The organism is Kitasatospora dryopteridis, from assembly GCF_050749075.1.
Lineage (GTDB): Bacteria > Actinomycetota > Actinomycetes > Streptomycetales > Streptomycetaceae > Kitasatospora.
In genome coordinates this window covers 5,191,413-5,306,755 of record NZ_CP192749.1, presented here as the reverse complement: position 1 = coordinate 5,306,755, position 115,343 = coordinate 5,191,413, and the positions used below count along the sequence as shown (strand labels likewise).

The 115,343-nt window shown below is 72.9% G+C and carries 96 protein-coding genes, 5 tRNA genes and 2 pseudogenes (2 of these 103 cut by a window edge); 23 read left to right on the top strand and 80 right to left on the bottom strand.

Annotated features, from left to right (window positions below):
- The 6 genes from rlmN to rpsB all read right to left on the bottom strand — a co-directional run.
- Positions 1–454, bottom strand: partial view of a 23S rRNA (adenine(2503)-C(2))-methyltransferase RlmN gene (rlmN, locus tag ACQ614_RS24090; RefSeq protein WP_363498252.1) — the start only. It extends 647 nt beyond the left edge of the window; only the first 454 of its 1,101 coding nucleotides appear in the window; its start codon is at positions 452–454; its stop codon lies off the left edge, out of view.
- A gap of 133 nt (positions 455–587) precedes the next feature.
- Positions 588–1,622 (bottom strand): phosphatidate cytidylyltransferase, encoded by a 1,035-nt coding sequence (locus tag ACQ614_RS24085; protein ID WP_431680722.1) that lies wholly within the window; start codon positions 1,620–1,622, stop codon positions 588–590.
- Complete coding sequence (gene frr / locus ACQ614_RS24080; protein WP_363498247.1) at positions 1,622–2,179, bottom strand: ribosome recycling factor; 558 nt, start codon at positions 2,177–2,179, stop codon at positions 1,622–1,624. The genes ACQ614_RS24085 and frr overlap by 1 nt, the downstream gene beginning before the upstream one ends.
- 66 nt (positions 2,180–2,245) lie before the next feature.
- Positions 2,246–3,010 (bottom strand): UMP kinase, encoded by a 765-nt coding sequence (gene pyrH / locus ACQ614_RS24075; RefSeq protein WP_431680720.1) that lies wholly within the window; start codon positions 3,008–3,010, stop codon positions 2,246–2,248.
- 281 nt (positions 3,011–3,291) lie between these two features.
- Positions 3,292–4,131, bottom strand: coding sequence for a translation elongation factor Ts (gene tsf, locus ACQ614_RS24070; RefSeq protein ID WP_263103491.1), 840 nt, complete (start codon positions 4,129–4,131; stop codon positions 3,292–3,294).
- Between the two features lie 129 nt (positions 4,132–4,260).
- Positions 4,261–5,151: a 30S ribosomal protein S2 gene (rpsB, locus tag ACQ614_RS24065; RefSeq protein ID WP_431680719.1), complete on the bottom strand. Its 891-nt coding sequence runs from the start codon at positions 5,149–5,151 to the stop codon at positions 4,261–4,263.
- Between the two features lie 663 nt (positions 5,152–5,814).
- On the opposite strand from rpsB, the pseudogene ACQ614_RS24060 reads away from it, so the two are divergent.
- Positions 5,815–6,510 (top strand): annotated as a pseudogene (locus ACQ614_RS24060) (M23 family metallopeptidase); the annotation flags it as partial.
- Between the two features lie 137 nt (positions 6,511–6,647).
- Here the strand turns inward: ACQ614_RS24060 and ACQ614_RS24055 are convergent.
- The 18 genes and pseudogenes from ACQ614_RS24055 to proS all read right to left on the bottom strand — a co-directional run bounded on the left by ACQ614_RS24055 (position 6,648) and on the right by proS (position 24,477).
- Positions 6,648–7,211 (bottom strand): TetR/AcrR family transcriptional regulator, encoded by a 564-nt coding sequence (locus ACQ614_RS24055; RefSeq protein ID WP_431684008.1) that lies wholly within the window; start codon positions 7,209–7,211, stop codon positions 6,648–6,650.
- 120 nt (positions 7,212–7,331) lie between these two features.
- The gene (gene whiG, locus ACQ614_RS24050; protein ID WP_431680718.1) at positions 7,332–8,141 is read right to left on the bottom strand and encodes an RNA polymerase sigma factor WhiG; all 810 of its coding nucleotides are present in this window, start codon (positions 8,139–8,141) and stop codon (positions 7,332–7,334) included.
- Between the two features lie 1,402 nt (positions 8,142–9,543).
- Positions 9,544–10,818, bottom strand: a complete 1,275-nt coding sequence (dprA, locus tag ACQ614_RS24045) for a DNA-processing protein DprA (protein WP_431680716.1) — start codon at positions 10,816–10,818, stop codon at positions 9,544–9,546.
- 120 nt (positions 10,819–10,938) lie between these two features.
- On the bottom strand, positions 10,939–12,615 hold the full coding sequence (locus ACQ614_RS24040; protein WP_431680715.1) for a YifB family Mg chelatase-like AAA ATPase: 1,677 nt from the start codon (positions 12,613–12,615) through the stop codon (positions 10,939–10,941).
- Between the two features lie 394 nt (positions 12,616–13,009).
- Positions 13,010–13,273: pseudogene (locus ACQ614_RS24035) on the bottom strand (YraN family protein); the annotation flags it as partial.
- 262 nt (positions 13,274–13,535) lie between these two features.
- Entirely contained in the window at positions 13,536–13,862 is a 327-nt protein-coding gene (locus tag ACQ614_RS24030) for a DUF2469 domain-containing protein (RefSeq protein WP_030275680.1), read from the bottom strand.
- 55 nt (positions 13,863–13,917) lie between these two features.
- Positions 13,918–14,400 carry an NUDIX domain-containing protein gene (locus ACQ614_RS24025; protein WP_431680714.1) on the bottom strand — a complete coding sequence of 161 codons (483 nt, stop codon included), beginning with the start codon at positions 14,398–14,400 and terminating at the stop codon, positions 13,918–13,920.
- A 58-nt stretch (positions 14,401–14,458) separates the two neighbouring features.
- Positions 14,459–15,211: a signal peptidase I gene (lepB, locus tag ACQ614_RS24020; protein WP_431680713.1), complete on the bottom strand. Its 753-nt coding sequence runs from the start codon at positions 15,209–15,211 to the stop codon at positions 14,459–14,461.
- A 195-nt stretch (positions 15,212–15,406) separates the two neighbouring features.
- The gene (gene lepB / locus ACQ614_RS24015) at positions 15,407–16,399 is read right to left on the bottom strand and encodes a signal peptidase I (protein ID WP_431680712.1); all 993 of its coding nucleotides are present in this window, start codon (positions 16,397–16,399) and stop codon (positions 15,407–15,409) included.
- A 237-nt stretch (positions 16,400–16,636) separates the two neighbouring features.
- Positions 16,637–17,593 carry a signal peptidase I gene (lepB, locus tag ACQ614_RS24010; RefSeq protein WP_431680711.1) on the bottom strand — a complete coding sequence of 319 codons (957 nt, stop codon included), beginning with the start codon at positions 17,591–17,593 and terminating at the stop codon, positions 16,637–16,639.
- Entirely contained in the window at positions 17,577–18,470 is an 894-nt protein-coding gene (gene lepB, locus ACQ614_RS24005) for a signal peptidase I (protein ID WP_431680709.1), read from the bottom strand. Before lepB (ACQ614_RS24005) ends, lepB (ACQ614_RS24010) begins: the two co-directional genes overlap by 17 nt.
- 100 nt (positions 18,471–18,570) lie before the next feature.
- A complete protein-coding gene (gene rplS, locus ACQ614_RS24000; protein WP_431680708.1) occupies positions 18,571–18,921 on the bottom strand; it encodes a 50S ribosomal protein L19 in 351 nt (116 codons plus the stop codon).
- A 155-nt stretch (positions 18,922–19,076) separates the two neighbouring features.
- The gene (trmD, locus tag ACQ614_RS23995; protein WP_431684007.1) at positions 19,077–19,895 is read right to left on the bottom strand and encodes a tRNA (guanosine(37)-N1)-methyltransferase TrmD; all 819 of its coding nucleotides are present in this window, start codon (positions 19,893–19,895) and stop codon (positions 19,077–19,079) included.
- A 5-nt stretch (positions 19,896–19,900) separates the two neighbouring features.
- On the bottom strand, positions 19,901–20,515 hold the full coding sequence (rimM, locus tag ACQ614_RS23990; protein ID WP_431680707.1) for a ribosome maturation factor RimM: 615 nt from the start codon (positions 20,513–20,515) through the stop codon (positions 19,901–19,903).
- A 320-nt stretch (positions 20,516–20,835) separates the two neighbouring features.
- Complete coding sequence (locus ACQ614_RS23985; RefSeq protein ID WP_030275689.1) at positions 20,836–21,075, bottom strand: RNA-binding protein; 240 nt, start codon at positions 21,073–21,075, stop codon at positions 20,836–20,838.
- Positions 21,076–21,077: 2 nt separating this feature from the next.
- Positions 21,078–21,509, bottom strand: coding sequence for a 30S ribosomal protein S16 (rpsP, locus tag ACQ614_RS23980; protein WP_363501521.1), 432 nt, complete (start codon positions 21,507–21,509; stop codon positions 21,078–21,080).
- 543 nt (positions 21,510–22,052) lie between these two features.
- Positions 22,053–22,631, bottom strand: a complete 579-nt coding sequence (locus ACQ614_RS23975) for a hypothetical protein (protein ID WP_363501518.1) — start codon at positions 22,629–22,631, stop codon at positions 22,053–22,055.
- A 433-nt stretch (positions 22,632–23,064) separates the two neighbouring features.
- A complete protein-coding gene (gene proS, locus ACQ614_RS23970) occupies positions 23,065–24,477 on the bottom strand; it encodes a proline--tRNA ligase (RefSeq protein WP_431680706.1) in 1,413 nt (470 codons plus the stop codon).
- 199 nt (positions 24,478–24,676) lie between these two features.
- Here proS and ACQ614_RS23965 point away from each other — a divergent pair, with 199 nt between their 5' ends.
- Entirely contained in the window at positions 24,677–25,495 is an 819-nt protein-coding gene (locus ACQ614_RS23965; RefSeq protein ID WP_431680705.1) for a class I SAM-dependent methyltransferase, read from the top strand.
- 140 nt (positions 25,496–25,635) lie between these two features.
- On the opposite strand, the gene ACQ614_RS23960 is transcribed toward ACQ614_RS23965, so the two are convergent.
- The 6 genes from ACQ614_RS23960 to nsdA all read right to left on the bottom strand — a co-directional run bounded on the left by ACQ614_RS23960 (position 25,636) and on the right by nsdA (position 34,062).
- Positions 25,636–26,178 carry a GNAT family N-acetyltransferase gene (locus ACQ614_RS23960; RefSeq protein WP_431680704.1) on the bottom strand — a complete coding sequence of 181 codons (543 nt, stop codon included), beginning with the start codon at positions 26,176–26,178 and terminating at the stop codon, positions 25,636–25,638.
- Positions 26,179–26,294: 116 nt separating this feature from the next.
- Positions 26,295–27,869, bottom strand: coding sequence for a signal recognition particle protein (gene ffh / locus ACQ614_RS23955; protein WP_431680702.1), 1,575 nt, complete (start codon positions 27,867–27,869; stop codon positions 26,295–26,297).
- A gap of 191 nt (positions 27,870–28,060) precedes the next feature.
- The gene (locus tag ACQ614_RS23950) at positions 28,061–30,511 is read right to left on the bottom strand and encodes a [protein-PII] uridylyltransferase (RefSeq protein WP_431684006.1); all 2,451 of its coding nucleotides are present in this window, start codon (positions 30,509–30,511) and stop codon (positions 28,061–28,063) included.
- Positions 30,512–30,593: 82 nt separating this feature from the next.
- Positions 30,594–30,932, bottom strand: coding sequence for a P-II family nitrogen regulator (locus ACQ614_RS23945; protein WP_030275697.1), 339 nt, complete (start codon positions 30,930–30,932; stop codon positions 30,594–30,596).
- Entirely contained in the window at positions 30,932–32,254 is a 1,323-nt protein-coding gene (locus ACQ614_RS23940; protein WP_431680701.1) for an ammonium transporter, read from the bottom strand. Before ACQ614_RS23940 ends, ACQ614_RS23945 begins: the two co-directional genes overlap by 1 nt.
- A 353-nt stretch (positions 32,255–32,607) precedes the next feature.
- Positions 32,608–34,062, bottom strand: a complete 1,455-nt coding sequence (gene nsdA / locus ACQ614_RS23935; protein ID WP_431680700.1) for a transcriptional repressor NsdA — start codon at positions 34,060–34,062, stop codon at positions 32,608–32,610.
- 550 nt (positions 34,063–34,612) lie between these two features.
- Here nsdA and ACQ614_RS23930 point away from each other — a divergent pair.
- A complete protein-coding gene (locus tag ACQ614_RS23930; protein ID WP_431680699.1) occupies positions 34,613–35,314 on the top strand; it encodes a bifunctional DNA primase/polymerase in 702 nt (233 codons plus the stop codon).
- A gap of 103 nt (positions 35,315–35,417) precedes the next feature.
- Here ACQ614_RS23930 and ftsY read toward each other — a convergent pair whose 3' ends face one another.
- The 5 genes from ftsY to ACQ614_RS23905 all read right to left on the bottom strand — a co-directional run bounded on the left by ftsY (position 35,418) and on the right by ACQ614_RS23905 (position 42,140).
- Positions 35,418–36,605 carry a signal recognition particle-docking protein FtsY gene (gene ftsY, locus ACQ614_RS23925; RefSeq protein ID WP_431680698.1) on the bottom strand — a complete coding sequence of 396 codons (1,188 nt, stop codon included), beginning with the start codon at positions 36,603–36,605 and terminating at the stop codon, positions 35,418–35,420.
- 94 nt (positions 36,606–36,699) lie between these two features.
- Positions 36,700–40,314: a chromosome segregation protein SMC gene (gene smc / locus ACQ614_RS23920; protein WP_431680697.1), complete on the bottom strand. Its 3,615-nt coding sequence runs from the start codon at positions 40,312–40,314 to the stop codon at positions 36,700–36,702.
- Positions 40,315–40,543: 229 nt separating this feature from the next.
- Positions 40,544–40,747 carry a hypothetical protein gene (locus tag ACQ614_RS23915; protein ID WP_095873024.1) on the bottom strand — a complete coding sequence of 68 codons (204 nt, stop codon included), beginning with the start codon at positions 40,745–40,747 and terminating at the stop codon, positions 40,544–40,546.
- 398 nt (positions 40,748–41,145) lie between these two features.
- Positions 41,146–41,469: an acylphosphatase gene (locus tag ACQ614_RS23910; protein WP_431680696.1), complete on the bottom strand. Its 324-nt coding sequence runs from the start codon at positions 41,467–41,469 to the stop codon at positions 41,146–41,148.
- Positions 41,470–41,645: 176 nt separating this feature from the next.
- Positions 41,646–42,140, bottom strand: coding sequence for a winged helix-turn-helix transcriptional regulator (locus ACQ614_RS23905; protein WP_431680695.1), 495 nt, complete (start codon positions 42,138–42,140; stop codon positions 41,646–41,648).
- A gap of 60 nt (positions 42,141–42,200) precedes the next feature.
- Between ACQ614_RS23905 and ACQ614_RS23900 the strand changes: the two genes are divergently transcribed.
- Entirely contained in the window at positions 42,201–43,577 is a 1,377-nt protein-coding gene (locus ACQ614_RS23900) for an MFS transporter (protein WP_431680694.1), read from the top strand.
- 125 nt (positions 43,578–43,702) lie between these two features.
- Here ACQ614_RS23900 and ACQ614_RS23895 read toward each other — a convergent pair whose 3' ends face one another.
- Positions 43,703–45,025: a TPM domain-containing protein gene (locus tag ACQ614_RS23895; RefSeq protein WP_431680692.1), complete on the bottom strand. Its 1,323-nt coding sequence runs from the start codon at positions 45,023–45,025 to the stop codon at positions 43,703–43,705.
- A gap of 185 nt (positions 45,026–45,210) precedes the next feature.
- On the opposite strand from ACQ614_RS23895, the gene ACQ614_RS23890 reads away from it, so the two are divergent.
- Positions 45,211–46,131 (top strand): hypothetical protein, encoded by a 921-nt coding sequence (locus tag ACQ614_RS23890; RefSeq protein WP_431684005.1) that lies wholly within the window; start codon positions 45,211–45,213, stop codon positions 46,129–46,131.
- 32 nt (positions 46,132–46,163) lie between these two features.
- Here the strand turns inward: ACQ614_RS23890 and mutM are convergent, their stop codons facing one another.
- The 10 genes from mutM to ACQ614_RS23840 all read right to left on the bottom strand — a co-directional run bounded on the left by mutM (position 46,164) and on the right by ACQ614_RS23840 (position 56,000).
- A complete protein-coding gene (gene mutM / locus ACQ614_RS23885; RefSeq protein WP_431680690.1) occupies positions 46,164–47,027 on the bottom strand; it encodes a bifunctional DNA-formamidopyrimidine glycosylase/DNA-(apurinic or apyrimidinic site) lyase in 864 nt (287 codons plus the stop codon).
- Positions 47,028–47,037: 10 nt separating this feature from the next.
- Positions 47,038–47,814, bottom strand: coding sequence for a ribonuclease III (gene rnc / locus ACQ614_RS23880; RefSeq protein WP_431680688.1), 777 nt, complete (start codon positions 47,812–47,814; stop codon positions 47,038–47,040).
- A 20-nt stretch (positions 47,815–47,834) separates the two neighbouring features.
- Positions 47,835–48,008, bottom strand: coding sequence for a 50S ribosomal protein L32 (gene rpmF, locus ACQ614_RS23875; protein ID WP_035866499.1), 174 nt, complete (start codon positions 48,006–48,008; stop codon positions 47,835–47,837).
- 2 nt (positions 48,009–48,010) lie between these two features.
- Positions 48,011–48,655 carry a YceD family protein gene (locus ACQ614_RS23870; RefSeq protein WP_431680687.1) on the bottom strand — a complete coding sequence of 215 codons (645 nt, stop codon included), beginning with the start codon at positions 48,653–48,655 and terminating at the stop codon, positions 48,011–48,013.
- A 169-nt stretch (positions 48,656–48,824) separates the two neighbouring features.
- Entirely contained in the window at positions 48,825–49,958 is a 1,134-nt protein-coding gene (locus ACQ614_RS23865; RefSeq protein ID WP_431680686.1) for an ATP synthase F0 subunit B, read from the bottom strand.
- A 182-nt stretch (positions 49,959–50,140) separates the two neighbouring features.
- Positions 50,141–50,626, bottom strand: a complete 486-nt coding sequence (coaD, locus tag ACQ614_RS23860; RefSeq protein WP_431680685.1) for a pantetheine-phosphate adenylyltransferase — start codon at positions 50,624–50,626, stop codon at positions 50,141–50,143.
- A gap of 29 nt (positions 50,627–50,655) precedes the next feature.
- Positions 50,656–51,240, bottom strand: a complete 585-nt coding sequence (gene rsmD / locus ACQ614_RS23855; protein WP_363491550.1) for a 16S rRNA (guanine(966)-N(2))-methyltransferase RsmD — start codon at positions 51,238–51,240, stop codon at positions 50,656–50,658.
- A 112-nt stretch (positions 51,241–51,352) separates the two neighbouring features.
- Entirely contained in the window at positions 51,353–51,865 is a 513-nt protein-coding gene (locus ACQ614_RS23850; protein ID WP_363491551.1) for a hypothetical protein, read from the bottom strand.
- Positions 51,866–51,976: 111 nt separating this feature from the next.
- Positions 51,977–54,178: an ATP-dependent DNA helicase RecG gene (gene recG, locus ACQ614_RS23845; RefSeq protein WP_431680684.1), complete on the bottom strand. Its 2,202-nt coding sequence runs from the start codon at positions 54,176–54,178 to the stop codon at positions 51,977–51,979.
- A 154-nt stretch (positions 54,179–54,332) separates the two neighbouring features.
- Entirely contained in the window at positions 54,333–56,000 is a 1,668-nt protein-coding gene (locus ACQ614_RS23840; RefSeq protein ID WP_431680683.1) for a DAK2 domain-containing protein, read from the bottom strand.
- Between the two features lie 325 nt (positions 56,001–56,325).
- Here ACQ614_RS23840 and rpmB point away from each other — a divergent pair, with 325 nt between their 5' ends.
- The gene (rpmB, locus tag ACQ614_RS23835; RefSeq protein WP_014138233.1) at positions 56,326–56,511 is read left to right on the top strand and encodes a 50S ribosomal protein L28; all 186 of its coding nucleotides are present in this window, start codon (positions 56,326–56,328) and stop codon (positions 56,509–56,511) included.
- Positions 56,512–56,652: 141 nt separating this feature from the next.
- On the opposite strand, the gene thiD is transcribed toward rpmB, so the two are convergent.
- The 3 genes from thiD to ACQ614_RS23820 all read right to left on the bottom strand — a co-directional run bounded on the left by thiD (position 56,653) and on the right by ACQ614_RS23820 (position 59,677).
- The gene (gene thiD / locus ACQ614_RS23830; protein WP_431680682.1) at positions 56,653–57,486 is read right to left on the bottom strand and encodes a bifunctional hydroxymethylpyrimidine kinase/phosphomethylpyrimidine kinase; all 834 of its coding nucleotides are present in this window, start codon (positions 57,484–57,486) and stop codon (positions 56,653–56,655) included.
- A 24-nt stretch (positions 57,487–57,510) separates the two neighbouring features.
- On the bottom strand, positions 57,511–58,536 hold the full coding sequence (locus ACQ614_RS23825) for an ATP-dependent 6-phosphofructokinase (RefSeq protein ID WP_431680680.1): 1,026 nt from the start codon (positions 58,534–58,536) through the stop codon (positions 57,511–57,513).
- 172 nt (positions 58,537–58,708) lie between these two features.
- Positions 58,709–59,677, bottom strand: a complete 969-nt coding sequence (locus ACQ614_RS23820) for a thiamine-phosphate kinase (RefSeq protein WP_431680679.1) — start codon at positions 59,675–59,677, stop codon at positions 58,709–58,711.
- 158 nt (positions 59,678–59,835) lie between these two features.
- On the opposite strand from ACQ614_RS23820, the gene ACQ614_RS23815 reads away from it, so the two are divergent.
- Together ACQ614_RS23815 and ACQ614_RS23810 are read left to right on the top strand one after the other, a co-directional pair.
- Positions 59,836–60,069, top strand: a complete 234-nt coding sequence (locus tag ACQ614_RS23815) for an Lrp/AsnC family transcriptional regulator (RefSeq protein ID WP_363491557.1) — start codon at positions 59,836–59,838, stop codon at positions 60,067–60,069.
- A gap of 19 nt (positions 60,070–60,088) precedes the next feature.
- Positions 60,089–60,592, top strand: coding sequence for a DUF3515 domain-containing protein (locus tag ACQ614_RS23810; protein ID WP_431680677.1), 504 nt, complete (start codon positions 60,089–60,091; stop codon positions 60,590–60,592).
- 59 nt (positions 60,593–60,651) lie between these two features.
- On the opposite strand, the gene ACQ614_RS23805 is transcribed toward ACQ614_RS23810, so the two are convergent.
- Genes ACQ614_RS23805 through ACQ614_RS23795 form a run of 3 tightly spaced genes read right to left on the bottom strand, consistent with a single transcriptional unit; the run spans position 60,652 to position 63,665 of the window.
- A complete protein-coding gene (locus tag ACQ614_RS23805) occupies positions 60,652–61,797 on the bottom strand; it encodes a D-alanine--D-alanine ligase family protein (RefSeq protein WP_431680675.1) in 1,146 nt (381 codons plus the stop codon).
- Between the two features lie 39 nt (positions 61,798–61,836).
- Positions 61,837–62,838, bottom strand: coding sequence for an NAD(P)H-dependent glycerol-3-phosphate dehydrogenase (locus tag ACQ614_RS23800; RefSeq protein ID WP_431680674.1), 1,002 nt, complete (start codon positions 62,836–62,838; stop codon positions 61,837–61,839).
- Positions 62,835–63,665 (bottom strand): lysophospholipid acyltransferase family protein, encoded by an 831-nt coding sequence (locus ACQ614_RS23795; RefSeq protein WP_431680672.1) that lies wholly within the window; start codon positions 63,663–63,665, stop codon positions 62,835–62,837. Before ACQ614_RS23795 ends, ACQ614_RS23800 begins: the two co-directional genes overlap by 4 nt.
- 285 nt (positions 63,666–63,950) lie before the next feature.
- Here ACQ614_RS23795 and cofC point away from each other — a divergent pair, with 285 nt between their 5' ends.
- Together cofC and ACQ614_RS23785 are read left to right on the top strand one after the other, a co-directional pair.
- On the top strand, positions 63,951–64,628 hold the full coding sequence (gene cofC / locus ACQ614_RS23790) for a 2-phospho-L-lactate guanylyltransferase (protein ID WP_431680671.1): 678 nt from the start codon (positions 63,951–63,953) through the stop codon (positions 64,626–64,628).
- Between the two features lie 21 nt (positions 64,629–64,649).
- On the top strand, positions 64,650–64,874 hold the full coding sequence (locus ACQ614_RS23785; protein WP_363491563.1) for a hypothetical protein: 225 nt from the start codon (positions 64,650–64,652) through the stop codon (positions 64,872–64,874).
- Between the two features lie 157 nt (positions 64,875–65,031).
- Here the strand turns inward: ACQ614_RS23785 and ACQ614_RS23780 are convergent, their stop codons facing one another.
- The 4 genes from ACQ614_RS23780 to leuC form a co-directional block, all read right to left on the bottom strand.
- Entirely contained in the window at positions 65,032–65,727 is a 696-nt protein-coding gene (locus tag ACQ614_RS23780) for an HU family DNA-binding protein (protein WP_431680670.1), read from the bottom strand.
- 132 nt (positions 65,728–65,859) lie between these two features.
- A complete protein-coding gene (locus tag ACQ614_RS23775) occupies positions 65,860–66,048 on the bottom strand; it encodes a hypothetical protein (protein ID WP_078661527.1) in 189 nt (62 codons plus the stop codon).
- Between the two features lie 372 nt (positions 66,049–66,420).
- Entirely contained in the window at positions 66,421–67,017 is a 597-nt protein-coding gene (leuD, locus tag ACQ614_RS23770) for a 3-isopropylmalate dehydratase small subunit (RefSeq protein WP_363491565.1), read from the bottom strand.
- A 5-nt stretch (positions 67,018–67,022) separates the two neighbouring features.
- Entirely contained in the window at positions 67,023–68,444 is a 1,422-nt protein-coding gene (gene leuC / locus ACQ614_RS23765) for a 3-isopropylmalate dehydratase large subunit (protein ID WP_431680668.1), read from the bottom strand.
- A 236-nt stretch (positions 68,445–68,680) separates the two neighbouring features.
- Here leuC and ndgR point away from each other — a divergent pair, with 236 nt between their 5' ends.
- On the top strand, positions 68,681–69,394 hold the full coding sequence (gene ndgR / locus ACQ614_RS23760) for an IclR family transcriptional regulator NdgR (protein WP_030275730.1): 714 nt from the start codon (positions 68,681–68,683) through the stop codon (positions 69,392–69,394).
- Between the two features lie 142 nt (positions 69,395–69,536).
- On the opposite strand, the gene ACQ614_RS23755 is transcribed toward ndgR, so the two are convergent.
- From ACQ614_RS23755 to ACQ614_RS23715, 9 genes are all read right to left on the bottom strand, one after another.
- Positions 69,537–69,611, bottom strand: a tRNA-Gln gene (locus tag ACQ614_RS23755).
- Positions 69,612–69,615: 4 nt separating this feature from the next.
- Positions 69,616–69,688, bottom strand: a tRNA-Glu gene (locus ACQ614_RS23750).
- A 24-nt stretch (positions 69,689–69,712) separates the two neighbouring features.
- Positions 69,713–69,785, bottom strand: a tRNA-Glu gene (locus ACQ614_RS23745).
- A 37-nt stretch (positions 69,786–69,822) separates the two neighbouring features.
- Positions 69,823–69,895, bottom strand: a tRNA-Glu gene (locus tag ACQ614_RS23740).
- A 22-nt stretch (positions 69,896–69,917) separates the two neighbouring features.
- Positions 69,918–69,989, bottom strand: a tRNA-Gln gene (locus ACQ614_RS23735).
- Positions 69,990–70,164: 175 nt separating this feature from the next.
- The gene (gene gltX, locus ACQ614_RS23730; RefSeq protein ID WP_431680667.1) at positions 70,165–71,670 is read right to left on the bottom strand and encodes a glutamate--tRNA ligase; all 1,506 of its coding nucleotides are present in this window, start codon (positions 71,668–71,670) and stop codon (positions 70,165–70,167) included.
- Positions 71,663–72,463 carry a fumarylacetoacetate hydrolase family protein gene (locus ACQ614_RS23725; RefSeq protein WP_431680666.1) on the bottom strand — a complete coding sequence of 267 codons (801 nt, stop codon included), beginning with the start codon at positions 72,461–72,463 and terminating at the stop codon, positions 71,663–71,665. Before ACQ614_RS23725 ends, gltX begins: the two co-directional genes overlap by 8 nt.
- Before the next feature lie 190 nt (positions 72,464–72,653).
- Entirely contained in the window at positions 72,654–72,809 is a 156-nt protein-coding gene (locus tag ACQ614_RS23720; protein WP_431680665.1) for a hypothetical protein, read from the bottom strand.
- A gap of 28 nt (positions 72,810–72,837) precedes the next feature.
- Positions 72,838–73,959 (bottom strand): ISAs1 family transposase, encoded by a 1,122-nt coding sequence (locus ACQ614_RS23715; protein WP_431676013.1) that lies wholly within the window; start codon positions 73,957–73,959, stop codon positions 72,838–72,840.
- A 593-nt stretch (positions 73,960–74,552) separates the two neighbouring features.
- Between ACQ614_RS23715 and ACQ614_RS23710 the strand changes: the two genes are divergently transcribed.
- From ACQ614_RS23710 to ACQ614_RS23675, 8 genes are all read left to right on the top strand, one after another.
- The gene (locus ACQ614_RS23710; RefSeq protein ID WP_431680664.1) at positions 74,553–78,014 is read left to right on the top strand and encodes a sensor histidine kinase; all 3,462 of its coding nucleotides are present in this window, start codon (positions 74,553–74,555) and stop codon (positions 78,012–78,014) included.
- A gap of 10 nt (positions 78,015–78,024) precedes the next feature.
- Positions 78,025–78,438 carry a roadblock/LC7 domain-containing protein gene (locus ACQ614_RS23705; RefSeq protein WP_035873530.1) on the top strand — a complete coding sequence of 138 codons (414 nt, stop codon included), beginning with the start codon at positions 78,025–78,027 and terminating at the stop codon, positions 78,436–78,438.
- Positions 78,439–78,575: 137 nt separating this feature from the next.
- Entirely contained in the window at positions 78,576–79,028 is a 453-nt protein-coding gene (locus tag ACQ614_RS23700) for a DUF742 domain-containing protein (RefSeq protein ID WP_030277985.1), read from the top strand.
- Positions 79,009–79,593, top strand: coding sequence for a GTP-binding protein (locus ACQ614_RS23695; protein ID WP_363491571.1), 585 nt, complete (start codon positions 79,009–79,011; stop codon positions 79,591–79,593). The genes ACQ614_RS23700 and ACQ614_RS23695 overlap by 20 nt, the downstream gene beginning before the upstream one ends.
- A gap of 370 nt (positions 79,594–79,963) precedes the next feature.
- The gene (locus ACQ614_RS23690; protein ID WP_431680662.1) at positions 79,964–83,320 is read left to right on the top strand and encodes a sensor histidine kinase; all 3,357 of its coding nucleotides are present in this window, start codon (positions 79,964–79,966) and stop codon (positions 83,318–83,320) included.
- Positions 83,321–83,330: 10 nt separating this feature from the next.
- Positions 83,331–83,744, top strand: coding sequence for a roadblock/LC7 domain-containing protein (locus ACQ614_RS23685; protein WP_035873530.1), 414 nt, complete (start codon positions 83,331–83,333; stop codon positions 83,742–83,744).
- A gap of 173 nt (positions 83,745–83,917) precedes the next feature.
- Complete coding sequence (locus tag ACQ614_RS23680; protein WP_431680660.1) at positions 83,918–84,559, top strand: DUF742 domain-containing protein; 642 nt, start codon at positions 83,918–83,920, stop codon at positions 84,557–84,559.
- Complete coding sequence (locus ACQ614_RS23675; protein ID WP_363491571.1) at positions 84,540–85,124, top strand: GTP-binding protein; 585 nt, start codon at positions 84,540–84,542, stop codon at positions 85,122–85,124. The genes ACQ614_RS23680 and ACQ614_RS23675 overlap by 20 nt, the downstream gene beginning before the upstream one ends.
- 75 nt (positions 85,125–85,199) lie before the next feature.
- On the opposite strand, the gene cimA is transcribed toward ACQ614_RS23675, so the two are convergent.
- The 3 genes from cimA to ACQ614_RS23660 all read right to left on the bottom strand — a co-directional run bounded on the left by cimA (position 85,200) and on the right by ACQ614_RS23660 (position 89,539).
- Positions 85,200–86,813, bottom strand: coding sequence for a citramalate synthase (cimA, locus tag ACQ614_RS23670; RefSeq protein ID WP_431680658.1), 1,614 nt, complete (start codon positions 86,811–86,813; stop codon positions 85,200–85,202).
- 399 nt (positions 86,814–87,212) lie between these two features.
- Positions 87,213–88,325: a branched-chain amino acid aminotransferase gene (locus tag ACQ614_RS23665; protein ID WP_431680657.1), complete on the bottom strand. Its 1,113-nt coding sequence runs from the start codon at positions 88,323–88,325 to the stop codon at positions 87,213–87,215.
- A 176-nt stretch (positions 88,326–88,501) separates the two neighbouring features.
- A complete protein-coding gene (locus ACQ614_RS23660; protein ID WP_363491574.1) occupies positions 88,502–89,539 on the bottom strand; it encodes a 3-isopropylmalate dehydrogenase in 1,038 nt (345 codons plus the stop codon).
- Between the two features lie 157 nt (positions 89,540–89,696).
- Here ACQ614_RS23660 and ACQ614_RS23655 point away from each other — a divergent pair, with 157 nt between their 5' ends.
- The 4 genes from ACQ614_RS23655 (at position 89,697) to ACQ614_RS23640 (ending at position 96,034) form a co-directional block, all read left to right on the top strand.
- Positions 89,697–91,763 carry a PIG-L family deacetylase gene (locus ACQ614_RS23655; RefSeq protein WP_431680656.1) on the top strand — a complete coding sequence of 689 codons (2,067 nt, stop codon included), beginning with the start codon at positions 89,697–89,699 and terminating at the stop codon, positions 91,761–91,763.
- Positions 91,764–91,973: 210 nt separating this feature from the next.
- Entirely contained in the window at positions 91,974–94,550 is a 2,577-nt protein-coding gene (locus tag ACQ614_RS23650; protein WP_431680654.1) for a YfhO family protein, read from the top strand.
- 69 nt (positions 94,551–94,619) lie between these two features.
- Complete coding sequence (locus ACQ614_RS23645; RefSeq protein ID WP_431680653.1) at positions 94,620–95,588, top strand: glycosyltransferase family 2 protein; 969 nt, start codon at positions 94,620–94,622, stop codon at positions 95,586–95,588.
- Positions 95,585–96,034, top strand: a complete 450-nt coding sequence (locus tag ACQ614_RS23640; RefSeq protein ID WP_431680652.1) for a GtrA family protein — start codon at positions 95,585–95,587, stop codon at positions 96,032–96,034. The genes ACQ614_RS23645 and ACQ614_RS23640 overlap by 4 nt, the downstream gene beginning before the upstream one ends.
- Here the strand turns inward: ACQ614_RS23640 and ACQ614_RS23635 are convergent.
- The 12 genes from ACQ614_RS23635 to gatA form a co-directional block, all read right to left on the bottom strand.
- Entirely contained in the window at positions 95,975–99,241 is a 3,267-nt protein-coding gene (locus tag ACQ614_RS23635; RefSeq protein WP_431680650.1) for a S8 family serine peptidase, read from the bottom strand. The two genes, ACQ614_RS23640 and ACQ614_RS23635, sit on opposite strands and share 60 nt — an antisense overlap.
- A gap of 187 nt (positions 99,242–99,428) precedes the next feature.
- Positions 99,429–99,587, bottom strand: coding sequence for a hypothetical protein (locus tag ACQ614_RS23630; RefSeq protein ID WP_431680648.1), 159 nt, complete (start codon positions 99,585–99,587; stop codon positions 99,429–99,431).
- Positions 99,588–99,896: 309 nt separating this feature from the next.
- A complete protein-coding gene (gene serA / locus ACQ614_RS23625; RefSeq protein WP_431680647.1) occupies positions 99,897–101,477 on the bottom strand; it encodes a phosphoglycerate dehydrogenase in 1,581 nt (526 codons plus the stop codon).
- A gap of 216 nt (positions 101,478–101,693) precedes the next feature.
- Positions 101,694–102,692 carry a ketol-acid reductoisomerase gene (ilvC, locus tag ACQ614_RS23620; RefSeq protein ID WP_030272412.1) on the bottom strand — a complete coding sequence of 333 codons (999 nt, stop codon included), beginning with the start codon at positions 102,690–102,692 and terminating at the stop codon, positions 101,694–101,696.
- A 107-nt stretch (positions 102,693–102,799) separates the two neighbouring features.
- Positions 102,800–103,324, bottom strand: coding sequence for an acetolactate synthase small subunit (ilvN, locus tag ACQ614_RS23615; RefSeq protein WP_263107951.1), 525 nt, complete (start codon positions 103,322–103,324; stop codon positions 102,800–102,802).
- A 36-nt stretch (positions 103,325–103,360) separates the two neighbouring features.
- On the bottom strand, positions 103,361–105,214 hold the full coding sequence (locus ACQ614_RS23610; RefSeq protein WP_431680646.1) for an acetolactate synthase large subunit: 1,854 nt from the start codon (positions 105,212–105,214) through the stop codon (positions 103,361–103,363).
- 294 nt (positions 105,215–105,508) lie between these two features.
- On the bottom strand, positions 105,509–108,529 hold the full coding sequence (locus tag ACQ614_RS23605; protein ID WP_431680645.1) for a putative bifunctional diguanylate cyclase/phosphodiesterase: 3,021 nt from the start codon (positions 108,527–108,529) through the stop codon (positions 105,509–105,511).
- 315 nt (positions 108,530–108,844) lie between these two features.
- Complete coding sequence (locus ACQ614_RS23600) at positions 108,845–111,871, bottom strand: helix-turn-helix transcriptional regulator (RefSeq protein ID WP_431680643.1); 3,027 nt, start codon at positions 111,869–111,871, stop codon at positions 108,845–108,847.
- Positions 111,872–111,990: 119 nt separating this feature from the next.
- Positions 111,991–112,179 (bottom strand): hypothetical protein, encoded by a 189-nt coding sequence (locus ACQ614_RS23595; protein ID WP_431680642.1) that lies wholly within the window; start codon positions 112,177–112,179, stop codon positions 111,991–111,993.
- Positions 112,180–112,404: 225 nt separating this feature from the next.
- Positions 112,405–113,907 carry an Asp-tRNA(Asn)/Glu-tRNA(Gln) amidotransferase subunit GatB gene (gene gatB, locus ACQ614_RS23590; RefSeq protein WP_431680641.1) on the bottom strand — a complete coding sequence of 501 codons (1,503 nt, stop codon included), beginning with the start codon at positions 113,905–113,907 and terminating at the stop codon, positions 112,405–112,407.
- 31 nt (positions 113,908–113,938) lie between these two features.
- Positions 113,939–114,178 carry a hypothetical protein gene (locus tag ACQ614_RS23585; RefSeq protein WP_363491587.1) on the bottom strand — a complete coding sequence of 80 codons (240 nt, stop codon included), beginning with the start codon at positions 114,176–114,178 and terminating at the stop codon, positions 113,939–113,941.
- A protein-coding gene (gatA, locus tag ACQ614_RS23580; protein ID WP_431680640.1) for an Asp-tRNA(Asn)/Glu-tRNA(Gln) amidotransferase subunit GatA crosses the window boundary here: on the bottom strand, positions 114,175–115,343 show its 3' portion. The gene runs 325 nt beyond the window's last position; the window shows 1,169 of its 1,494 coding nt (coding positions 326–1,494); its start codon lies off the right edge, out of view; it ends in the stop codon at positions 114,175–114,177. Before gatA ends, ACQ614_RS23585 begins: the two co-directional genes overlap by 4 nt.

Here is a 115,343-nt window from a genome sequence, read left to right as displayed (position 1 = left end):
CGATCTCCGCCGTCGACAGGTTGCGGGTCAGACCGGCCTGGCCGGTCGCGCAGAACGGGCAGTTCATGCCGCAGCCGGCCTGCGAGCTGATGCACATGGTCACCCGGTCCGGGTAGCGCATCAGCACCGACTCGACCAGGGTGCCGTCGAAGAGCTTCCACAGCGTCTTGCGGGTCGCGTCGTCGTCGCAGGAGACGTGCCGGACCACCGACATCAGCTCGGGCAGCAGGCTCTCGGTGAGCTTCCCGCGGCTGGCCGCCGGAATGTCCGTCCAGGTCGCCGGGTCGTCCGACAGCCGGCCGAAGTAGTGGTTGGACAACTGCTTGGCGCGGAACGGCTGCTCGCCCAGCTCGGCGACGGCCTCCTTGCGCTCGGCGGGGCTGAGGTCGGCAAGGTGTCGCGGGGGCTTGGCGCCGCGCGGCGCGACGAAGGTGAGTTCTCCGGGCTTAGGCATGGTGCATCCAGTGTCGCAGATGCGGAATCGTCCTCGGCCCGGCGCCGTGGGCACCCGGCTGCGGAGGCACGGGACGCCGCGAGCCCCGGGCGTCGGGGCCCGGGGCTCGCAGGGGTGGAGCAGGTGGTGCGGCTCAGCCGCCGACGAACGCGGCCAGCAGCAGCCAGGCCACGGGAGCGGTCGGGAGCAGGGAGTCGAGCCGGTCCATGATGCCGCCGTGGCCCGGCAGCAGGGTGCCCATGTCCTTGATGCCCATGTCGCGCTTGATCATGGACTCGGCCAGGTCGCCCAGGGTGGCGGTGACCGCCGCGCAGCCGCCCAGGATCAGGCCCTGCCACCAGGCGCCGTCGTCGATCACGTACTCCATCAGCAGCGCGCCCGCGATCATCGACAGGCCGATGCCGCCGGCCAGGCCCTCGCGGGTCTTGCCGGGGCTGATCGTCGGCGCGAGCTTGTTCCGGCCGAACTTGTAGCCCACCGCGTACGCGCCGGTGTCGCTGCAGATGGTGACCACGAGGAAGATCAGGATGCGCCAGGCCCCGTCGTCGGCGGCCAGCATCAGCGCCACGAAGGTCGCCAGGAACGGGACGTAGAAGGCGGTGAAGACACCTGCCGTTATGTCCCGCAGGTAGTTCTCCGGGGGCTTGCTCATGCGCCAGACCAGCACCGCCAGACCGGTGAGCGCCAGGACGGCGGACGCCCACTGCCCGCCCGCCGTGTAGCCGACGAGCGGCATCGCCACCGCGCCGGCGATCAGCGGGACCATCGGCACGTGCACGCCCTTGGTCTCCGCGAGGCGGGAGTTCAGCTCCCAGACGCCGACCGCGACGGCCGCGATCACGACCACCAGGAACAGCGCCTTGACGAAGAACAGCGAGGCGACGATCACCGCGCCGAGGCCGACCCCCACGCCTATCGCGGCCGGCAGATTGCGGCCGCCGCGCTGCTTGCGGGGCTGCTGGTCGGTTGGGGCCACGGGTGTCTCCTGCGCGGGGGGCATGGTCCGATTCTGTGCCGCAGTGCCCCTTCGGTACACCACAGGCTGCTGCGAGTGACCCGTTCGGGGCCGACGCGGACCGCCGGCCCGGGGGCCACTCGCAGCAGAGAACTCGGTGGCGAGCATTTCGGTTCCGCCCCGGCGGCCGTGGGGGTCGGGGGCGTCGTTCATCAGACTTCGAGAAGCTCGGCTTCCTTGTGCTTCAGCAGCTCGTCGATCTGGGCCACGTAGCGGGCCGTGGTGTCGTCGAGCTCCTTCTCGCCGCGGCGGCCCTCGTCCTCGCCGACCTCGCCGTCCTTGACGAGCTTGTCGATGGCGTCCTTGGCCTTGCGGCGGATGGAGCGGATCGAGACCTTGGCGTCCTCGCCCTTGCCGCGGGCGACCTTGATGTACTCCTTGCGGCGCTCCTCGGTCAGCTGCGGGAACACCACGCGGATGATGGAGCCGTCGTTGGACGGGTTGACGCCGAGGTCCGAGTCGCGGATCGCGGTCTCGATGTTGCGCAGCGCGCTCTTGTCGAACGGCGTGATGACCGCCATCCGCGGCTCCGGCACGGAGAACGAGGCGAGCTGGTTGATCGGCGTCAGGGCGCCGTAGTAGTCCGCGACGATCTTGTTGAACATCGCCGGGTGGGCACGGCCGGTGCGGATGGCGGCGAAGTCGTCCTTGGCGACGGCGACGGCCTTCTCCATCTTCTCCTCGGCCTCGAGGAGGGTCTCTTCGATCACTGTCTGCTCCCTGTCCGGTTCATCTGCTGTAGTCCCGTACCGGTGCCCCGGACGGCTGATTGCTGCTCAGGGCCGGGCGGAGTCCTGGCTGATGAGTGTGCCGATCTTCTCACCCTTCACCGCCCGGGCGATATTGCCCTCGGCCAGCAGCTCGAAGACCAGGATCGGCAGGTCGTTGTCCTTGCACAGGGTGATGGCCGTCAGGTCCGCCACCTTCAGGTCGCGGGCGATCACCTCGGTGTAGTCCAGCGAGTCGAACCGGACCGCCGCAGCGTTGGTCCGCGGGTCGGAGTCGTAGACCCCGTCGACGCCGTTCTTGCCCATCAGCAGCACCTCGGCGTGGATCTCCAGCGCACGCTGCACCGCCGTCGTGTCGGTGGAGAAGTACGGCATGCCCATACCGGCGCCGAAGATCACCACACGGCCCTTCTCCAGGTGCCGCACCGCGCGCAGCGGCAGGTACGGCTCGGCGACCTGGCCCATCGTGATGGCGGTCTGGACGCGGGTCTCGATGCCTTCCTTGATCAGGAAGTCCTGCAGCGCCAGGCAGTTCATCACGGTGCCGAGCATGCCCATGTAGTCCGAGCGGGCCCGGTCCATGCCGCGGACCTGCAGCTCGGCGCCGCGGAAGAAGTTGCCGCCGCCGATCACCACGGCCACCTCGGTGCCGGCGCGGACGACGGTCGCGATCTCGCGGGCGATCGCGTGCACCACGTCCGGGTCCACGCCCAGGCCGCCACCGCCGGCGAAGGCCTCACCCGACAGCTTGAGCAGCACCCGGCGGCGCGAACCGTCCTGCGTGTCCCGGCCGGTCTCCAGCGTCTCCTGCATGGACTTCTCCTTCTCCACCTGCGGGCTCGCAGGGCTGCATGTGCTGCTCACAACGCCGGGAGTGAGGTGCCCGGCTCTGTGCGTACACGCTGGGCGCGTACACGCGAGGAGGCCACTGCCGCGGGAACCGGTACGGTGTCCTGCACGGCAATGGCCTCCTCGTCGTTCATGGTGCCGACGCGCCCCCCGAGGGGTGCTGGAGAGCCGATCGGCGCGTTCCCGGCCGCGACTGCGGCCCGGGGCGCTTCCTACCTTAGGCCGGAAGCGCCGCGGAACGGATTTCAGGCGCCGACGCGGAAGCGGACGAAGCGCTTGAGGGCGACGCCGTTCTCCTCGAGAACCTTGGCGACGGTCTTCTTGTTGTCCTTGGCGAACGCCTGCTCCAGAACGGAGTTCTCCTTGACGAAGCCGGTCACGCGGCCCTCGACGATCTTCGGCAGGGCAGCCTCGGGCTTGCCCTCCTCGCGAGCGGTGGCCTCGGCGACGCGGCGCTCGTTCTCGAGGTCCTCGGCCGGGATGTCCTCGCGGGAGAGGTACTTCGGCGCGAAGGCGGCGATGTGCTGCGCGACGTCCTTGGCGACCTCGGCGTTCTCCTTGTCGAGCTCGACGAGGACGCCGATGGTCGGCGGGAGGTCCGGGTCGGACTTGTGCATGTAGACGCCGACGTAGCCGTCGCCGTCGAACTGCGCGAAGCGACGGAAGACGATCTTCTCGCCCAGGGTGGCGTTGGCCTCGTCCACGAACTGCTGGACGGTCTGGCCGGCGGCGATCTCGGAGGCCAGGGCGGCCTCGAGGTCGGCCGGGGAGGTGGCGGCGACGTGCGCGGCGATCGCGTTGGCGACCTCGACGAACTTGCCACCCTTGGCGACGAAGTCGGTCTCGCAGTTCAGCTCGACCAGGACGCCGGCCTTGTTGCCCTCGGCGATCAGCGAGGCGACGGCGCCGTTGGAGGCGTCACGGCCCTCGCGCTTGGCCACGCCCTTCTGGCCCTTGATGCGAAGGAGCTCGACGGCCTTCTGGACGTCACCCTCGGCCTCGTCCAGGGCCTTCTTGCAGTCCATCATGCCGGCGCCGGTGAGCTCACGGAGCTTCTTGACGTCCGCGGCGGTGAAGTTCGCCATGGTGTGATCTCTTCTCACGTCTCGCGTGTCTGCGTGGGGTGGTGCGAGGGCCGGTGGTTCGGCCCCGGCACGGGAGAGAGGGGCACCTACCGGTGTCGTACCCGGCGGGTGCCCCTCACCCTTGGTACGTCAGGCCTGCTCGGCCTCGGCGGCCGGAGCCTCGGCGGCGGGGGCCTCAGTGGCCGGAGCCTCGGCGGCGGGAGCCTCAGCGGCGGGGGCCTCAGCGGCCGGAGCCTCGGCGGCCTTCTGGCCCTCGAGGATGTCCTTCTCCCAGTCGGCCAGCGGCTGGTCGGCGCCCGGCTCGGCCTTCGCGTCGCCCTTGGCGACACCGGCACGGGCCTTCAGGCCCTCGGCGACGGCGTCGGCGATCACACGGGTCAGCAGGGTGACGGAGCGGATCGCGTCGTCGTTGCCCGGGATCTTGTAGTCGACCTCGTCGGGGTCGCAGTTGGTGTCGAGGATGGCGACGACCGGGATGTTGAGCTTCCGGGCCTCGCCGACCGCGATGTGCTCCTTCTTGGTGTCCACGATCCACACGGCGCTCGGAACGCGCTGCATGTCGCGGATACCACCGAGGGTCTTCTCCAGCTTGTCGTACTCACGCTGGAGGACCAGGAGCTCCTTCTTGGTGAGGCCGGAGCCGGCCACATCCGTGAAGTCGATCTCGCTGAGCTCCTTGAGGCGCTGCAGACGCTTGTAGACGGTCGAGAAGTTGGTCAGCATGCCGCCGAGCCAGCGCTGGTTCACGTAGGGCATGCCCACGCGGGTGGCCTGCTCGGCGATGGCCTCCTGGGCCTGCTTCTTGGTGCCGACAAAGAGGATGCTGCCGCCGTGGGCAACAGTCTCCTTGACGAACTCGAAGGCGCGGTCGATGTAGTTCAGCGACTGCAGGAGGTCGATGATGTAGATGCCGTTGCGCTCCGTGAAGATGAAGCGCTTCATCTTCGGGTTCCAACGACGGGTCTGGTGACCGAAGTGGACGCCGCTCTCCAGCAGCTCCCGCATCGTGACGACGGCCATGGCCGTGCTCCTCAGGTTTTGCGCCCGGCGCGCCGCTCCGCAAGGGAGGCAGGGAGCCGAGTCTCTCGGTTGTCTCCGCGGCGGCCGGGTGACCGCCACGCCTGACGCCCCGTACGTGCCAAGCCGCCCCGGCCCGGCGCGGCGATGGCCGCAGCGGGCTCGGCGGACCGAGCGGCACTCGCACCGGAGGAGCCCGGCCGGCCCCTTGCGGGGCGGCCGCTCCACCTGTGGCGGGGCGTGCGAAGTCGACCCGGTGGACCGGGTCGCGTGTGAAGTGTACGGGAAGGCCCGAGTTGCGGGCGACTCCGGCAGGTGCGGGCGGGCCCCGGAACGTGTCCAGGGCCCGGAAGCCGGGCGGACCGGGTCGGCCGGGTCGAGGGGGGCGGCGGAGGTGGGCCCTCGCCGGAACAGGTGCCGGCGCGGCTTCCGTGGTTGTCGGGTGCCGGGGCGGCGGAGGTGAGCGGTGATCAGTTCAAGGGATCAGTTCGAGGGATCAGTTCAGCAGGGGGTGGCGAAGTGTTCATTCCGGAAGGGGCGCGTGTTGCGCGGTGGTGCGGGGATGTTCACCCGTCCGGGCGACAGCGGTTCTCCACAGGGCCGGGTTGTCCACAGGCCTCGGGGCGGCGCCGGTGCGATGCGTGACAGGGGGCCACGCTGGCCGGCATGAGATGCCTGTTCTCCTCCGCGGGGCCGTCGTGCCTGCTCCGCCCGCGTCCGCCGTCGCCCCTGCGGCTGTTGTGGTTGCCGGTGGTGCGGTGGTTTCCGATGCTGCGGCGGCTCGGCTCTGCCCGGACCGTCCTGCCTCCACCGGCGCCGGACCGGCGGCACGGGCTGGTGGTGGTGGCGCTCATGCTCGCGGCGGTGTTCACCATGGCGCTGCCATCGCCCAGGGCGGGGGCCGCCGACGCTGTCGGGGTGGCGGGAGCGGTGGGGGTGGCGGGAGCGGTGGGGGTGGTCGGAGCGGTCGGGGCGGCCGGTGCGGCACCGGCGCAAGGTGGCGGACGGGTGTGGCCGGTCGGCGGACCTGCCGGGGTGCTGCGCCGGTTCGAGCCGCCGGCTGAACGATGGGCTGCCGGACACCGCGGTGTCGACCTCGCCGCTGCCGTCGGGACACTCGTGCGGGCCGCTGCGCCCGGCGTCGTCTCCTTCTCGGGCACGGTCGCCGGCCACCCGGTGGTGACGGTGACCCACACCGGCTCGGGCAACCCGCCCCTGCGGACGACGTACCTGCCGGTGAAGGGTTCCGCCCCGCTCGGCACGGCCGTGCCGGCGGGCGCGGTCATCGGGACGGTCGCCGACGGCGCACCCCACTGCAGGGCCGGCAGCTGTCTGCACTGGGGACTGCTGCGCGGCCCGCGATACCTCGACCCGCTCGCCCTGCTCGGCTCCGGTCGGGCCCGCCTGCTGCCGCTCCACGGCCGAGCCGGCCCGGGCGGCACGAGCGGCCCGGCGGGGCTACGGCCGGTGTCGTCCTCGCTGCCCGATCTGCCGTGCCCTCAGGCGGAGCCGGCCAGCCCGTCCAGTGCCAGCGCGACAGCAGCGTCGGCAATTGCCGCCGCCTCGTCCGCCGTGGCCCGCTCGGCCTGCCGGGACGCCGACTCCACCACGCCCTGCAGCAGGACTGCGGCGAGCCGCGGGTTCTCGTGGCCGAGTTCGCGAAGCGCGTCCACGACGAGGGTGATCAGGCCTGCATGCGCTGCCCGGATCCGCTCGCGCGCGGCATCGTCCAGCTCCAGCTCGGAGATTGCGGCAACGGCGACGTGCCGCGGGTCGGCCGCCAGGTGGAGCTGGCCCCTGACGTACGCCTCGAGCCGGTCCCGGGCGCTGTCGCACGCCGCCATGCCTGCCTCGATCTCGGCAGCCCAGAGCGGGAGGTCTACCGCGCACAGCTCCTCGACCACAGCCGCACGGGAGCGGAAGTACTCGTAGACGGACGACCGGGCCAGACCCGCCCGTGCCGCGAGAGCCGAGAAGGTCAGCGCCTCCCGGCCGCCCTCCGCAAGCAGGACGCGAGCGGCATCAAGGAGGGCAGCCCGCTGCAACTGTCGATGCTCGGCCACAGTGGCGGCCCGGATCTTCGGCACGTTCCCTACTTTACGGAGCCTTACAGGTGGAGAAGGTGCCACCACGCATCCCGGCCGCGCGGGCCCTGAGCAGCACTCCGGCCGCATCCCGGTGCGTCAGCGCACGTCCGACAACTTCGCGCGCAGCTGCAGCACGGACTTGGTGTGGATCTGACTGACCCTGCTCTCCGTGACGCCGAGGACCTGCCCGATCTCGGCGAGCGTAAGGCCCTCGTAGTAGTAGAGCGTCACCACGGTCTTCTCCCGCTCGGGCAGGGTGTTGACGGCGGTGGCGAGCAGCCTGCGGAGTTCGCGGTCCTCGGCGATCTCCACCGGGTTGTCCGCACCCGTGTCCTCCAGGGTGTCCATCAGGGTGAGGGCGTCGCCGCTCTCCCCGATGGGGTGGATCAGCTCGTCGAGGGCCATGACGTTGGCCAGTGAGAGCTGGCTGAAGATGGTGTGCAGCTCCTCCAGCGTGATGCCCATCTCGGCCGCGACCTCGGGCTCGTGCGGTGTCCGGCGGAGCCGGGCCTCCAGGGTCGCGTACGTCCGCTCGACGGTCTTGGCCTTCTGCCGCACCGACCGGGGAATCCAGTCCAGGGCCCGGAGCTCGTCGATGATCGCCCCGCGGATCCGGCTGATCGCGTAGGTCTCGAACTTGATCGCCCGGTCGATGTCGAACTTCTCGATCGCGTCGATCAGCCCGAAGACACCGGAGGACACGAAGTCCGCCTGCTCCACGTTGGCCGGGAGGCCGACGCCGACCCGGCCTGCCACGTACTTGACCAGCGGCGAATAGTGCAGGATCAGCTGTTCCCGCAGCCGCGGGTCGCCGGACTCCTTGTACGAGCGCCAGAGCATCTCCAACGCGCTGCGCTCGGTGGGCACTTTCGTCCCCCGGCCGGACGACGGCCGCCCGGTCTGCACGGTCGGTTGCGCCTGCCCTGCCTGCCCTGCCTGCCCGGTTTGCTCGGGTTGCCCGGACTGCTCGGCGGACGGTGCCGTGGGTGCAGCGGGACGGGCCTGCTCCGGGTGCCCTGGCGCCGGGCAGACGGGTTGCACCTGCCCGGGCTCGGGGTGGGCTCCGGGACGGTCGGGCGGCGCAGCCTGGCGTCCGACCTCCGCCGCAGTCGATCCGTTGCGAGCCGCCTCCTGACCGCATGGCTGGGAGTCCTCCGACTCGCGTGGCGCCACCGGCCGTCCGACGGTCTCCACACCGTCGGGGACGCGTTCGTGCCCGCCACCGAGCATGGAGGACGACGGCTTCGGCTTCACCGGTGACGGAAGCCTCCGGGGTGCCCCCGGACCGCCGCCTGTCGCACGGCCGGCGCCCGACGGTCGAATGCCCGACGGCGGCCGGTCCCCGCCCCCGCTCTGCGAAGCGCTGCGGGCCGGTGGCGGCTGGTCCGCGCAAGCGTGGACACGGCCGTGGGTCGGCTCCGTCTCGTACGACGCCGCACCTCGTCTGCCACCCGGATCCGCGCTCCCGGATGCGGGCGTCCTGGCCGCAGGTGCCCCCGCCGCCGGCCCCCCGCCCGGACGACCGCCGATGTGCTCCGCCGAGGAGCGCTCGACGTCGGCCGAGTCGCGCCCGCCGTGCTCGCCGGGATGCCCAGCGGCGCGCCCACCGCCGTACCCGAAAGGCGTCGGGCCGCAGGCAGCGGTTTCCGCGGCAGCGAGGTCCGGTGCCGGCCGTGAGTGCGCGGCCGACAGGCCGTACGGCTGCGGAGCGGGCAGGCCCACCATCGGTCGGGACGCCGTCGGCGAGGCGGGTGGCGCCGAGGCCTGCGCCGTCGGCACAGCAGGTACGCCGGACGCCGTGGGGGCCGCCGGAGCGGGCCGCGATGCCGGTTCCGGGGCAGGACCGGGTGCCGGCAACGGTCCGGGTGCCGGCAACGGTCCGGGTGCCGGCGGGACGACGACGCCCCGGGTGTCCTGCTGGCCGCGGGAGACCTGTCGAGCTGCCGAGCGGGTCGGGTTGGCGGACCGTGAGGGGTTCAACAGCGTCGGCCCCTGCGGTCCGAGGTCCGCTGCGGGACGGGCGCCGGCCCCAGCCCTTCCCGCAGACCGGGCGTCACCGGTCACCCTGTGTCCCGGAATGTTTGTGGGCATGCGTTGGTCTGCGCCGTTCTGCCGAGTCATGTGCTGATAGGGAAGCCACAAAGGAGCGTAGCGTGACCGCATCGCTGCGGTGTGCTACCGCCACTCGGTCGTCCCCCGATCCGGTGGCGGACCCGGCGCGTGAACGCGACACGCGCCGGGCCGTCACCGGGTCACCGGTGTCTGCGCAGATGACTGCAAATGGCTGTATGCGAGGGGCGCGAGGCAGTCAGCGCCGGCGGACGAGCCTCCAGCGGGCGCCGAAGCGTTCGACGTATCCGAGCGACACCAACTCGTACAGGCGCTGCAGCACATCGTCGGGCGGCACTCCGGACTCGCGGGCGAGTCGGTCGACCGGCGCCCCGTCTGCTCCGGCGGGTACGGCCTCCAGCACTCGTGCGACGGCCGGCTCCAGGAGGTCCCGCGGCAGGACGGGGCCCGACCTGGGCGGGGCGAGATCGTCGCCGATGGCGCCGATGAGTTCGGCGATCTCGGCGGCGTCGGTCACCAGGGTCGCTCCACCGCTTCGGATCAGGGCGTGCACCCCGGCGGACAGCTCCGAAGTGACGGGGCCGGCGACCCCCATGGTGTGGCGGTTGAGGTCGCGGGCACGGCGGGCGGTGCTCAGCGCGCCACTGCGCATGGCCGCCTCGACCACGACGGTGCCGCGGGTGAGGGCGGCTATGACGCGGTTCCGCAGGACGAACCGGAAGCGGTTGGGGTGCGTGCCGGGCGGCAGTTCGCTGACCAGCAGGCCCTGCTCGGAGATGCGGCGGATGAGTTCGGCGTTGCCGGGCGGGTAGGCCGTGTCGACCCCGCAGGCCAGCACGCCGATGGTGGCACCGCCGACTGCGAGCGTGCCGCGGTGCGCGGCGGCGTCGATGCCGTACGCCGCCCCGGAGACCACCACCCAGCCGCGTTCGGCGAGTTGTGCCGCGATCTCGCCGGCGACGTGGGCACCGTAGGCGGTACAGGCCCGGGAGCCGACCATGGCGACGGATCTCAGGGCGAGAAGGCGAAGTGAGCCGGTACCGCGGACCCACAGGCCGACGGGGCGCCCGCGGCCGAGGTCGTCCAGCTGGCTGGGCCACTCCGGATCGCCCGGAATGATGAACCGCCCGCCGCCGCCCTGGATGCGGCGCAGGTCGGCGATCGGGTCGAGGGACGCGCATCGGGCGCGGTAGTCGGCGATCCGACCCGGGTCGAGGCCGAGAGGCTCCGGGTCCGCACGGCCTCGGACGGCGTCGACCACGGTGATGGCACCGAGTTCTGCGAGCCAGCGGCCCATGACGGCGTCGCCGGGCTCGATCAGCCGTGTCAGGGCAGCCCTGGCCAGTCGTTCGGGCGAGGGCGTCGGCGGGCCGCCGGGCGGGGAGGGTCGTGCCTGTTCGGACGGCAGGTTGTCCCTGGCCGCGGCCCGCGGTGGGGCCTGCTGCATCGGGGCGCCCGCGTCCGGGTTGTCGGCCGCAGTCGGGAACGGTGGTGCGGTGGCCGTGTGGTCCATAGTGGTTCTCCGGTGTGTGGGTGGGCGTGCCTGGCGGGGGCGCGGGCGGTGAGATCGCAGTCCGGTCGCGGAGCCCGTCCGCCGTGCCTGCGGCGTACGCCAGGGCGGCGCCAAGTGCTGTCACTGCTCGGCACCGATGTCGCTGTCGCTGGTGCCGTCGCTGGTGCCTTCGAAGTCCGGAGCGCGGCGGTGCGGCGGTCGCTCTGCCAGCGGTCCGCGGTGCACGCCGGTCCGTAGGGCCAGGGCCGTACGGACGTCGGGTCGGCTCGGGCGATCCCGGCCGGAGAGGTCGGCGATCGTCCAGGCCACCCGCAGCACCCGGTCGAGTCCGCGGGCCGTCAGCAGTCCGCGTTCCAAATCGTGTTCGGCATCGGTGAGGGCGTCGGGCTGCAGGCGCCACCGGGTGCGCAGTTCGTGGCCGGGGACCTCGGCATTGGTGCGCCAGGGCGTCTCTGCCAGGCGCACGGAGGCACGCCGGCGTGCCTCCCGCACGCGGGCCGCGACGGTTGCCGTGCTCTCGGCCCTGCTGTCGCGTGCCAGCAGCTCGGCCCGGGAGACCGAGGACACCTGGACTTGGAGGTCGACCCGGTCCAGGAGCGGTCCGGAGAGCCGCGCCTGGTAGCGGTTCACCATGGTCGGCGTGCACTCGCAGCCCTCACCTCGGATCGAGTGGCGGCCGCAGGGGCACGGGTTGGCCGCCAGGCACAGGAGGAAGCGCGCAGGCAGACGCATGGAGCCTGCCGACCGGGCGATCATCACCTCCCCCGATTCCAGGGGCTGCCGCAGAGCGTCCAGCACCCGGACGGGGAACTCGGGTGCCTCGTCGAGGAACAGCACGCCGCGGTGTGCGAGCGATACTGCTCCCGGTCTGGGCATGCCGCTGCCGCCTCCGACGATGGCGGGCATCGTGGTCGAGTGGTGAGGCGCGCAGTAGGGAGGGCTGTCGATGAGCGGCCGGTTGGACGGCAGGAGGCCTGCGACGGAGTGAACGGCCGTCACCTCCAAGGCCTCGGTCTCGGTCAGTGGCGGGAGCAGTGCCGGCAGCCGTTCGGCCAGCATCGTTTTGCCTGCACCCGGCGGGCCCTTCAGGTAAAGGTGGTGACCCCCTGCCGCTGCGATCTCCAGTGCGTGGCGGGCCTCGTACTGCCCTGCCACGTCGGCGAGGTCGGGCCGGATCACATGCGCGGAGGCCACATCCCGTACGCCGATACCGGGCAGCAGCAGGCCTGCCAGGAGCGGGTCCGGGCGACCGACCAGGGTTTCCGGGGCCTCCTCCGGCAGCGGTGCGTCGGTCAGCAGGGCGATCAGCTGGCGAAGGCTGCGAACACCCATCACGGACACGCCGGGCACGAGGGAGGCTTCCGCCGCGGTCTGTTCGGCGACCACGACCTGGCGGTATCCGGCGTCGGCCGCCGCCAGCACCGAGGGAAGGACACCCCTGACGGGCCGTACCCGGCCGTCCAGGCCGAGTTCTCCGATGATGAGGAGCCCGGCGATGACAGAGGGATCCAGTCGGTCTGCGGCAGCCAGGACCGCGCAGGCGACCGCAAGATCGAAACCACTGCCGCTCTTCGGGACGGACGCCGGGCTGAGGCCGACGGTGAGCTTGCGCTGGGGCCAGGTCTCGCCGCTGTTGACGACGGCGGCGCGGACGCGGTCCCGGGCCTCGGACAGTGCCTTGTCGGGGAGGCCGACCAGGGTGAATGCGGCCAAGCCGGGTTCGAGATCGGCCTGGACCTCGACCACGACACCGTCGACTCCGACGAGCGCGACCGAGCAGGTGCGGGCGAAGGCCATGTCAGACCGCCCCTCGGACGTGCTCGACCTGGGCGGCGCCCCTGAGGCGGTTGATCACTGCCACCAGGTCGATGCGGACACCGCCGGGCGGCGGTGGCACCAGCACTGTGGCGAGGGCGGCCACTCCCCCGGCCGCGGCACTCGCCTTCGCTGTTGGCTTCCTGGCAGCCCGTTTCCTGGTGGCCTTCTTCGGCGCGGGGCCGGCGGCGGCCTCGCCCGACGTGGGGGACGACGCCCCGGCCTGCCTCTCGATCGCCGGCTCCGCCGTCGGAGCCGACACCTCCTGCCGGTCCGGCTGGGACGACGGGCCCGGCGGGTCGGCCGATCCGCCGGCGTGCGGCCGGGGCGTCACGCGTTCGGCGAGGAGCTCGAAGTGGGTCGGCCAGCGTTCGACCAGCCAGCGCTCCGCGAGCCTGCGCAGCCGTTCTGCCTTCGTCCGGTCGATGCCCTCGGTGGGCTGCTGGAATGCGTGCTCCGACCGGGTCTTCACCTCGCAGATCGCAAGGGTGTCCCCGTCGAGCGCCACGATGTCGAGCTCGCCCTCGGCGCACCGCCAGTTGCGCTCCAGGATGTGCAGGCCGTCGTGCGCGAGCCTGCGGGCGGCCACCTCTTCGCCGTATCGGCCGAGACCGTTGTTGGGACTCTGCACCGCTATCACCTCCGAGGACGGAGGTTGCCGCGGTCCCGCGGTTCGGGCCGGCACTGCGCCTCAACCTGTGGACAACCCGGGCCTGTGGATAACTCGGGTCCCTCTCAGGGGTGACTCTGCGGGGGCTGCTCTGGACATGGGGAAATCGGCGCCCCCATGCTCGGTGCACCGGAAAGGACGCCGACAGCCGAATGCCGGCGGTCAGCGATCAGCGATCAGCGATCAGCGATCAGCGGTCGGCAGTCGGCAGTCGGTTGCCGACGGTCAACGATCAGTTGCCGAACGAGGCGTCGTCGGAGGGCAGCTCCAGGTCGCTCTTCGCCAGCTCCTCGATGTTGACGTCCTTGAAGGTCAGGACCCGCACCTTGCGGACGAACCTGGCCGGCCGGTACATGTCCCAGACCCACGCATCCGCCATCGACACCTCGAAGAACACTTCGCCCTGCACCGAGTGGACCTGCAGGTCGTAGTCGTTCGTGAGGTAGAACCGCCGCTCGGTCTCGATCACGAATTTGAAGAGCCCGACGACGTCCCGGTACTCCCGGTAGAGCTTGAGCTCCATCTCGGTCTCGTACTTCTCGAGGTCTTCGGCACTCATCCAGGCGTCCCCTCACTCGTCACGTCCACCCCATTGTGGACCACCGCACCCGCACTCAAAGCCGTACCGGCGGGACTGGCGGGCCATCCGTGACCAGCTGTTCGACCAGCTCGGCCAGGCCTGCCGGATAGACCGTCTCCGGGGTGTTCCGCAGCTCGCCGACCGTCCACCAGCGGACGGCCAGTAGCCGGGCGTGCTCGTCGCTGCCGGGGACGGCGAGCCGAATGTCCCTGGTCCCGGTCCGCGCCAGATGGAACCACTGCTCCTGTTCGTACGCCTGCCCCTGAAAGGAGAACGACACCGTGCCGTACGCCACCACGGGGCCCAGCTCCACGTCGGCCAGCCCGATCTCTTCCCCGAGTTCGCGCAGGGCGGCCTCGCGCGCGCCCTCTCCGGGCTCCAGTCCGCCTCCCGGAGTGATCCACCAGGTGGTTTCCGGTACCGCAGGATCGAGCCCCCGCAGGAGCAGCACCCGGTCGTCCGGGTCGAGGAGCAGCACGCGCACGGCACGGCGGCGTCGAGCAGTCAGCCCGCTCACCTCCTTCTGCGGAGCGGCCCGGCCGCGGCAGCCGGAGCGGCAGCAGGCGTGCGGCGGGTCATCCGCGCCGACGCCGCTGCACCCAGTGCCCGAACGACACCACCCACCCGGCGGCGCCGGCCAGCAGGACGAGCGCACCGCCGCCGACCGCGGCGTAGGAGGCCGGCACGAGCAGGCCGTGCTTCGATGCCTTCGGTCCCTTCACGGCGTCGAAGGCCGTTGTCCGGGGCAGCGCCATGATCCGGGCCGACGGCCAGGCGATGCCTTCGACCCGGGCGACGACGTCGGACGCGGCCACGGTACCGCTCGCCACATCCAGGTGGGCACGCGAGTCGAGCGAGTTGGAGCGGGAGTCGCCGAGCAGGAAGATCCGCCCCTCGGGGACGGTGGTGCTGAAGGCGGCACCGGGGCCGATCCGCTCGTCGGCGTAGGCCTCGTCGACCGGCACACCGTTGACGGTGAGGTGTCCGCCGGCGTCGCAGCAGGCGACGGTGTCGCCTCCGACGGCAACGACCCGCTTGACCATCGTCGCGCCGCCCCAGAGCGGCTCGCTGAAGACGACGATGTCACCACGGCCGACCGACGCGCCGTCGGTCTTCCGGGCGAGCACGGTGTCCCCGATCTGGAGCGTCGGCGACATGGAGGTGGTGGGGATGCGGTAGGGCCGGTACTGCAGGGCGATCAGGCCGAAGCCGCCGACCAGCATGGCGAAGCCGACGGCGATGGCTACGCCCTGAAGCGCGGAGGCGATGTTCCGCCGGGGCTTTCGGGCTGCCGGGGTGGCGACCGGACGCTCCGTGACACTGCTCATCGCGGTCGCACCTTCCTGGCCGGAGCGCGCCGTGTCGGCTCGCCCCCTTGCGGTCCGCGCCTGCGGTACGGGCACTGCGCCGGGCTCCGAGGAACCGGCGAGCCGCGGCACGTCCGAGCAGATTACTCGTCGGTACCGCGGCTCGCGCAAGAGTCGGTGGCGGATCGGCTGTCGGCCGTTCCCCGGTCCGTCCGCTCAGGGGCGGCGCCGGCGGAGCCACCAGACGGCCGGCAGCACGGCGGCCGCGCCTGCCATCGGCGGGGCGAGGGGCGCCGCGGCGGAGAGGCCCTTCTGGTCGAAGGTGTCCGGCACGGGCAGGGTGGCCCAGTCCCCGATCGGCCAGGCGACGACGAACGCACGGCCGACGACGTTGTCCACCGGAACGGTGCCGCCGCCGGGCTGGTCCTGGTGGTAGCGGGAGTCGAGCGAGTCGCCGCGGTGGTCGCCCATGACCCAGATCCGGCCGTCGGGGACCTTCACCGGCCCGAACGGCTTCTCACCGCAGGGGGTGTTGCCGGGGTAGAGGTAGGGCTCGTCCAGTGCGATGCCGTTGACCTTGACCGGGCCGCTGCCCTGACACTCGACGGTGTCGCCGCCGACCGCGATCACCCGCTTGATCAGGTCCTTCTCGTTGGAGGAGGGCATCAGGCCGATGAAGCTGAAGACGTTCTGGATGCCCCGGACGAAGGCATTGCTGTTCTGCTGGGTCGGCTCGTCGTTCAGCCAGCCGCCCGGGTCGTGGAAGACGACGACCTCGCCGCGCTCCGGCTCCGCACCGAACCAGGGGGTGAGCTTGTCGACCAGGACGCGGTCGCCGATCTTGAGCGTCTGCTCCATCGAGCCCGACGGGATCGAGAAGGCCTGCACGAAGAAAGTCTTGATCACCAGCGCCAGGATCAGCGCGATGCCGATCAGGATCGGCAGTTCCTTCCAGAACGACCGCTGCTTCTGCGGTCGCGAACCGCGATCGTCGGAGCCGTCCTGTGCGGTGTCGTTGTCCTCCGCCGCCTCACTCACCACGTCCTCCGAGTCGTTCGGGGCACCGACGGGGCGACCGTCGGCGGCGGCCGCCGCGCCGGCGCCTGCCGGTCCCGCGGTCTGTGCGGACTGGGCCGACCGGACCGCACGGCCCCCCGCGCCATCGGGCTCCGGGGCGCCCGAGCGGGCACCGATCACCAGATCCCCCACGACATCTCCTCCCTGCTGTGCGGACGCCCATGCGCCCGCGCTCACAGTGCCGCACAGCGGGCACCACGCTCCGTAACCGACCGTCGGCCCGCATCAGGCCTGCCCGCGAAGGCCCTGCCTGACACCGATGACGGCTCGGGAACCCCGGAAGGTCACGAGACCGTGCGCCGAGCATTCCAGCACTTCTCTATCACTCCCGATCGGCCCAGCCGCGCTCCCACACGGCCGGCCCCACCATCAACCGGAGCGGTGCGTGCGTCGCGACCCGGCCGACCTCCGCCTGACGGCGAACGGAAGGACGCCCAACACACCCATAACGAGCGAGGGTTCCGCAGGAGTCGGCGGCAGGCCCACCAATCCGGTGGGCGCCGGGAGCGCCGTCGCCGAAACCGGGGCGACCACGCCGGCCGACCGCGCCTGGATCGAGGAGAGTGACTGCGGCACGTCGAGTTGACTGAGCCTGGGCAGCGGCCAGGCGATGAGGACGGCACGGCCGACCACGTTCTTGACCGGGATGGTGCCGCCGCCGGGATTGCCCATGTGGAAGCGGGAGTCCGCCGACAGGTCCCGGTGGTCACCCATCACCCACAGTCTGCCGGCCCGCACGTTCACCTTGAACGGCTGGCGGGAGGGGACGTTGCCGGGCGCGAGGTAGGGCTCGTCCACGGGGGTGCCGTTGACGCTCACCCGGCCCTTCGCGTCGCAGCACTCCACGGTGTCGCCGGCGACACCGATGACCCGCTTGATGAGGTCGTGCTCGTTGTCGGACGGCAGCAGGCCGACCGAGGAGAACGCGTGCTTGACCTGCCGCAGCACCGGCCCGTCGTTGGACGTGGTGCGGTCGGTTTCCAGCCACCCGCCCGGGTCGCGGAAGACGACGACCTCACCCCGGCCCGGCTCGTTGCCGAACCACGGCGTCAGCTTGTCCACGAGGACGCGGTCACCGATCTGGATCGTCTCCTCCATCGACCCCGAAGGGATGACGAAGACCTGGACGAAGAACGTCTTCAGCACCAGGGCGATCACCAGCGCGACCACCACCACCAGCGGTATCTCGCGCAACAGCGAGCGCCGCCGGCGGCGGGCTGCCCGCTGGGCCGTCCTGCGGCGGTCGGCCCGACCGCGTATCGGTGCGGACGCACCGGCCTCCTGCGGGGCCGCCTCGACCGTCCTGCCCCTACCTCGGGTGCCCATGGCCACCAGTCCCCCCTGTTGCGGCGAACGCCTCCGGCCGGTCGAGCGATGTCCAGCGGTCGAAGGGGAAGACCACCCAGTCGGCTCGGCCGATCACCCGGGACTCGGGCACGAAGCCGCCGCCGGGCTCGCCGAGGTGGTCGCGGGAGTCGCGGGAATCACTTCGGTGGTCGCCCATCACCCAGAGCTTGCCGACCGGGACCACCACGTCGAAGGCCACCTTCGACGGGGCGTCGCCCGCAGCCAGGTAGGCGCTCTCGTCGATCGGCACCCCGTTCACCCGCAGCCGGCCGTCCGACCCGCAGCAGGTCACCCTGTCACCGCCCACACCGATCACCCGCTTCACGAAGACCGTGTCACTGCCGGGGTCCAGCCCCAGGCGGTCCAGCATCTTCTGTCCCGCGGTGGGCTCGGCCGCGTACGGCAGAAAGGAGCCGGTCCCGTCGAATACCACGACGTCGCCGCGCTGGACGTGGCCGCCGAACGCATACGCCAACTCATTGGCCACGACGCGGTCGCCGGGTCGCAGGGTGTTCTCCATCGACGCGGAAGGCACGGCGAAGGGACGGGCGACGAAGGTGTTCACCACGACCAGGAGGAGCAGGCACGTGCCACCGATCAGCGCCAGGTCGCGCACCCACCCGGCCCCGCGGCCGGAGTCGTCACCAGCAGCGGCAGCGGCAGCGGCCCCAGTGGCGTCATCGCCACCGCCGACTCCTGCAACGTCCTCACCGGCATCGTCGGCTTCCGGGGCCCCCGCTGCAGCGGATTCCGCGGCCTGTGTACCAGCGGAAACGACCACGGACCACGACGGAAGGTCCGCACCGGCAGGTGCGGACCTTCCGTCGTGGTCCGTGGAAGGTTCGAACGTGGTCATCGGGCTGAGCTTATCCCCAAGGCCTGAAAGGCCAAGGCCTTCAGCCCCGAAGGGCGGGCTCGACCCGAGACTCCGCGCCCCGGCGAGCCGGGGCAGCGGATCAGTTCTCGCGCTTCTCCTTGATCTTCGCGGCCTTGCCGCGCAGGTCACGGAGGTAGTACAGCTTGGCGCGGCGAACGGCACCGCGGGTCACGACCTCGATCTTCTCGACGACCGGGGTGTGCACCGGGAAGGTGCGCTCCACGCCGACGTTGAAGCTCACCTTGCGAACGGTGAAGGTCTCACCGATGCCGGAGCCATGGCGGCGGATGACGACGCCCTGGAAGACCTGGACGCGGGAGCGGTTGCCCTCGATGACCCGGACGTGAACCTTGAGGGTGTCACCCGGGCGGAAGGACGGGATGTCGGTACGCAGCGAGGCCGCGTCGACAGCAGCGAGCTTGTTGCTCATGGTGCTCTCCATCGCAGACGCCACAGGCCGTCCACGGAAGTTCGTGAGAAATGATGGTGCTGCGGGCCGCATCGGCTGGCGACGAACCCCCTGTGGCGGGCACATCGGGCCACGTAGCGGCCCCGAGGGGACGCCCAGCGACAGACAGCAGTCGCCTATTCTTCCACAGCCTCCGGCATCGGCCGAAACCGGCCTTCCGCCTCGTCCCAGACCAGGCCCAGTCGGCTGAGCGCCTCGCGCTCCTTCTTGTCGAAGGAGCCGAGCTGCCAGCGGGCGACCAGGTCCGGCCGGTTGGCCAGCGTGCGGGCGAAGGCCTCCTCGCGCCGCCAGCGGGCGATCTTGCCGTGGTGGCCGCTGAGCAGGATCTCCGGCACCTCGCGGCCGCGCCACTCGGCGGGCTTGGTGTAGACGGGTCCTTCGAGCAGGTCGGCCATGGCCCCGGGGGCGAACGAGTCGTCCCGGTGCGACTCGGCGTTGCCGAGGACACCGGGCAGCAGCCGGGCGATGGCCTCGACCATCACCAGGACGGCGACCTCACCGCCGGCCAGGACGTAGTCGCCGATCGACGCCTCCACCACCGGCATCCGGGTGGCGGCCTCCTCGATCACCCGGCGGTCGATGCCCTCGTACCGGGCGGGCGCGAAGGCCAGCCACGGGCGTGCGGCCAGTTCCTGGGCGAGCTCCTGGGTGAACGGGCGACCGCTGGGCGTCGGGACGACCAGTGTCGGCACCTCGCCCTCCGGCCCCTGGGCGAGCACCGCGTCGAGGGCGGCGCCCCACGGCTCGGGCTTCATCACCATGCCGGGCCCGCCGCCGTACGGGGTGTCGTCGACCGTCCGGTGCACGTCGGTGGTCCAGCTGCGGAGGTCGTGCAGGTGCACGTCGAGCTGGCCGCGGGCCCGGGCCTTGCCGACCAGGGAGACGTTCAGCGGCTCCAGGTACTCCGGGAAGATCGTGACGACGTCGATCCGCATCTCGCTCACGCCCGGGCACCGCCCGCCGAGTCCTCGCCGGCACCGGCGTCACGGCCGGCAGCACCGGCATCCCCGGCATCGGCGCCGTCCGCGGTGTCCGGCTCGGACTCCAGCGGCTCGATCAGGCCGGGCGGCGGCGTGATCACCGCGCGCTGGTTCTCCAGATCGATGGTGGGGACGATCTGCTCGACGAAAGGCACCAGCACCTCGGTGCCGTCGGGCCTGGTGACGGTCAGGAGGTCCTGGTACGGCAGGTGGACGAGCTCGGTCAGCTCGCCGACGAGGGTGCCGTCGAGAAGGACGACGTCGAGACCGATCAGCTGGTGGTCGTAGTACTCGTCCGGGTCCTCCGGGGTCTCCTCCGGGTCGACCTCGGCGATCAGCATGGTGCCGCGCAGGGCCTCGGCCCCGTTGCGGTCCTTGACGCCCGCGAAGCGGAGCAGCAGCCGACCGCTGTGCACGCGGCCGGACTCGACCGTCAGCGGGCCGGCGGAGGCGGGGTCCGTGAGCAGGACCGCGCCCGGGCCGAGCCGGAGTTCGGGTTCGTCGGTGCGGACTTCGACACTGACGTCGCCCCTGATGCCGTGGGCACGGCCGATCCGACCGACGACGAGCTGCACGGTGATCGTTCTCCTGGTGTTGCCGCGCCCCGGGCGCGGTCCTGGCTCTGGCTGGCTGATTCTGAATGGCGGCGCGGATGCTCCGGCGCGGACACCCCGGCGCGGCTGCCGTACGCGACGGACACCGCCGTACGCCGCGAAGTTGCCCGCGCGGCGCGCCACCGGGCCTCAAACCCCGCGCAAGACGCGCCCGCGGACGCGGAACGCAAGGGCCCGGCGCACGGCGGTCCGGCGCGGGCCGGGAACGCCAGAAGGGCCGACCGGGACGACGTGCGTCCCGGTCGGCCCCTGGTACCTGACGAATACCTGACGGCTCCGCGTCAGCGGATGCTGTCCACGTCGACCAGGTCGACCCGGACGTTGCGGCCGCCGAGCGCACCCACCACGGTACGCAGCGCACGGGCCGTACGGCCGCCGCGGCCGATCACCTTGCCGAGGTCGTCGGGGTGCACCCGGACCTCGATGGTGTTGCCCCGGCGCAGGTTGCGCGAACGCACCTGCACCTCGTCGGGGTGCTCGACGATGCCCTTCACCAGGTGGTCGAGGGCTTCCTCGATCATGCTCAGGCCTCGGTGGAGGCGGCCTCGGCGTCAGCCTCGGCCTTGTCCGCCTTCTTCGCCTTCGGGGTGATGGCAACACCGGTGGTGCTGTCCTCGAAGCCCGCGACGGCCTTGGCGAACAGGTGCGAGTAGTCCTCGACCTTGGGCTCGGCGACCTTCAGCGGCTCCGGAGCCGGCAGGCCCTTGAACTTCTGCCAGTCACCGGTGAGCTTGAGGATGGCGAGGACCGGCTCGGTCGGCTGGGCGCCGACGGACAGCCAGTACTGGGCGCGGTCGCTGTCGACCTCGATCTTCGAGGGGTTGTAGGTCGGCTGGTAGATGCCGATCTCCTCGATCGCACGACCGTCACGCTTGGTGCGGGAGTCGGCGACAACGATGCGGTAGTGCGGGGAGCGAATCTTGCCGAGACGCTTCAGCTTGATCTTGACTGCCACGGGAGTGGATTCTCCTGGTGTTGACGTGGGTGAGCGGCCGCTGCCACCGCGTGGGGTTGCGGCGACCGGCCGTTCAAGGGACACGCCAGCCGTAGGAGAGAGGGGTCCTGCCCGGCTGCCGAGTACTCAGCTGTCCATTCTGCCACAGCCCGGCCTGGCCCCCGAATCGTCCGCCCGCTCGGCACACGGTGTGCACCGGCCGACACGGGCCCGACAGGCACGCCCCGACCCACGGTCCGCTGCGCGCAGCCCACCGCCGATCACCCCGCTCCGGCGCCGCCCGCGCGGAGAACGACGGGACACGGAGAACACGAGACACAGAAACGCGACACACGGAGCACGACCAACGGGCAGCAGGGCGCCGCCACGCCCAGGCGGACACCCCCGCCGGGCAGCTCAAGCACTCACCACGACTCAAGCACTCGTGGCCACCGGACGAAGACGCAGTCCGGCCCGACCGAGGGCCCCCGCCCCCGGTAGAGCCGAGCACCGCGAACTGTCAGGAGGGAACTGTCAGCGACGGCACGTGGCCGCCGGCGGAACTCAGCCGATCTTGAACGGCTGCTGGCAGGCGCCGCAGACGATGGCCGCCTGCGCCAGGACGGACGGGACGACACGGACGTTGCGCCCGCAGCCGCAGACCGCCTTGACCCGGACACCGCCACCGGACGAGCCGTGCCGCGCCGCCGGGCCGCGGAAGGCCCGGTGGCCGCCCTCGCCCGCAACGGCGAGCTGGTGGGCGCCGAGGGCGCGCTCCAGCCGCTCGATGGTGTCGGAGTACCTGTCCTCGGTCTCCTTGAGCATGGTCACCTGGGAGAAGCCGCTGCTGGCGTGCGGCTCGACCGGGTGGGCCAGCCCGAGCTCGGAGGCGAGCATCAGGAAGCGCCGGTTGTGGTAGCGACCGGCCCGCGAGGTGTCGCGGATCTCCCGCGCGGCGGCCAGTCCGTGGGCGGCTTCGTGCAGCAGCCGCTCGAATCCGAGCCGGGTGCCGCACGCCGAGGAGGACTCGCCGATCAGGGCCTCGGGCGAGGCCAGGTCGGGGAGGTCCTGATGGTGGGCCTGGATGTCGCTCCAGGCGGCGGCCAGTTCGGCCGCGAGGACGAGAGGCTGTGTCGTGCTCACGCTGGACCAACGTTGGAGAGAGGGCCGATGTTCCGCGAGTTCCCGTTCACGGGGAATTCCCAGCGATCTCTCAGGAATGCGGACACGCTCCTGAATTGCGTTGTTCTGACCTGACGCAAGACCAACCCCCTGCATCTGTGGACCCGCCGAATCTCGGCGGGCTCTCGGCTATCACCCGGGGACACGCACGCCGCCCAAGGCGGACGGCCCGCAGCCCGGTCAAAATTGACAGGGCCACGGGCCGTATACCGTACCGCTTGTTTCGCACCGCCGGGAGTTGACCGGCGAGTAGCCTCGACAAGCAGTGTGCAAACCGCGGTTAACAATCCGCTGAATCGGCATCGAATTGCAACGGAAGTGCATCGGGAAGCACTCCGGAAGCACCTCGGTTTGCCCGATTGCCCGTGCGGGGCACCCGGCCGGTCCCCTGCCGTCAGTACGCGCGGGCGACGATCGCGATGTTGCCGGGCTGGTCGTCGGCCGCCGGGACGGAGCCGTCGGCGGCGACGATGCAGCGCACCGAGACGCCCTGCTCGGCCAGCTTGGCCTCGCCCTCCGGACCCAGGTCGGCCCAGGAGATGCGGCCCCAGCCGGTGGCCGCGGCCTCGACGGCCTCCTCGATGGACGAGACGTCCACGGTGCGGGCCTCGCGGCGCTCGCGCGACTGGCGGAGCAGCAGCGCCTGGTCCTCCTCCAGGATGCCGGGGACGAGCGACGCCAGTGCGTCGGCCGAGACCGGCTCCTTGCCGCCGGCGATCCGGCGGACCAGCATGGCGGTGCCGTTCTCCAGGTCGCGCGGACCGACCTCGATGCGCAGCGGAACGCCCTTGAGCTCCCAGTCGACGGCGCGGCGGCCGAAGGGGGTGTCGGTGCGGTCGTCGACCACCACGCGGACGCCGGCGGCCTCCAGGGCGGCGCCGATCTCGCGGACCTTGGCGAGCACCGCGTCGTCGCCCTTGATGGCGAGGACGACGGCCTGGACGGCGGCCAGGCGCGGCGGGACGCGCAGGCCGTTGTCGTCGCCGTGGGACATGATCAGGCCGCCGACCATGCGGGTGGAGACGCCCCAGGAGGTCTGCCAGACGTACTCGCGCTCGGCGCCCTGCAGCTGGTACGTGGTGTTGAACGCCTTGGCGAAGTTCTGGCCGAGCTCGTGGCTGGTGCCCATCTGCAGGGCCTTGCCGTCGCCCATCATGCCCTCGAGGGTGAGGGTGTTGATGGCGCCGGCGAAGCGCTCGCGGGCGGTCTTGCGGCCGAGCACGACGTCGATGCCGAGCACGTTGGTCATGAAGTCGCCGTAGACGTCCGTGTGGATGCGCGAGGCGTACTCGCGGGCGTCCTCGTAGGTGGCGTGGGCGGTGTGGCCCTCCTGCCAGAGGAACTCGGTGGTGCGCAGGAAGACGCGCGGGCGGAGCTCCCAGCGGACGACGTTGGCCCACTGGTTGATCAGCAGGGGGAGGTCCCGGTGGCTCTGGACCCACTTGGAGAAGTACTCGTTGATGATCGTCTCGGAGGTGGGCCGGACGACGACCGGCTCCTCCAGCTCCTTGCCGCCGCCGTGGGTGACCACCGCGAGCTCGGGCGAGAAGCCCTCGACGTGCTCGGCCTCCTTGGTCAGGTACGACTGCGGGATGAACATCGGGAAGTAGGCGTTCTGCGCACCGGCCTGCTTGATCCGGGCGTCCATCTCCTGCTGCATCCGCTCCCACAGGCTGTACCCGTACGGTCGGATGACCATGGTGCCGCGCACCGGACCGTTGTCGGCCAGCTCGGCCTTGTTGATGAGGTCCTGGTACCAGCGGGGAAAGTCTTCCGACTGGGGGGTGAGTACGGGTGCCTTAGCCATGGGGCAGATGGTACGGGGATCGGGGTTCCGACCGTGAATCCGTTTCACCGGCGCACCGCGGGGGCGCACGCCTCGGCGCACGGACACTCCCTGCACACCTCTGGACGGCGGCGCCCGGGCGCTGTTCGCTGGAAGGCGGGGCGGGAGACGACCGGGGGGAGCCGGAGCATCGGACGCACACACCGAATGGGAGGCCGCGATGGCTTCAGCGCAGGTGACCGGTACGACCGCGCAGCGCCCGCACGCGGGTGGCGGGGCGGGGTCGCGCGGTCGGGCGCGCGACTGGGCGGAGATCCAGGAGCGGATGCTGGTGCCGCTCTACCAGGCCGTATACCGGCGGCTGGAGGTCGGCCCGGCGACCAGCCTGCTCGGTCTCGGCTGCCGCTCGGGGCTCGCCCTGCTGCTCGCCGCGGACCGCGGCGCGCAGGTGGCCGGACTGGAACCGGAGGCGGAACTGCGCGAACTCGCGGAGGGCCGGCGGCTGCGGGTGGCCGGTGTCGGCGGTGTCGACCGGTCGGGCTATCCCGTCCCCCGCTCGGCGTATTCGCTGGTCACCGTTTTCGAGGAGCTCGCGTACGTCGCCGATCCGGCCGTCCTCGTGCTGGAGGCGGCCGCGCTGACGCTGCAGGGCGGGCACGTGGTGCTGGCCGGCTGGGGGCCCCCGGAGCGGTGCGAGAGCGCGCCGGTGCTGGAGGTCGCACGCCGCCGCTCGGCCCGGACGCCGGTCCGCGACCCGTTCGCGCTGAGCGCCCCCGGCGCACTGGAGGAGCTGTGCGCGGGCGCGGGCCTCCGGCCCGCCGGCAGCGGCCGGGTCTCCTGCCCCTTCGCCTACCCGGACCTGGACAGTGCGGTCCGCGGGATGCTCTCCACCGGCCTGTACGAGGGCGCGATCGAGGAGTGGGGCGCGGCACTGGTGACCAAGGAGCTGGAGGAGGCGCTGCACCCCTTCGTGCAGACGGACGCCTCGGTCCGGATGGCCAACGTGTTCCGGTACGTGGTGGCCGAGCAGCCCCGCTGATCCCCCGATCGCCCGGCCCGGGGCCGGCGTCCGCCCCGGGCCGGTGGTGCCCCACCGGACGCACCGGCACCGCAGGCACCGGAGGCCGGCCGGAACACGCCGGTCGGCCCGGACACGCCGCTCAGCGGTCCACACGCCGCTCAGCGGTCCAGCGGTGTCCACTCCTCGACGGTGAGCGCGTACCGCTCGTGGTCGCGCCAGGCGCCGGACAGGAACAGCATCCGCGGCGTGAACCCCTCGTGCCGGAAGCCGAGCCGCTCGGCCATGGCGATGGAGCGGGTGTTGTCGGGCTGCACGTTGATCTCCAGCCGGTGCAGGCCGAGGCCGCCGCGCTCGGCGGAGGCGAAGCAGCGGTCGACCACCAGCCGCATGCCCTCGGACATCCGCCCGGTGCCGGCGTAGGGCAGGTAGGAGTCGTAGCCGAGGGCTCCGTTGCAGAAGCGGCCCATCACGATGTTGGCGACGTTGCACTTGCCGACCAGGCCGCCGGTGGCGGTGTCCTCGATCAGGAAGGTGCGCAGGCCCGGCCCCTGACGGTCCAGCAGCTCGGCGAGACCGTCCGGTTCGACCGGGTTCCACCGCCCTATGTGCTCGGCGGACCTCCGTACCGCCTCGGCATAGGGGGCCACGTCCTCCGGGCGGGGTGCCCTGATCGTCACTCGCACACCACCATCATCGGTCATGTGTACGGCCCCGCGCCGGGCGGCCCACCGAACGACCGGAGGACGGGACCGCCCGGGGCCGGAACGCCGCCGGCCCGCCACCCTGGGAGGGGCGGCGGGCCGGCGGGCGGGGACCGTCAGAGCAGGTCCTTGAACTCCTTGGGCAGTTCGAAGTCGGCCGGGCCCTTGCCCGCGCCGAGGCCGAACGCGCCGCCCGGGGCGGCGGGCTGCTGGCCGGGGGCGCCGGCCGGGCCGAGGGCGCGGCGCTCGGCGGCGGCCGCCTCCTCCTGGGCCCGCTTCAGCGGGTTGCCGGACTTGCGCTTGCCCTTGGCGACCGGCGCCTTCTTGGCGGAGCGCTTACCGCCGCCGCCCATGCCGGGGATGCCCGGCATGCCGGGGATGCCCTTGCCGGAGGCCATCGCGGACATCATCTTGCGGGCCTCGAAGAACCGCTCGACCAGGTTGTTGACCTCGCCGACCTGGACGCCGGAGCCCTTGGCGATGCGCAGCCGGCGCGAGCCGTTGATGATCTTCGGGTCGGTGCGCTCGGCCGGGGTCATCGACTTGATGATCGCGCCGACGCGGTCCACGTCCCGGTCGTCGATGTTGTTGATCTGGTCGCGGATCTGGCCCATGCCGGGCAGCATCCCGAGCAGCTTGGAGATCGAGCCCATCTTGCGGACCTGCTCCAGCTGGGCGAGGAAGTCGTCCAGCGTGAAGTCCTTGCCGCCGCCCTGGAGCTTGGAGGCCATCTTCTCGGCCTCGGCCTGCGAGAAGGTCTGCTCGGCCTTCTCGATGAGCGACAGCATGTCGCCCATGCCGAGGATGCGCGAGGCCATCCGGTCCGGGTGGAAGGCGTCGAAGTCGTCGACCTTCTCGCCGTTGGAGGCGAACATGATCTGACGGCCGGTCACGTGCGCGACGGAGAGCGCGGCGCCGCCGCGGGCGTCGCCGTCGAGCTTGGAGAGCACCACGCCGGTGAAGTCGACGCCGTCGAGGAAGGCCTGGGCGGTGGTGACCGCGTCCTGGCCGACCATGGCGTCGACCACGAACAGGACCTCGTCCGGGTCGACCGCGGCCCGGATGTCGGCGGCCTGCTGCATCATCTCGGCGTCGATGCCGAGGCGTCCGGCGGTGTCGACGATGACGACGTCGTACTGCTTCTGCCGGGCGTACTCGATCGAGTCGCGGGCGACCTTCACCGGGTCGCCGACGCCGTTGCCCGGCTCGGGGCCGTAGAAGGCGACGCCGGCCCGCTCGGCCACCACGCCGAGCTGGTTGACCGCGTTGGGGCGCTGGAGGTCGCAGGCGACCAGCAGCGGGGTGTGCTTCTGCTTCTTCAGCCAGTGGCCGAGCTTGCCGGCGAGGGTGGTCTTACCGGCACCCTGCAGACCGGCGAGCATGATCACCGTCGGGCCGGTCTTGGCGTACCGCAGACGGCGGGTCTCGCCGCCGAGGATGCTGATGAGCTCCTCGTTGACGATCTTGATGATCTGCTGGGCCGGGTTCAGGGCACCGGACACCTCGGCGCCGAGGGCACGGTCCTTGACCTGCTTGATGAAGGCCCGCACCACCGGGAGCGCAACGTCCGCCTCCAGCAGCGCGATCCGGATCTCGCGGGCGGTGGCGTCGATGTCCGCCTCACTGAGGCGGCCCTTGCCCCGGAGGTTCTTGAACGTCGCTGCGAGGCGGTCGGAGAGAGTGTCGAACACGTCGGTCGCGGGTCCCTTGCGGCATCGGTACGGGTACTGTCGTCGCCCCCCAGGGTATCGGGCCGCCCGGCGAACGGTCTCCACCCCGGCCCACACCCGCTCCCGCGGGCCCGGACGGGACGCCGCTCGAACGCGCGGACCGGGCCCTGCAGGGCCCTCAGCAGGCCCGCTCCGGGCCCGCCACGGGCCCGTCAGCCCAGGGCGGCCTGCACGGACCGGGCGACCTCCGCCGCCTGCAGCGGTGCCAGCGGCAGGCCCTCGGAGTCCGTGACGTAGAACGCGTCCACGGCGTCCGCGCCGAGCGTGGAGACGTACGCCGTGCGCACCCGCACCCCCGCGGCGTCCAGGGCACGGCCGATCCGGTGCAGCAGGCCGGGCGCGTCGTGCGCGCGGACCTCCAGGATGGTCGCGCTGGAGGAGGCGCCCTGGGCGACCGAGACCACCGGCGGCGGGGTCGCGATGCCGCGCCGCCGCGGGGCCGCGGCGTCCCGCTCGGCGAGCTTGCGGGAGACGTCCAGCGAGCCGTCCAGGGCCCGGCGGAGGTCGGCGCGCAGCCGGGCGGCCTCGGGCAGCTCGCCGTACTCGGCGGCGACCGTCCAGGAGAGCAGCAGGACGGGCCCGGCGCCGACCGGGTCGAGTTCGCGCAGGCCGGCCGAGCGGACGGTGAGCCGGTGCAGGGCCAGGACGCCCGCGACGGTGCCCAGCAGGCCGGGGCGGTCCGGGATGGCCAGGGTGAGCTCGACGCCCATCGGCTCGGTGCCGGTGGTGTCCTGCTCGGCGTGGGCGTGCAGGGAGAGCGCGGGCCCGCCGGTGCGGGCGGCCTCGACGGCGAGCCGCTCCTCCTCTGCGGTGGGGTCGCCGGCGGGCGGGTGGCTGACGCCGCCGGCCAGCCGGGCGGCGGCCCGGGCGACCAGGTTGCCCACCAGCGAGGCCCGCCAGCTGCTCCAGGCGGCCGGGCCGGTGGCGGTGGCGTCGGCCTCGGTGAGGGCGTGCAGCAGTTCCAGGTGCGGCAGGGTGCCGACGACCTTGGTGACGGCGTCGACGGTGGCCGGGTCGTCGGGGTCGCGGCGGGTGGCGGTGTCGACCAGGGTCAGGTGGTGGCGCACCAGGAGGGCGAGGGTGTCGGTGTCCTCCTTGTCGAAGCCCATCCGGACGGCGACGTCGCGGACGATGACCTCGCCGGCCTCCGAGTGGTCGCCGGGCCAGCCCTTGCCGATGTCGTGCAGCAGCGCGGCGACCAGCAGCAGGTCGGGGCGGGCCACCCGGCGGGTCATCGCGGCGGCCTTCACGGCGGTCTCGATGAGGTGCCGGTCGACCGTCCAGCGGTGCACGGCGTTGCGCTGCGGGCGGCAGCGGACCCGCTCCCAGTCCGGCAGCAGCCGGGTGATCAGGCCTTCGGCCTCCAGGGCCTCCCAGACCGGCAGGCAGGCCTCGCCGGCACCGAGCAGGGTGATCAGCTGCTCGCGGGCCTCGTCCGGCCAGGGCACCGGCAGCGGCCTGGTCTCGGCGGCCAGCCGGCGGACGGTGGTGTACGCGACGGTGAGCCCGGCCTGGGCGGCCGCCGCGGCGGCGCGCAGCGGCAGGACCGGGTCCTGCGCGGGGCGGGCGCCCTGGGCGAGCACGGCCTCGCCGTCCTGCTCGACGACGCCCTCGGCGAGCGGCCTGCGGTCGACGGCGCCCTTGGCGACGGCGCCGGCGCCGCGGCCGACCCCGCTGAACGGGAAGGCGATCCGGGAGAGCCGGCGGCCGCGGCCGCTGCGGGCGGCGAGCACCCGGTCGACCGCGCGCCAGGTGACGTCGGTGGCGTAGGTGATGGTGCGGGCCGCCTCGTAGACCTGGCGGAGCAGGGTGTCGGCGTCGAGGACGCCGAGCCGGGCGGCGACCTGGTCCTGGTCCTGCAGGCTGAGGCGCTCGGTGGCGCGGCCGGTGGTGAGGTGGAGGGCGTCACGGACGTCCGCGAGGCGGGCGGCGGCGGCCTCCAGGCCGTCGCGGGGGGCGTCGGCGAGCCAGGTGGCGGCGATGGCCTTGAGGGCGACGACGTCGCGCAGGCCGCCGCGGGCCTCCTTGAGGTCGGGTTCGAGGAGGAAGGAGAGTTCGCCGTGGCGTTCGGCGCGCTCGGCGCACAGCTGCTGGAGTTCGGGCAGCCGTCCGGCGGCGCCGGCCCGCCAGTCGGCCAGCAGGGTGGAGCGCAGGCCCGCGGTGAGGGCGGCGTCGCCGGCGATGTGCCGGGCGTCGAGGAGGCCGAGCTGGGCCTTGAGGTCCTCGGCGGCGACGGTGCGGGCCTCGTCGAGGGTGCGCACGGAGTGGTCGAGGGCGGCACCGGAGTCCCAGACCGGGTACCAGATCCGCTCGGGCAGCCGGGGGTCGATCGGGCCCTCGTGGAGCAGCAGGACGTCGAGGTCGCTGCGCGGGGAGAGCTCGCCGCGGCCGTAGCCGCCGACTGCGACCAGGGCGGTGCCTGCGGGTGCACCTGCGTCCCGGTAGAGGCCCGCGAGCCAGCCGTCGGTGAGCCGGGCGAGGGCGGTGCGGCGGGCGGCGCCGCCGAGACCGGGGTCGGCGAGCAGCCGGGTGCGGGCGGCGCCGTGGTCGTCCGGGCGGGCCGGGTCGGAGGGGTGGGCTTCGGTCGTGGTCACGTCGGAGATCCCATCCGTGGGGCGGGGTGCCGGATACGCGTCCGGCGGACCTGCCGGTGGGCAGGTCCGCCAAGAGCGTCTGGTGCTGATGCTAAAGCGCGTCGGGGCCGCGCTCGCCGGTGCGCACGCGCACCGCCGTGTCGACCGGGACGGCCCAGACCTTGCCGTCACCGATCTTGCCGGTGCGGGCGGCCTTGACCACGACGTCGATCAGCTGCTCGGCGTCGTCGTCCTCGACGAGGATCTCGATGCGGACCTTCGGCACCAGGTCGACGGTGTACTCGGCGCCCCGGTAGACCTCGGTGTGGCCGCGCTGACGGCCGTAGCCGCTGGCCTCGGTGACGGTGAGGCCGTGGACGCCGAAGGCCTGCAGGGCCTCCTTCACGTCGTCCAGGCGGTGCGGCTTGATGACTGCGGTGATGAGCTTCATCAGGCGTCGACCTCGGCCTTCTCGGCGGTGGCGGGGGTGGCGGTGGCGGTGACGGACCGGGCGAGGCTGGCGCCGACGGCGGTGAAGTCGTAGGCGGACTCGGCGTGCTCGGCCTGGTCGATGCCGGACACCTCGACCTCCTCGGAGACCCGGAAGCCGATCGTCTTGTGGATGGCGAGGCCGAGGATGCCGGTGACGACGAAGGAGTACACCGCGACCGCGACGACACCCAGCGCCTGCTTGCCGAGCTGCTCGAAGCCGCCGCCGTAGAAGAGGCCCTGCGCGGTCTGGCCGACGTGGCCGGTGGCGAAGAAGCCGATCAGCAGGGAGCCGATGACACCGCCGACGAGGTGCACGCCGACCACGTCGAGCGAGTCGTCGAAGCCGAGCTTGTACTTGAGGCTGATCGCGGCGGCGCAGGCGACACCGGCGATGATGCCGATGGCGATGGAGCCGAGCGGGGAGACCGAGCCGCAGGCGGGGGTGATGGCGACCAGGCCGGCGACGGCGCCGGAGGCGGCACCCAGGGTGGTGAACGCGCCGTGCTTGATCTTCTCGTAGGCGAGCCAGCCGAGGACGGCGGCGGCGGTGGCGACCTGGGTGTTCAGGAAGGCCATGCCGGCGACGCCGTTGGCGGCGAGCGCCGAGCCGGCGTTGAAGCCGAACCAGCCGAACCACAGCAGGCCGGAGCCGAGCATCACCAGCGGGAGGCTGTGGGGGCGCATCGGGTCCTTCTTGAAGCCGACGCGCTTGCCGAGGACGAGGGCGAGGGCGAGGCCCGCGACACCCGCGTTGATGTGGACGGCGGTGCCGCCGGCGAAGTCGATGACGCCGTTGCGGTCGCCGAGCCAGCCGCCGTTGCCCTTGTCGAAGGCGAACACCCAGTGCGCGACCGGGAAGTAGACGACGGTGACCCACAGGGCCACGAACAGCGACCAGGCGGCGAACTTGGCGCGGTCCGCGATCGCGCCGCTGATCAGGGCCGGGGTGATGATGGCGAACATCAGCTGGAAGGCGGCGAACCCGGTGACCGGGATCGTGCCGCTCAGGTCGTTCATCCCGATGCCGCGGAAGCCCAGGAAGTCCAGGTTGCCGATCAGGCCGGCGCCGGCGTCCGGCCCGAAGGCGAGGCTGTAGCCGTAGAGGACCCACAGGACGCTGACGATCGCGAGCGTGATGAAGCTCATGACCAGCATGTTGAGGGTGCTCTTGACCCTGACCATGCCTCCGTAGAAGAAGGCCAGACCCGGTGTCATCAACATGACCAGGGCCGCACAGATGAACACAAAGGCGGTATCGCCCGCGCTGAAGCCGTCCGGCATCGGCGTCTCCTCTGAATGGAAGCCGCTCCACACCCGGGATACCTGTCCCGTTCCCACCCGGGGTGTCGGCGATGTGAGGAGAGTGCCGAAGGCTGATTTCGGCCGATGCGGCTCGGTGTTTCGCCGCCGTGACGCAACCGACGGGGGCGTTACGAGCACGTGAACCACGGCCGTGCCATGACAGATCTTGCGATACCGTTCCGCCGCTCGGTACAGCGGGTGCGGGGTGTTTCACCGACCGTGGAGGCCCGGGGCCTGAAGGGCGGGGGAGCCCGTACGGATACGAAGGCGCACGGACCCCCACGGTCGGGGTCGGGGGCGCGGGTGGCCGAAAGCGGCCCCCGCGCGGGCGGTCAGACCGCCGAGGCGAACTCCGGGATGTCCTGCACCACGCGCTCGGCGAGCCGGGCGACCTCGGGCACGCCCTTGTACTGGCGGTTGGCGGCCTCGGTGGTCTTGCGGACGCGGGTGTTCAGCCGCTCGGAGCGGACCTTGGTGGCGATGTCGACGGCCTGCTCGGCCATCACCGCGGCCTGCTCGGGCTCGTTCTGCAGCAGGTGGACGCTGGCCATGCCGATGAGGTTGAAGGCGTAGCTGCGCACGTGCTCGCCGTCCTGGCGGAACAGGTCGACCGCGCGCTCCATCACCGGGGCGGACATCGAGGCGTACAGCTGGCTGCGGCTGGAGTGGTACGCCAGGTCGCGGAAGGAGTGCGCGTTCTCGGCGTTGAGCTCGGCCTCGGAGAAGAACTTGAGCCAGTTCTGGTCGCCGTCGCCGGCGCGGCAGTCGCTGAAGGTGTCCTCGGCGAGGCGGGCGGCCCGGGCGCAGCGGTTGACCTCGCCGATGGTGGCGTAGGCGCGGGCCTCCATCGCGTACAGCAGGGCCTGCTGGCGAGGGGTGGCGGTGTCGCGGCTGCCGTACTGGGCGAGGTGGATCAGCTCCAGGGCGTCCTCGCCGCGGTTGAGGTGGATCATCTGGCGGCTCATGTCGGTGAGGATGAGCGCGCCGAAGGGGCGGTCGCCGGCCTCCTTGGCGGCGTGCAGGGCGAGCACGTAGTACTTCTGGGCGCTGGGGTGCATGCCGACGTCGTACGACATCCAGCCGGCGAGGTGGGCGAGTTCGGCGGTGAGGCGGAAGAGACGCTTGGTGGTGGGCTCCGGATAGGACTCCTGCAGCAGGTCGGTGACCTCGTGGAGCTGGCCGACCACGGCCTTGCGGCGCAGGCCGCCGCCGTTCTGCGCGTCCCACTGGCGGAACATCACCGTGGTCTGCTCGAGGAGTTGGAGCTCGGGCTCGGAGAGGCGGCCGGTGTGCGGCTCGCCGCCGTTGGCGGCGGTGAGGATCGGGGTGGGCGCGCCGCCGGGGCCGGGGGTGAGCCAGCGCTGCATGGGTTCGATCAGGGCGGCGCCGGCGGTCAGGGCGAGCGAGGTGCCGAGGAAGCCGCGGCGGTTGAGCATCAGGTCGCTGCGCGAGTACTCGCTGATCAGCTGGACGGTCTGGTCGCCGCTCCACGGCAGGTCGACGCCGCCGCCGACGGTGGAGACCGGGACGGCCGTGCGCAGGCCGAGGTCCTCGATGGAGACCACCGAGCCGAAGCGCTCGGAGAACAGCTCGGACATGATCTTCGGGATGGGCTCGCGGGGCTGCTCACCGTCGAGCCACCGGCGCACCCGGGAGGTGTCCGTGCTGACGTGGTGCGCGCCGATCTGGCGGGCCCGACGGTTGACCTGACGCGCCAACTCGCCCTTGGACCAGCCGCTTCGAACGAACCACGACGTCAGCTTCTCGTTCGGTTGCTTCTCACCCATGGGAACGCCCCATCCCGCCCGGCCCCGCCTCGGGGCCCGCTCGTGGTGCCCGACGGTGCGGGCGCTTGCTCGACGTACCGTGCCTGCTCGACTGCCGAGGAGCCCGGACCACCGCAACTGTGGACGGTCCGCTGTGCTCCGTGTGCCGAACGTAACGTGATTTCCGCCATCCGGGGGAGCACCGCCGGGGAAACGCCACCTTTCGCCACCCCTGGGAGTGAACAAAGGATGGCCTGGTCGCGCTTCACTGGTAGCCGGTTCGCATTGACCCCGGCACATGCCCGACGGTTCGGCCTCCCGCCCTGCGGACGGATCAACTGCCGCTGATGCTACCGGTTTTGACGGCACCCCAGACGACGGAGGAACCCTCGTGCGACAGCGACCTCCCGGTATCCGCAGCTCCGGGGCCCGCCGGCTGTTGGAGCGCGCGACGCGAATCGGAGCGCACGGTACGGCGCGCGCCTCTGCTGCACCACCCGCACCGCGCGGGACGGCCGACGCACTGTCACAGTCCCGTAACCACCGGCGACCAGAACCTGTTGGGGGAGGCATGGACAACCTGTTCGGCGAACTCCGGCTGCGGCACCTGCGGCTGGCGCCGCGCGGCACCCTGCGGCGCACCCGGGCCACGGCCCTCCAGGCGGCCGGCGAGTACACCACCCGTCTCGGCTGGACGGTCGTCGCGGGCGAGGCCCGCGCCCCGCACCGCTCCCCCGCGGTCTGCGACTGCGGCGCCGCGCACTGCGCCGCCCCCGGCCTGCACGGCGGCACCGGCCCGAAGGCCGCGCCCGGCACGCCCGCCCACGAGCTGGGCGCGCTGTGGGCCGCGGACGCGCCCGTGCTGCTGCCGGCCGGGCTGCACTTCGACGTGCTGGACGTCCCGGCGCAGCCCGGCCTCCAGGCGCTGGTCCGGCTGGAGCGGATGGGCACCCAGGTCGGCCCGGTGATCGCCTCGCCGACCGGCCGGCTGCTCTTCTTCGTCGCCCCCGGCACCGCCCGCCGGCTGCCCGAGCTGCTCTACCGGACGGGCTGGGACGACGCCTCGCTCGACCTGGTCTGCCACGGGGCGGGCGCGTACGTGGCGGCGCCGCCGACCGTGCTCGGCGGGCTCGGCGCGATGAGCTGGCTGCGCCGGCCGACCCGGGAGAGCGCCGCGTGTCCGCCGGAGGCGCGGCTGCTGCTCGGCACGCTCGCGTACGCCTGCCACCGCGGCCGGGTGCGCAGCAGCGAGCCGGCCTGGCTGGCCTCCTGACCCGGGGCGCGGACAGCCCCGGGCGGTGCAACGGCGGCGGGCCGCCTCCCCGGTGAGGGGAGGCGGCCCGCTGCCGTGCTGCCGGATCTGCCGATGGTGCTGTTCAGTCGCCGATGAGGGCGTCCACGAAGGCGGCCGGCTCGAAGGGGGCGAGGTCGTCCGCGCCCTCGCCGAGGCCGATCAGCTTGACCGGCACGCCGAGTTCGCGCTGGACGGAGACGACGATGCCGCCCTTGGCGGTGCCGTCGAGCTTGGTCAGCACGATGCCGGTGATGTCGACGACCTCGGCGAAGACGCGGGCCTGGACGAGGCCGTTCTGGCCGGTGGTGGCGTCCAGGACGAGCAGCACCTCGTCGACCGGGCCGTGCTTCTCGACGACCCGCTTGACCTTGCCGAGTTCGTCCATCAGGCCGGTCTTGGTGTGCAGCCGGCCGGCGGTGTCGACGAGGACGGTGTCGACGCCCTCGGCGATGCCCTCCTTGACGGCGTCGAACGCGACCGAGGCCGGGTCGCCGCCCTCGGGTCCGCGGACGGTGTACGCGCCGACCCGCTCGCCCCAGGTCTGCAGCTGGTCGGCGGCGGCGGCACGGAAGGTGTCGGCGGCGCCGAGCACCACCCGGCGGCCGTCGGCGACGAGCACGCGGGCGAGCTTGCCGGTGGTGGTGGTCTTGCCGACGCCGTTGACGCCGACCACCAGGACGACCGCGGGGCCCTCCTCGTGCTTGGTGGAGCGGACGGTGCGGTCGGCGTCCGGGCCGATCAGCTTCACGAGTTCCTCGTGCAGCAGGCCGCGGAGCTCGTCGGGGGTGCGGGTGCCGAGCACCTTCACCCGGGTGCGGAGGCTGTCGACGAGCTCCTGGGTGGCGGCGACGCCGACGTCCGCGACGAGCAGGATCTCCTCGATCTCCTCCCAGGTGTCCTCGTCGAGGCGGTCCCGGGAGAGGAGGGTGAGCAGGCCCTTGCCGATCGAGTTCTGCGAACGGGAGAGCCGGGAGCGCAGCCGGACGAGCCGGCCGGCGGTGGGTTCGGGCACCTCGACCGCCGGCGGGGCCGCGGCCTCCGCCGGGGCCTGCTCCTCTGCTTCGGGGAGCGGCACCTCCTCGATGGTCTGGACGGGCGCCTCGGTGGGCGGGGCGGCCTCCTCGCCGACCTGCGGCTCGCGGGGCGGCGTGATGACGGGTGCCTCGGGCTTGGGAGGCAGCGGCTTGCGTCGTCTGCCGGTGACGACGAGACCCGCGATCGCGCCGACGGCGACCACGGCGATGACTACGGCAAGGATCACGTATTCCATAACCCCCCCAGTATCGGCGACGCCCCCGCGCAGCCGGGAGTAGCAGGACGGCGTGGCTCGCGCACCGTGCGTGCCCGCCGGGCGGGGCGGCGGGTCACCCGGCGGGGGCGGGGGTGCGCTTCTCCTTGTGCTCTCCCCCAGCCTGGCGGCTGGGAGGTGCCCCCTCGCGCAGCCGCTGGCTGATCACCTGGGAGATGCCGTCGCCCTTCATGGTGACGCCGTAGAGGGCGTCGGCGGACTCCATGGTGAGCTTCTGGTGGGTGATGACGATCAGCTGGGAGCTCTCCCGGAGCTCCTCCATGATCGCGATCAGCCGGCGCAGGTTGGTCTCGTCGAGTGCCGCCTCGACCTCGTCCATCACGTAGAAGGGGCTCGGCCGGGCCTTGAAGATGGAGACCAGCAGGGCGACGGCGGTGAGCGAGCGCTCGCCGCCGGAGAGCAGCGAGAGCCGCTTGACCTTCTTGCCGGGCGGGCGGGCCTCGACCTCGACGCCGGTGGTCAGCATGGACTCGGGGTCGGTGAGCACCAGGCGCCCCTCGCCGCCGGGGAAGAGCCGGGAGAAGACGCCCTCGAACTGGGCGGCGGTGTCGGCGAAGGCGGCGCTGAAGAGCTGCTCGACCCTGGCGTCGACGTCGCGGACGATGTCCATGAGGTCGCGCCGGCTCTTCTTGAGGTCGTCGAGCTGCTCGCCGAGGAAGCGGTGCCGCTCCTCCAGTGCGGCGAACTCCTCCAGTGCCAGCGGGTTGACCTTGCCGAGCTGCTGGTAGGCGCGCTCGGCGGCCTTGAGCCGCTTCTCCTGTTCGGCCCGGTCGTACGGGCGGGGTTCGCCGGGCTCCTGGCCCTCCTCGGGCAGCGGCGGCGGGACGGGCTGGTCGGGGCCGTAGCCGTCGAGCAGCTCCTGGCCGCCGATGCCGAACTCCTCCAGCGCGCGGGCCTCCAACTGCTCGATGCGCAGCCGCTTCTCGGCGCGCAGCACCTCGTCGCGGTGGCCGGCGTCGACCAGCTTGTCGAGTTCGGCCTTGAGCTCGCGGCCGTGTTCGCGGGCGGTGCGCAGCTCGGCCTCGCGGCCGGTGCGGTCCTGCTCGACGGCGGTGCGTTCGGTGTCCGCGGCGGTGAGCGAGGTGTCGACGGCGGCGAGGAGGTGCCGGGCGCCCTCGGCGACGGCGGTGGCCACCTGTGCCTCGTGGCGGGCGCGTTCGCGGCGGCGGGCGGCGCGGGCGCGGGCCTCGCGTTCGGCGGCGGCGGCACGGTCGAGCTGGTCGGCGCGGCCGGTCAGCGAACGGACGCGCTCCTCGTGGGTGCGGACGGCGAGCCTGGCCTCCATCTCGGCGGCCCGGGCGGCGGCGCCGGCGGCGGCGAGGCGGTCGCGTTCGGCGGTGTCGGGCTCGTCCTCGCCGGCGGCGTCGATCTCCTCGGCGGCCTCGAGCCGGGCGGCGAGTTCCTCGGCGGCGAGTTCGGCCTCGGCGAGGCCCTGCTCGGCGCGGTCGGCGGCGGCGGTGAGGCGTTCGGCCTCGTCGACGGCGGCCCTGGCCTGTCCGGCGGACCGGCCGAGTGCGCCGGCGAGTTGGGCGCGCTCCTTCTCGGCGCTGCGCCGGGCGGCGGTCAACTGCTCCTGGTTCTTGGAGAGTTCCCGGCGGAGTTCGGAGGCGGCGGCCAGTTTTTCGGCCAGCTCTTCGCAGTGGGCGTCGAGTTCGTCGATGCGCCGGGCGGCCTCGGCGACCTGGGCCTGGGTCTCCAGCAGGCTGGGTGCGCCGGCCGCGCCGCCCTGGGCCCAGCTGCCGCTGAGCAGGTCGCCGTCGGCGGTGACGGCGGTGAGCCCGGGGTGCCGGTCGAGGAGCCGGCGGGCGGCGGCGAGGTCGGGGACGACGACGGTGCCGGCGAGCAGGCCGTCGACGGCGGGCCGCAGTCCGGCGGGGGCTTCGACGAGGTCGGCCGCCCAGTGGTGGCCGTCGGGGAGCCGGGGGCGTTCGCCGCCGGTGGTGACCGGGGCGCCGGCGAGGAGGAGGGCGGCGCGGCCGGCGTCCTGCTTGCGGAGCAGTTGCAGGGCCTCGGCGGCGGTGTCCGGGCCGTCGACGGCGACGGCTCCGGCGGCCGGGCCGAGGGCGGCGGCGATCGCGGTCTCGTGGCCCGGGCGGACGGTGAGGAGTTCGGCGGCGGCGCCGAGCACCCCGCCGGGCCGGTCGGCGGCGGTGAGCAGGGTGCCGCTGCCGTCCTTGCGGCGCAGGCCGAGCGAGAGCGCCTCGTGGCGGGCGGTGAGGCCGGCGCGTTCGCGTTCGGCGGCCGCGGCGATGTCCCGGGCGGCGGCGAGGACGCGCTCGGCGTCCGCGAGGTCGGCGCGGGCCCGGTCGAGGGCGTGTTCCTGCTCGTCGTCGGCGGCTTCCAGGCCGTCGGTCTCGTCCTTGAGCCGCTGGTACTCCTGCTGGGCGGTCCCGGCCCGCTGCCGGGCGTCGGCGGCGGCCTCGGCGAGCCGGCCGATCTCGGCGCGGGCGGCGGCGGCCCGGGAGCGGGCGGCGGCCGCCTGCCCCTGGAGCCGGGCGAGGCCCTCGCGGCGGTCGGCGATGGCGCGGGCGGCGCTCTTGAGCGCGGCTTCCTCGGCGGCGAGCGACCTTTCGAGTTCGCCGCGGGTCTCGACGGCCTCGGCGAGCGCGTACTGCGCCTCTTCCAGGGCCTCGGTGAGAGCGGCCTCCTCCTCGCGGATGCGGGCGGCCTCGGCGGCGAGCTCCTCCGGGTCGCGTCCGCGCCGTTCCTCGGCCCCGGCGCCGGAGTGGGCGTGCCGGACGCGCGCCTCGGCGAGCCCGATGGTGCCGCGGGTGCGCTCGGCGAGGGCGGAGAGCCGGTACCAGGTCTGCCGGACGGCCTCCAGGCGCGGCCCGAGCTGCTCGACCTGCGCCTCCAGGACGGCCTCCCGCTGGAGGGCGGCGGCGAGCTGCTGTTCGACGGTGGTGCGGCGCAGCTTGAGGGCGAGCTCGTCGGCGATCTCGGCCTCGACGGCGCGGCGCAGGGTGAGCAGGTCGTCGGCGAGCAGGCGGAGCCGGGCGTCGCGGAGTTCGGCCTGGATGCCGGCGGCGCGGCGGGCGATCCTGGCCTGCCGGCCGAGCGGGCCGAGCTGGCGGCGGAGTTCGCCGACGAGGTCCTGGACGCGGTTGAGGTTGCCCTGCATCGCGTCCAGTTTCCGCAGCGCCTTCTCCTTGCGCTTGCGGTGCTTGAGGACGCCGGCGGCCTCCTCGATGAAGGCGCGGCGGCCCATCGGGTCGGCCTGGAGGACGGAGTCCAGGCGGCCCTGGCCGACGATGACGTGCATCTCGCGGCCGATGCCGGAGTCGGAGAGCAGCTCCTGGATGTCGAGGAGCCGGCAGACGGTGCCGTTGAGCGCGTACTCGCTGCCGCCGTTGCGGAACATCGTCCGCGTGATGGTGACTTCCGAGTAGTCGATGGGCAGGGCGCCGTCGGTGTTGTCGATGGTGAGGCTGACCTCGGCGCGGCCGAGCGGGGCGCGGCCGCCCGCGCCGGCGAAGATGACGTCCTCCATCTTGCCGCCGCGCAGCGACTTGGCACCCTGCTCGCCCATCACCCAGGAGAGGGCGTCGACGACGTTCGACTTGCCGGAGCCGTTCGGTCCGACCACGCAGGTGATGCCCGGTTCGAAGCGCAGCGTGGTGGCCGACGCGAAGGACTTGAACCCGCGCAGCGTCAGACTCTTCAGGTGCACCCGTCCGACCTCCTCGCCAGCGTTCGACGCTGTGCTGGCGACTGTATCCGGCCCGGTGCGGGCCGGGACGTCAGGAGGCGGTTTGACCGCGTTGCGGCATGGGCAGCATTCGCGCGGGGAGGGCACCGGACACGACGAAGGGACGCCACACCGGACGTCCCTTGCAGGCTGCGATCCCTTTCGGGAAGCTCAGCGCACCGACGGCGTCGATCGATCCGACCGGGGAGGATCAGGTGAGCGCAGGCTCCCGGTGATCCATGTCGATGCTGGTGAGCAGCGAGTGCTCGTCAGCGACAGCGGCGAGAGCGTCGTTCTCCGTCTGGAGCCGGAGAAGTTCGGCCTCCAGGTCCTGAACACGCTGCTGCAGCCGTCGCATCTCGGAGAGCATTCGCGGGTCGGGGCCGCCGACGTACCCGAGAAGCGCCTTTGCCATGATGTATGGTCCTCCACGCTGAGTGACCGAACCGTTTTGCGGTACTGGTCTAGGGGGAAGGGGTGCGCACTCCTCGTCGACCCGAGGTGCTGGCTGGGCACTCCAGGGCGGCCGCAGTGAGCTGGGCACACGACGGCTAGACCCTGCCGGGTAAACGCGGACTGGTGCGCGGGCTTCCAGCGTCTCACCAAAGACGGTACGGGTCAACACGATCACCGCACGCTACCGCACCCCTCTCACCTGCATGGCGGGACGGTCACACCACGGGGCGGGGCGGGCCACCGGAGCCGGTGGATCACTGCTGGTGCGGAGTCAACCACGAGTCTGCCCGGATGGCAACCGGATGACACCGGCAGTTGCCGGAGGGTCTCTCCACTCCTCCGGCAACTGCCGGGTACCTAGCGGATCGCGAATCCGTCGTACCCGTCCCCGGTCGCGGTCCATATCTCGGTGACCCCGCTGACCTGGCCCGGAGTGTCCGGGCCGCGCAGCAGGCCGAGAAGTTCCTCGCAGTCGGCGTGCAGTCCTTCGGCCACGACCTGTACGCGCCCGTCGCCGAGGTTGCTCGCATACCCGGTCAGCCCGATCTCCAGGGCGCGGGCCCTGGTCCACCACCGGAAGCCGACCTCCTGCACCCGGCCGCGGACCCAGGCGGTGACCCGGACCGGCCGGACGCCGTCGTGCCCCAGCGTGTGGTGGCCGTAGCCGTCGTGACCGCGCATGGCTCGACCATAGTGCGCCCCCGCACGGCCGGGTGCGAAGGGGTTTCACCGCACGTGCACGGCACCTTTGCGCACCGGCGGTGCCGTTCACCGGGCCGCCGCGGACCGACTGCCGCCGGGCCCGGACGCGGGGTGGACGCGGGCGGGTGCGACGCCGGCGGACCGGGCGCACGGTTTCACCCGGTCGGCCCCTGCCGGTCCCAGCCGGGCGTGTTGATCCGCAGGCCCACGTCGTGGCGGCCGGCCGGTTCGCCGCAGGTGCGGCAGATCCAGGCGGCGTCCAGCGGGTGCTCGGGGCGGCCGGCCGGGGCGTGCCGGAGGGTCACCGGCGGTTCGGGCAGCAGCCAGCGGTCGCCCCAGGCGAGCAGGGCCTGGGTGAGCGGCGCGAGGTCCCGGCCGGCCTCGGTGAGGTGGTACTCGTACCGCGGCGGCCGCTCCTGGTAGAGCCGCCGCTCGACCACGCCGGCCTCCTCCAGGGCGCGCAGCCGGGCGGTGAGCCGGTCGCGCGGGGCGCCGGTGTTCTCCGCCAGCCGCTCGAAGCGGTGGTTCCCGTAGAAGAGCTCGCGGACGGCGAGCAGGGCCCACTTCTCGCCGACGACGGAGAGCGCGGCGGCGATCGAGCAGGGACGGCCGGGGAGTGCGGGGAGCGGGGGCGGTGTGTGCGCGGTCACCCGGCCAGGGTGCCACAGCGGGTTGCGTTTCCAAACCCACGCGGTCTAGCGTGACCGGCCATGCAGAAAGTTGGAAAATCAAATTCACTGGTGCTGCCGGTGGTCGCCGCCGCGGTGTTCGTCTCCAACCTGGACCTGTTCATCGTCAACGTGGCCGTCCCCGCGATGACCGAGCACTTCGACGGAGCCGGCCTCGCCGAGCTCTCCTGGGTACTCAACGGCTACGCGATCGTCTTCGCCGCCCTGCTGGTGCCGGCCGGGCGCCTCGCCGACCGGATCGGCCACCGCACCGGATTCCTCGCCGGTCTCGCCGGCTTCACCGCCGCCTCCGCACTCTGCGCCCTCGCCCCCGGCGTCGGCCTGCTGGTCGGCGCCCGGCTGCTGCAGGCCGCCGCGGCCGCCCTCCTCATGCCGACCTCGCTCGCCCTCCTGCTGGCCGCCACCGAACCCGAACGCCGCCCCGCCGCCGTCCGCAGCTGGGCCTCCATCGGCGGCATCGCCGCCGGCCTCGGCCCCGTCCTGGGCGGCCTGCTGGTCGAGGCCGACTGGCGGTGGGTCTTCCTGGTGAACCTGCCCGTCGGCGCCCTCGCCCTCACCGTCGGCGCACGGGTCCTCCCCCGCCCGCAGGCCACCGAGGCAGGGCCCCTTCCCGACCTCGCCGGCGCCGTCCTGCTCACTGCGGCGATCGGCGCCCTCGCCCTCGGACTGGTCAAGGCCGAGACCTGGGGCTGGGCGTCCGCCCGCACCCTCGGCAGCCTGCTCGCAGCCGCCCTGCTCACCGCCCTCTTCCTCGTCCGGTCCGCCCGCCACCGGGCACCCGTCGTCGACCTGCCGATGCTGCGGGTACCGGTCTTCGCCGCCGCCAACGGGGCCGCCCTGCTGTTCACCGTCGCCTTCTCCGGCATGCTGCTCACCGCCGTGCTCTGGTGCCAGCAGGTCTGGGGCTACTCCGCACTCCGCACCGGGCTCGCCATCTCCCCCGGCCCGCTGCTGGTGCCGCCGGTCGCCCTCGCCACCGGGCCGCTGCTGCGGCGGTTCGGCCAGGGCGCGGTGGCCTGCACCGGCACCCTGGTCTTCGCCGCGGGCGTCGCCTGGTGGGCCGTCGCCGTCGGCACCGCACCCGGGTACGCCGAGGGGCTGCTGCCCGGCATGCTGCTCACCGGCCTCGGCGTCGGGCTCACCCTGCCCACCCTGGTCGGCGCGGCCGCCGCAGCCCTGCCGCCCGACCGGTTCGCCACCGGATCGGCCGTCACCACCATGGCCCGCCAGATCGGCGCCGTGATCGGCGTCGCCGTGGTCGTCCCGCTGCTCGGCACCCCGCACTCCGCGGCTGCCGCACTGGACGCCTTCCGGCACGGCTGGACGGCGGTGGCCGCCGCAGCGCTGCTCGCCTCCGGAGCCGCTCTGCTCCTCTCCGCAGCCCAACGCCGCACCTGAGGACGCCCGACGATGCGGGCGAACCCATAGGGGCGCGGGGAACTGCGCGAGTCGGAAGGCACGGACCGCAACCTTCCGCTGCGCGCAGTTCCCCGCGCCCCTATGGGTTCGCCCGGCGGGTCGGGTCAGAAGCCGCCGCCGAAGTCGCCCCCGCCACCGAAGTCGCCTCCGCCGCCGAAGTCCCCGCCGCCGCCGAAGCCGCCGAAGTCGTTCTGGTCGAAGTCGGCGCCGGAGTACTCCCCGCCGCCGGGGCCGGCCTCGCCGCCGGCCGCCCAGGCGCTGCCGGGCGAGGCGAGCACCGAGCCCATCAGCGTGCCGGCCACCAGCCCGGGCAGCAGACCGGAGCCGTAGTAGCCGCCGGCCCACGGGCTGTAGGCCGGGCCCGCGTTCCAGTACGGCTTGCGCCCGTACGCGGTCGGCACCGTGCGCACGTCCGGGTCCTGTCCGTCCCTGAGCCGCGCCGCGTCCTGCGCGCAGACCGGGACACTGCGCAGCGCCCCGCCGGCCGGCGCCCAGTCGGCGTCCTCGCTGGACGGCCCGTGCCGCGGGTCGAAGAAGCACGGCGGACGGCGCTCCGGCAGCGGTCGCCCCTCCCGCCGTGCCGCGAGCACCGCCAGCGAGAACCGGCCCTCCTCCAGCGCCTCGGTCACCGGCCGGACGTCCTGCGGCCCGGTGGCCGCGTCCATGGTCAGCTTGGCCTTCTCGTAGGCGTCGAGGGCCCGCGCGTAGTCGTCCCGCTGGTCGTCGTCGGCGTCGGGTGCGCCCGGGGTGAAGTCCAGCCGATCGAGCTCCTCGCCGAAGGCGGTGATGTCCTCGTCCACGACGGTGCGCAGCTGCGCCAGCTCGGCACGGGCCTGCTCCTCCTTGCGCCGCTTCGCCCGGCGGAAGAGCAGGAACGCCCCGGCGCCGACCAGTGCCAGCAGGGCGAGCGGGACGGCGATCGCGGCCGCGCTCACCCCGCCGGAGGCCACGCCGTGGCCGCGGGTCTGCGGGGCGGCCTGGTCGACGAAGTCGTTGAGGGCCGCGTTGATGTCGCCCGGGTGGGCGCGGAAGGCGGCGTCGGCGATCCGGTCGGCGGAGGCGGGCGGCAGGGCTTGGCGGTCGGAGAACGCCTTGAACTGGTCGCCGCGCCAGATCGCGTACACGCCGACGACGCCGACCTCGGTGCGCAGGTCCCGGGCGACGGTGGCCGCCGGGTAGTCGTCGTTGGCGGGGACGACGGCGACGAAGATCGGCTTGTCCGCGTCGGCGATCTTCTCGGTGAGGTCGGCGGCCTGTGCCTCGGAGAAGCGGCCGGTCATCGAGGGGTCGACGTAGACCTGGCCCTGTTTGAGGGCGGCGGCCGCGTCGGACACCCCGGCCGCGGCGGCCGCCGGGGCGAAGAGCAGCAGCATCCCGGTCAGCAGCACGGTGAGTGCGAGGACCGGGCGACGCAGAACGGTTCCCATGTAGTCGACGCTACCGCCAGGACGGCCCCGACCCCTCCTGCAGTCGCACCGGAATCCCGCCGCCGTGCTCCCCCGGTCGGATTCCCACCCCGCCGACCGGCCGGAATACCCCCCGGTGTGACCGGCGGGCCGCTCCGACCCGGCATAGTGGTGCACTGCCAGCCCCGCCCATGATCGGAGCCCCTGTGTTCATCGGTCTCGTCACCGCCGTCGCGGCCTCCGCCTGCTACGGCACCGGCTCCGTCCTGCAGGCGGTCGGCGCCCGCCGCTCGGCGCGCGAGGAGGCCGCCCGCTCCGAGGGCGGGGTCACGCTGACCGAGCACGGCGGGCCGAGCCTGGCGTCGACCGCGAAGGCGGCGGTGACCTGGGAGTTCATCCTCGGCACGGTGCTGGACTTCATCGGTTTCGGATTGGGTGCGCTGGCCGCCCGGCTGCTGCCGCTGTTCCTGTCGCAGACGATCATCAGCGCCAACCTGGTGATCACCGCGCTGCTCAGCGTCAAGCTGCTGGGGCTGCGGCTGAAGCAGCTGGAGTGGGTGTCGATCGGCGTGCTGTGCGGCGCGCTGGTGATGCTGGCGGTGGCCGCCGGACCGGAGGGCGACCACGTGGTCGACCGGGCGGTGCACTGGTGGCTGCTCGGTGCGACGGCGGTGCTGATCGCGGGCGGCAGCCTGCTGGTGCGGCGGATGGGCCGCAGCGGGGCGATCGTCGCGGGCCTGCTGTCCGGCCTCGGGTTCGGTGCGCTGGGCATCGGCGTGCGCATCCTGGACGGCGTCGACCCGTTCGACCTCACGGCGCTGGTGTCCGACCCGGCGCTGTACACCATCCTGATCGGCGGCATCGGCGGGATGTACCTGCACACGGTGGCACTGCAGGTCGGCTCGGTGAACGGGGCGACCGCCGCGCTGGTGGTCGGCGAGACGGTGGTGCCGGGTGCGGTGGGCGTGCTGTGGCTCGGCGACACCTCGCGCGCGGGCCTGGGCTGGCTGGCCGGACTGGGCTTCGTGCTGGCGGTGGTGAGCGCCGTGGGTGTCGCCTGGTTCGGCGAGGACGAGGGCGCCCTGCACGGTGTGGAACCCAAGCAGCCCCAACTCGCCGAGCACTGAGCCCTGAGTGGTCGCCGCCCTCCCGCCGGGGCCTACCGCTGGCGGGGCACCGGCTGGCAGCGGGGGCAGTAGTAGCTGGAGCGGTTCATCCAGGCGGCGCGGCGGATCGGCGTGCCGCAGCGGTTGCAGGGTGCGCCCTCGCGGCCGTAGGCGTCGAGGTCCCGGGCGAAGTAGCCGCTCTCGCCGTTCACGTTGACGTAGAGGCTGTCGAAGGTGGTGCCGCCGACGGCCAGCGCCGCGTTCATCACGTCCCGGGCGTGGCCGAGGAGTTCGGCGGCGCGGGGCCGGGTGATGCCGGCGGTGGGCCGGTCGTAGTGCAGCCTGGCGCGCCACAGCGACTCGTCGGCGTAGATGTTGCCGACGCCGCTGATCAGGGTCTGGTCGAGCAGGGCGCGCTTGACGGTCGTCCGCCGGGCCCGCAGTGCGGCGACGAAGGCGGCGTCGTCGAAGCGTGCGTCGAGCGGGTCGCGGGCGATGTGGGCGAGCGAGACGGGGGTGGCTTCGAGGTCGCCGTCCTCGGCCTCCTCGACGGCGAGGCCGCCGAAGGTCCGCTGGTCGACGAAGCGCAGTTCGCGGCCGCCGTCGGTGAAGCGGAACCGCACCCGCAGGTGGGTCTCGTCGGGGGCGGCCGGGTCCTGGACGAGCAGCTGCCCGCTCATGCCGAGGTGGCCGACCATCGAGTGGCCGGTGCCCGCCAGCGGCACCCAGAGGTACTTGCCGCGGCGGTGGGCCTCGCCGAAGGTGGTGCCCGCGAGCCGGGCGGCGAAGTCCTCGCCGCCCGCGGTGTGCCGACGGACCGCGCGCGGGTGCAGGACCTGGACCTCGGCGACGGTGCGGCCCGCCGTCCAGCGGGCCAGTCCTCGGCGGACGACCTCGACCTCGGGGAGCTCGGGCATGCGGGCCGCCTCAGCCGGTGGAGTCGGGCGTGCTCTCGGCGTACTTGGCCTTGATGGCCCGCCAGGCGCTCTCGGCGGCCTTCTGCTCGGCCTCCTTCTTCGAGCGGCCGCTGCCGTGCCCGTAGTCCTGGCCGGCGACGCGGGCGGCGGCGTCGAAGGTCTTCTCGTGGTCCGGGCCGGACTCGGCGACCACGTACTCCGGCACGCCGATGCCGACGGCCGCGGTGAGCTCCTGGAGGCTGGTCTTCCAGTCCAGGCCGGCGCCGAGCTGCGAGGACTCCTCGATCAGCGGGTCGAACAGCCGGTGGACGAACTCGGTGGCGGCGTCCAGGCCGCGGTCGAGGTAGATGGCGCCGATCACGGCCTCGACGGTGTCGGCGAGGATCGACGACTTGTCGCGGCCGCCGGTGCCCTCCTCGCCCTTGCCGAGGCGGATGAAGGTCCCGAGCTCCAGGCCGCGGCCGACCTCGGCGAGCGCGCGGGAGTTGACCACCGCGGCGCGGAGTTTGGCGAGCGTGCCCTCGGCGACCTCCGGGTGGAGGCGGTAGAGGGTGTCGGTCACCACCAGGCCCAGCACCGAGTCGCCGAGGAACTCGAGGCGCTCGTTGGTGGGCAGCCCGCCGTTCTCGTACGCGTACGAGCGGTGGGTGAGGGCGCGTACCAGAAGGGCGCGCTCGAGTTCGTACCCGAGGCGCCCTTCCAGGACGTCGTATTCGGTCGAGGCCGGCCCGCCGCCCTTGCCCCCGTTCGCAGGAGCCGACTTGCGGGAGGAGTTGCCGTCCGACATCGATCCGTGCACCCCGCCGATCAGACCGAGAGGACCTGGCGACGGTTGTACGTGCCGCAGCTCGGGCACGCGATGTGCGCGAGCTTCGGCTCGTGGCAGCGGTCGCACGCGACGAGCGCGGGCACGACGGCCTTCCAGTTGGACCGGCGGTGGCGCGTGTTGCTGCGCGACATCTTCCGCTTCGGAACAGCCACGGCTACTTCTCCTGGTTCTCGGCGAGACCCTCACGGGTGTCGCTGTTCTTGTTCTCGTCACCCTCGTCGCCGGGGGCGGCGGAGAGTCCCTGCAGAGCCGCCCACCGAGGGTCGACGGCGTCGTGGTGGTGGTCCGGGTCGTCGCTCAGGCGTGCCCCGCACTCGGAGCACAGGCCCAGGCAGTCTTCCTGGCACACCGGCTGCAGCGGCAGTGCGAGCACCACCGCGTCACGCAGCACCGGCCGGAGGTCGAAGAAGTCGCCCTCCAGACGGTAAGTCTCGTCCTCGGATTCCTCGTCGAGGTCCCCGGCCCCGGCCGTCCGGGCGCGGTGGCGCTCGTCGGACTCCGGGTAGTAGTAGAGCTCCTGGAAGTCGACCTCCAGGTCGTCCTCCAGCGGCTCCAGGCAGCGCACGCACTCGCCCTCGACGTGCGCCTCGGCGGTGCCGGTGACCAGCACGCCCTCGACGACCGACTCCAGGCGGAGCTCCAGCGCGATCCCGCTGTTCTCCGGCACCCCGATGACGTCCGCGACGCCGAAGTCCTCGGGGGCCTCCAGGGTCCGCGACACCTTGCGCATCGAGCCGGGGCGACGGCCGAGCTCGTGCGTGTCGAACACGAGCGGGTCGCGGTGGTCGAGGCGGTTCAAGGTGTCCTGACTTCCTGGGGCGGCACGCATCCCTGCGTGGCGCGAATCCTTCATTCGGTGTGCGTGGCCCGTACGCGGGCACGCAACGAGGCCGGTGCGAACAGGCCGGAGTGGTCAGACTACCGGAGAGTCGGGCCAGGCCCAAAGTCGGTGCCCGACCCGCCTCCGGTCAGCGGCCGCCGAGCTCCCGCAGCCTGCTCATGTCGATCATGCTGGTGTCGAAGAAGCTCGTCTCGTCCAGCCCGGCCTGCTGCTGCTGGTGCGGCATCGGGGCCTGCTGCTGTTGCTGGTAGCCGTACTGGCCGTACGGGTCCGCCTGGTAGGCCTGCTGCTGGTAGTAGCCGTCCGCCATGCCCTGCTGCTCCTGGTAGGCCGCGGCAGGCTGCTGGTAGCCGTACTGGCCGCCGTACGGGTCGGCCTGGCCGCCCGTCGCGGGGTCGTAGCCGCCGTACACGTCGGCGTACTGCGGGGCGCCCTGGCCGGCGTACGGGTCCTCGCCCGGGGCCTGCCAGCCGGCCGCGGCGGGGGTCTGGTCCGGCCAGGCCTGCTGCTGCGGCACCTCCTCGCGGTACCAGGGCTGCTCCTCGCCCTCGGCGGCGAAGCCGGCGGCGAACGCCTCGGCCCGGTCCTTCTGCTGCTGGGCCTCGTCGGCGGCGGCCAGGTAGGCGCCGAGCTCGTCGATCGGCTTCTTGCCGAGCAGCTTGTCGCGACCCTTGCCGACCGCCTCCAGGGTGGCGCCGAGCACCGCCTCCAGGGTGGCCAGCTTGGCGTCGACGTACTCGTCGGCCTCCGGGCTCGGGCTGACCCGCGGCTCGAACTCCTCGCCGTCCTCGCCCGCCTCGCCCTCCGGCTCGTAGACGCCCGCGCCGCGCAGCTTCTGCCGGCCGCGGCCGACCGCGCCGAGCGTCTTGGTCAGCACGACCTCGAAGTTGGCGAGCTTGGAGTCGACGTAGTCGTCGGCCTCCGCGCGCTTGGCCTCCACCTCGGCACGGGCCTCGGCCAGGATGCGGTCGGCCTCGGCCTGGGCGCGCATCACGACCTCGGTGTCGGAGATCAGCGAGCCGCGCTCGTCGTGCGCCCCGCGGATGATCTCCTCGGCCTGCGCCTGCGCGTCCGCCACCATCTGCTGGTGGTCGGCGACCACCGACTGGGCCTGGGCGAGCTCGGCGGGCAGCGCGGCCTTCAGGTCGCGGAGCATGCCGACCAGGTCGGCCCGGTTGACCACGCACGACGCCGACATCGGCATCGCGCGGGCGTTCTCCACCGACGCGACGATCTCGTCCAGTTGCTGCTGCACGTCCACGGGCGCTTCTGTCTTTCCGTGTGCCGCCAAGGGCTCTGGCGGAGGCAGGCCCCGTGGCACAACGACGCCGCGGGGCGGGAGTACAGACTGTACGGCCACAGGGGGCACCGCTCACAACATCCGGCGCAGCGGGCCGCGCGGGCGGGCCGCCGCGCCGTGACGCTGCGCCGGGAATGTCCGTTTCAGCCGCGGCGCTCGGCGATCCGCTCGACCAGCCGGCCGTGCACCACCGCCGGCAGCAGGTGCGAGACGTCCCCGCCGAGCGAGGCGACCTCCTTGACCAGGGTCGAGGAGAGGAAGCTGTACGTCGGCGAGGTCGGCACGAAGAGCGTCTCCACGCCGGTGAGCCCGTGGTTCATCTGGGCCATCTGCAGCTCGTAGTCGAAGTCGCTGACCGCGCGCAGGCCCTTGATGATGGCCGGGATGTCGCGGTCCCGGCAGAAGTCGACCAGCAGGCCGGTGTGCGACTCGACCTTCACGTTGCCCAGCTTGGCGGTGGTCTCCTCGATGAGCGCGATGCGCTCCTCGATGGTGAACATGCCCTGCTTGTTCTTGTTGATCAGAACGGCGACATACACCACGTCGTACAGCCTGGAAGCCCGCTCGATGATGTCGAGGTGTCCGTTGGTGATGGGGTCGAAGGACCCAGGACAGACGGCGCGGCGCATGTCGTGTGCTCCCTTGTGGGGTACCGGTGCTACGAGTGTCGATCGGCCTCGTCGGCGGCGCGACCGTACCAGAGGGTGCCCTCGCCGTACCTGCGCGAGCGCAGCGCTTCGAAGCCCTCCGGCCAGCCGAACTCTCCGCCGCGGGTGCTGCGTTCCACGGTGACGAGAACGTCCTCCGCGATCCAGCCCCCGGCACGGAGTGTGATCAGCATCTCCCGCAGCTCCTCGTCCGCCACGGCGTACGGCGGGTCCAGGAACACCAGGTCGTACGGGACCGCCGGGGCGGGCCCGGCGATCACCCGCTCGGCGCGGTCGGCGCGCACCTCGGCGCCCGGCAGGCCGAGGCTGCGCACGTTCTCCCGGATGGTGCGCGCCGCGCTCGCGTCCGACTCCACCAACAGGACGTGCTCCGCCCCGCGGGACAGCGCCTCCAGGCCGACCGCGCCCGAGCCGCCGAACAGGTCGAGCATCCGCGCTCCGTGCACGGTGCCGCGCAGCGCCTCCAGCGTGGAGAACATCGCCTCCCGCGCCTTGTCCGAGGTGGGGCGGGTGGTGCGGCCGGGCGGTACGGCCAGCCGGCGGCCGCCGGCGGCGCCGGCGATGACGCGGGTCATGGGGTGCGCGGTCCTCTCGTGCCTGGTGCTGCGGGAGCCCGCGCCGGCAGGGCGGCGGGGCTCCCCCATTCAAGCGCGCCGCACGGCCCGCCGCGTCATCCGGCCCTCTGCGTCACTCGGCCGGGGCGGCCGCCCCGAGCAGCGCCGGCGAGGCGAACCGGGACCAGGACAGGCAGCCGTCCGGCGGGCAGTACTCCGGGCGGCGCGGGTCGTGGCCGAGCTCGCGCAGCTTGGTGCGGACCGAGTCCGGGGTGCGGCCGTAGCGGGCGGCGATCCGGGCGATCGTCTCGCCGTCGTGGAAGCGGCGGACGAGCTCCTCCTCGTGCTGCGGGACCCAGGGGGCGCCGTGGCCGGGGTACAGCTCGCGCAGCACGTCGCGGTCGGGGATGGGCTCGGAGACGTCGGCGACGATCGCGAGCGCGCGCAGCGCCCGGTTGAGCGCGATCCGCAGGCTGGCGACGTCCTCCACCGGCAGCCGGAGCCGGCCGGAGGCGAGCGGGGAGGCGGCCGCCCCCTCGCGCCAGCCGTTCAGGGTGAGGGTGACCTCGCGGTCGTCCTCGCTCGCGAGCTCGATCCGGAAGACCTTGTCGCCGAGCGGAAGCTCGTTGAGATGACGGAATGCCATGGAGAACCCCCAAGTGTCGCGCCGGAAAGGCACGTTGGGAACGCGCCCGGACACCTCCATCCTCCCTCCGGGCACTGACAGTCCGGACGCCGTCCGAGCCGGGGCGCGCCCTCAGCCCTTTTCGAGGTACTCGGCGCGGTCCTCGTCGAGGAGGCTCTCCAGGGCGGTGCGGAGGTCGGGGTGGGCGGCCAGGTCGGGGTCGGCGGCGACCAGGCGGGCGGCCTCCTCGCGGGCGGTGGCGATGACCTCCTCGTCCTCCAGGACGCTGAGCACCTTGAGCGAGGACTTCACGCCGGACTGCGCCTGGCCGAGCACGTCGCCCTCGCGGCGCTGCTCCAGGTCGATCCGGGAGAGTTCGAAGCCGTCCAGGGTGCCGGCCACCGCGTCGAGCCGGGCGCGGGCGGCGCTGGCCGCCGGCATGTCGCTGACGAGCAGGCACAGTCCTGCGGCGCTGCCGCGGCCCACCCGGCCGCGCAGCTGGTGCAGCTGCGAGACGCCGAAGCGGTCGGCGTCCATGATGACCATCACGGTGGAGTTGGGGACGTTGACGCCGACCTCGATCACGGTGGTGGCGACCAGGACGTCCACCTGCCCGGCCGCGAACCGCTTCATCACGTCGTCCTTGGCCTCCGGCGCGAGCCGGCCGTGCAGGATCTCGATCCGCAGCCCGGCGAGCGGGCCCTTGGCGAGCATCTCGGCCGTCTCGACGACGGACAGCGGCGGCCGCCGGTCGTCGCTCTCGGCGCCGACGTCCTCCAGGTCCTCCTCGGCGGACTTCCGCTTCTTGCGGGGCTCCTCGGGCTCGTCGCCGATCCGCGGGCAGACCACGTACGCCTGGTGGCCCTTGCCGACCTCCTCGCGCAGCCGCTCCCAGGTGCGGGCCAGGAAGTTGGGCTTCTCCAGCGCGGGGACGACGTGCGTGGAGATCGGCGAGCGGCCGGCCGGGAGCTGGTCGAGGACGGAGGTCTCCAGGTCGCCGAAGACCGTCATCGCGACGGTGCGCGGGATCGGCGTCGCCGTCATCACCAGCAGGTGCGGCGGGCGTTCGCCCTTGGCCCGCAGCGCGTCGCGCTGTTCGACGCCGAAGCGGTGCTGCTCGTCGACGACGACCAGGCCGAGGTCCTGGAACTGCACCTTGTCCTCGATGAGGGCGTGCGTGCCGATGGTGATGCCGGCGTCGCCGCAGGCCATGTCGAGCATCACCTGGCGGCGGGCGGGTGCGCCCATCGAGCCGGTGAGCAGCACGACCTTGGTGCCGAGGTCGGAGCCGCCGAGCATGCCGCCCTCGGCGAGGTCGCCCATCATCTCGACGATCGAGCGGTGGTGCTGCTGGGCGAGCACCTCGGTGGGGGCGAGCAGCACGGCCTGGCCGCCGGCGTCGACCACGGCGAGCATGGCGCGCAGCGCGACGAGGGTCTTGCCGGAGCCGACCTCGCCCTGGAGCAGCCGGTGCATGGGGTGCTCGCTCGCGAGGTCGGTGAAGATCTCGGCGCAGACGGTGTGCTGGCCGTCGGTCAGTTCGAAGGGAAGCCGGGCGTCGAAGGCGTCCAGGGCGCCGCCGGGGCCGCGGTGCCGGGCGGTGGCGGGCAGCGCCGAGTCGGCGGCGCGGCGGCGGGCGAGGGCGACCTGGAGGACGAAGGCCTCGTCCCAGCGGAGGCGGTCCTGGGCGCGTTCGCGGTCGGCCTGGGTGCGCGGGCGGTGGATGAGTTCGAGCGCCTCGGGCAGCGGGATCAGCCCGTGCTTGGTGCGCAGTTCGGCGGGCAGCGGCTCGCCGACGTCGGCGAGGTGCTTGTCGAGGGCGACCTCGATGCACTTGACCAGCTTCCAGCTGGGCATCTGGGCGCTGGCCGGGTAGACCGGGATGAGCCGGCCGGCGAAGGCCCTGGCCGCGCCGGAGTCGGCGTCCTCGTCGAGCAGCTGGTAGTCGGGCGAGGCGAGCTGGCGGGTGCGGTTGAACAGCCCGACCTTGCCGGCGAACAGGCCCTGGGCGCCGGTGCGGAGCTCCTTCTGCCGCCAGCCCTGGTTGAAGAAGACCAGGGTGAGCCGGCTGCGCCCGTCGGTGACGATCACTTCCAGGCGGTCGCCCTTGCGGCCGCGGAAGGGGATCAGGGTGACCTTCTCGATCCGGGCGAGGACGGTGACGTGCTCGTCCACCTCGAGTTCGTCGAGGCTGGTGAGCTGGCCGCGCTCGACGTACCGGCGCGGGTAGTGGTGCAGCAGGTCGCCGACCGTGCGCAGCTTGAGGGAGTCGGCGAGGACCTTGGCGGTGCGGTCGCCGACCAGCTTGGTCAGTGGTTCATCGAGAGCGCCCATCACGCCCTATTGGACACCACGGGGGCGACAGAGCGGGCATAGACCGACCGGCAGCTGGGCCCGCGGCGTCACGTGCCGACAGCTCTCTCCCTCCTTGCCCGCCGTCGGGCAGGAGGGGCCCGTCTCGACCCGCGCTCCCTACTGCCGGTCGGTCTCACTCCACACCGATGAGCAGCAGGGCGGCCTCCTGGCCGCCGTGGTAGACGACGGTGTCGACCTCGGGCCGCTGCCGCCGGGCGTGGGCGACGAGGTCCTCGGCGAGGTGCGCGGGGGCGCCGGCGCCGAGGACGAGGGTGACGAGTTCGCCGCCGGCGGCGAGCATCCGGTCGAGCAGGACGGCGGCGGTCCCGGCGGTGTCGTGCCCGATGACGGCGACGTCGCCGTCGATCAGGCCGAGCACGTCGCCGGCCTGGCAGACACCCGCCATCGTCCAGGACTCCCCCTCGGCGACGGCGAGTTCGGCGTGCCGGGTGGCGCCGGCGGCGGAGGTCATGGCGACCACGTCCTCGTCGAAGCGGCGGCCGGCGTCGTGGACGGCGAGGGCGGCGAGCCCCTGGACGGGGGACCTGGTGGGCAGGACGGCGATCCGCACGCCCTCCTCGCGCAGCTGGTCGGCGGCGGCACCCGCGGCGGCGCGCAGCTCGGGGTCGTTGAGCAGGACGATCACCTCGCGGGCGGCGCAGCGGCGGACGGCGTCGGCGAGTTCGGCGCTGACCGGGGGCCGGTCCGGGTCGGCGTGCAGCACGGCGGAGCCGGCCTGCTCGCAGAGGTCGGCGAGGCCGTGGCCGCTGACGACGCTGAGCACGGCGCGGGTGGGTGCGGAGGCCTCGGAACCGCTGCCGGTCGAGCCGGCCCGGGCGGCGGCCTCGGCGAAGTGGGTGATCCGGATGCGGTACGGCCAGCCGGCCTCCACACCGGCCTCGACGGCCGCCCCGGCGTCGTCGACGTGCACGTGGACGTTCCACAGGCCGTCGCCGCCGCCGATCACCAGCGAGTCGCCGAGGGCGGCGAGCCGGGTGCGCAGGGCGGGCAGTGCCTCGTCGCCGGCCTCCAGCAGGTAGATCACCTCGAAGGCGGGGTGGCCGGGCAGCCGGGCGTGGCCCTCGCAGTTGTCGTGGTGGGCGGGGACGGGCAGGACGGTCTCGTGGCGCAGCGCCATCGGGCCCATCGGGGTGTGGCCGAGGACGGTGTCGGCGAGTGCGCCGAGGACGGCGACCAGGCCGCGGCCGCCGGCGTCGACCACGCCGGCCTCGGCGAGGACGTCGAGCTGCTCGGGGGTGTGCTGGAGGGCGGTGCGGGCGGCGGTGCAGGCGGTGCGGGCGGTGTCGGCGAGGGTGCCGTCCTGGGCGGCGGCGGCCCGGGCGGCCTCGGCGGCGACGGTCAGCAGGGTGCCCTCGACCGGGTCGGCGACGGCCTGGTAGGCGGCTTCGGCGGCGCGCGGCAGGGCGCGGCGCAGGGCGGCGGCGTCGCCGCCGTCGGCCAGGCCCTCGGCGAGGCCGCGCAGCCACTGGGCGAGGATCACGCCGGAGTTCCCGCGGGCGCCGATCAGGGCGCCGCGGGCCATGGCGGCGGTGACCGGGCCGAGGCCGTCGCCGGGCGCCTCCCCGCGGGCCGTGTCGCCGGCTGCGGGGCCGGCCGGGGTGCCGGCGGCCTCGGCGGCCTCGGTGGCGGCCTCGACGGTCAGGTAGAGGTTGGTTCCGGTGTCGCCGTCCGGGACGGGGTAGACGTTGAGCGCGTCGATCTCCTCCCGGGCCTGGCCGAGGGCGGTCAGCGCCAGACGGCACCAGGTGCGGACGGCCGTGGCGTCGAGCGTGTCCAGCACCAGGTCTCCTCCGGGTGAACGCCACGGGAACGCGCACCGGCGCGCGGGCGGCCGGACGCGGTGGCTGTGGGGCGATGCTCGCAGGTTATCGGGGCGGGCCGGAGCCGTCGCGGCCGGGAGCGTCCGGCGGGCCCCGTGGCCTCCGGCGCGATCACCGGCCCCGACATGGTAGTTTCGTAGCTCGGGAGCAGCCGTTGTATGCTCTCCCGGTTGCCTGGAACAACCCGGGCTCACCCCTTGATCCGATTCGCTCCACGTGCGTGGTGCCGGTCAGTTCAGCCGGGGTTTTCGAACGTACCTGATCTGAAGTCTTGGAGTGACTCCTGTGGCTGCCAACTGCGACGTCTGCGGCAAGGGGCCGGGCTTCGGCAACAGCATCTCCCACTCGCACCGCCGTACCCCCCGTCGTTGGAACCCCAACATCCAGACGGTGCGCGCTGTGATTGGGCGGACGCCGAAGCGGCTCAACGTCTGCACCTCGTGCATCAAGGCCGGTAAGGTCTCGCGCTGACGCGCAGACCGGTACGCCGGTCCTCCGGACAGCCGATCCACCCTCGGGTGGGTCGGCTTTCCTGCTTTTCCGCCGCGCGGCGGCACCGGTCCCCGGACACGGGGGGCCGTCGGCGGCGGCGCCCCGCGTCGTGGGGCGGGCTCAGCCGCGGATGCGCCAGGCGTGGTCGACCGGACCGATGCCGGCACCCAGGGCGAAGCCGGCCGCGATGGCGCCGGTGACGTACTCCTTGGCGGCGCCCACGGCCTCCTCCACGGTGCGGCCCTTGGCGAGCTCGGCGGCGACCGCGCTGGCCAGCGTGCAGCCGGTGCCGTGGGTGTGCCGGTTGTCGTGGCGCGGCGCCCGGTACCAGTGGCGCTCGCCGTCGGCGCCGGCCAGCAGGTCGACGGCCTCCCCGGCGAGGTGGCCGCCCTTGATCAGCGCCCAGCGCGGGCCGAGGGCCAGGACGGCCTCGGCGGCGGCGGGCATGTCCCTCTCCTCCTCGACGACCACGCCGGTGAGCTGCGCCACCTCGTGCAGGTTGGGCGTGGCGACGGTGGCGACCGGCAGCAGCAGCTCCCGGACGGTGGCGACCGCCTCGGCGGCGAGCAGCGCGTCGCCGTGCTTGGAGACGCCGACCGGGTCGACCACGACCGGGGCGTCGACGCCGGCCAGCAGCTCGGAGACGGTGGCGACGAGTTCGACCGAGGCGAGCATGCCGGTCTTCACGGCCTGTACGCCGATGTCGTCGACCACGCTGCGGAACTGGGCCCGGACGGCCTCCGCCGGCAGCTCCCAGTAGCCCTGCACGCCGAGCGAGTTCTGTGCCGTGACGGCGGTGATGACGCTCATGCCGTGCACGCCGAGGGCGAGCATCGCCTTGAGGTCGGCCTGGATGCCGGCGCCGCCGCCGCTGTCGGAGCCGGCGACCGTGAGGACGCGGGGCGGTGCGGCGGAGCCTGCGGCGGGCGTGTGGGACGGAGCAGTCGGAACCATGTCCGCCAACCTACCGGGGCCGGCTCAGAGCACGGCCTCCGACTCCAGCCAGCGGTCCTGCGGGACGGTCTTCAGTTCGCGCACGCCGTCGGCGATCGGCACCAGTTCGACGTCGGTGCCGCGCAGTGCGGTGAAGTGCCCGAAGGCGCCCTTGTGGACGGCCTCGACGGCGTGCCAGCCGAACCGGGTGGCCAGGGTGCGGTCCCGTGCGGTGGGGGTGCCGCCGCGCTGGGTGTGGCCGAGGATGACCGGCCGGGCCTCGGTGCCGAGGATGCCCTCCAGCTCCCGGGCGAGCCGGTTGCCGATGCCGCCGAAGGTCTGGTGGCCGTACTGGTCGAGGCCGCCGTGGTCGAAGCGGAGCGTGCCGGGCGCCGGCCTGGCGCCCTCGGCGACCGCGATGATGGCGAACTTCTTGCCGCGCCGGAACCGCTCCTCGACCATCCGGGCCACCGCCTCGATGTCGAAGGGCTTCTCCGGGATGAGGATGCCATGCGCGCCGCCGGCCATGCCCGCGGTGAGCGTGATCCAGCCGGTGTGCCGCCCCATCAGCTCGACCACCATCACCCGCTGGTGCGACTCGGCGGTGGTCTTCAGCCGGTCGATCGCCTCGGTGGCGACGTGCACCGCGGTGTCGAAGCCGAAGGTGACGTCGGTGGCGTCGATGTCGTTGTCGATGGTCTTGGGCACGCCGACGACCGGCAGCCCGGCGTCGCTGAACATCCGGGCGGCGGTGAGCGTGCCCTCCCCGCCGATCGTGACGAGGGCGTCCATGCCGAGCGCGTCGGCGAGGTCCCGGCACTCCTCCACGGCCCGGTCGATCCGCTCCCGGTGCACCCGCGCCGAGCCGAGGACGGTGCCGCCGAGGGTGAGCAGGCCGGTCACGTCGTCGTGCGAGACGATCCGCGCCCGCCCCTCGATCAGGCCCAGGAAGCCGTCCTCGATGCCGAGGATCTCGTCACCGTGCACATCGGTGCCGCGGTGGACGATCGAGCGGATGACCGCGTTGAGGCCGGGGCAGTCGCCGCCGCTGGTGAGGACGCCGATACGCATGGTGGCCTGGTCTCCCTGGGGCGGGCGGGCCCCGAGTCGGTACGGTCCGGGCCGGTCGGCACCGGGCGGCCGGGCCGGACGGACCACCGCCCCGGCACCACGGCAAGACTACGCGCTGCAACCGTCCCGAAGGCCCCACCGCGCCCGGCCCGACCGGGTCACCCGTACCGGGTCACTCCGCGGCGAAGTGGTCCCAGCCGCCGACCCGTTCCCAGGGCGCGCCGTCGACGGTGACCCGGCCGCCGCGGCCGGGGCGGGCGGTGCGCACCACCTCGCCGACCACCCGCCAGCGGGCGGGCAGCTGCACGCTCTTCGGGAAGGTCGCCACGATCGCGTGGTCCTCGCCGCCGGAGAGCACCCACAGCAGCGGGTCCACGCCGACCGCCTGCCCGATGTCGGCCATCTGCGCGGGGACGTCGAAGTCGGCGGCCCGCAGGTCGATGTCGACGCCGCTGGCGGCCGCCACGTGACCGAGGTCGGCGACCAGCCCGTCGCTGACGTCGACCATGGAGGTGGCGCCGAGGTCGGCGGCGGCCGGGCCGGCGTGGTACGGCGGCTCGGGGCGCCGGTGCGCCTCGACGAAGGCCCGCGGCGAACGGAAGCCGCGCTGCAGCACCGTCAGCCCGGCGGCGGACCAGCCCAGCCAGCCGGTGACCGCGACCACGTCGCCGACCTGGGCGCCGGAGCGCAGCACCGGCTTGCGGCCCTGCAGGTCGCCGAGGGCGGTGATGGCCAGGGTGACCGCGTCGCCGCGCACCACGTCGCCGCCGACCACGGCGGCGCCGGCGACCTGGCACTCGTCGCGCAGCCCGTCCATCAGCTCGGTCGCCCAGGTGGCGGGCAGGTCGGCCGGGGCGACGAAGCCCAGCAGGATGGCGGTCGGGACGGCCCCCATGGCGGCCACGTCGGCGAGGTTCTGCGCCGCGGACTTGCGGCCCACGTCGTAGGCGGTGGACCAGTCCCGGCGGAAGTGCCGGCCCTCGATCAGCACGTCGGTGGTGGCCACCACGCGTCCGTCGGGGGCCTTCACCACCGCGGCGTCGTCCCCCGGGCCGAGGTCGACGGCCGGTGTCGGCGCCAGCCGGGCGGTGAGCTCCCTGATGAGTCCGAACTCGCCGAGCTCGCCCACGGTCCCCTGCATCTGCCGTCCTCTCAAGTCATTCGAGCGATGGTCGCGCGCCCCCGCGCGCAGCGTACGCCCTCCGGCCGTGCAGAAGTCTCCCCTCCCCGGGGAGGGGCGCGGTAGCGTGGTGATCAGACTGCCGGCCAGCCCACCCCCCAGCCGCCTGGAGGTCTCCCGTGGTACAGGCGTACATCCTGATCCAGACCGAGGTGGGCAAGGCCACCGCGGTCGCCGAGTCCATTGCGAAGATCCAAGGCGTCGTCCAGGCCGAGGACGTCACCGGCCCCTACGACGTGATCGTGCGGGCCGAGGCCGACTCCATCGACGACCTGGGCCGGCTGGTGGTCGCCCAGGTGCAGCAGATCGAGGGGATCACGCGCACGCTGACCTGTCCGGTGGTCCGGCTGTAGGCACGGCTACGATCGGCGGGTGGCTTCCTCCCGTCGGCTCGCAATGACGCCCGCCCCCGTCCGCTGGCTCGCCCCGCCCGCGGCGCTGCTGGGGTGCGTCCTGCTGCTCGTCGGCAACGGCGGCGGTGACGAGATCGCGCCGCCGGTGCCGCAGGCCGCCGTGGCGCGGTACTGCGACGCCCTCGACCGGGCGCTCCCGGCGTCCGTCCAGGGCCACGACCGCCGGGACCCGTCGCCCGCCTCGCCGTACACCGCCGCCTGGGCGAGCTCGCCGCGGACGGTGCTGCGCTGCGGCATCGAGCGCCCCGCGTACCTCGACGACGACCCGCTGAAGAACTCCCCCGAGGTCAACGGGGTGCAGTGGGGCTTCTCCCAGGACGGCGAGGGCGGGTACCGCTTCGTGACCACGCTGCGCAAGGCGTACGTGGAGGTGCTGGTGCCCAAGGGCGCCTACCCGAACTACGCCGACCCGATCCCGGCGATCTCCGACGCGGTGAAGGCGGCCGTCCCCGAAGGCCTCTGAGGGAGACCGCAGGGGCGCGGGGAACACGTGGTTCTCCGCGCCCCTCGGCAATCCCCGGATTACCGCAGGCCGGTGGAGCGGCGCAGGGCCGCCTGCAGCAGACGGTCGATCAGCTCCGGGTAGGGCATCCCGGTGGCCTCCCACATCTTCGGGTAGGCGGAGATCGGGGTGAAGCCGGGCATGGTGTTGATCTCGTTGACCATCCACCGGCCGTCGTTCAGCAGGAAGAAGTCGACCCGGGCGAGGCCCTCGCAGCCGAGCGCCTCGAACGCGGCGACGGCCTGGCGGCGGATCTCGGCGGTCTCCTCGGTGGTGAGCTTCGCCGGGATCTCGACGTCCGAGGAGTCGATGTACTTGGCCTCGAAGTCGTAGAACTCGAAGTCGCCGCCGACCAGGACCTCGGCCGGCAGGCTGGCCCGCGGGCCGTCCTCGAACTCCAGGACGGCGCACTCGATCTCGCGGCCCTCGACGCCCTTCTCCACGATGACCTTGGGGTCGTGGCTGCGGGCCTCCTCGATCGCCGCGTCCAGGTCGGCGAGGTCCTTGACCTTGCTGATGCCCATGGACGAGCCGGCCCGGCAGGGCTTCACGAACAGCGGCAGGCCGAGTGCGGCGATCCGCTCGCGGGCGGCGGCGCGGCCCTCCTCGGTCTCCCACTCGCGCGGGCGGACGACCGTCCAGTCGCCGACGCCGATGCCGTGCGAGGCGAGGACGCGCTTGGTGAACTCCTTGTCCATGCCGACCGCGCTGGCCAGCACGCCGGAGCCGACGTAGGGCACCCCGGAGAGCTCCAGCATGCCCTGCAGCGTGCCGTCCTCGCCCCAGGGACCGTGCAGCAGCGGCAGGACGACGTCGACCTCGCCGAGCACCTTGGGGGTGCTGCCGGGCTCGCTCAGGACCACCTCGCGGTTGCCCGGGGCGAGCGGCAGCGCGACCTGGCCCTCGACGTGCTCGGCGACCTGGGCGACGTCGGGAAGCTTGCCGTCGGTGATGGCCATCCGGGACGGCTCGTCGCCGACCAGCGCCCAGCGGCCCTCGTGGGTGATGCCGATCGGCAGCACCTCGTACTTGCTCCGGTCGATCGCGCGCAGCACGCTCGCGGCCGTGACGACCGAGATGCCGTGCTCGGAACTGCGGCCACCGAAGACGATCGCGACCCGGGGCTTGCCGCCGGGCTGGTTCGGGGAGGTCTGTTCGATGCTCATATCGGACGTGAGACTACCGTGCGAGACCCGTGGTTCCGGTCACCGTCGCTCCGGCTTCGCGGAGCGCGCCATCAGACCGGCCAGGACCTCCTGGGTGGGGCGGCCGTTGTGCACCACGTCGACGACCGCCTGCACGATCGGCATGTCGACGCCGTTGCGGCGGGCCAGGTCGAGCACGGACTCGCAGGACTTCACGCCCTCCGCGGTCTGCCGGGTGGCGGCGACGGTCTCCTCCAGGGTCATGCCCTTGCCGAGGTTCATGCCGAAGGTGTTGTTGCGCGACAGCGGCGAGGAGCAGGTGGCGACCAGGTCGCCCATGCCCGCGAGGCCGGCGAAGGTGTGCGCGTCCGCGCCGAGAGCGAGGCCGAGCCTGGTCGTCTCGGCCAGGCCGCGGGTGATCAGCGTGGCCTTGGTGTTGTCGCCGAGGCCCATGCCGGCCGCCATGCCGACGGCCAGGCCGATGACGTTCTTCACCGCGCCGCCGAGCTCGCAGCCCACCACGTCGGTGTTGGTGTAGGGGCGGAAGTACGGGGTGTGGCAGGCCTTCTGGAAGCGCTGGGCGACCGCCTCGTCGGTGCAGGCGACCACGCTGGCGGCAGGCTGCCGACGGGCGATCTCCATGGCCAGGTTGGGGCCGGAGACGACCGCGACGCGCTCCGGGCCGACCCCGGCGACCTCCTGGATCACCTCGCTCATCCGCTCCGCGGTGCCGAGTTCGATGCCCTTCATCAGGCTGACCAGGACGGTCTGCGGCTCGATCAGCGGCGCCCACGCGGCCAGGTTGGCGCGCAGCGTCTGCGAGGGCACCGCGAGCACCGCGAAGTCGGCGCCGGCCAGCGCCTCGGCGGCGTCGGTGGTGGCGCGCACCGCCGCGGGCAGCGGGATGCCCGGGAGGTAGTCGGGGTTCTCGTGGGTGCGGTCGATCGCCTCGACGAGTTCCTTGCGGCGCCCCCAGAGCACGACCTCGCAGCCGGCGTCGGCCAGCACCATGGCGAAGGCGGTGCCCCAGGAGCCGGTGCCGAAAACGGCGCAGCGGGTCACCGGGCACCGTCCTCGGTGTCGTTCTTGCGGGCCCGGTCGCCCTTGGCGGCCGCGGCGGCGGCGCGCTCGCGGGCGGCCCTGCGCATGTCGTAGCGCTCGGCCGGGGCCTTCTCGCCGCGGACCTCCTCCAGGACGGCGGTGATGGCCGCCATGATGTCCTCGGTGGCGTCCCTGAGCACCTGTGCGGTGAGTTCCTGGCCCTGGTACTTGCTCAGGTCGACCGGCGGGCCGGCCGCCACCGTCACCTTGTGCCGGGGAAAGAAGTGGTACTTGCCCTTACCGCCGCGGCCGTACGGCGGGATGATCTCGTGCGCGCCCCAGTGGGCGACCGGGATCACCGGCGCGCCGGTCATCAGCGCGACGCGGGCGGCGCCGCTCTTGCCGGTCATCGGCCACAGGTCCGGGTCCCGGGTGAGCGTGCCCTCCGGGTAGAACTGCACGCACTGGCCGCCGTCGATGGCCTCGATCGCGGCGCGGAACGCCTCGGCGGCGTCGGTGGACTCGCGGAACACCGGGATCTGGCCGGTCTTGCGGAGCATGAAGCCGATGAACGGCACCGAGAACAGCTGGGACTTGCCGAGTATCCGCGGCGGGCGGCCGCTGTTGTACTGCCAGTGGGCGTAGAACACCGGGTCGATGACCGAGTTGTGGTTGACCGCGGCGATGAAGCCGCCCTCCTCGGGAAGGTGCTCCCAACCGCGCCAGTCGGTCCTGGCCAGCGCGTTGGTCACCGGCTTCACGAGGACGGCCGCGAAGCGGTACCAGATCCCGTAGTCGGCGTTGCCGAACCTGGCGTACGAGCGGCGGGCCACCCAGCTCCTCCTCATCCGGTGCGGCACGGGGGGTGCCGCGGTCTCGATCGCCTCCCGGTCTGTCCGGTCGGGGCCTCGGCGCGGACTCCCGTGCGCCGTTCGCTGCCGCGTTCGGACGGGGTGTGACCTGCTGCTCTCCACCGGCCGGACGGCCGGGAGGGCCCGGGGCGCCGACCAGTCTCACCCGCGGGCGGACCGCCTGTCGAGCAGCCGCCCTGGGTGGGCGCCGGGCGAGTGACCAAACGCACGCGGATCGCGGCGGCTGGCCGCTGCCCGGAAGCCGACGCCACAATGGCGCCGATGACCGAGGACACCGTACGCCCCGCCGGCCGTCCGGCGCTCCCACCGGCCCGCTCCGGCTGGTCGCTGGTGCTGCCGGTGAAGCCCCCGGCGGTGGCCAAGAGCCGGCTGGAGCCGTTCGCCGGGGTGCACCGGCCGCAGCTGGCGCTGGCCTTCGCACTGGACACCGCGGAGGCGGCGCTGGCGTGCCCGGCGGTGGCCCGGGTGCTGGCGGTGACCCGGGACGCCGCGGCCGGGGCGCAACTCGCTCGGCTCGGCGTCCTGGTGGTGCCGGACGAACCCAGGGGCGGCCTCAACGCCGCGCTGGTGCACGGCGCGGCACGCGCCGCCGCGATCGCCCCGCACGCCCCGGTGGCCGCGCTCTCCGCCGACCTTCCGGCCCTGCGCCCGGCCGAACTCGCCCGTGTGCTGGCGGCGGTGCCGCCGGACGGCCGGGCGTTCCTGGCGGACGCACCGGGGGTGGGCACCACGCTGCTGGCCGCTCCGGGCGGCGCTGCGCTGCGCCCGGCGTTCGGGGAGGGATCGCGTTCCCGGCACGCCCTCGGCGGGGCGCTGGAACTGGAGTTGGCGCACGTCGCCTCGGTGCGGCGGGACGTGGACACCGGGGACGACCTGCGCGAGGCGCTGGCCCTCGGGGTGGGCCCGCGGACGGCCGCCGCGGCGGCCGCCCTGGTGTGACCGCTCGCTATGCTTGCGGCCATGCAGGCCACCGCGTTCACCTTCGATCCCGCCACCCGGACGGGCTCCGTCCTGCTCGACGACGGCACGCCGGTGCCGTTCGACGCCGCGGCCTTCGACGCCGGGGGCCTGCGGCTGCTGCGGCCCGGCCAGCGGGTGCGCATCCGCACCGAGGGCGCGGGCGACGCGCGCCGGGTGGTCTTCGTGACGCTGCAGACCTTCCCCGACCCGGGCGCCGAGGGCTGAACCCCGCCGGGGCATGCGCCCCGGACGCGCGCTCCGCAACACGCACCCCGGACAACGCGAAAGAGCTGCGCCGACCCGCCTCCGGAATCCCGGATCTGCGGGCCGCCGCAGCTCTCGCCGTGGTCTGACCGGCCGTCGCCCGAAGGGCCGACAGAGCCTACTTGGCGGCGGTCTTGCGCGCGGTGGTCTTGCGCGTCGTGGTCTTCTTCGCCGGAGCGGTCTTGGCCGTCGTGGCGGTCTTCTTGGCCGCCGCGGTGGTCTTCTTGGCCGCTGCGGCAGTCTTGGCGGGAGCCGCCTTCTTGGCCGTCGTGGCGGTCTTCTTGGCCGCTGCGGCAGTCTTGGCGGGAGCCGCCTTCTTGGCCGCCGCGGTGGTCTTCTTGGCCGCCGCCGCGGTGGTGCGGGTGGTGACGGCCTTCTTCGCGGCCGTCTTCTTGGTGGCCGCGGCTGCGGTGCCGGCGGCGGCCGCGACGCGCTTGGTGGCAGCGCGCTTGGCGGCGGCCGTGGTGGCACCGCCCTTGCCCGGGGTGAGCGAGCCCTTGGGGGCCTTCTTGACCGAGGGGCCTTCCTTCGGCAGCTTCTTGGCGCCGCTGACGAGGTCCTTGAAGCCCTGGCCGGGGCGGAAGCGCGGGACCGAGGTCTTCTTGACCTTGACGCGCTCACCGGTCTGCGGGTTGCGGGCGAAGCGCGCGGAGCGCTCCACCTTCTCGAAGGTGCCGAAGCCGGTGACCGAGACGCGGTCACCGGCCACGACGGCACGCACCATGGTGTCGAGCACTGCGTCGACGGCCTCTGCGGCAGCCTTGCGACCGCCCAGCTGCTCGGCCACCGCTTCGACAAGCTGAGCCTTGTTCACGTCTTCCCCTTCGGAAACGGGCGCGGATGAATCCATCCGTTCATTTCGCACGTTAGGTATGTATCTGCGGACTTTCAATTACCAAACGCGTGAATCACCCTAGTGTCGCAATGGATTTGCGCGTTCGCGACCTCAGCCGAGCGGCGGGCGCCCCGCGTCGAGGTCCTGCACAAAGCGACTCAACCGCCGGGCCGCCCCCGGGAGATCACGCTTGGCGGTCTCGGTGACGATCAGCAGTTGACGGGTGAGAGCGGTCTTTGCTTCCGCGGACACGTTCAGCGCAGATACGCGAGCGTGGGCTTGCTTCAACCGCTCGGCCACAAGCGCGTAGAGCGCTGCGACTTCCGACTCGTCCGGTTCCTCAGCAGGTGAGGACCGGTCGTCCGTCCGGTCGTCAATTCGACCACCGGGTGCACCGCCGGCCGCCTCCGGGTGCGCGGGATCGCCACCCGCGTACGGAGGTTCGTCGTGCCGGTGCATGCAACGATTGTGCCATCTGTTGTGATGTGCCCTGCGCAAGGGGGCTCTTGGGCAAATGCCCGGACCCGTTCCGAGTCGGCGTCAGTCCCGAACTCCGACTCGAACTCCGGCCCGGGTGCGGGGCCCGGGCGGACGTTCCCGGGCCCGAACGGCGGATGGCCCGCCCCCCCGAAGGGAGGCGGGCCATCCGGCGTACGGAGGCTGTGCCGGGGCTCAGGCCACCGGCAGCGTGCGCGGCTTGAAGGACGGGCGGGTCGCCTCGAATGCGGCGATGTCGGCCTCGTTCTGCAGCGTGATGCTGATGTCGTCCAGGCCGTTCAGCAGGCGCCAGCGGACGTTGTCGTCGAGCTCGAACGACGCGGTGACGCCCTCGGCGCGAACCTCGCGGGCCTCCAGGTCGACGGTGATCTCGGCCGTCGGGTCGGCCTCGGTGAGCTCCCACAGCCGCTCGACGGTCTCCTGCGGCAGGACGACGGTCAGCAGGCCGTTCTTCAGCGAGTTGCCGCGGAAGATGTCGGCGAAGCGCGAGGAGATGACGGCCTGGAAACCGTAGTTCTGCAGCGCCCAGACGGCGTGCTCGCGGGAGGAGCCGGTGCCGAACTCGGGGCCGGCCACCAGGACGCTGGCGCCCTGCCGCTCGGGGCGGTTGAGGACGAACTCCTCGTCCTTGCGCCAGGCCTCGAACAGGCCGTCCTCGAAGCCCGAGCGGGTGACCTTCTTCAGCCAGTGCGCCGGGATGATCTGGTCGGTGTCCACGTTGGAGCGGCGCAGCGGGACGGCCCGGCCGGTGTGGGTGGTGAACTTCTCCATGGTGCTCAGGCCTCCACGGCGACGCGGTCGGACAGGTCGGCGGGCGAGGCCAGGCGGCCCAGCACCGCGGTCGCGGCGGCGACCTGCGGGGACACCAGGTGGGTGCGGCCGCCCTTGCCCTGGCGGCCCTCGAAGTTGCGGTTCGAGGTCGAGGCGCAGCGCTCGCCCGGGGCCAGCTGGTCCGGGTTCATGCCGAGGCACATCGAGCAGCCCGCATGGCGCCACTCGGCGCCGGCCGCGGTGAAGACCTTGTCCAGGCCCTCCTCGACGGCCTGCAGGGCGACCCGGACGGAGCCGGGGACGACCAGCATGCGCACGCCGTCGGCGATCTGCCGGCCGTCCAGGATGTCGGCGGCGGCCCGCAGGTCCTCGATCCGGCCGTTGGTGCAGGAGCCCACGAAGACGGCGTCGACGGAGACCTCGCGCAGCGGGGTGCCGGCCTCCAGGCCCATGTACTTGAGGGCGTTCTCGGCGGCGATGCGCTCCTGCGGGTCCTCGAAGTCCTCGGGGTTCGGGACGTTGGCGCCGAGCGGGGCGCCCTGGCCCGGGTTGGTGCCCCAGGTGACGAACGGGGTCAGGGAGTTGGCGTCGATGAAGACCTCGGCGTCGAAGACCGCGTCCTCGTCGGTGGCCAGCGTGCGCCAGTACTCGACGGCGGCGTCCCAGTCCTCGCCGGCGGGGGCGTGCGGACGGCCCCGGAGGTACTCGAAGGTGGTGTCGTCGGGGGCGATCATGCCGGCCCGGGCGCCCGCCTCGATGGACATGTTGCAGATGGTCATCCGGGCCTCCATGGAGAGGCTGCGGATGGCCGAGCCGCGGTACTCCAGGACGTAGCCCTGGCCGCCGCCGGTGCCGATCTTGGCGATGATGGCCAGGATCAGGTCCTTGGCGGTGACGCCCTCGGGGAGTTCGCCCTCGACGGTGATGGCCATGGTCCTGAACGGGGCCAGCGGCAGCGTCTGGGTGGCCAGCACGTGCTCGACCTGGCTGGTGCCGATGCCGAACGCCAGCGCGCCGAAGGCGCCGTGGGTGGAGGTGTGGGAGTCGCCGCAGACCACGGTGGTGCCGGGCTGGGTCAGGCCGAGCTGAGGACCGACCACGTGCACGACGCCCTGCTCGACGTCGCCCAGCGAGTGGATGCGCACGCCGAACTCGGCGGCGTTCTTGCGCAGCGTCTCCAGCTGGATCTTCGAGACGGGGTCGGCGATCGGCTTGTCGATGTCCAGGGTCGGGGTGTTGTGGTCCTCGGTGGCGATCGTGAGATCGGTGCGGCGGACCTTGCGGCCGGCCAGCCGGAGACCGTCGAAGGCCTGGGGGCTGGTGACCTCGTGCAGCAGGTGCAGGTCGATGAAGAGGAGGTCGGGCTCGCCCTCCGCGCGCCGGACGACGTGGTCGTCCCAGACCTTCTCTGCGAGTGTCCGTCCCATCGCTTTCCCTCCAGCCGGCCGCATTGCCGGCCTTCTCGTGTCGTCGGGGTCTCTTCCCGAGCCGCCCTGGTGAGGCTCGCTGCGAGTCGCGACCTGCACGCCGGATCGTCTGTCCAGGATGTGGACGCTTTGGTGAGGGTCCATCCTGGGTGTCTCCCGGGCTGCTGCATCAAGAGTGGCGCTTTTCTCGCAAGATTGAACTTGCGTCTCGCCCACTGAGACTGCAGTATCGAGACATGGACAACACTAGCGGCGTCGGCGTTCTCGACAAGGCCGCTCTGGTGCTGAGCGCACTGGAGTCGGGCCCCGCCACGCTGGCGGGGCTGGTCGCCGCCACCGGTCTGGCGCGGCCCACGGCCCACCGACTCGCCGTCGCACTCGAACACCACCGCCTGGTCACCAGGGACATGCAGGGCCGGTTCATCCTCGGCCCCCGACTCGCCGAGCTCTCCGCCGCCGCGGGCGAGGACCGCCTCCTCGCCACCGCCGGGCCGGTGCTCACGCACCTGCGCGACGTCACCGGCGAGAGCGCCCAGCTCTACCGCCGCCAGGGCGAGATGCGGATCTGCGTCGCCGCCGCCGAGCGGCTCTCCGGCCTGCGGGACACCGTCCCGGTCGGCTCCACCCTGCCGATGAAGGCCGGCTCCGCCGCGCAGGTCCTGCTCGCCTGGGAGGAGCCCGAGCGCCTCCACCGCGGCCTGCAGGGCGCCCGCTTCACCGCGACCGCCCTCAGCGGCGTCCGGCGCCGCGGCTGGGCCCAGTCGATCGGCGAGCGCGAGCCCGGCGTGGCCTCCGTCTCCGCACCCGTCCGCGGGCCCTCCAACCGGGTCGTGGCCGCCGTCTCGGTCTCCGGCCCGATCGAGCGGCTGACCCGCCACCCGGGCCGGCTGCACGCCCAGGCCATCATCGAGGCCGCCAACCGCCTCACCGAGGCGCTGCGCCGCGGCTGACCGAATTCGGCCCGGGAACAGCAGGGGCCCGCTCCGGAATACGGAGCGGGCCCTTCGAGCTGCGCACGGGAATGCCCGGGACGGTCCGGGAAATGCCCGGGAATGCGGGAAAACAAAAAAGCCCCGGTCACCCGGAGCTTGTTGGCTGGGGTACCAGGACTCGAACCTAGACTAAATGAACCAGAATCACTCGTGCTGCCAATTACACCATACCCCAAAAGTACCCCCGACCGGATTCGAACCGGCGCTACCGCCTTGAGAGGGCGGCGTGCTAGGCCGCTACACAACGGGGGCCCGCACCACCGAGGTGGTGCTGAGTACCCCCGACCGGATTCGAACCGGCGCTACCGCCTTGAGAGGGCGGCGTGCTAGGCCGCTACACAACGGGGGCATACTCATTCACTATGCAATTTTCCGAAGAAACTGCGTACCCCCGACCGGATTCGAACCGGCGCTACCGCCTTGAGAGGGCGGCGTGCTAGGCCGCTACACAACGGGGGCTTGCACTACTGCTTGTACTGCGCTGGGGTACCAGGACTCGAACCTAGACTAACTGAACCAGAATCAGTCGTGCTGCCAATTACACCATACCCCACCGGAGTTCAACCCCTGCGGGGTCTTCGCTCGGTGTCTCGCGCCTCCCTGCCCGGGCGGCGCAGAAAGAACATTACCCGACGCCGGGCCCCGCTCCAAAATCGATAACCGCAGGCAGGGCGCCGGGCGCCTGCGGGCCTGGTCAGCGCACCAGGCCCACAGGCTCCGCGAAGGGCTCAGGAGGCCGGTACGAGCTCCAGAGCGGCCGTCAGCCGGCGCAGCGTCTCGGGGCGGCCCAGCAGCTCCATCGACTCGAACAGCGGCGGGGAGACCCGGCGGCCGGTGACGGCCACCCGCAGCGGCGTGAAGGCGAACTTCGGCTTGATGCCGAGGCCGTCCACCAGGGCCTCGCGCAGCACGGCCTGGATCGGCTCGGGGCCGAAGTCCTCCAGGGCCTCCAGGGCCTTGATCGAGGCCTCCAGCACCGGGCGGGCGTCCGCGCCGAGCGCCTTGGCGGCGTCGTCCGGGTCGACGGCGAAGTCGGCCGGGTCGACGAAGAGGAAGCCCGCCATGGAGACGATCTCGCCCAGCACGACCATCCGCTCCTGGGTGAGCGGGGCCGCCTTGGCGAGCAGGTCGAGCTGCCCGGCGGTCGGCTCGGCCGGCAGCAGGCCGGCGGCCTGCAGGTACGGCACCAGCCGGCGGACGAACTCCTCCGGGTCGAGGGCGCGCAGGTGCTCGGCGTTGATCGCCTCGCACTTCTTCAGGTCGAAGCGGGCCGGGTTGGCGTTGACCTTGGCGATGTCGAACGCCTCGACCATCTCCGCCATGGAGAAGCGGTCGCGGTCCTCGGAGAGCGACCAGCCGAGCAGCGCGAGGTAGTTGAGCAGGCCCTCGGGCAGGAAGCCGCGCTCCCGGTAGAGGTTGAGCGAGGCCTGCGGGTCGCGCTTGGAGAGCTTCTTGTTGCCCTCGCCCATCACGTACGGCAGGTGGCCGAAGCGCGGGGTGGCGCCGGCGCCCACGCCGATGTCGGCGAGCGCCGCGTACAGCGCGATCTGACGGGGCGTGGAGGAGAGCAGGTCCTCGCCCCGCAGCACGTGGGTGATGCCCATCAGCGCGTCGTCGACCGGGTTGACCAGGGTGTACAGCGGGGCGCCGTTGGCCCGGACGATGCCGTAGTCCGGCACGTCCTTGGGGTCGAAGGTGACCGGGCCGCGGACGAGGTCGTCGAAGGAGAGCGCGGTGTCGGGCATCCGGAAGCGGAGGATCGGCGAGCGGCCCTCCAGCTTGTAGACGGCGACCTGGTCCTCGCTCAGCTCACGGCAGTGGCCGTCGTAGCCGGAGGGCTTTCCGGCGGCGCGGGCGGCCTCGCGGCGGGCGTCCAGCTCCTCGGTGGAGCAGTAGCAGTGGTAGGCGTGGCCGGCCTCGTGCAGGCGGCGGGCGACGTCGGCGTAGATGTCCATCCGCTGCGACTGCCGGTAGGGCGCGTGCGGGCCGCCGACCTCGGGGCCCTCGTCCCAGTCGAAGCCGAGCCAGCGCATGGCGTCGAGCAGCTGGTTGTACGAGTCCTCGGAGTCGCGGGCCGCGTCGGTGTCCTCGATGCGGAACACCAGCGTGCCGCCGTGGTGGCGGGCGAAGGCCCAGTTGAAGAGGGCGGTGCGGACCAGCCCGACGTGCGGGTTGCCGGTCGGGGACGGGCAGAAACGGACCCGGACGTCCGAGCCCGGGGTGGAGTTAGCCACGCTTGATCACCTTGTTGGCGAGAGTGCCGATGCCTTCGACGGAGACGGCGACCTCGTCGCCGACATGGATGGGGCCGACACCCGCGGGGGTGCCGGTGAGGACGACGTCGCCCGGCAGGAGCGTCATCGCCTCGGAGATGTGGACGATCAGTTCGGCGATCGAACGCACCATCAGGGAGGTGCGGCCGGTCTGCCGGAGCTCGCCGTTGACGGTGCAGGTGATCGCCAGGTCCGACGGGTCCAGCTCGGTCTCGATCCACGGGCCGAGCGGGCAGGAGGTGTCGAAGCCCTTGGCGCGGGCCCACTGGCCCTCGCGCTGCTGCACGTCGCGGGCGGTGACGTCGTTGGCGCAGGTGTAGCCGAGGATCACCTCGGGCACCCGCTCCAGCGGCACCTCGCGGCACATCCGGCCGATCACCACGGCGAGCTCCGCCTCGTGCTGCACGTCCGCGGAGAACGGCGGGTAGGCGATCGACTCGGTCGGGCCGATCACCGAGGTGGACGGCTTGAAGAAGGTCAGCGGGACGTCCGGGACCTCGTTGCCGAGCTCGGCGGCGTGCGCCGCGTAGTTGCGGCCGACCGCGACGATCTTGTTGGGCAGCATCGGCGCCAGCAGCCGGACGTCCTGCATCCGGTAGGTCTCACCGGTCGGCTGCGGCTGGCCGAAGGGGTGGCCGGCGAGTGCATGCACCACCAGGGAATCGGGTTGGGCGACATCGCCCTCGACGACGCCGAAGGAGACGCTGCCCGCGGCAGGGCTCCCCTCCCGGACGGAAAACCTGGCGATACGCACCCTGCAACCTCTCGGTTCGTCGGCCTGCTCGATCATCCCCAGGCTATCGCGTGGGCCCGCCCCGGCCGGGCCGCACAAGGCCGGGCGGCGCGCGCCCGGCCCCGGCGCGCCCCGCGGGGCGTCCGCACGCACGCATGCGCGAAGGGGCACCGGCCGCGGCGGCCGGTGCCCCTTCGCGGGAGGTGCGGGGTCAGTCCTGCGGGAGGCGCGGCGCGGGCGCCACCATCAGCTGGGTGCGGCGCGGGTTGGCCGTGACGGCCGGCAGGTCGGAGGCGTACTCGCGCGGCTGCTGGGAGGCGACCGCCCCGGGCAGGTCGGCGAAGTCCCAAGGGCAGGGCTCTTGCAAGGTCTGATTTCTCTGGCATTCGCGCTGGTCAACGGGGGATGCCGAGGAGGTCGAGGGGCTTGGTGAAGGGTTCGTAGGACAGGTCGCGGACGGCCGCGGCGATGTTGGTGGCGCCGTCGGCGCGCAGGTGGTTGAGCGCGGTGTTGCGCAAGCCGGCCATGTTCTCCGGGCCGTGACCGGTGCGGACCTGGGAACGGTCCTCGTCCCAGAGGGTGTCACGAACGTAGTGGATCTTGTTCTCGATGCCCCAGTGCCCGCGGACGGCCTGGGCGAGGTTCTCGGGCTTCGCCCGCGACGAGGGCAGGTCGGTGACCACGTAGACGGTCTCGCGGGTCCGCTTGCCGGTGGCCTGTTCGGTGCGGTGACGAGTGATCCGGGCGACCTGCCTGACGTGCGGGAACGCGAAGTGGGAGACGGTGAGGACCTGGACGACCCGGGTCTCGGTGCGACCGTGGCCCCGGCTGCGGTCGTAGTACTTGGCGGTGGCCTGCTTCCAGGGCAAGGCCCGGCAGCTGGCGTGCAGGGTCGGCTGGTTGGCCTTCACCGTCAGGACGAAGTGGGCCTTCTTGTCCTCGACCAGGAACCGGGCGGTCTCGACCTGGGTGTGCAGGGCGTCGGCGGTGACGACCGTACCGGAGATGTCCAGCGCCGCCAGCAGGTCCCGCAGGCACGGGATCTCGTTCGTCCCGTCCGGCACCCGCAGCTGAGCCAGCAGACGGTCGTCCTGGTCGACGACCGAGAGCAGGTGGGCGGCCTGCCGGTCTCGGGTGCGTGAGCCCCTCGCGCTCTTGCCGTCCGCCGCGAGCCGGCGTGGCCGGGGACCCGGCTCGCCGACCGGCTGCAGCAGGACAGCGAGCCCGGCCGGGTTCAGCTTCTCGACCACACGGCGCACAGTGTCCATCGACGCCGCCGGCCGCACGCCCAGCGCGCCGCGCGGCGGGAAGCCCAGCCTCTCCAGCGTGTGCTGCGGGGCGCGCCGTAGCCACTGACCAATCGCCGCGTACGAACGGGCCCCGGCCACCACCGCGCAGGCCGCCGCGCGGACCAGTGCGAGCAGTGGATACCGCCGTCCGCGCCGATCCCGCGGGTCCCACGCCTCGGGCCCGTCACCCGCACCGGTGACAACGCACGACAGCACGGCCGCGGGCATGGAAGACTCACAGAACACCGAAGCTCCGTTGGTAGTAAGCGACTTGAGAGGTCACTCACACCAACGGAGCTTCGGTCTTTCCGGTCACACCCCCGATGACCAGGCGCTTTGCAAGATCACATCGACCTTGCAACAGCCCTGCCGCCAAGGGTAAGGATCTCCTGTCACAGGAGCCGTGACCAAAGCTACACATTAATCTGTGACCTTGGTCACATTTTCAAGAGGAATTCTCGCTTCTCGGACATTCGGGACGGTTCGAGAATCCCGACATTTACGGCAATTCGGACATTGGTCACACATGCCCGGGCGGCTCCGAATCGGCCGATGGGTGCTCCGTGTCCGAAAAAAGCCGTATTACCTGCAGGTAACCGAACAGACCGTGAGAGCGTGCGCGCGGTCGGTAGCTCAGGACACCGTGTCATAACGCCCCTTGTTGGACTTCCCCCGCTGTGCTGGAATGCCACGGAAAAACTCGACACCGTCCCCCTCCGCGACAGCGGGGAGGGGCGCCCGGTCCAGAGGTTGCGACGCCAGTGCAGGGACGTTTCAAGAGGGGCAGCGGCGCCGCGGGTGACCCGGAGTCGCGCGAGCCCGTGGCAGGCCCCCACCAGGCAGCGCCGACGGCAGGCCAGGCCACCGGCACCACCGAGCCAGCCGACGACACGGTCACGGACGGCCACGACTCGGCCGACAAGAAGTCCGGCCGTGCGCGGCTGCGCAGCACGCTCAACTACCGCCGGGCAACCGGCCTCAACAGATTCGCGCTGCGCAACTGGCGCATCCGTACGCGTCTGATCGCACTGCTGCTGCTCCCCGTGATCGTCGCGCTGGCGCTCGGTGGTCTGCGTGTGCAGGCCTCGATGGAGAACTCCCGCCAGCTGGCGCAGATGAGCGACCTCGCGGACCTCGCCCGCAAGGCGACCGCGCTGGCCGACGCACTGGAGACCGAGCGCGACATCAGCGCCGGCCCGCTGACGACCAAGAACGACCGGGAGGATCCGGACGTCCTCGACGCGCGGAAGACCACCGACCAGCTGAGCAAGGCCTTCGCCACCAGTGCCGACAAGTTCGACGAGCTCGACCTCGCCGGTGGCAAGGCGCTGCTGCTGCAGGTCCGCAAGGACCTCAACCAGCTGTCGGAGGCGCGCGGTTCGGCGTACTCCAACAAGGACAACATCCAGTCAACGGTCCTGAACTACGACGTCATCATCAAGGGTCTGATCGGTATCACCGAGGAGATCGCGATCGCGTCGAACTCGACCGAGCTGATCAAGATCACCCGAGCGCTCACCCAGTTCGCGCTGTCCAAGGAGAACTCCTCCATGCAGCGCGCGCTGATCTCGGCCGCGCTCGCCCGGCCGCAGAAGGCCGACCTCTCCCCCTCGGACGAGACCTTCGGCATCCGCCTCCAGGTCTCCGAGGAGAGCGCGCTCGCCAACTTCACCGCCATCTACGGCGACGAAGAGGCCCGGAAGCTGCGCTCCAGCCTGAGCTTCAACCAGACCATCGCGGACACCGACCGGTACACCCAGCAGGTGCTGAACACCAACGGCATCCGGCAGACCGACCCGCGCTCCTACACGGACTGGTACGACGCCGCCAGCGTCAAGATCAACGCCGAGCAGCGGATCGAGTCGCAGCTGCTGGAGGTCCTGGACGGCAAGGCGCAGAAGCTGCAGAACGACGCCGACACCGAGGCGCTGGTCAACGGCGCCCTGGTCGCGGTCGTCCTCATCGTCGCCATCGCCGGTGCCGCGATCGTGGCCCGCTCGATGGTGCGCTCGCTGACCCGTCTGCAGGCCGCGGCCGAGGACGTCGCCGAGCGCCGCCTGCCCGAGCTGGTCAAGACCCTCTCGGAGAGCGACCCGCACGACGTCGACGTCACCGTCGAGCCCGTCGGCGTCGACTCCGCGGACGAGATCGGCCACGTGGCCTCCGCGTTCGACATGGTGCACCGCGAGGCCGTCCGCCTCGCCGCCGAGCAGGCCCTTCTGCGAGGCAACATCAACGCGATGTTCACCAACCTCTCGCGCCGCAGCCAGGGCCTCATCCAGCGCCAGCTGTCGCTCATCTCCGAGCTGGAGAGCCGCGAGGCCGACCCGGACCAGCTGGCCAGCCTCTTCAAGCTGGACCACCTCGCGACCCGCATGCGCCGCAACGGTGAGAACCTCCTCGTCCTCGCGGGTGAGGACCCGGGCCGCCGCTGGACCCGCCCCGTGCCGCTGGTCGACGTGCTCCGCGCCGCCGCGTCCGAGGTGGAGCAGTACGAGCGCATCGAACTCGCCGCGGTGCCGTCGACCGAGGTCGCCGGCCGCGTCGTCAACGACCTCGTCCACCTCCTCGCCGAGCTGCTCGAGAACGCGACCTCGTTCTCCAGCCCGCAGACCCGCGTCCGGGTCACCGGCCACGCGCTGCCCGACGGCCGCGTGCTGGTCGAGATCCACGACACCGGTATCGGCCTGAGCCCCGACGACCTCGCGGACATCAACGAGCGCCTCGCGAGCCCGCCCACCGTCGACGTCTCCGTCTCCCGCCGCATGGGTCTCTTCGTGGTCGGCCGCCTGTCCCTGCGACACGGCATCCGCATCCAGCTGCGCCCCAGCGACTCGGGCGGCACCACCGCGCTCGTCATGCTGCCGGTCGACGTCACCAACTCCGCCGACCGCCGCGGCGGCAACCGCTCCGGCGGTGCCGCGGCCGCGGGCGGCAAGGGCCGCGGGCTCGCCCCGACCCCGCGCCAGCAGGGCCGCGCCAGTGCCGCCGAGGCGCTGTCCGGCCGCGCCGCCGCTGCTCTCGGCCAGGCCCCGGCCGGCGCTCCGGCCGCCCGGCCGCAGCTCGGCCAGGGCCCGCAGGGCGCGCCGCAGCAGCCCCAGCAGCAGCAGCCGCAGCAGCCGCAGGGCGGTCGCCCGACCGGCGGCCTGCCGACCCGTGAGGTCGGCCAGGCGCTGCGCGAGAACCCCTCGCCGAACCAGCCGGGCCAGCAGCCGAACCAGCCGCCGCGCCGGGTGCCCGGTGCGTCCGGCGCCCCGGGTGCCCCGGCCGGACAGGGCGGCGGCCTGCCGCGCCGCGGCCCGGCCCAGGAGCAGGGCGGCCCCGCCGGCCGCGCCCCGATGCCGCAGCGCCAGGCGGGCCCCGGCCCGCAGGGCCAGCAGCGTCCCCAGGGCCAGCAGCGCCCGCAGGCGCCGCTGCCGGCTGCCGGCCAGGGCGAGCAGGCCCCGGTGGAGTCGACCGTGCAGTTCGCCCGGCCGCGCTTCGAGGCCAGCGACATCGACCCGCGCGACCCGCTGGGCCTCGGCCTGGTGGAGCCTGTCCTGCCGGACCCGTCCCAGCAGGAGGGCGGCCGGCCGTTCGAGCAGCCTGCCCCGCGGCAGCAGCCGCAGCAGCAGGCCCAGCCGATGGCGCTGCCGACCGGCTCCGGCCCCGAGGACACCCAGCAGTGGTTCCGTCAGGAGGACGGCGGCCAGGCTCAGCAGCAGTACCAGCCGCAGCGCCCCGGCACCGCGGCGCCGGGCTTCCCGCAGCAGCAGGCCCCGCAGGCCCCGCAGCAGCGGCAGGCGCCGCAGCGGCCGCAGGGCCCGCAGCAGGGCGGCCCCCAGGGCGGCCCGCAGCGGCAGGCTCCGCAGCGGCCCCAGGGCCCGCAGCAGGGCGGCCCCCAGGGCGGCCCGCAGCAGCGCCCGCAGGCGCCGCAGCAGGGCGGCCCGCAGGGCGGTCCCCAGGGCGTCCGCCGCGAGGCCGCCGAGGCCCCGTGGCGTCCGTCGGCCAACGACGAGCGCTGGCGCCGTGCCGAGCAGGTGCGCGAGCCCTCGACCAGCGGGCTGACCACGTCGGGCCTGCCCCGGCGCACCCCGCAGGCCAACCTGGTCTCCGGCACCGCCGAGGCGGCGCCGCTGACCGGCCCGCAGGTCTCCCGCAGCCCGGAGGAGGTGCGCGGCCGGCTGACCAACCTGCGCCGCGGCATCCAGCAGGGACGCCAGGCCGGCCAGGGCCAGAACGACTTCGGTCGCCAGCAGCAGCAGGGCTTTGACGGCTTCGGCCAGAACCACCAGGAGCGTTGAGTTGAGTCAGATGAGCCAGGCCGCACAGAACCTGAACTGGCTGATCACCAATTTCGTGGACAACACCCCCGGGGTGTCGCACACGGTGGTGGTCTCCGCCGACGGTCTCCTGCTGTGCATGTCCGAAGGCTTCCCCCGGGACCGCGCCGACCAGCTCGCCGCCGTCGCCTCCGGCCTCACCTCGCTGACCTCCGGCGCCAGCCGGATCTTCGAGGGCGGCGACGTCAACCAGACCGTCGTCGAGATGGAGCGCGGCTTCCTCTTCCTCATGGCGATCAGCGACGGCTCCGCCCTCGCCGTCCTCGCCTCGCCCGACTCCGACATCGGCCTCGTCGGCTACGAGATGGCACTCCTCGTCGACCGCGCAGGCGCCGTCCTCACCCCCGCCCTCCGGGCAGAACTCCAGGGCAGCCTGCTGCACTGATTTCCCGACCCCCGTAATGCGCCCGGCCCGCCTGGTCGGGCGCACCGACCATCGGCCGCCCCCGGGCGGCCGACCGCCTCAGCCGGCACCGCCCGGCTGGAACCCCGCTGCGAACGGCGGCAGCACGAGGAGGACCTATGACCCCGCCCCCGACACCGGCCGGCTCGTACGGCAACGGGTACGGCAGTGGCTACGGCGGCCAGCAGGCCGGCGGCTACGGTGGGCAGCAGCAGTCCGGCGGCTACGAGCAGCAGCCGCTCGTCCGTCCGTACGCGATGACCGGCGGCCGCACCCGGCCCCGGTACCAGCTGGCGATCGAGGCGCTGATCTCGACCACCGGCTCGGCCGAGCGCTCGGGCGGCCTGCTGCCGGAGCACGCCCGGATCGTCGGACTCTGCCGCGAGGTCAAGTCCGTGGCGGAGATCTCGGCCCTGGCCGGGGTCCCGCTGGGTGTTGCCCGTATTCTCGTCGCCGACCTCGCCGAGGCCGGCCTCGTCACCATCCACCAGCCCGCTGCGGCGGGCGAGTCCGGCGGTGCGCCTGACGTCACGCTGCTCGAAAGGGTCCTCAGTGGACTTCGCAAGCTCTAACGCGGCCGCCCCCAGCCGCGCCACCACCTCCGCGAAGATCGTCGTCGCCGGCGGCTTCGGAGTCGGCAAGACCACCCTCGTCGGCGCCGTCTCCGAGATCAACCCGCTGCGCACCGAAGCCGTCATGACCAGCGCCAGCGCCGGCATCGACGACCTCACCCACACCGCGGGCAAGACGACGACCACCGTCGCCATGGACTTCGGCCGCATCACCCTCGACGAAGACCTGATCCTCTACCTCTTCGGCACCCCCGGCCAGGACCGCTTCTGGTTCATGTGGGACGACCTCGTCCGCGGCGCCATCGGCGCCGTCGTCCTCGTCGACACCCGCCGCCTCGCCGACTGCTTCCCCGCCCTCGACTACTTCGAGAACTCGGGCCTGCCCTTCGTCGTCGCCCTCAACGGCTTCGACGGCCACCAGCCGCACACCGCCGACGAGGTCCGCGAAGCCCTCCAACTCGGCCCCGACACCCCCATCGTCACCCTCGACGCCCGACGCAGGGACAGCGCCAAGAGCGCCCTCATCACCCTCGTCGAGCACGCCCTCCTCGCCCGGCTCCGGTAGGACGGGGACAAGGACCGATGATGCCGCGCGCCCGCTCCGGTGCCCTCACGGGCACGGGAGCGGGCGCGCGTTTGTCCGTGCATAACAGTTCGGTAGGCATTTCGAGATCAACAGCGACACAGCGTGAGGTTTTCGATCCACTGTGCACTGTCGACCTTCCACTTCCTCCCGAACTGCCCCCAAATGTCCGATTTATTCAGCACAACCCGGGCACGGAGAGCTGTTTGTCCCGCATCCCTGCACGTGCTGAAATTCCAGCTACCCCGTAGTCACCCCATATGGCAGTTCCACCCAGCAGCGGGCTGCGGCCGGCGGGGGTAGCCGCTGGATTGATCCATGGCCGCATCATCGGCCGAGAGGTTGTTGTCGAGTGAGGCGTAAGCAGCCAGACACCCCGCAGCGGCGCTCCGAGCCCCGCCAGAACGAGCCCGGCCCCGGCGGCCAGGCGCCGGCGGGCTTCTCCGCGTTCGCCGCGGCAGACGACCGGCCCGCCCGCGGCGCGGCAGGGCCGCCGACCCAGATACTCAGCGGCCCGGGCAGCCGCCCGGGCGCCGCACCGGCACCGGCCGGCAAGTCCGGTGCCGCCGAGGCGGACTCCTCGGGCGGCGGCCGCTACGAGTTCCTGGCCCCCTGGAACTGGCGCGTGCCGACCCGCCTGATCGCGATCCTGATCGTGCCGGTCATCATCGGCCTGGTCTTCGGCGGCCTGCGCGTCAACACGTCGCTCGACGACTTCGGCAAGGCCGACCGCGCGGTGAAGACCGCGAAGCTCGCCAACGCCGCGACCAACCTCGCGGACGCGCTGGAGAACGAGCGCGACCTGTCGATCGTGCCGATCCTCACCGGCAGCGACCCCCAGGGGAAGCTCGGCGAGCTGCGCAAGAAGACCGACGACTCGCTCAAGGCCTACAACGAGGCCTACAACAAGATCCCCGACGACGAGACGCTCAAGCGCCGCAACGCGGCCTTCCAGCAGCTCGTCGTCTTCCTCCCGCACCTGCGCGAGAACGCCTACAAGCCCGAGCTGCTCGCGTCCGCCACCCAGGCCGCGTACTCGGTGATGTTCGCGCCGCTGCTGGCCATGGACAACTCGGTCGGCTTCGGCAGCTCCAGCGTCACCAGCAAGGGCCGCGCGATCTACGCCATGTCGCTGGCCAAGGCCTCCGCCTCGACCCAGCGCGCGCTGATGCTCAACCTGCTCGCCGGCATCGCCCAGGGCACCGTCACCAAGTACGAGAACCAGGAGCTGATCATGTCGCTCCTGGTGGCGAGCAAGCTCGAGCAGACCGCGATCAGCGAGTTCAACACCGGCTCCACCGCCGAGGACGCCAAGGTCTACGCCGACGCCCTCGTCGCCCAGGCCGCCGCCGACCAGCGCAGCCCGCTCCGCATGCCGGACAACCAGAGCGTGCCGACCGTCAACGGTCTGATGAACATCGGCCTGGCCTACTCCGACGCGGCCATCAAGGGCCAGCAGGACGGCAAGGAACAGGCCGAGAAGATGTTCCAGAACGCCAAGAACGCCGGCCTCACCGTGCAGAACTGGATGCAGGCGAGCGCCGCCCACATGACCACCCTGCGCAACACCGAGACCAAGCTGCTCGCCGAGGTCGTCGACGACGCCGCGACCATCAAGTCGCGCGCCCAGACCGACGCCTTCCTCAACTCCGGCATCGTGATCGCCGCCCTGGCGCTCGCCGGTCTGCTCACCGGCTTCATCGCCCGCTCGATGATCCTCGGTATGCGCACCCTGAACACCGCGGCGCTGGACATCGCCAACCACCGCCTGCCCGACCTGGTCGAGAAGCTCTCCAAGACCGACCCGGACCGGGTGGACACCTCGGTGGCACCGATTCCGCTCCGCGGCAAGGACGAGATCGGCGAGGTCGCCCGGGCCTTCGACCAGGTCCACTCCCAGGCGGTGTCGCTCGCCGCCGAGCAGGCCCTGCTCCGAGGCAACCTGAACGCGATCTTCTCCAACCTGTCGCGCCGCAGCCAGAGCCTCATCCAGCGCCAGCTGGCGCTGATCACGGACCTGGAGAACAACGAGGCCGACCCGGACCAGCTGGAGAACCTCTTCAAGCTGGACCACCTGGCGACCCGTATGCGCCGCAACGGTGAGAACCTCCTCGTCCTCGCGGGTGAGGAGCCCGGCCGCCGCTGGAACACCCCCGTGCCGCTGGTCGACGTGCTCCGCGCCGCCGCGTCCGAGGTGGAGCAGTACGAGCGCATCGAGCTCGCCGGCATCCCCGACGCCGACGTCGTCGGCGCCGCCGTGACCGACCTCGTCCACCTGCTGGCCGAGCTGCTCGAGAACGCCACCACCTTCTCCAGTCCGCAGACCCGCGTCCTGGTCAACGCCACCCGCCTGCCGGACGGCCGCGTGCTGGTCGAGATCCACGACAAGGGCATCGGCCTCACCGCCGACGACTTCGCCGAGATCAACGAGAAGCTGGCCGAGCCGCCCACGGTCGACGCCACCATCTCGCGCCGCATGGGCCTCTTCGTGGTCGGCCGGCTGTCCCAGCGGCACGACATCCGCGTGCAGCTGCGTCCGTCGGGCGAGTCCGCCGGCACCACCTCGCTGGTCATGCTCCCGCAGGGCCTGACCCAGCTGAACGCCGCGCCGGAGCCCGAGGAGGAGTTCACCGTCTCCCGGATCTTCTCCGAGCAGGAGCCCACCCAGGGCTGGCAGGAGGAGTGGGGCCAGCGCAGCGCCGCCGAGCTCGGCTTCGACGACCACCTGACCGGCACCAACGGCAACGGCTTCAGCCCCGCGCTGGAGTCCATGCAGCGCTCGCAGCGCCGCCGCGCCGAGGCCCTGGAGCCCGCCGAGGCCGACCAGGTCATCGACGCCGAGGCGATCGAGACCGACGGCCCCTACGCCGACGAGTACGCCCAGGGCTACGACCAGGGCCAGTACCAGGAGCAGGGCTTCCAGCAGGACGCGTACGGCAACGAGTACCAGGGCCAGGGCTACGACCAGGGCGGCTACTCCGAGCAGCAGCCCTACGGCCAGGACCAGTACGACCAGTACCAGGGCCAGTACGACCAGGACGGCTACGACCGCATCCCGCAGCAGCAGGGCTACCAGGGCGACGGCTACGAGCCCTACGGCTACGGCGACCAGCCCTCCGGCCACCCGTACGCGGCCGAGGAGCAGCCCGCGCTGCCCCCGGCGCCCGCGTCCGGCGGCGGCCTGCCGCAGCGGCGCCCCGGCCAGCAGCTGGCCGGCGGCGGCCCCGGTGCCGCCTTCGGCGGCGCCGAGGAGAAGCCGAACTGGTTCGCCGGTGCCAAGGACACCTCCGGCCCCGGCGAGAACCGCGGCCACGACGTGTCGGCGCTCGGCGGCTACGGCCCCACCGGGCCGACCTCGTCCGCCGCGTGGCAGTCCGCCAACGACGGCGGCTGGCAGCGGGCCGAGCAGGTCCGCGAGCCCGCCTCCGGCGGCACCACGCCGTCCGGCCTGCCGCGCCGCGTGCCCAAGCAGAACCTCGTGCCCGGCAACGCCAAGCCGACTCCGCAGGAAGGCCCGCAGGTCTCCCGCAACCCGGAGGAGGTGCGCGGCCGGCTGACCAACCTGCGCCGCGGCGTCGAGCAGGGACGCAGCGCCGGCGGTGACCCGGGGGCCACCGGCAGCTTCCGCTTCGACTCGAACCAGGGTCGCGGCAGCAACCAGAACAGCAGCACCGATCTCTTCGGCGGCTCGAACCACCAGGAGCGTTGAGTTGAGTCAGATGAGCCAGGCCGCACAGAACCTGAACTGGCTGATCACCAATTTCGTGGACAACACCCCCGGGGTGTCGCACACGGTGGTGGTCTCCGCCGACGGTCTCCTGCTGTGCATGTCCGAAGGCTTCCCCCGGGACCGCGCCGACCAGCTCGCCGCCGTCGCCTCCGGCCTCACCTCGCTGACCTCCGGCGCCAGCCGGATCTTCGAGGGCGGCGACGTCAACCAGACCGTCGTCGAGATGGAGCGCGGCTTCCTCTTCCTCATGGCGATCAGCGACGGCTCCGCCCTCGCCGTCCTCGCCTCGCCCGACTCCGACATCGGCCTCGTCGGCTACGAGATGGCACTCCTCGTCGACCGCGCAGGCGCCGTCCTCACCCCCGCCCTCCGGGCAGAACTCCAGGGCAGCCTGCTGCACTGACGGTTCGTCGGATACCGTCCTGGTATTCGAAAGACCTCATTGCCCGTCCCCGAGTCCTCCGGCACCCGCCGGCGGACTCGGGTTCGGGCGTTGTACGGCCTTCGCACCACGGGCCCGGACACCCCCGTGTCCGGGCCAGCACCGCACCGCCGCACCCTGTGAGGAGAGGAACCGTGACACCGCCAGACGACCGCAGCGGTCAGTACGGCGTCCCGTACCCCGGTACCGGCCACGACGCGTTCGGAGCCCCCGGCGTCGGCCACGGACAGCCGTACCAGCAGCAGTACGCCGCGCCCGCGGGCCAGCAGTACTTCACCCAGCCCTACGGCGATCCCCAGCCCTACGGCGGCGCCCAGCAGGGGCACTACGGGCAGGAGGCCGGGTACCAGGACTACCCCGGTCCCGAGCCGTTCCCTGAACAGGCACCCCAGGAGCCCGGCCACGTCGAGGAGCTGGAGGAGGAGGACCCGGACTCCGGTCCCCTGATCCGGCCGTTCGCGATGACCGGTGGCCGCACCCGGCCTCGCTACGAGCTGGCGATCGAGGCGCTCGTCTCGGCCAGTGTCGACCCGGGCCGCCTGGCCACCCTGCTGCCCGAGCACCAGCGGATCTGCACCCTCTGCACGGACGTCAAGTCCGTCGCCGAGGTGTCGGCGCTGCTCGGCCTCCCCCTGGGTGTCGCCCGTATCCTCGTCGCCGACCTGGCCGAGGCCGGCCTGGTCACGATCCACCAGCCCGCTGCCGGCGGCGAATCCGGCAACCAGCCCGACGTCACGCTGCTCGAAAGGGTCCTCAGTGGACTTCGCAAGCTCTAACGCGGCCGCCCCCAGCCGCGCCACCACCTCCGCGAAGATCGTCGTCGCCGGCGGCTTCGGAGTCGGCAAGACCACCCTCGTCGGCGCCGTCTCCGAGATCAACCCGCTGCGCACCGAAGCCGTCATGACCAGCGCCAGCGCCGGCATCGACGACCTCACCCACACCGCGGGCAAGACGACGACCACCGTCGCCATGGACTTCGGCCGCATCACCCTCGACGAAGACCTGATCCTCTACCTCTTCGGCACCCCCGGCCAGGACCGCTTCTGGTTCATGTGGGACGACCTCGTCCGCGGCGCCATCGGCGCCGTCGTCCTCGTCGACACCCGCCGCCTCGCCGACTGCTTCCCCGCCCTCGACTACTTCGAGAACTCGGGCCTGCCCTTCGTCGTCGCCCTCAACGGCTTCGACGGCCACCAGCCGCACACCGCCGACGAGGTCCGCGAAGCCCTCCAACTCGGCCCCGACACCCCCATCGTCACCCTCGACGCCCGACGCAGGGACAGCGCCAAGAGCGCCCTCATCACCCTCGTCGAGCACGCCCTCCTCGCCCGGCTCCGGTAGAGCACGACGGGCCGGGCCGGACATGCCGGAGGGGGCGCGGAGTTTCCGCGCCCCCTCCGGCGTCCGTACGGGCACTCAGTCGGTCTCGTCGGGCTCCAGGCCGGCCCGCAGCAGCCCGTAGGTGTACGCGTCCTCCAGGGCCCGCCAGGAGGCCGCGATGACGTTGTCCGCCACGCCGACGGTCGACCAGGTGGCCACGCCGTCCCCGGACTCCACCAGCACCCGGGTCTTGGAGCCGGTGCCGTGCTGGCCCTCCAGGATGCGGACCTTGTAGTCCACCAGTTCCAGCTTGGCCAGCTGCGGGTAGATCCGCTCCAGTGCGGTGCGCAGCGCCCGGTCCAGCGCGTCGACCGGGCCGTTGCCCTCGCCGGTCGCGATCCGGCGCTCACCCTTGGCCCACAGCTTGACGGTGGCCTCGTTGCCCGAAGCGCCGTCCGCGCGCTGCTCGCTGATGGTCCGCCAGGACTCCAGGGCGAAGAACCGCTCGCGGCGGCCGCGCACCTCGTCGCGCAGCAGCAGCTCGAAGGAGGCGTCCGCGGCCTCGTAGGTGTAGCCCAGGTTCTCCTGCTCCTTGACCTTGGCGACGACCCGGCCGACCAGGTCGCGGTCGGCGGAGAGGTCGTAGCCGAGCTCCTTGCCCTTGAGCTCCACGGAGGCGCGGCCGGCCATGTCCGAGACCAGCATCCGCATGGTGTTGCCGACCAGCTCGGGGTCGATGTGCTGGTACAGGTCCGGGTCGACCTTGATGGCGGAGGCGTGCAGGCCGGCCTTGTGCGCGAAGGCGGAGAAGCCCACGTACGGCTGGTGGGTGGAGGGCGCGAGGTTGACGACCTCGGCGATGGCGTGCGAGATCCGGGTCATCTCGGCGAGCCGGCCCTCGGGGAGCACCCGGCGGTCGTACTTGATCTCCAGCGCGCCGACCACCGGGAAGAGGTTGGCGTTGCCGACCCGCTCGCCGTAGCCGTTCGCGGTGCACTGCACGTGGGTGGCGCCGGCGTCCACCGCGGCCAGCGTGTTGGCGACCGCGCAGCCGGTGTCGTCCTGGGCGTGGATGCCGAGCCGCGCGCCGGTCCTCGCGAGCACCTCGGCGACGACCTCGCGCACCCCGCCGGGCAGCATGCCGCCGTTGGTGTCGCAGAGCACCACCACGTCGGCGCCGGCCCGGTGGGCGGTGGCGACGACCGCCAGGGCGTACTCCGGGTTGGCCTTGTAGCCGTCGAAGAAGTGCTCGCAGTCGATGAACACCCGGCGGCCCTGCGAGCGGAGGTACTCGACGCTGTCGCGGACCATCTCCAGGTTCTCGTCCAGCGTGGTGCGCAGGGCCAGTTCCACGTGGCGGTCGTGGGACTTGGCGACCAGGGTGACGACCGGGGCACCGGAGTTCACCAGGGCGGCCAGCTGGGGGTCGTCGGCGGCCTTGCCGCCGGCCCGGCGGGTGGCGCCGAAGGCGACCAACTGGGCGTTCTGGAGGTCGAGTTCCGCTGCCGCCCGGGCGAAGAACTCGGTGTCGCGGGGGTTGGCGCCCGGCCAGCCGCCCTCGATGAAGCCGACGCCGAACTCGTCCAGGTGCCGGGCAATGGTCAGCTTGTCCGCGACGGTGAGGTTGATGCCCTCGCGCTGGGCGCCGTCGCGCAGCGTGGTGTCGAAGACGTGAAAGCTGTCGTTCGGGTGGCTGCTGGCCTCGGTCATGGCCCTGGGTTCTCCGTTCGGTGGAGTGCACTGCTGTTGCCGGTGATGGGTCCGGCTCCACTGTCCAGCATCCCGCGCGCCGCCCGGTGTCTCCGAACCCCTTGTGGGGGTTCGGCCGGTCCGGGGCAAAACAAAAGACCCCTCGCGGGTGCGAGAGGTCTGCGCGCGGGTCTGGACGCTCGTGGTCGCTCCGCAACGGGGTGGTGCGGGGCGGTCACTGCGGACCGGCGCGCCTGCTGCTAATGATCAGCGAAAGCGAGGACACGCTCGCAGTCTTGCACACCATCCGCCATCCGGCCCGCACCATCCGCATGCCGAGACGCGCCTGTCGGCGGCGGGGAGGGGTGAACCACAAGGGGCGCGCGGGGGCACCCCTTGCGGTTCACCGCTCGCGAGGGATCAGACGATCCTGTGGAGCCAGTTGTGGGTGTCGGGGGCCTGGCCGCCCTGGATGGCGAGGAGGGCCTTGCGGAGCTCCATGGTGGTGGGGCCGGGCTCGCCCTTGCCGACCGTCCAGTCGCCGCGGGCGGACTTCACCGAGCCGACCGGCGTGATGACGGCGGCGGTGCCGCAGGCGAACACCTCGGTGAGGGTGCCGTCGGCGTTGCCCTGCTTCCACTCGTCGGTGGAGATCCGGCGCTCCTCGACGGCGTAGCCGAGGTCCGAGGCGAGCTGCAGCAGCGAGTCCCGGGTGATGCCGGGGAGGAGGGCGCCGGAGAGCTCGGGGGTGACGATCTTCGCGTCCTTGCCCGCGCCGAAGACGAAGTACAGGTTCATGCCGCCCATCTCCTCGATCCACCGGTGCTCGGCGGCGTCGAGCCAGACGACCTGGTCGCAGCCCTTCTCGGCGGCCTGGGCCTGGGCGATCAGCGAGGCGGCGTAGTTGCCGGCGCACTTGGCGGCGCCGGTGCCGCCCGGCGCGGCCCGGACGTACTCCTCGGAGAGCCAGACGGAGACCGGCTTGATGCCGCCGGGGAAGTAGGCGCCGGCCGGCGAGGCGATGATCATGAAGAGGTAGGAGTTGGCCGGGCGGACGCCCAGGCCGACCTCGGTGGCGAACATGAAGGGCCGCAGGTAGAGGCTCTGCTCGGCCTCGTTCGGCACCCAGGCCTGCTCCTGCTGGACGAGCAGTTCGACGGCCTCGACGAAGGTCTCGACCGGCAGCTCGGGCATGGCGAGGCGGCGGGCGGAGGCCTGGAAGCGGGCGGCGTTGGCCTCGGGGCGGAAGGTGGCGATGGAGCCGTCGGCCTGGCGGTACGCCTTGAGGCCCTCGAAGATCGACTGGCCGTAGTGCAGCGTCATGTTGGCCGGGTCGATCTCCAGCGGCGCGTACGGGGTCAGCTGGGCGTCGTGCCAGCCCAGGCCCTCCGTCCACCGGATGGTGACCATGTGGTCGGTGAAGATCCGGCCGAAGCCGGGGTTGGCCAGCCGGGCCTGGCGCTCCGCGTCGGACAGCGGGTGCGCGGAGGGCTTGAGCTCGAACGTGATGGGCGCCTGGGTGGGCGTACTCATGACTGTCTGTCCTTCACCGTGGGGTTGGTCCGGGCCGCCTCCGCCGGTGAGAGAACGCACGACGGCACGGCCCACTGTCGATACTCGCATCCAGAGGGCCGTGCCGAACAGCCGGTCGGCTGCTGTGCTGTGCGGTTCCGGGCCCTTCGGGCCGGAACGGCGCTGTTCCCGGCCCGTCAGCCGGATACTCGGGCGGCGAGCGCGTCGCCGACCTCGGAGGTGGAGCGGGGGCCGGTGCGCTCGGCGAGGTCGGCCGCGACGGCGGCCTCGACCTTCGCGGCCTCGGCGGTGTAGCCGAGGTGCTCCAGCAGCATGGCGACGGACAGCACGGTGGCGGTCGGGTCGGCCTTGCCCTGGCCGGCGATGTCGGGGGCGGAGCCGTGGACGGGCTCGAACATCGACGGGAAGGCGCCGGTGGGGTTGATGTTGCCGGACGCGGCCAGGCCGATGCCGCCGGTGACGGCCGCGGCGAGGTCGGTCAGGATGTCGCCGAACAGGTTGTCGGTGACGATCACGTCGAAGCGCTCGGGCTGGGTGACGAAGAAGATCGTCGCCGCGTCGACGTGCAGGTAGTCGGTGGTGACCTCGGGGAACTCCCGGCCGACCTCCTGGAAGATCCGCGTCCACAGGTGGCCGGCGTGGACCAGCACGTTGTTCTTGTGGACGAGGGTGAGCTTCTTGCGCGGGCGGGCCTGGGCGCGGCGGTAGGCGTCGCGGACGACCCGCTCGATGCCGAAGGCGGTGTTGAGGCTGACCTCGGTGGCCACCTCCTGCTCCGTGCCGGCCCGCAGGGTGCCGCCGTTGCCGACGTACGGGCCCTCGGTGCCCTCGCGGACGACGACGAAGTCGATCTGCGGGTCGCCGCCCAGCGGGGACTTCACGCCGGGGAAGAGCTTGCCCGGGCGGAGGTTGATGTGGTGGTCGAAGGCGAAGCGGAGCTTGAGCAGCAGGCCGCGCTCCAGCACGCCGGAGGGGACGCTGGGGTCGCCGATGGCACCGAGCAGGATCGCGTCGCGGTCCTTGAGCTCCTCCAGCACGGCGTCCGGCAGGGTCTCGCCGGTGCGGTGGTAGAGCCGGGCACCGAGGTCGTACTCGGTGGTCTCCAGCTTCACGTCGGCGGGCAGGGCGGCGCCGAGCACCTTGAGGCCCTCGGCCACCACTTCCTGGCCGATGCCGTCACCGGGGATCACTGCAAGACGAAGGCTGCGAGACATGTTAAGGACCCTACTCCGCGTCCCAGCCACTGACACCTTCTGTCCAGTATCCGGACATTCGCGGATACGGCGGACGCAATGGGGGCCCCGAAGACGTACCGGACTGCTCCGTTAAAATCCGACAGATCTGCACGGGGAATTCACGGGGGACTGCACTATGGGGGGTCCGATCAGCAGACGCCGCGCGCTCTGGCTGACCGGTGGGGCGCTGGCGCTGCCCGCGGCCGGCTGCGGTGTCTGGCTGGGGGTTCGCGAGGACCGCACGCCCGATCCGGAACCGGACGGGCCGACGCGGGTGACCGGCATCGCCAATCACAGCATCACACAGTCGTTCGTGCACGTCATCGCGCATCCGGACGACAATCTCTACTTCATGAATCCGGACCTCGACCATGCGCTCGCCTCCGGCGCCGCCTGTGTCACGGTCTGCCTCACCGACGGCGAGTCCGACGGCCGCAACGTCCTGCACTCCGAGCTCGGCCGGGTCGCCCGGGCCGACCGGCCCGCGTACACCCGGGCCCGGATCAACGGACTGACCGCCGCCCTCGCCCTGCTCACCACCGGCGACGAGAACAGCCCGTGGGACACGTCGCTGGTCAGCTACCTGGACGGCCGCCTGGTCGAGCAGCACACGCTGCGGGCCGCCCCGCAGGTCCAGCTGATCCTGCTCGCCCTGGTGGAGGCCCGGTCGGTCAGCCTCCCCCGTGCGGAGAGCCTGCGCGGCCTGTGGCTCGGCGAGACCGACTCCCTCGACACCCTGCCGCCGGTGCGCAGCGGCCTCCCGCCGGGCGCCGGCTACAGCCGCGAGCAGCTGATCGCCACCCTGCACGCCGTCCTCGACCACTTCCGGCCCACGGTGGTGCGCACCCTCGACCCCAACCCGGACCACTCCCCCAAGCCCCCCAAGGACCCGCGCAGCGGCCACGTGTACCTGGACCACCAGGACCACACCTACTCCGCGTACTTCGCGCAGGCCGCCCTCGCCCGGCACTGGGCGGGCGACCGGGCCAGGAACGGCACCGTGGAGCACTACCTCGGCTACGTCAACGCCGCGCTGCCGCACAACCTCGACCAGGCCGCGGTCGGCCGCAAGGTCCTCGCGCTGAACAGCTACGGCTGGGCCGACAACCGCCGCTGCGGCGACCCGGCCGGCTGCGGCGACCGCAAGGTCGGGGCCGGCGCACTGCGCAACGGGTGGGCGCAGTCCACCCGTTACCGCGCCCCCGGAAGCGGCGCCTGGCTGCAGCCGCTGGCCGACGGCCGACTGGCCGCCTTCGGCCTGCTGAACGGCTCCGCGGTGCACTGGGTGCAGTCCGAACACGGCTGGGCCGGCCCGCGCCGGATCGCCGGCAGCGGCCTGGAGGGCCAGCTGCAGGCCGTCCGGCAGGCCGACGGGCGGATACGGCTGCTCGGGGTGCGCACCGTACTGCGGTACGCGGCCGCCGAGCACCGCCGCGAGGTGGTCACCTGCGTGCAGACCGGTCCGGACGCGTTCGGCCCCTGGGAGAGCCTCGGCGCACCGGACGGCCCCGACCCGGTGCGCTCCATGGAGTTCGGCTACCCCATCGGCGCGGCCCTGCCCGACGGCACCGTGCAGGTCGCCGCCCGCACCTGGGGCGGCTCGGTCGCCGTCCGCACCACGGACGGCCCCTGGACGGCGCTGGCCCTGCCTCCGGCGGCCGGCGGAGGCGTCCAGGACGGCCTGGGCGCCGTCGTCGACGGGCTCGGCAACACCCACGTCTTCGCGCCCGGCGCGCGCACCGTCGTGCACTGGGCCTCCGACGTCCCGGGCGGCCCGCTTCGCCCCGCGCCGCCCACCGGGCTGCCGGTGCCGGCCGGGCCGGTCACCGCCGAGCTCGGCGAGGAGGGCGCGCTGCGGGTGCGCTTCCGCGAGCCGAAGAGCGCCCGGGTGCTGACCGCCGAGCGCGCGCCCGGCTCCGAGGCCTGGCGGGTGGTCTCCGAGTCGGCCCCGCCGGGCGGCTTCGGACGGATCGCCGCCACCGCCGGGGCGCTGGCCGTGCGCGACGACCGGGGGCGGACGGCGCTGCGCGCCGAGGGCCGCGACTGGCAGCACGACGGCCCGCTGCTCTCCCACACCCCCGCACTGGCGGCCGACTCCGACGGCCGGCTGGTCGCCGCGGCGCTCGGCTGCGACGGCCACCTGTACACCGCCCGCCAACCGGTGCCCGGCGCCCCCTTCGGCGCCTGGAACCAGGCCGGCTAGGCGCGCCGTCAACGCAGTCGGGTGCCCCGTGGGGAGCACGGTCGCGCTCGAGGGTGACCGCCCGCGTGCCCGTGCGGGCCGTGATCGGGCGGTCCGGGCGTTGCATATGCTCGGTCCGCATCCCCCGCACCCGCGTCGGCCGCCGCGTGCCCGCCGGCCGGTCCCGTACGACCCCTTCGGCCCGCCAGGGCCAGGCAGGAGCACCGCGCAGTGAGCCAGCGATCGGCCCCGGCCCGCCCGCGAGTCCGCGAGGCGGAGGAGGAGGCGCCGCCGCTGCCCCGCCGCACCCGCGGCCGCGAGGCGCAGGCCGCCCTGCTGGCGGCGGTGCTGGCGATGGGCGCGTTCTGCCTGGCCACGGCCCTGCGCGGGACCTATCCCTTCGGCGGGCGGTCGCGGGCGGTGAACGACCTGGGCAACCAGTTCGTGCCGTTCCACGCCCACCTGTGGGACCTGATGCACGGCGAGTCCACCGGTGACCTGCTGTTCAACTGGAACAGCGGCTACGGCGCCCCCTTCCTGGGGGACTTCGTCACCTATCTGATGAACCCGTTCTCCTGGCTGGTCGGGCTCTTCCCGCGGGACGCGGTCGGTTTCCCCGTGTTCCTCGTCACGCTGCTGAGCATCGGCCTCGGCTCCGCCACGATGACGGTGCTGCTGGGCCGGCTGGTGCCGGGCAGCCCGTGGCCGCGCGCGCTGCTCGCGGTCGGCTACGGGCTGTGCGCCTGGGTGCTGAACGACGGATCGCCGGACCCGATGTGGATGTGGGGCCTGGTCTCGCTGCCGGCGATCGGCCTGGCCTGCGACTGGTGCCTGCGGGAGCGCCGCTGGGTGCTCGGCACGCTGCTGGTCGCGGCCGCCTGGGCGGGCAACTTCTACACCGCGGCGATGGCAACCGTCGCCTCCGGCCTGGTGCTGCTGCTGCGCCTCGCCCTGGCCGACGGCTCGCGGCGGGCGCGGCTGCGGACGGCCGGCCGGGCCGCAGGCATGTTCACCGTCGGCGTGCTGCTGGCGGCACCGGCGATGACCGTCTCGCTGAAGGCCAGCAAGGCCTCGCAGCCGGCGCCGCTCGCGACCTACGAGGGCGCGCCCGGCCTCACCGACTACCTGGCGCAGCTGCTGCCGGGCGGCCGCTCGGACCACTCGGTGCCGAACGTCTTCGTCGGCATGCTCGCGCTGCTGCTGGTCGCGGCGCTGCCGTTCCACCGCCGGGTCCGCCCGGCGGAGCGGATCGGCTGGTACGTGCTGCTGGTGGCGGTCGGGGCGAGCTTCGTGTGGGAGCCGACGATCCTGCTGTGGCACGGCCTGGCGATCCCCAACGGCAGCCCGTACCGGGCCTCGTTCGTGCTGAGCGGTCTGCTGGTGATGGCCGCCTGGGCCTCGCTGGCGCGCCGCCCTGACGTGCCCGCGCTGCTGGGCGGCGCCGGGCTGGTGGCGCTGCTCGCGCTGGCCGGGCACGGGCAGAGCTCGGTGCGCTGGTCGACCTGGATCGAGGTGGGGGCCGGCGGCGCCCTGGTGCTGGGTGCACTGCTGGCGCTCGCCCGGTGGCGTGCGCGCCCGCTCGTGCGCCGGTACGCCGGCGCGGTGCTGGTCCTCGCTGTCTTCGCCGGGGCCGCGCACACCGCTCATGCGGTGACCGGGATCCGCGACCGGCTGCCGTTCTACCAGCCGCGCACCACGGTCTCCGCCGAGTCGCTGGCCGCCCGGGACGCGCTGCGCGAGGCCGACGACTGGCCGCACAGCCGTACCGATCCGGGCCCGCACGAGTTCGCCAACAACGACCCGCTGCTGCTCGGCGGCCAGGGCGGCTCGTACTACAGCAGCTACCTGCCGGCGGTCACCGCCGAGATGCTGCAGGGCCTCGGCGCGGGCTGGTACATCCAGGGCCGGCACACCCTCAGCCCGGCCGACCCGGTGGGGCAGGCGCTCTTCGGCGTCACCACCCGGCTGGACTCCACCGGCCGGCCCGGCGGCTTCGCGGTGAAGCACGCCCCGGCCGCGCCGCTGGTCACCGTGCACCCGGCGGCGGCCCCGGACACCCGCTCGGTGTGGAGCCGCCAGGAGTCCCTGCTCGGCGCGAGGGTCTACGAGACCCCCGAGCCGGAGTGGACGGCCGGGCCGCGGCCGGTGCGCTCGGCCGACGGCGGCTGGAAGGTCCCGGCCACGCCGAAGGGCCGCGCCTGGACGACCTTCACCGCCGCCTGCACCCCCGGGCGCACCGCCTTCCTGTACGCGCCCTGGCTGGGCGGCACGGTGACCGGCCCGAGCGGCTCGTACACCAGCTGGGGCCGGCAGCCGATGACGGCGATGCCGATCCGCGAGCTCGGCCCGGTGCCGGCCGACGGGCGGCTCACCGTGCAGCTGCGCGCCTCGGCGAAGGCGGAGATCCCCGGGCTGCCGCTGGGCTGCCTGGACCGCTCCGCCCTGGACTCGGCGCTGCGCGGGCTGCACGGCGCGACGAGGGTCACCACGGGCGGCCACACCCTGACCGCCGAGCTCCCGGCGGGCTCCACCGGCACCGCGCTGATCTCGGTACCGGCGGTGGACGGCTGGCGGTGCTCGGTGGACGGCCGCCCGGCCGCGGCTCCCCGGTCGGTGCTCGGCATGATGGGCGTCGACCTGGGCGCCGGCGCCTCGGAGGTCTCCTGCGGCTACCGCCCGCCGGGCCTGCTGCCGGGTCTCGCGGCGAGCGGCGCGGCCGCGGCGGTACTGCTGGGCGTGGCGCTGCTCACGCGGCTGCGGGGCCGCGGCGGGCGGACGGCCGACGGCGGCCCGGTACCATCTGTGTGAAATCAGACAGGCAGGGCGAGGGGGCAGTGCTTTCGGCCACCGACTGCGTCAATGGCCGGAGGTGACCTGGTGCGACTGTCCGTGGTGGTGCCCTGTTTCAACGAGGAAGCGGTGATCGAGCTCTTCGACACCGCGATCCGCGGGAGCCTGGACGCCCTGCCGGTCGAGTACGAGCTCTGCTACGTCGACGACGGCAGCGCGGACGGCACCCTGGAGCGGCTGCGCAAGATCGCTGCCGAGTACCCGGACACCACCCGGTACGTCTCCTTCAGCCGGAACTTCGGCAAGGAGGCCGGCATGCTGGCCGGCCTGCGGGAGGCCACCGGCGACGCCGTGGTGCTGATGGACGCCGACCTGCAGCACCCGCCGGAGCTCGTCGAGCGGATGCTGGAGCTGTACGACCGGGGCCACGACCAGGTCATCGCACGCCGCACCCGCGAGGGCGACCGGCCGGTGCGCACCGCGGTCAGCCGGCTCTACTACCGGATGGTCAACCGCTGGGTGGACGTCGAACTCCAGGACGGGGTCGGCGACTTCCGCCTGCTGTCGCGGGCCGCGGTGGACGCGCTGCTGTCGCTGCCGGAGTACAACCGGTTCTCCAAGGGCCTGTTCTCCTGGATCGGCTTCGACACCGTCACCTTCGACTACCAGAACGTCGCCCGCGAGGCCGGCGAGACCAAGTGGCACTTCGGCGCCCTGCTCAACTACGGCATGGACGGGCTGATCTCGTTCAACAACCGGCCGCTGCGGATCGCCATCTACCTGGGCCTCGCCCTGGTAGGCGTGGCCGCGCTGTACGCGGCCTGGATCACCGGGGTGGCCCTGGTCGACGGCGTCGACTCCCCCGGCTACGTCACGCTGATCGTGGCGATCGTGGGCCTGGGCGGCCTGCAGATGGTGATGCTCGGACTGATCGGCGAGTACATCGGCCGGATCTACTACGAGACCAAGCGCCGGCCGCACTTCCTCGTCAAGGAGACCAACGTGCCGCGGGCCGCGTTCCGCGCGGAGAGCCACCGCACAGGAGAGGCAGTATGAGGCCGCAGTTGTGGCAGGTCGTCAGGTTCGGCCTCGTCGGTGTCGTCAACACGGCGACGTTCTACCTGCTGTACCTGGTGATCCACCCGTACCTGCCGTACTTCGCCGCGTTCAGCGCGGCGTTCTTCCTGAGCATGGTCGGGTCGTTCTTCATGAACACCTACTTCACCTACCGGACCCGGCCGACCTGGCGGAAGTTCCTGCTGTTCCCGCTGCCGAACATCACCAACTACCTGGTGCAGAGCGGCGGCGTGTTCGCGCTGGTGGAGTGGGCCCGGGTGGACGACCGGATCGCGCCGCTGCTGGCGGCAGTGGTCGCGATCCCGATCACCTACGTGCTGTCCAAGCTGGTGCTGACCGGGCGGGGCGAGGGCCCCGCGGCCGGCTCAGCCAAGAGTGACGACCTCGGCCCGGCGCCCGTCCGGGTTGAGGTGGTGGAGCAGTAGCAGCCTGGCGCCGGCGGCCGCCCGGGTGACCTGGAGGACGCTGCCGGGCCGCTCGGCGACCGCGACGGCGGCCGGCCCGTTCACCCCGTCCCTGATGTCCAGCGCCGGGTGCAGGACGTCCAGCGACAGGGTCGGCCGCCCGCCGGTGAGGCCGATCGAGCCCAGCACGTCCTGTTCGGTCGGCGTGCCCGGCACGACCTGGCCCGTCCACAGCGCGTAGCGGACGGTGCTCGCGCCCGGGCGCAGGCCCGGCAGCGCGGAGAGCCGGACGGGCAGCACCACGGCGTCGCCGTCCAGCAGGCCGGTGTCGGTGTCCCCCCAGCGCGCGTTCAGCGGCTGGACGTCGAGCTCCTTGCCGGTGCGGGCGTCCGTGGTGCGGGCCACCAGGACGTCGCTGCCGCGCAGCCGGTGGGCGGCGACGATCGCGTCGGTGCGGCCGTCCCCGTCGGTGTCCAGCGAGGCGCGGACGCCGAACAGGCCGACCGGGCTCGCGGCGGGCTCCCACAGTGCGGCGGCCAGGTAGAGGGTGCCCTCGGCGATCGGGTCGCCGTGCGCGGGGGCGTCGCTGGCCGCGCCGGCGTAGCGCAGGTTGGCGGTGCGCTCGCCGGGGCGTTCCACGCAGATGTCGTCCTGCTCGCCGGCGGTGGCGCAGTCCGGCCAGCGGGCCGCCTCGCCGCCGTGGACGAAGGCGCTGAGCAGGCCGGCGCCGCCGGAGGTCGGGGCACCGGATCCGGCCAGGGCGAGCAGGCTGCCGGTCGCCCGCCCGGAGGCGAGCAGGGGGCCCGCCGTGAGGTCGGAGGCGGCCCGCGGTGCGGCGAACAGCGGCACCCGCAGCTGCGGCAGCGCGGTGTCGGCCGGGGTCAGCAGCAGCCGGCCGGAGAGCTCCCCGCGGTAGCTGCGGGCGTGCCCGGCCTGGGTGAGGGCGAGCGTCGGGTCGGGGGTGCGGCCGAGGCTGCCGGGCACCCGGAGGGTGACGGTGACCCGGGCGGTGCCGCCCGGCTCCACGGTGACCCGGGAGGGCGTGATGCCGAAGGAGGCGCCGGGCAGCTCGGTGGCCGGGGCGTAGCCGGTGGTGTAGTCGACCGGGCCGTCGCCGTGGTTGCGGATCTCCACCTGGCGTTCCAGGGCGGTCGGGCCGGTGACGGCGACCGGTCCGAAGGAGAGCCCGACGGCGCCCTCCACCGCGCCCTCGCCGGCGGCGTAGGCGACGGCGGGGGTGGCGACGGCGGCGTCGACCCGGGCCCGGCCGGCGCCGGTGCGTTCGGGGCCGTACACCGGGCTGTCCGGGTCGGCGCCGTACCGGGTGTCGACGGAGGTGTTCATCAGCGCGGCCTTGACGTCGGCGACCGGCCAGTCGGGGTGCGCGGCCCGGACGAGCGCGGCGAGGCCGGCGACGTGCGGGGCGGCCATCGAGGTGCCGTCCTCGCGCATGCCGCCGCTGCCGCTGCCGGCCTTGGCGGACCAGACGGTCTCGCCGGGGGCGGCGACGTCCGGCTTGACCAGGCCGGGCACGCCGATGCCGCGGGAGCTGAAGGCGGTCAGGGTGTCGGTGCGCTGCGGGAGGTCCTGGGAGACGGCGCCGTGCAGGGTGTTGCCGGGGCCGGCCAGCCGGACGCGGACGGGGCCGGCGGCGGCCGCCGCGGTGAGCGGTTCGGCGTCGGTGCGGGCGAGCAGGACGGCGGGGATGCGGTCGTTGCCGGCGATCTCGGCGAGGGCGTCGCCGTCGGCGGCGAACACGGCGCCCACCGCGCCGGCGTCCGCGGCGTGGTCGGCGCGCGCGGCGGAGCCGCAGGCCCGGTCGGAGTCCCGGCTCTTCCAGTCGAGGAGGGCGATGCGGCCCTTGAGGCGGGCGGCGTCGGCGGCGCCGAAGGCGGTGCAGCCGTCGGCCTGGTCGGCGGGCAGGGCGAGGTCGGCGACGACGTCCTGGGTGGACCAGCCGGTGTACTCGGCGCTCCAGTGGCCGGGGACGACCCCGGCGAGCGCCTCGGGGGCGAGCACCCGGATGCCGTCGGCGTCGCCGTGCGGGTCGACGGAGGCGGCGACGGCGACCACCCGGGCGGCGGTGCCGGGGCTGCCGCCGATCCCGTACACGTCGCCCTCGTTGCCGGCCGAGGCGACCACCACGGTGCCCAGGGCGGACAGCTTGTCGGCGGCGAGCGAGTCGGCGTCGTCGGGGCTGCCGAAGCCGCTGCCGAGGGAGAGGTTGACCACGTCGAGGCGGTCGGTGAGGTCGCCGTCGCCGTCCGGGTCGGCGGCGAGGTCGAGGGCGTTCGCGAGCTGGTCGGTGGAGCCGTCGCAGCCGAAGACGCGGATCGCCCAGAGGGTGGCGCCCGGGGCGGCCCCGGGGGCGACCAGGAAGCCGGCCGGGTCGAGGCCGGGCCGGTAGGGGCCGGGGTAGGGCTTGCCGTCGCGGGTGACGCCGAGGCCGGCGGCGGTGCCGGCGACGTGGGTGCCGTGGCCGTTGAGCGCGCAGTCGATCGGGTTGGCGTCCGGGTGCGGGACGGGCTGGTAGTGCGCGGAGGACGGGTCCGGGTTGTAGTCGTCGCCGACGAGGTCCCGGCCGCCGGTGACCTTGGCGTTGGGGAACAGCCCGGCCGGTGCGGCCTTCGCGCCGTCGACGGCGGCGAAGGCCTCCGGGGTGCCGGGGCCGCCGAAGTCGGCGTGGGTGTAGTCGATGCCGGAGTCGACGACGCCGATCCGCACGCCGGTGCCGGTGTTGCCGCTCGGCCCGGACCACACCTCGGGCGCGCCGGTGAGCGGCACCGAGTGGCCGTTGTCGCGGTGCTTGAGGGCGATCCGGTGGACGGCCCGGACGCCCGGCAGGGCGGCCAGCCGCGGCACCGCGCGCGGGGGCACGCTGACGGCGAGGCCGCTCAGCAGGGTCTGGGTGCGGTAGACCACCCGGGCGCCGGGGGCGGCGGCGCGGACGCTCCCGGCCAGCCGGTCGGCGGCCCCGGCGGCGCGGGCCCGCTGCTCGGCACCGGCCGCGGCCGCGGCGGCCCGGACGGCCTCCGGGGAGCGCCGCTGCCGCCGGGCGTCGGCGGCGGCCCGCTGCCAGGCGGGCGCGGCCGCCTCGGTGTCGAGCTCCAGCAGGACGGTGACGGGTGCGCCCGGCGGGGCCGGGGCGCGGCCGGCGGCCGGTTCTGCCCAGGCTGCGGGGGCGGCGAAGGTGACGAGGGCGAGCGCGAGGACTGCGGGCGTACGCACGGGAGCGGTCTCCCCGGCAGGGGTGGCCTGATCCTGCGGCCGCCCGCACCGCGCGGACGTCGATCACCCTCCCGGACGCCCCAAATTAGGATCATCGCGCCGGGGTGGGCGAGCCCTTTCCCTCGTGGGGGTCGACTGTGCACTCGTTCAGGTGACGGTACGTCAGTCTTTCGGCCCAGCGGGGTCGTCAGTGCAGGTGATGACCCGTCACGCCGCCGTTGTCGCGGCGGTCGAGGGCGCGCTGCAGGGCGTCGGCCGCGAAGCGCGGGGTGGGCTCGGTGCGCCGGCGGCGGCGCGGGGCGCGGGTGTCGGGGGCGGTGGGGGCGTGGCGGTCTGCGTGGGGCATACCGGCTCCTTGGTGCGTGCGCACCTGCTGCAGGGCGCGAGGAATGGCGGAGGGTGGGTACGCCGGGCAGGGGTCGCCTGCCGGTGCGCGTACGGGCGCACACGGGCCACGTCCCTGGGCTTGCAGGGGTGGCTCACCGTATGGCCCTTTCACGGTACGACGCCGGAGCGAGGATGTCTGCACGAATAGTTGGATTTCCTAGTATCTGAGACGCGGACGCCGGCCGGCCGGCCTCCGGCGTCCCCCGAACGCAGCAGGGCCCGGACCGCCGAAGCGGTCCGGGCCCTGGTCACAGGCCTTGATGCAGGCTCAGCCGAGGTTCACCGCGCGGGCGAACTTGGCGCCGATCTCGGCGGAGATGGCGTTCAGCACGTCCTGCGAGATCTCGCTGTCGACGGTGATCGAGGCGAGCGCGCCGGAGCCGTCCCGGGCGACCTGCATGCCCGCGATGTTGATGCCGGCGTCGCCGAGGATGCGGCCGAGGGTGCCGACCACCCCGGGGCGGTCCTCGTAGGTGAAGAAGGCCATGTGGTCGGTGAGCGCCACGTCCACGTCGAAGCCGTCCACGCCGACGATCTTCTGGACCTGCTTCGGGCCGGAGAGGGTGCCCGAGATGGCGACCTCCTCGCCGTTCGCGAGGGTGCCGCGGACGGTGATGACGTTGCGGTGCTCGGGGCTCTCGCTGGAGGTGGTCAGACGGACCTCGACGCCGCGCTCCTGGGCGAACAGCGGGGCGTTGACGTAGGACACCGTCTCGTCCACCACGTCCTCGAACACGCCCTTCAGCGCGGAGAGTTCGAGCACCTTGACGTCGTGCTGGGTGATCTCGCCGCGGACCTCGACGTCGAGCCGGACGGCGACCTCGCCGGCCAGCGCGGTGAAGATCCGGCCGAGCTTCTCGGCGAGCGGCAGGCCCGGGCGGACGTCCTCGGCGATCACGCCGCCCTGGACGTTGACCGCGTCCGGCACCAGCTCGCCGGCCAGCGCGAGGCGCACCGACCTGGCGACGGCGATGCCGGCCTTCTCCTGGGCCTCGTCGGTGGAGGCGCCCAGGTGCGGGGTGGCGACCACGTTGTCGAAGGCGAACAGCGGCGAGTCGGTGCACGGCTCCTTGGCGTACACGTCCAGGCCGGCGCTGGCCACCCGGCCGTCCTTGAGGGCACTGGCGAGCGCGGCCTCGTCGACGATGCCGCCGCGGGCCGCGTTGACGATGCGCACGGTCGGCTTGACCTTGTGCAGCGCCTCGTCGCCGATCAGGCCGATGGTCTCCGGGGTCTTGGGGAGGTGGACGGTGATGAAGTCCGAGACCTCCAGCAGCTCCTCCAGCGAGACCAGCTTGACGCCCATCTGGGCCGCGCGGGCGGCCTGGATGTAGGGGTCGTAGGCGACGATCTTCATGCCGAAGGCGGACATGCGCTGCGCGACCAGGACGCCGATCCGGCCGAGGCCGACCACGCCGAGCACCTTCTCGGAGAGCTCGACGCCGGTGTACTTGTTGCGCTTCCACTCGCCCTGCTTGAGCGCGGCGTTGGCCGGCGCGATGTTGCGGGCGACGGAGATCAGCAGGCCGCAGGCGAGCTCGGCGGCGGTGACGATGTTGGACGTCGGCGCGTTGACGACCATCACGCCGGCCTTGGTGGCGGCGGAGACGTCCACGTTGTCCAGGCCCACGCCGGCGCGGGCGACGACCTTCAGCTTCTTGGCGGCGGCCAGGGCCTCGGCGTCCACCTTGGTGGCGGAGCGGATGAGGATCGCGTCCACGTCGGCGATGGCGGTCAGCAGCTCGGTGCGGTCCGCGCCGTTGCAGTGGCGGATCTCGAAGTCGGGGCCAAGGGCGTCGACGGTGGCGGGCGACAGCTCTTCGGCGATGAGTACTACGGATTTGCTCACGACAGTGTGTCCTTAACTGTCCGGTTCGCCCCGGCACGAGGGTGGCGTGACCAGCGGGGGAAGGTGGCATGCCGCGTAGCTAGACGCACGACGCTGTGGGCCTGACGCGCACTCGGAAGTGTATCGGCGGGCTTTGGGGCGGGCTGCTCCCGTCCGGAGAAATCACCCGGACGGGAACAGCCGAGTTGTACAAGGGGGATGACCCCCGGGAGGTGCTTACGCCTCCTCGTCGACCCAGCTCATGAGCTTGCGCAGCTTCTTGCCGGTGGTCTCCAGCAGGTGGTCGGCGTCGGCGTTCTTGTACTCGTTGTACTTCGGCAGGCCGGCCTTGTACTCGGCGATCCAGGTGTTGGCGAAGGTGCCGTCCTGGATCTCCTCGAGGACCTTCTTCATCTCGGCCTTGGTGTCGGCGGTGATGATGCGGGGGCCGGTGACGTAGTCGCCCCACTCGGCGGTCTCGGAGACCGACCAGCGCATCTTCTCCAGGCCGCCCTCGTACATCAGGTCGACGATGAGCTTCAGCTCGTGCAGGCACTCGAAGTAGGCGATCTCCGGCTGGTAGCCGGCCTCGACCAGGGTCTCGAAACCGGCCTTGACCAGGGCGGCGGTGCCACCGCAGAGGACGGCCTGCTCACCGAACAGGTCGGTCTCGGTCTCCTCGGTGAAGGTGGTCTTGATGACGCCCGCCTTGGTGCCGCCGATGCCCTTGGCGTAGGACAGGGCCAGCGCGAAGCCGTTGCCGGTGGCGTCCTGCTCGACGGCCACGATGCACGGGACGCCGCGGCCCTCCTCGTACTGGCGGCGGACCAGGTGGCCCGGGCCCTTCGGGGCGACCATGCAGACGTCGACGTCCGCCGGGGGCTTGATGAAGCCGAAGCGGATGTTCAGGCCGTGGCCGAAGAACAGGGCGTCGCCCGCCTTCAGGTTCGGCGCGATGGACTCCTCGTAGACGTCGGCCTGGATCGGGTCCGGCACCAGGATCATGATGACGTCGGCCTCGGCGGCGGCCTCGGCGGGGGTGACCACGCGCAGGCCGGCCTCCTCGGCGACGGCCTTGGACTTGGAGCCCTCCTTCAGGCCGACGCGGACGTCCACGCCCGAGTCGCGCAGGGACAGCGCGTGGGCGTGGCCCTGGCTGCCGTAGCCGATGACCGCGACCTTGCGGCCCTGGATGATGGACAGGTCGGCGTCGTCTTCGTAGAACAGCTCGGCCACGGGGGCACATCTCCTTGCAGTGATGGTGATGCCGGGTGGTGCGGTCTCCACCGTAGGTGACCCGGCGGGGGTTTCGGGGCGGTGCTTCAGGGGGTGAGACGACCTGGCTACGCGCTGCGGTCGAGGGCGCGCAGCGAGCGGTCGGTGATCGAGCGGGCGCCCCGCCCGATCGCCACCAGGCCGGACTGCACGAGCTCCTTGATGCCGTACGGCTCCAGCATGCGGAGCATGGCCTCCAGCTTGTCGGAGCTGCCGGTGGCCTCGATGGTCACCGCGTCCGGCGAGACGTCGACCGTCTTGGCGCGGAAGAGCTGGACGATCTCGACGATCTGCGAGCGGGACTCGGCGTCCGCGCGGACCTTGACCAGGACCAGCTCGCGCTGGACGGCCTGGCTCTGGTCGAGCTCGACGATCTTTATCACGTTGACCAGCTTGTTGAGCTGCTTGGTCACCTGCTCCAGCGGCAGGTCCTCGACGTTGACCACGATGGTCATCCGGGAGATGTCCGGGTGCTCGGTCGGGCCGACGGCGAGGGAGTCGATGTTGAAGCCCCGACGGGAGAACAGCGAGGCGATCCGGGCGAGGACGCCGGGCTTGTTCTCGACCAGGACGGAGAGGGTGTGCTTGGACATGGTGGTCATGGACTCTCTATCGGAAGGTCGGGGCCGTCAGTCGAGGTCGTCGCCGAAGTCGGGGCGGACGCCCTTGGCGAACTGGATCTCGTCGTTGCTGGTGCCGGCGGCCACCATCGGCCAGACCATGGCGTCCTGGTGGACGATGAAGTCGATGACGACCGGGCGGTCGTTGATCTCCATCGCCTGCTTGATCACGGCGTCCAGGTCCTCCGGGCGCTCGCAGCGCAGGCCCACGCAGCCCATCGCCTCGGAGAGCAGGACGAAGTCCGGGATGCGGGTGCCCTGGGCCGGCGGCTCCTTGCCGTCGTGCTCCGGGCCTGCGTGCAGGACGGTGTTGGAGTAGCGCTGGTTGTAGAACAGCGTCTGCCACTGGCGCACCATGCCGAGGGAGCCGTTGTTGATGACGGCGACCTTGATCGGGATGTTGTTCAGGGCGCAGGTGACGAGCTCCTGATTGGTCATCTGGAAGCAGCCGTCGCCGTCGATCGCCCAGACCGCGGTGTCCGGCTTGCCGGCCTTGGCGCCCATCGCGGCGGGGACGGCGTAGCCCATGGTGCCCGCGCCGCCGGAGTTGAGCCAGGTGGCCGGCTTCTCGAAGCGGATGAACTGACTGGCCCACATCTGGTGCTGGCCGACGCCCGCGGCGTAGATGGCGTCCGAGCCGACCAGCTGGCCGATCCGCTCGATGACCTGCTGCGGCGACAGTTCGCCGGCGGGGGCGGGCTCGTAGCCCAGCGGGTAGGTCCGCTTCCACTCGTCGAGCTTGCTCCACCAGTCCGCGTAGTCGCCCTTGTGGCCGGCGTCGTACTCGGCCTGGACGGCGACGATCAGGTCGGCGATGACCTCGCGGGCGTCGCCGACGATCGGCACGTCGGCCGGGCGGTTCTTGCCGATCTCGGCGGGGTCGATGTCGGCGTGGACGACCTTGGCGTTGGGGGCGAAGCTGTCCAGCCTGCCGGTGACGCGGTCGTCGAACCGGGCGCCGAGGGTGAAGAGCAGGTCGGCCTTCTGCAGCGCGGTGACGGCCGGGACGGAGCCGTGCATGCCGGGCATGCCCAGGTGCTGCGGGTGGCTGTCGGGGAAGACGCCGATGGCCATCAGGGTGGTGACGACCGGGGCGCCGGTCAGCTCGGCGAGGATGCGCAGCTCGGCGCTGGCCCGGGCCTTGAGCACGCCGCCGCCGACGTAGAGGACCGGCCGCTTGGCGTTCACCAGCATCTTCGCGGCCTCGCGGATCTGCTTGGCGTGCGGCTTGGTGACCGGGCGGTAGCCGGGCAGCGAGGTCTCGATCGGCCAGCGGAAGACGGTGGTGGCCTGCAGGGCGTCCTTGGCGACGTCGACGAGCACCGGGCCGGGGCGGCCGGTGGCGGCGATGTGGAAGGCCTCGGCGATGACCCGGGGGATCTCGGCCGGGTCGGTGACCAGGAAGTTGTGCTTGGTGATCGGCATGGTGATGCCGCAGATGTCCGCCTCCTGGAAGGCGTCGGTGCCGATCGCCTTGGAGGCGACCTGGCCGGTGATCGCGACGATCGGCACGGAGTCCATGTAGGCGTCGGCGATCGGGGTGACCAGGTTGGTGGCGCCCGGGCCCGAGGTGGCCATGCAGACGCCGACGCGGCCGGTGGCCTGCGCGTAGCCGGTGGCGGCGTGGCCGGCGCCCTGCTCGTGGCGGACCAGGATGTGGCGCACCTTGGTGGAGTCCATCAGCGGGTCGTACGCGGGGAGGATCGCACCGCCGGGGATGCCGAAGACCGTGTCTGCGCCTACGGCTTCGAGGGAGCGGATGAGCGACTGCGCTCCGGTCATCGTCTCGACGGTGGTCTGCTGACCCGGAGCGTGGGCTGCCGGGGTGTCCCCGCGGCGGGGGGATGCGGCGTGCTCAGTCATCTGCCTGTCTCTTCTCGGGTTCTGCCGGCCCGGGCAGCTGAGGGTCCTGCCGTGCGTCGGGCCGGTAAGCCGGCTCTGCCCCAATCGTCCCGATTTGCGGCGCTTGGGGCCAGTGGTCTTGCAGGGGTGGAACAGTTCGCGTGCAACAAAAAACCCCTCGTGCCCAGGGCATGCGAGGGGTGGCGCGTCGGTCTGTCTGGAGCGGAGCACGGGGCCCACTCAGCCGACGCGCCCGCCAAGTACGAGAATTCGGGTGCGCATGGCACCGACCTTCCTCCCCCGCGGCAGCGGGTGTCAAGCTGGTGGGACGGAGGTCTCACCATGCGGACCCCCGGACGGACCGCCCACGGCATGGCGTTCCGGCAGGTCGGACGGGGTGTGGTGGTGCCCGACCCGGGCTGCGGGCGGCTCGGTGCGGCCACTCGTACGGGTGTCCGGTCCGAGGTGCGACCGGCGGCCCGTGGACGCCCCGACCGGGCGCGGCAGCGGGTAGGACCGGCGGGCCAGCGCCCGGCGCAGCCGCGGCTCGTCCAGCGGCGGGGCGAAGACCGGGCCCTGTGCCTGCCGGCAGCCCAGCTCCTGGAGCACCGCGGCCTGCCGGGGGTGGTCGACGCCCTCGGCGGCGGTGACCAGGCCGAGGTCCCGGCCGAGCCGGAGGGCGTGCCCGGCCAGCGCCCGCGCGAGCGCGGAGTCGGCGACCCCCTGGACGAGGCTGCGGTCGAGCCTGAGGGTGTCGAACGGCAGCCGGGCGAGCGCGCCGAGCGAGCCGCCGCCCGCGCCGAAGCTGCCGACCGCGGTGGACACCCCGAGCCTGCGGAGCGCGGCGAGCCGGCGGCCGAGCTCGTCGGCGGTGCTGTCCGGGCCCGTCCTGGCGACCTCGACGACCAGCTGGTCGGCGGGCAGGCCGGTCTCGCGCAGGGCGCCCGCCACCGTCTCGTACAGGCCGGGCGAGCAGATCCGCTCGGCGGTCAGCCGGACCCAGACCGGCACCGGGCCCGGCAGGTCGCGGCGGCGGGCGGCCGCGGCGGCCACCGCCTCCTGGAGCAGCCAGCGGGCGAACCTGGCGGCCGCGTCCCCGTGCTCGGCGGTGCGCAGGAACTCCGCGGGGGTGAGCAGCAGGCCCTGTGCGGACCGCCAGCGGGCCTGTGCGTCGACGCCGGCCACCAGGCCGGTGGCAAGGTCCACCACGGGCTGGTGGAGCAGGGTGAAGCCGCCCTCGCGGACGGCGGTGCGCAGCCGGGCCTCCAGTTCGGTGCGGCGCTCCACCTCGGAGCGCATGCCGGGCCGGTAGAGCACCACGCGGCCCTTGCCCTGGGACTTGGCGCGGTACATGGCGAGGTCGGCGTTGCGCATCAGTTCGTCGGCGGCGGCCTTCGGGTCGGCGACGGGGGCGGTGTCGCGCGGGGCGAAGGCGATGCCGATGCTGGCGGCGACGCCGAGCTCCGTGCCGCCGATCCAGTACGGCTCGGAGAGCGCGGCGCGGACCCGCTCGGCGAGGTCGCGGACGCGGTCGGGGCCGAGCCGGCCGCAGACCAGGACGGCGAACTCGTCGCCGCCGAAGCGGGCCACGGTGTCGTCGGCGCGGACGGCGCGGCGCAGCCGTCCTGCGGCCTGGACGAGCAGTTCGTCGCCGGCCTGGTGGCCGACGGTGTCGTTGACCGCCTTGAAGCCGTCGAGGTCGAGGAAGAGGACGGCGGCGCCGCCCGGGTCTCCGGCGCGCTCGCCGCGGCCGTCGGCCCGGCCCGCGCCGAGCGCGGCCTTCAGCCGCTGCACGAACAGGGCGCGGTTGGGCAGGTCGGTCAGCGGGTCGTGGAAGGCGTTGTGCTGGAGCTGGGCCTGGAGCCTGACCCGTTCGGTGACGTCCCGGCTGTTGAGGATGAGGCCGTCGCGGTGCTTGTTGACGGTGGACTCCACGTGCAGCCACTCGCCGGTGCCGGAGCGGATGCGGCACTCCACCCGGGCGGAGGGCTCGGTGCTCTCGGCGAGTCCGGGCAGGTGCCGGCGGGCCAGGAAGCGGCGCACCTCGCGCAGCACCCGCTCGATGTCCTCGGGGTGGACGAGGTCGAGCAGGTTGCCGCCGACCAGCTCCTCGGGGTCCCGGGAGTAGACGCCGAGGGCGGCGGGGCTGATGTAGGAGAGCACGCCGTCCCCGCCGGCGATCATGATGACGTCGCTGGAGCCCTGGACGAGCGAGCGGAAGTGCGCCTCCTTGTGGGCGAGCTCCTGGGCGAGCGAGAGGTTGTCGAGCAGCATCACGCCCTGCCGGACGATCAGGGCGAGACCGACCGTGCAGGCGGCGGCGAGCACCACCCGGTCGAGCGGGTGCCCCTCGCCGAGCGCGTTGTAGAGGATGCCCGCGGTGCAGACGGCGGCCGCGGCGTACGGGGTGAGGGCGCTGAAGGTGGAGGCGACGCGGCGGCGCGGGAGGCCGCCCGCCGAGGGGTGCTCGCGGGAGGAGCGGCGGGCGTCCGGCGACCAGGGGGCCCAGGCGAGCAGCAGGCTGCCGGCGAACCAGCCGGCGTCGAGCAGCTCCCCGGAGTGGTAGTTGCTGCGCAGCTCGGGGGAGGTGAACAGGGCGTCGCAGACGACGGTGACGGCGAGCGCGACCATCGCGGTGTGGACGGCGGCGCGGTTGCCGTCGCGGCGCCGGAAGCGCAGCCCGACGACCAGGCTGACCAGCAGGATGTCCATCACCGGGTAGGCGAGCGCGAGGGCGACCTCCAGCGGGTCGCCGGCCTGGCCCTGGGCGGTGCGGCCGAGGGCGAGGCTCCAGCTGAGGGTGAAGAGCGAGCCGGCGACCAGCCAGCCGTCCAGCAGCAGGCAGAACCAGCCGGCCGGGGTGCGGGGGCGCTGGGCGAGCACCAGCAGGCCGGTGATGGCGAGCGGGGCGAACAGCAGGAAGGCGTAGTCGGCGGGCGAGTCCTGTGGCAGCGGGGTGCCGAGGACGACCTCGTACCAGCCCCAGGCGCCGTTCCCGAAGGCCACCACGGCGGAGGCGAGGCCGAAGAGCAGCCAGGCGGAGCGGGCCGGGCCGCCGACCCGGAAGCTGTGCACCAGGCAGGAGGCGGCGGCCGCGGCGGCGGCCGCGGCGAGGCCGAAGTCACCCATGACGAGCGAGACCCCTCGGGAGCCCCAGCCGAGGGCCGCCCCGGTGGTGTATCCGGCGCACAGCAGGACCAGCAGGGCTGCGGGTCTGCCGATGCGGCCGGTGGCGCGGGTGAGGGCCCTGGAGAGCGTGCGGCGGGACGGGGCGGGCTCGTGCCGGGGTGCGGGGGCGGGGGCCGCGGCGGACAGCACCGCATCGGTGGAGTTCACTCGACATCTCCCCCTCCGGCCCGGGGCTCGTCCGCGCCCGGACCTCGGCTGTGCGGCGGCGCCGGCGCGGTCTGACGCCACGTCACCATCGTGTCGCAGGGGGCCTTTTCCGCCGTGCCGCACCGGTGTTCCCACTCGGGACACTACACCACTGCCGTCACTCAACGGCACGCCCGCTCAACTTAGAGTAATGACCGGAGGGCCGGTGGCAGCGCTGGTCCAGTCCTTCCGGGTGGTGTCGGCAGCGCACGGACGAGGGGCGCGCATCCCCGCGCGCCCCTCGCGCCCCCCGTTCGGCTCAGCGGGCGGGCGCCGTCAGGCCGGCGTCCCGGCGCCGAACAGCCGCAGCCGGTAGGCGACCGCCGCCGCCTCCCCGCGACCGTTCACCCCGAGCTTGGCGATGATGTTCGAGACGTGCACGCTGGCGGTCTTCGGCGAGATGTAGAGCTCCTCGGCGATCTGCCGGTTGGTGCGGCCCAGGGTCAGCAGCCGCAGCACGTCGCGCTCGCGCGGGGTGAGGCCGAGCGCCGGCTCCTCCTCGGCCGGCTCCCCGCCCTCCCGCTCCGCGGCGGGGCCGCCGGTGAGGCGGGCCCGCTCGGCGAAGTGCGCGGCCTCCTCCTCCAGGTACCGGTCGCCGCTGGCCCGGGCGGTGTCGGCGGCCTCCTTGAGCAGCCGGCGGGCCTCGTCCCGGTGGCCGCCCGCGGCCGCGCTCTCGGCGGCCCGCAGCAGGGCCAGGGCGAGCGGGCCCGGCAGGCCGACCGGCCGCAGCAACGCGATCGCCGCGGCCCAGTGCTCGCGGGTGTCGAGCCCCTGGGCGCGGGCGAGTTCGCCGTCCAGCAGCCGGGCCCAGGCCCGGTGCAGCGGCACCTGGGGGTCGAGCCGGGCGGCGGCCTCGGCGATCCGCCGCAGCACCACGGGCCGGCCGAGGTCGGCGGCGGGCAGGCCGCGCGAGTCGGCCTCGGCGCCGGCGCCGTGGACGAGCAGCGGGAGCATCAGCGCCTCGTGGCCGGCCGTGAGGTCGAGGTCGAGCGCGACGAGCAGTTCGGCCCGTGCCTCCAGCGGCCTGCCCTGCCGGGCGTGGATGCGCACGGCCAGGGTGGTGGAGGGGAGCACGTTCTGCGGCTGTCGGGAGAGGTCCGCGGCGCGGGCCCGCCGGTTGAGCTCCGCGGCCTGGTCGAGGTCGCCGGCCAGGAAGCTCAGCTCGCCGCGCAGCCGGTCCAGGAACTCGTGGTACGGGTCGAGCGGGGGTCCGTACTCCCAGGAGTCCAGGGTCGCGGCGGCCTCGGTGCACCGGCCGAGGGAGATCAGCGCCTCCACCAGGTTGCCGGTGAGGCAGCCGCCCGCGGTGCCGAGCAGGCCGGTGCGGCCGGCCACCTGGAGGCCCTCGCGGGAGGCCTCCAGGGAGTCCGCGGACCGGCCGAGGCTCTGCAGCATGCACGACCGGTTGTTGAGGCCCCGGCAGAGCACGTCCGCGGCGCCCAGCTCGCGGGCCCGTTCGATGGCGTCGGCCAGCAGGCCGAGCGCCCGCTCCGGCTCGCCGAACTCCTCGTAGAGCCCGGCCAGGGTGATCCGGGCGTGCTGCTCGACCGCGTCGGCCCCGACCGCGCGGGCGATCTCGGCGGCCTGCTCGGCGACGCCCATGTGCGAACGGTCGGGGTTGCCGAGCATGCCCTGGGCGGCGTCCATGGCCAGCACCTCGGCCTGGACGGCGGACGGGCCGAGCCCGGAGACCAGCCGGTACGCGTACTCGATCTCCCCGCCGCCGGGCCGCTCCAGGTGGCCGCAGGTCTTGGCGAGCTGCACCCGGAACCAGGCCGCGCGGGCCGGGTCGCGGTCCTCGTCCACCAGGGCCAGGGCCCGCTTCACCAGGGCGACGGCACGGTCCCAGTCGCCGCTGCGGCGGGCCGCGACGACCGCCTCGGCCAGCACGTCGACGAACTGCAGGCCGGCGCAGGACGGCTCGTGGGCCTCCCCGGTGCAGCCGCACGACGGGTAGGTCTCGGCCCGGTCGCGGGGGCGGACCGGGACGGCGCGGACGGTGTCGGGCACCTCGTCCCACAGCTCCAGGACGCGTTCCAGCATGCGCAGCTGCTCGGCGAAGGCGTTGCGGCGGTGGGCCTGCAGGGCCGCCTCCAGGGCGGTGGGCAGGGCGCTGGCGGGCTCGTGCGCGTGGTACCAGTAGTTGGCCAGGCGGGCCGCGCAGGCCTCGCCGCGGACGAGGCCCGGGTCGGCGTCGAGCACGGTGGCGAAGCGCCGGTTGATGCGGTGCCGCTCGCCGGGCAGCAGGTCGTCGGAGACGGCCTCGCGGACGAGGGCGTGCCGGAAGCAGTAGCCGTCGCCGTCGATGTCCGGCCGCAGCACGCCCGCGCCGACGGCGGTGCGCAGTGCCTCGATCAGCACCTCCTCGGAGCCGTCGAGGACGGCGGCGAGCAGGTCGTGCTCCACGCAGGTGCCGCCCTCGGCGGCGATCCGCAGGATGTGCTGGGTGTCGTCGGGCAGCGTCTCGACGCGGACGAGCAGGATGTCGCGCAGGGTGTCGGGGATGCCGGCCGTGCAGCCCTCGCGCTGGGCGCTGGCGAGCTGCTCGACGAAGAACGGGTTGCCCTCGGCCCTGCGGTGGACGCGGTCGACCAGGACGCGGTCGGGCGACTCGGTGCCGAGGATGCCGGCCAGCTGGGCGGCGACCTCGGCCGGGCCGAACCGCTCCAGCTCCAGCCGCTGGACGGTGCGCAGCCGTTCGAGCTCGGCCAGGTAGGGGCGGAGCGGGTGGCGCCGGTGCAGGTCGTCGCTGCGGTAGGTGGCGACGACCAGGACGCGGGCCCGGTGCAGGGTGCGGATCAGGTAGGCGAGCAGGTCCCGGGTGGAGCGGTCGGACCAGTGCAGGTCCTCGACGACGAGGACCAGCGTGCGGTCCTCGGCGAGGCGCTCGACGAGGCGCACGGTGTGGTCGAAGAGGCGGGCGCGGCCGAACTCGTCGTTGAGACCGGCGTCGGGCTCGCCGAACTCCGGCAGCAGCCGGGCCAGGTGGCCCTCCATGCCGGCCGCGGCCTCCTCGAAGGCGGGGCCGAGTTCGCTGTGCAGCCGGCGCAGGGCGGTGGCCAGCGGGCCGTACGGCAGGCCCTCGGCGCCGACCTCCAGGCAGCCGCCGACGGCCGCGACGGCCCCCGGCGCCCGGACGCCGTGCAGGAACTCCTCCACCAGGCGGGTCTTGCCGATGCCTGCCTCACCGCCGACGAGGACGGCCTGGGGCTCACCGGCCCCGGCCCGGACCAGCGCGGTTGCGAGGAGCTCGGTCTCTCGGCTGCGGCCGACGAAGACCGGGCTGACCGAAATCTGCTCCATGCTGGCGAGCATGGCACAAGGTGCGGACACGAACTGAGATGCGGTCCCAGGGTGTGGACGGCCGACGGAGAGGGCGCCCGTGGCGTCCTCCCCGTCCGTGTCCCCGGAGCCGCGGGCCATCAGCATCCCGCCGGTCCGACGGTCTGCAGCGGCGCTGCCGGGGCGGCGTGCCGCAGGCTCCGGGCGAACCGGCGCAGTGCTCCGACGTGCGGCCCTCCGGCTTGAGCGGCCTGCCGGGCCATCCGCTCCAGGTGTGCCCGGTGCTCGAGTTCCGCCTGGCGCTGCATGAAGAGCTCGTACTCCAGCATGGCGCTTCTCCTCGTCTCGTCCCTGGGGGGCTTCCCGGTTTCGAGACTCCTCCCCCAGGGGGGCCGGGCACATCGGCAGCCTGCCGGATCTTCCAGGGGCGGCGGGCTCAGGAGGGCGGCCGCAGGGACAAAGAAGGCCCGTGCCCACCCCTTAGAAGGGGCGGGCACGGGCCCTGCGGTGCGGTCGGCCGCCTCTGAGGTACCTCAGAGGCGGCCCCGGGGGCCTCAGGCGCCGAGGCGCTCCAGGATGAGGTCCTTGGCGCGGGCGGCGTCGGCCTGGCCACGGGTGGCCTTCATGACGGCGCCGACGAGGGCGCCGACGGCCTGCACCTTGCCGTCGCGGATCTTGGCGGCGACGTCCGGGTTGTCGGCGATGGCCTGGTCGACGGCCGCGCCGAGCGCGGAGTCGTCCGAGACGACGGCCAGGCCGCGCGCGGCCACGACCTCGTCCGGCTCGCCCTCGCCGGCGAGGACGCCCTCGATGACCTGGCGGGCCAGCTTGTCGTTGAGCTTGCCCTCGGCGACCAGCGCGCAGACCCGGGCGACCTGGGCCGGGGTGATCGGCTGGTCGGCGAGCTCGGTGCCGGTCTCGTTGGCGCGGCGGGCGAGCTCGCCGAGCCACCACTTGCGGGCCTGGTCGGCCGGGGCGCCGGCGGCGACGGTCTCCAGGATCGGCTCGACCGCGCCGGCGTTCAGCACGGCCTGCATGTCCTTGTCGGACAGGCCCCACTCGGCCTGCAGCCGGGCCCGGCGGATGCGCGGCAGCTCGGGCAGCGTGGCCCGCAGCTCCTCGACCCATTCGCGGGAGGGGGCGATCGGCACCAGGTCCGGCTCGGGGAAGTAGCGGTAGTCCTCCGCCTCCTCCTTGACCCGGCCCGAGGTGGTGCTGCCGTTGTCCTCGTGGAAGTGGCGGGTCTCCTGGACGATGGTGCCGCCGTCACCGAGGACGGTCGCGTGCCGCTGGATCTCGAACCGGGCGGCCCGCTCGACGCTGCGCAGCGAGTTGACGTTCTTGGTCTCGCTGCGGGTGCCGAACTTCTCGGTGCCGTTGGGGCGCAGCGACAGGTTGACGTCGCAGCGCATCTGGCCCTTGTCCATCCGGGCCTCGGAGACGCCCAGGGCGCGGATGAGCTCGCGGAGCTCGGCGACGTACGCCTTGGCGACCTCGGGGGCGCGCTCGCCGGCGCCGACGATCGGCTTGGTGACGATCTCGATCAGCGGGATGCCGGCCCGGTTGTAGTCGAGCAGCGAGTGCGAGGCGCCGTGGATGCGGCCGGTGGCACCGCCGACGTGGGTCGACTTGCCGGTGTCCTCCTCCATGTGGGCGCGCTCGATCTCCACGCGGAAGACCTCGCCGTCCTCCAGCTGCACGTCGAGGTAGCCGTTGAAGGCGATCGGCTCGTCGTACTGGGAGGTCTGGAAGTTCTTCGGCATGTCCGGGTAGAAGTAGTTCTTCCGGGCGAACCGGCACCACTCGGCGATCTCGCAGTTGAGGGCGAGGCCGATGCGGATCGCCGACTCCACGCCGACCGCGTTGACGACCGGCAGCGAGCCGGGCAGGCCGAGGCAGGTGGGGCAGGTCTGCGTGTTGGGCTCGGCACCGAGTTCGGTGGAGCACCCGCAGAACATCTTGGTCCTGGTACCCAGCTCGACGTGGACCTCAAGGCCCATCACCGGGTCGTACGAGGCCAGCGCGTCCTCGTACGAGACCAGACTGATGACGCTCACAGCGTTTCCTTCACTTCTTCTTGGAGGTCCGTCAGCCGAGCAGCACGTCGTCGTCGCCGAGCCGCCGGAGCTCGCGGACGAGGAGCGCGGTGCCGGTGATCAGGGCGGCGGCGCCGACGAGGGCGTTGATCAGCTTGAGCGTGTCGTTCTCGGACCGGGCCTTCTTCACGTCCTTGGCGATGGAGACCGCCCCGAACGCGCTGGTGCCGATGGACAGCCACAGGCCGGGCTTGCTGTGCTTGAAGCCCTTGGCCTTCTCGATCCTGCTCACAGTGCCGGTGCCTCCTCCAGCAGGGGGTGTCCCCACTTCTCGTTGAGAGCGGCCTCGACGGCGCCGCCCACGCGGTACAGGCGGTCGTCCGCCATCGCGGGAGCGATGATCTGCAGGCCGACCGGGAGATTGTCCTCCGGGGCCAGGCCGCAGGGCAGCGACATGGCCGCGTTGCCCGCCAGGTTCGACGGGATGGTGCACAGGTCTGCCAGGTACATCGCCATCGGGTCGTCGGCGCGCTCGCCGATCGGGAAGGCGGTGGTCGGCGTGGTCGGGGAGACGAGCACGTCCACCCCGGCGAACGCGGCGTCGAAGTCCCGCGAGATGAGCGTCCGGACCTTCTGCGCCGAGCCGTAGTAGGCGTCGTAGTAGCCCGAGGAGAGGGCGTACGTGCCGAGCATGATGCGGCGCTTCACCTCGGGGCCGAAGCCGGCCTCGCGGGTGAGGGCGGTGACGTCCTCGGCGCTGCGGGTGCCGTCGTCGCCGACCCGCAGGCCGTAGCGCATGGCGTCGAAGCGGGCCAGGTTGGAGGAGGCCTCGCTGGGCGCGATCAGGTAGTACGCGGGCAGCGCCAGGGTGAAGGACGGGCAGGACACCTCGACGACCTCGGCGCCCAGCTCGCGCAGCAGCTCCACCGACTCGTTGAAGCGCTGCATCACGCCGGCCTGGTAGCCCTCGCCGCCGAACTCCTTGACGACGCCGATCCGCATGCCGCGGATGTCGCGCATCCTCGCGGCCTCGACGACGGCCGGCACCGGCGCGTCGATGGAGGTCGAGTCCAGCGGGTCGTACCCGGCGATGGCCTCGTGCAGCAGCGCCGCGTCCAGCACGGTGCGGGCGCAGGGGCCGCCCTGGTCGAGCGAGGAGGAGAACGCGACCAGGCCGAAGCGGGAGATCGCGCCGTAGGTCGGCTTCACACCGACGGTGCCGGTGACGGCGCCGGGCTGGCGGATCGAACCGCCGGTGTCGGTGCCGATCGCCAGCGGGGCCTGGTAGGCGGCCAGCGCGGCCGCGGAGCCGCCGCCGGAGCCGCCGGGGATGCGGGAGAGGTCCCACGGGTTGCCGGTCGGGCCGTAGGCGGAGTTCTCGGTGGAGGAGCCCATCGCGAACTCGTCCATGTTGGTCTTGCCGAGGATGACGACGCCGGCGTCCTTCAGACGGGTCG

Excerpts from the sequence above, each read along its gene's own strand:
- ACQ614_RS24085 (WP_431680722.1), bottom strand. The coding sequence starts at position 1,622 with ATGAACGACGCCCCCGACCCCCACGGCCGCCGGGGCGGAACCGAAATG.
- pyrH (WP_431680720.1), bottom strand. The coding sequence starts at position 3,010 with ATGCAGGAGACGCTGGAGACCGGCCGGGACACGCAGGACGGTTCGCGC.
- tsf (WP_263103491.1), bottom strand. The coding sequence starts at position 4,131 with ATGGCGAACTTCACCGCCGCGGACGTCAAGAAGCTCCGTGAGCTCACC.
- rpsB (WP_431680719.1), bottom strand. The coding sequence starts at position 5,151 with ATGGCCGTCGTCACGATGCGGGAGCTGCTGGAGAGCGGCGTCCACTTC.
- dprA (WP_431680716.1), bottom strand. The coding sequence starts at position 10,818 with ATGGACCACACGGCCACCGCACCACCGTTCCCGACTGCGGCCGACAAC.
- ACQ614_RS24040 (WP_431680715.1), bottom strand. The coding sequence starts at position 12,615 with ATGGCCTTCGCCCGCACCTGCTCGGTCGCGCTCGTCGGAGTCGACGGT.
- ACQ614_RS24030 (WP_030275680.1), bottom strand. The coding sequence starts at position 13,862 with ATGAGTGCCGAAGACCTCGAGAAGTACGAGACCGAGATGGAGCTCAAG.
- lepB (WP_431680713.1), bottom strand. The coding sequence starts at position 15,211 with ATGAGCAGTGTCACGGAGCGTCCGGTCGCCACCCCGGCAGCCCGAAAG.
- lepB (WP_431680711.1), bottom strand. The coding sequence starts at position 17,593 with ATGGGCACCCGAGGTAGGGGCAGGACGGTCGAGGCGGCCCCGCAGGAG.
- lepB (WP_431680709.1), bottom strand. The coding sequence starts at position 18,470 with ATGACCACGTTCGAACCTTCCACGGACCACGACGGAAGGTCCGCACCT.
- rplS (WP_431680708.1), bottom strand. The coding sequence starts at position 18,921 with ATGAGCAACAAGCTCGCTGCTGTCGACGCGGCCTCGCTGCGTACCGAC.
- trmD (WP_431684007.1), bottom strand. The coding sequence starts at position 19,895 with ATGCGGATCGACGTCGTCACGATCTTCCCGGAGTACCTGGAGCCGCTG.
- ACQ614_RS23985 (WP_030275689.1), bottom strand. The coding sequence starts at position 21,075 with ATGATCGAGGAAGCCCTCGACCACCTGGTGAAGGGCATCGTCGAGCAC.
- proS (WP_431680706.1), bottom strand. The coding sequence starts at position 24,477 with ATGGCTAAGGCACCCGTACTCACCCCCCAGTCGGAAGACTTTCCCCGC.
- ACQ614_RS23965 (WP_431680705.1), top strand. The coding sequence starts at position 24,677 with ATGGCTTCAGCGCAGGTGACCGGTACGACCGCGCAGCGCCCGCACGCG.
- ACQ614_RS23960 (WP_431680704.1), bottom strand. The coding sequence starts at position 26,178 with ATGACCGATGATGGTGGTGTGCGAGTGACGATCAGGGCACCCCGCCCG.
- ACQ614_RS23945 (WP_030275697.1), bottom strand. The coding sequence starts at position 30,932 with ATGAAGCTCATCACCGCAGTCATCAAGCCGCACCGCCTGGACGACGTG.
- ACQ614_RS23940 (WP_431680701.1), bottom strand. The coding sequence starts at position 32,254 with ATGCCGGACGGCTTCAGCGCGGGCGATACCGCCTTTGTGTTCATCTGT.
- nsdA (WP_431680700.1), bottom strand. The coding sequence starts at position 34,062 with ATGGGTGAGAAGCAACCGAACGAGAAGCTGACGTCGTGGTTCGTTCGA.
- ACQ614_RS23930 (WP_431680699.1), top strand. The coding sequence starts at position 34,613 with ATGGACAACCTGTTCGGCGAACTCCGGCTGCGGCACCTGCGGCTGGCG.
- ftsY (WP_431680698.1), bottom strand. The coding sequence starts at position 36,605 with ATGGAATACGTGATCCTTGCCGTAGTCATCGCCGTGGTCGCCGTCGGC.
- ACQ614_RS23915 (WP_095873024.1), bottom strand. The coding sequence starts at position 40,747 with ATGGCAAAGGCGCTTCTCGGGTACGTCGGCGGCCCCGACCCGCGAATG.
- ACQ614_RS23910 (WP_431680696.1), bottom strand. The coding sequence starts at position 41,469 with ATGCGCGGTCACGACGGCTACGGCCACCACACGCTGGGGCACGACGGC.
- ACQ614_RS23900 (WP_431680694.1), top strand. The coding sequence starts at position 42,201 with ATGCAGAAAGTTGGAAAATCAAATTCACTGGTGCTGCCGGTGGTCGCC.
- ACQ614_RS23895 (WP_431680692.1), bottom strand. The coding sequence starts at position 45,025 with ATGGGAACCGTTCTGCGTCGCCCGGTCCTCGCACTCACCGTGCTGCTG.
- mutM (WP_431680690.1), bottom strand. The coding sequence starts at position 47,027 with ATGCCCGAGCTCCCCGAGGTCGAGGTCGTCCGCCGAGGACTGGCCCGC.
- rnc (WP_431680688.1), bottom strand. The coding sequence starts at position 47,814 with ATGTCGGACGGCAACTCCTCCCGCAAGTCGGCTCCTGCGAACGGGGGC.
- coaD (WP_431680685.1), bottom strand. The coding sequence starts at position 50,626 with ATGCGCCGCGCCGTCTGTCCTGGGTCCTTCGACCCCATCACCAACGGA.
- rsmD (WP_363491550.1), bottom strand. The coding sequence starts at position 51,240 with ATGACCCGCGTCATCGCCGGCGCCGCCGGCGGCCGCCGGCTGGCCGTA.
- ACQ614_RS23850 (WP_363491551.1), bottom strand. The coding sequence starts at position 51,865 with ATGGCATTCCGTCATCTCAACGAGCTTCCGCTCGGCGACAAGGTCTTC.
- recG (WP_431680684.1), bottom strand. The coding sequence starts at position 54,178 with ATGGGCGCTCTCGATGAACCACTGACCAAGCTGGTCGGCGACCGCACC.
- thiD (WP_431680682.1), bottom strand. The coding sequence starts at position 57,486 with ATGGTTCCGACTGCTCCGTCCCACACGCCCGCCGCAGGCTCCGCCGCA.
- ACQ614_RS23825 (WP_431680680.1), bottom strand. The coding sequence starts at position 58,536 with ATGCGTATCGGCGTCCTCACCAGCGGCGGCGACTGCCCCGGCCTCAAC.
- ACQ614_RS23820 (WP_431680679.1), bottom strand. The coding sequence starts at position 59,677 with ATGCAGGGGACCGTGGGCGAGCTCGGCGAGTTCGGACTCATCAGGGAG.
- ACQ614_RS23805 (WP_431680675.1), bottom strand. The coding sequence starts at position 61,797 with ATGAGCATCGAACAGACCTCCCCGAACCAGCCCGGCGGCAAGCCCCGG.
- ACQ614_RS23795 (WP_431680672.1), bottom strand. The coding sequence starts at position 63,665 with ATGAGGAGGAGCTGGGTGGCCCGCCGCTCGTACGCCAGGTTCGGCAAC.
- cofC (WP_431680671.1), top strand. The coding sequence starts at position 63,951 with ATGACCGAGGACACCGTACGCCCCGCCGGCCGTCCGGCGCTCCCACCG.
- ACQ614_RS23785 (WP_363491563.1), top strand. The coding sequence starts at position 64,650 with ATGCAGGCCACCGCGTTCACCTTCGATCCCGCCACCCGGACGGGCTCC.
- leuD (WP_363491565.1), bottom strand. The coding sequence starts at position 67,017 with ATGGAGAAGTTCACCACCCACACCGGCCGGGCCGTCCCGCTGCGCCGC.
- leuC (WP_431680668.1), bottom strand. The coding sequence starts at position 68,444 with ATGGGACGGACACTCGCAGAGAAGGTCTGGGACGACCACGTCGTCCGG.
- ndgR (WP_030275730.1), top strand. The coding sequence starts at position 68,681 with ATGGACAACACTAGCGGCGTCGGCGTTCTCGACAAGGCCGCTCTGGTG.
- ACQ614_RS23715 (WP_431676013.1), bottom strand. The coding sequence starts at position 73,959 with ATGCCCGCGGCCGTGCTGTCGTGCGTTGTCACCGGTGCGGGTGACGGG.
- ACQ614_RS23705 (WP_035873530.1), top strand. The coding sequence starts at position 78,025 with ATGAGCCAGGCCGCACAGAACCTGAACTGGCTGATCACCAATTTCGTG.
- ACQ614_RS23700 (WP_030277985.1), top strand. The coding sequence starts at position 78,576 with ATGACCCCGCCCCCGACACCGGCCGGCTCGTACGGCAACGGGTACGGC.
- ACQ614_RS23685 (WP_035873530.1), top strand. The coding sequence starts at position 83,331 with ATGAGCCAGGCCGCACAGAACCTGAACTGGCTGATCACCAATTTCGTG.
- cimA (WP_431680658.1), bottom strand. The coding sequence starts at position 86,813 with ATGACCGAGGCCAGCAGCCACCCGAACGACAGCTTTCACGTCTTCGAC.
- ACQ614_RS23665 (WP_431680657.1), bottom strand. The coding sequence starts at position 88,325 with ATGAGTACGCCCACCCAGGCGCCCATCACGTTCGAGCTCAAGCCCTCC.
- ACQ614_RS23660 (WP_363491574.1), bottom strand. The coding sequence starts at position 89,539 with ATGTCTCGCAGCCTTCGTCTTGCAGTGATCCCCGGTGACGGCATCGGC.
- ACQ614_RS23655 (WP_431680656.1), top strand. The coding sequence starts at position 89,697 with ATGGGGGGTCCGATCAGCAGACGCCGCGCGCTCTGGCTGACCGGTGGG.
- ACQ614_RS23640 (WP_431680652.1), top strand. The coding sequence starts at position 95,585 with ATGAGGCCGCAGTTGTGGCAGGTCGTCAGGTTCGGCCTCGTCGGTGTC.
- ACQ614_RS23630 (WP_431680648.1), bottom strand. The coding sequence starts at position 99,587 with ATGCCCCACGCAGACCGCCACGCCCCCACCGCCCCCGACACCCGCGCC.
- ilvN (WP_263107951.1), bottom strand. The coding sequence starts at position 103,324 with ATGTCCAAGCACACCCTCTCCGTCCTGGTCGAGAACAAGCCCGGCGTC.
- ACQ614_RS23610 (WP_431680646.1), bottom strand. The coding sequence starts at position 105,214 with ATGACTGAGCACGCCGCATCCCCCCGCCGCGGGGACACCCCGGCAGCC.
- ACQ614_RS23600 (WP_431680643.1), bottom strand. The coding sequence starts at position 111,871 with ATGGAGCAGATTTCGGTCAGCCCGGTCTTCGTCGGCCGCAGCCGAGAG.
- ACQ614_RS23595 (WP_431680642.1), bottom strand. The coding sequence starts at position 112,179 with ATGCTGGAGTACGAGCTCTTCATGCAGCGCCAGGCGGAACTCGAGCAC.